The sequence below is a fragment of the Haloplanus ruber genome (genome assembly GCF_024494725.1).
Lineage (GTDB): Archaea > Halobacteriota > Halobacteria > Halobacteriales > Haloferacaceae > Haloplanus > Haloplanus ruber.
In genome coordinates this window covers 834,165-944,431 of record NZ_JANHDK010000001.1, presented here as the reverse complement: position 1 = coordinate 944,431, position 110,267 = coordinate 834,165, and the positions used below count along the sequence as shown (strand labels likewise).

The window sequence follows — 110,267 nt, the reverse complement described above, 5'->3', positions numbered from 1 at the left end:
TCGGCCCAGTCGCAGTCCTGGCACTTGTAGCCCGTTATCAGTTCGGTGACCGAGGGCATATACGAGACGGCCAGGACGTCGCCGCCACAGTCCGGACACACTTGATCGGCGTCCTCGATGCCGTCGGCTTCCATCGGTCGTTCGCCCTCGATCAGTTCGGCCAGGCGCTCGGGGGTCACCATGCGGCCCTGCACGACGCGGTTTGACATACGTTCACGCTATGTGCCGAGACAGGTAAGCCCTGTGTACCGACCGGGAAGCGGGAACGACCACCGACGAGCGGTCGGTGCCGATCTCTCTGTTGCCGACCGGTAGCTTTTGATACTATGGAGTGGTATAGACTAATACGTACACCACCGATATGCACGGGGTAACACTCGGTCAACACGGCGGCGAGGTGGGCTGGCTATGACCGCACCGTACAACTACGACGGGATGCTCGATTTGGGGCCAGCGGCGGGGTCGACGTACGTCTGCTCCAAGTGTGAATCGACGTTCGAGGACGACCTCTGTCTCTGCCCGGTCTGTGGAACCCTCACTATCGAGCGGCGCTCGCGAGCTGCGGACTCCTGAGGTGACGACGCGCAACCACGCTCAGCGGGAGAAATATCTTTTAGTGAGCCGTCGTTAGAGGTGGGTAGCCGGTCGATTCGGCGTCCACATGAGCTCACCACCCTGCGTCCTCGTCGTCGAAGACGAAACCGAACTGGCCGAACTGTTCGCCGAGTGGCTCTCGGAAGACTACGAGGTGCGCGTCGCGACCAGCGGCGAGGAGGCACTCGACCGGGTCGACGAGGACGTGGACGTGGTGTTGCTGGATCGACTGATGCCCGGGCTTTCGGGCGACGAGGTACTCGAACGGATTCGCGACCGGAACCTCTCGGTCAGAGTCGCGATGGTGACCGCCGTCGAACCCGACTTCGACGTCCTTGAGATGGGGTTCGACGACTACGTGGTCAAACCCCTCTTCCGGGAGGATGTCCGCCGACTCGTCCACGGACTCCTCGAACGCAACGAGTACGACCGGACTCTCTCGACGCTCTTTGCCCGCGCGTCGAAACTGGCGGCCCTCGAATCGCACAAGAGCGAGGACGAACTGAGCGAAAGTGAGGAGTACACCCGCCTCAGAGACGACTTCGAGCAAGCGCGGGACCGGATCGCGGAGCTGGAGTCCGAGATGAGCGAGGACGACTTCGAAGCGGTGTTTTACGACTTCAACCGGGTGGATCTGTGAAGTGCAATCCCTACGGCCCCGTGGCCACCCAGTGTGTCGACCCATTTCGATGATCGTACCAATCGGCCTTTGTTTCGTGGCGTTGACAGTCGATTGTATGGTCCGACCTACATCTGGGGTATTCACGTCCCCGTCGGCACTGGTGACCGACCGACGGGCCACCGTCGCGGCGCCACCGTGCGAGAATCGTCCGCCGACCGACGATCACAGTCCGGAGGGTGACAGATGAGCGTGAGCAACACGACGACGAGTGACTCACTCGTGGAGTTACCGGAGAGCCCCCTCGGCTACGTGGCCATCGTGTTGGCGCTGGTGACGGCCGTGATCCACCTGCGTCTCGCACCGCAGGTGATCGGGTTCAGACGCTCGCCATCCTCTTCGCGCTCAACGGCCTCGGGTTCCTCGGGGGCATCGGTCTCTTCCTGACCCGGTTCTGGCGGCGTGAACTCTACCTCGTCGCCGCAGTTTATGCCCTCGTCACGGTACTCGCGCTGTTTGCCTTCCAAGGGTTCGGGGTCGACGCCTTCTACATACAGGGACAGTTGAACCCGATGGCCGTCGTCTCGAAGGCAGTCGAAGTACTTCTGGCCGTCGTCGCTGGCCTCCTGTACGTGAATACGGACGCTTGACCGGCGTTTGGCCGGTTAGCTCTCCGGCCCGCCGAACACCTTACTGGGATTCATGATCCCCGCAGGGTCCAGTGCGCCCTTGATCGACCGCATCGCGTCCACGGCCGCCTCGCCGTGTTCGGCCACAAGGTAGTCCTGTTTACCGAGGCCGATACCGTGCTCACCCGTCGACGTGCCGCCGAGTTCGATGGCACGTTCGACGATGCGCTTCGATACCGTCTCCCCGTGGGCCACGTCTGCGGGGTCGTCGGGGTCGACCATGACCGTGTAGTGGAGGTTGCCGTCGCCCGCGTGGCCGAAACACGAGATGAGGAAGTCTTCCTGGTCGCCGAGGTCTTTCACGTACCGAACGAGGTCGGGATACTCGCTGATGGGGACGGTCACGTCGCCGGGAGTGAGCGGCGAGAGATTGTCGTCGTACGGCTCGAGTGCCTCCGCGAGTTCCCGCCGGGCCGCCCACAGGTCGTCCATTTCGCGCTCGTTTTCGGCTACGTCGAAGCTCGTCACGTCGTGTGCCTCGAAGATGGTCCGACAGAACTCGATTTCCTCCCCGATCCCGTGATCGGCGTGGAACTCCACGAACACCATCGGTACGTCCGGGAGGTCGGTGTCGAGGTGGGCGTTCGACATGGCGGCGCTCAGGCGGTCGATAAGTTCGATCTTCGCGACGTCGACCCCGGAACGGACGGCGTCGAAGACGGCTTCGGCGGCGTCGTCGAGCGTCTCGAAGTGTGCTCGCCCGCCCCTGATCTGCTGGGGTCGTCCGGCCAACTGGATCGTCACCCGCGTGATGACACCCAGTGTCCCCTCGCTGCCCACGATCAGGTCGCCGAGGTCGTAGCCGGCGGATGTCTTGGCCGCCTTGCTCCCTGTCGTGATGACCTCGCCGGTCGGGAGAACCACCTCCATTCCCAGCACCCAGTCGCTCACCTCGCCGTACTTGACGGTCTTCATCCCGCTGGCGTCGTTGGCGAGCATCCCGCCAATCGTCGAGATGGCGCCCGAGGAGGGAAGCGCCGGCAGGAACAGGCCGTGTTTCGTCACCGCCTCGTTCACCTCGTCACCGAGGATGCCCGGCTGGACGTCGATCTGCAGGTCGTCCGGGCGCACGTCGAGGACACTGTCCATCCGGTTCATATCGAGGGTGATGCCACCCTCCACGGGAACGGCGTTGCCCTCCAGACTCGTCCCCGCGGCGTAGGGCGTCACGGGGACGCTGTGTTCGGTCGCCGCGCGCAGAATCGTGGCGACGTCCGCCGTCGACTCGGGCCAGACGACGACGTCGGGCCGGACGCCGTCCTCGCGTGCGGTGCCCCAGTCGTGGGAGCGCTCCTCCCGGTCCGCGTCGCCGACGGAGTACTGATCGGCCGCTAGGCCCAGGTCGTCGAGGAAGGTGGTATCGTGTCGCATGCGTCGACCTACTCGGCCGAACCCAAATGCCTTGTTGTCCGTGTGGACACACCGCGCTATCGACGCTCCAACTATCGGCAGTGAGAATTCGCGCGAGGATTTATCAGCTTGTCCCCGATAAGAGCGGATATGAGAAACGGGGAGGACCGGTGGAACACGGGGGCGTCGACGAACCCGGACGCTCCGGCCACGGGCCGTGCGTGTGAACAGGCATGCCTCCGGGGCTGACCCGACTCGACGACCGCGGCGTCTCCGAGGTCGTCGGCTACGTACTGCTCATCGGCGTCGTTACAGCCGGCATCGTCTCTATCCTGTTGCTCGGCGGGTCGCTCGTCGACGATATCAAAGGCGACATCGGTGACGAGAGCACCGCCGTCTCGCTCGGAAGCGCCAACGAGCGACTCTCGGCGCTCTCGGGCACGCGGGTGAACTCGACGCGGTTCCAATTTCGAGGCGAGAACCCCAGCGACGTGCGCGTCCGGTCGAACGCGTCGGCGGGGCACATCCGATTGGCGATAAACGACGGTAAGTGTGCCGCGACACTTCCGCTCTCCTCTATCGAGTACGAACGTGGGGGAGGAAAGGGAGTCATCGCACTGCAGGCTGGGGGTCGGTTCACCAAGACGGCCAGCGGCGAGTCGAGTGCCGTGGTCGAACCGCCGTCGCTCACCGCCACTAACGGGACCATCGACATCACGACCTACGATCTCGAAGGGAGTGTGGATGACTCGACGGTGCGGATCCGAAAGAACACTTCGCTGTCCGCATCCCAGGGTCTCGATGCCGAGAACCAACTCAGATCCGGCCACCCGTCCTGTAGTCGTCCGGACAACGCGACGATCACGGTCCAATCGACGTACTACCGCGCGTGGGCCAGCTATCTGGAGGGGGAGACGGGCGTCGCCGTGACCACCGACGCCGGCAACGAGACGGCACGGGTTCATCTGGATCAGAACTGGCTCCCGAGGGCGGCCAACGACTCGGCGAATCAGGTCGTCAACCTGAGTGACGACAGCATGGCGTCGGTCATCTCGGACGGCGCGCCGGTGAGCGCTCCCGCGTACAGTTACAGCAGCACCACGGACAACCTGCAAGTCGACAAGGGCGTCGGCAACAACTACACCGCCATCGCCGTCCCACTGGGCAACGGGACCCAGTCGAGTTACATCCGCGACGTCGACGGCGACACGGTGTATCGACAGCCACTCGATGTCGTCTTTGTCATCGACGAGTCGGGGTCGATGGCCAACTCGGCCGCGGGTGGAGGCAGCAAGTCGGCGGCTGCGAAGCGGGCGGCCAAGAACTTCACCGCGGAGATCAACACCACCACCGACCGCGCCGCGTTCGTCGGGTTCAACTACACTGGCACGTACCACCGGGTCGATGGCTCGGAGCGCTACTTCACGAACGACACCGCCCGTGCCAACGCCACCATCGACACGTACGACGACGACGGCGGGACGGCCATCAACCTCGGACTCGACAAGGCGAACACCGTCCACGACTTCGGCGAGCGGCCGGGCACCCGGAAGGTAGTCATCCTGCTTTCCGACGGCAAAAACAGCGACGCGAGCGACGACGGTCCGACCGTCGCGCAAGCCGAACGAGCCGGCGAGAACAACGTGACGGTGTTCACTATCGGATTCGGGGAAGAGAGCGACATCGACAAGCAACTTCTCAAAGACGTGGCGTCGGAGACGGGCGGCGAGTATCGGTTCGCTGACAACGCCACCGAACTCAACGGCATCTTCCGGAACATCCTCTCGAACATCACGAGTGTGAGTGCCATCGTTCATCGGCCGACGACCGGACAGCTCTCTATCGGCGGACAACGAATCCGCCCGAAGCTCGGCTACTCGAACCCGAACATCAACCGAATCAACGGCTCCTACGACATCAACGACCCGCGGTATCGCGGCGGCTTTGAGTTCTCGGCTTCCGCGGCCGACGGGAACCTCATCAACGTCTCTGCCGTCTCCTACGAGTGCAAGCCGGGAGCCTACCAGCTGACCGACGTATTCGTCACCAACTCGACGACCAACCGGACGTACCGGCGAGTCCGGTGTACGGATGTGGACAACTCGACCAAACAGGTGGTGAGTCCCGACGAGGCGGAGGTGTTCCTCGACGGCGCGAGCGTCAGTGAGCTACCGGACGACGACGAAACGTGGTACCAGTCGGACCTGCAAAACGACACGCTCGCCCCGTACATCTCCGGCGGCGAACTCGACTTGCGGAGCAACGAAGCGATCATCCTCTTCAAGTACACGACCGGTGGAGAGACGAGCCGGATCGTCTTGCGCTATCAGATCGGTCTCAGCAAGTCACAGTCGGCCGTCGACGTGTTCGACGTAAAGACCGTCGCCGCGACGGTCGGTGACTGAGAGCGGCGTCAGGTTATCAGTTCGATGCGCACGCGCACCACCTTCACCGTGACCTGACTCACGGTACAGGAGACGGTGTCGGTGCCGGTGGGCGAGAATCCACGGTCGATCAGCGCCTCGCGCCAGGCGGCTTTCCACGGTCCCGATACCGTGAGCGTAACGTTCGTCGCCGTCGGTGCGGGCCGAGTCGTCGGATATCTGAGGCGGTCGACGGGTGCCGGTGGCGACGACTGCACTTGCCGGGCCTCGACGGTCACCGGCCCTCCACCCACGCCGGTTCCACCTGACGGGACGAGTTCGACGAGTGTGATGACAGCGACGTCACCCTTTGGCGAACACTGGATGGTCTCGGGACCCGAGACGAGCGTCGCCTGCTGACCGTCGCCACCGCGAGCCAGTACGCCAGAGCCGTACGTCGTGTTTCGCCCCTCGAAGGTGTATCTGAGCGTCCGCGGGTGATACGTCTCGTCAAAGCTCGTGCCCGCACCGGTGGAGACGGTCACTCCGACCTGCGTCTCGTTGACGACGGCAAGTTCACCCCCACCGAGGCCAACCGAGTCGCGGTACGCGGGTCGTTCACCGGCGGCAATTTCGCCGATCCCCCCACCGACGGCCCGGATCGCGCCGGTCGAGAGTTCGGCCTGCTGGAACTGCTGGACGTCCTGCAGAGAGTTGAGGCCAATCGTCGTCACCAAGCCGGCGGAGGTGACGATGAGCGCGAAGACGAGGACGAACGCGACCGTGTTACTGACCGCGCGGTTCGTCGACCCGGATGGGGGATGAGGTGGTGACATCACGAGAATGGATTGACCGTCTCGGTCGTCGTGTCCTCGTCACCCGTGTCGTCGACGACGGTCACCCGAATCGCGTCCACCTCGGACTCGTACTCACCGAGTGGGAGGTACCCGGTCGCCTCGTCACCGTACGGTGAGAGGTCGGCCGAACGGGTCCGCAACACGTCCCCGTCGGCGTCGAGGACCTCGACGGTCACCGAGTCGAGATCACTGTCCGGGTCCTCGAGTTCCAGATACACGCGAAGGTCGTTGCCAACGGTGTACGGGTCCGCCTGGCTGATAATCGGTGGATCGCCCGTGCCACCACCGCCGCCACCGCCGAGGCCGGTTTCGATATCGAACTGTGAGACGTAGTTTCGCTTCGTCCCCTCGATCTCGTAGCGGAACGCCACCGTGACGTTCTGGCCGGACATCCCGAACTGCCCGCTCGGCCCGTAGAACTCGCTCATTTCGACCGACACCTGTTCGTTGCTCGACAGCGTGATCGGCGCTTCGAAGTCGGCGATACTCCCCGACTCCTCGATGCGGAGGGTGTCGTCAGTCACCGCGGAGGAGTCGATAACGATCTCGTAGCCGCTCTCGAGGCGGTCGATATCGGGGTTCTCCGGGTCGATGAACACCTCCGTGATTGTGATGGACTCCGTGTCGAAGGTGTTCTGGATGTCGAATCGGACGCCGGCGCTCTCGCCGTTACTGTCCGGGTCGGTCACCATCTTGTTCCCCGCGAAGACCAGGCCCGACACCCGAAGCAACCGGGTGACCGAATCGTTCTCACCGGCGGCGTCCTCGACGAAGAGGCGGACGTCGTACCGGCCGGGATCGGCGTAGGTGTGGCTGACCGTCTTCGCCTCGGTCGCGTTGCCGCTCTCCTCGTAGGTGCCGTCACCGTCGAAGTCCCAGCGATAGGTGAGGTTCCCGGCACCCGAGCCGCCGACGTCGGCGGTGAAGGTGATGGGTTCGGTCGCCGAGGGCGGAGAGGGACTGTAATCGAAGCCGGAGACAACGATTGAGCGGTCGACCCCCAGGATCGCGCTACTCGACGAGAACGCGGGATCGACGCCGCTTGCAACCCCGATGTTCGGGTCGACGGACACGTCCGCGTCGGCCGACGCGGCGGGATCACTTCCTGCGGCGACGACAACCGTGATCGATCCGGGGCGGGACCGGTCGACCGACACGGCGCTTCGGTTGTCGAGCGGCACGGTGACCGGCGACGAGAGCGACGAATCGGGGGCCGTCAGTTCGAGACAGGCGTCACCAGGGGGACAGTCCACGACCGTGACGTAATACCTCGTATCCACGACGGTCGCCGGAATCTCCATCCGGCGAGATACCGCCGCGCCGTCGTCGCTTGCCGCGTCCGCCGCCGCGATACTCGCCCCGATCCGTTCGCCGACGATTTCTAGCTCTTCCCTGACAGTCTCCCGTCGCTGGTCGTCGACGAAGCCCGACGCCGAGATGAGGAGCCCGCTCACGAGTATCGTCGAGATACCGATTGCGAAGACGTAGGTGAGCGCCGGTGCAGTCCCACGGTCGTCCACGTGTCAGGCCCCCCTGTAGACCGTGACGTTCTGGGTGTTCTCGTAGGACAGCGCTCCGGACTCGTAACCGGTCGTGATTGTCACGTTCCACGCCGCGTACGTGTTACACGGCTCGGTGCCGCCCGTACAGTCGGGCCGTGCGTTGAGAGCACCCCAGTTCGTCGGGCGAGTGTCGGTGACAATGCCGAACTTGCCGACGGCGTTGTCACCCTGTTCGAACGTGACGGTGTACGGTCCGGTCAGTCGGTCGATGCCGGGCCCGAACGCACAACTGGAGGTGAACGACTCCCCAGTGGTGAGGTCGATGACGGATCGGTTCCCGACTGGATTACAGGTGCCTCTCCCGAGTATCGTGGCCCCCGTCTCCGAGTCTACCTCGACACTGAGAACCGAGGACCCCGTCGTGTTGCGCGTAAAGGTGTACGTCGTATCCGGCGGGTCCGCCCCGGTTCCGTTCTCGACACGGACGACGAACGACTCCCCCTTGTCCATCGCGGAGAGGTTGAAGTTGAACACGAACCAGCCGAGGTCACTCGGCTGATCGACCGGGTGCCACGGGCTCGCTCCGCCCATGGGACCGTCCGAGTGCCGGACCGTGCGGGTCCCCATCCGCGCCGCGCCGTCGTATCTGACCGTCGCCGCCGCGCCGCGACTGCCGGCGTACGTCTCCGCCATCAGCCCACTGTAGTTTGCCACCGCGTCGTCGACGCTCGCGTTCAGCGCCGCCCGACTGGCGTAGTAGGGCTGGTCGTGGTTCACTCGGATCGTAATCGCCCGGGCGTTACGCCGGGCTTCCCGGTTCAGTTCCGTCGCTTCGGCCGTGCTGTCGCCGACCGAACCGGTCGTCGCCGGCCGAGCGGTCAGTTGCGCCGAGTAGACGGCCACCAAACCCAGGACGATGAAGGCGATGGCGATGGCTCCGATCAGCATGATCTGGCCACGATCACGACTGTCGTTCACCATACGGTCACACGCACCTCCACGACGTTGTAGACCGCCCCCGTGCCGGCGTCCGGAATCGGATAGAAGCCGTCGTCGTCGTCGGTCGCGTTCGTGTCGTACTCCGACAGCGGCCGCGGCCCGGCACGTTCGCCGGTGAGTTGCATATTGTCGTAGAGCGTGACCGTGTGTCGAGCCGTCACCGCGTCGGTACCGGGCGTTCCCTGATAGAGGAGGGGTTCTGTCCGCCGTGGCGCCGTCCCCGGCTGGTGATAGACGAGGACGATGTTGTACGTCAGCCCACGCGCGCTAAACGTTCGCTCGAACGCGTCGTCGAACAGTGCCGAGGGTAACGACTGGCTCCCGTACCCGATAGTGCGGTCCTGTGCGCCGATGAAGGTCCGGTTGAGTGGGTCCCAGTACCGGACGGCGTGGGAGAGACCACCTTCGTCGGCGCTCGCTTGCGTTCGAAGGATGTCCTCCGCCTGGGTCCGGATCGAGTCGTCGCGGCTGGCTGTGCCGCTGTCCGGGGGGGCGACGACCGTCTGGAGCGCCAGCAACACTGCCGTCAACACGACCGCCGCCGCGACGAACCCCTCGAGTGTGAACGCCTGGCTTCGCGATTCCGTCATCTTACCACACCCTCACGACCAGTCGGTAGCGGGTCCCTGCCAGTCGAACGATACGGGTAGACGTCGCGCCGACCTGGTCGGCGTACTCCTTACCGGCGGTGGCCCCGACTCCGCCGCCGAGATCGTCGACAGTGATCCCTTCCAGTGTCTCGAGCGTGACGTTTACGCTCGTCGTTCCGGCGACGCTGTAGTTCGCTTCGATGTCGGCCCCGTTCTCGTGGCCCGCGAAGAACGTTCGCGTCCGCGTCGCGTTCAACTCGCCGGCACTCCCCTCGTCGGAGAGGTCCGTGAGGAGCGACGAACCCAACCGGTCGGCGGTGTAAGAGCGCTGTTCGACCACCGCGTCGCCCATGGCGAGCGTCGACGGGAGGTAGGCGAAGACGAACAGCACGGCGAGGAGGAAGACGCTCACACCGATGGCGAAGTCCTGCTGGGTCTGGGCGCGGTCACGGCTCATCCAACCACCAACCAGACCGCCAGCGCGATGGTTTGCAGAATCACTACGAACTTGATCCCCGCCATTAGCTTCGCCGTCCGGATGTACCCGCTGATGATCCCCGAAAGGATCGCCTGCAAGGTTACGGCGTGGAAAAACAGCAACGACAGGAGCTGCGTGTCGATTCCGCCGCCGAACTGCTGGGCGCCGCTCCCGCCGCCGCTTCCCGAAGCCTGCTCGGTCAGCCCCGCCATCACGTCAAGGAACTGCGTTTTCAGGATCGCCATCACGCCCAGAAGCGTCAGGTAGGTCATCAGGATGATCGCCACCTGCATGCGGGTGCGCGACCGCCGCTCGCGCTCGATGTCGTCTTGATTCTCGCTTGCCTGTGCCGCCGTCGTCAGGACTTGCGTGATCTGACTGGAGGCCTCCTGAGCCTTGCTGATGAGCTTCACCGTCCGCGCCAGCCGCGGGACGTGATACTTGTTGTTGAACTCGACGAGCGCGTTGCGGAGGCTCATCCCGTAGTTCACCTTGGCGTAGATGACGTCGAACTCGTCGGCGAGTTTGCCCGAGGAGGTCTCCGCGACGGTGTCGATCGACTCTAGGAGCGTCTGCCCGGTGTCGTTCGCGCTCGATAGCTTCCGCAGGTTGTCGGAGAGTTTGCCAGTGATCGCCGCCCGCGTGCGGACGTTCCACTCGTGAAAGACGCCCAGCGGGATCAAGACCACGTAAAGCGGCACGTAGATCCAGACGAAAGTGCCCCAGACCGGCGCCTGCACCATGCCACTCCACGTCGTCGGTGCCGCCCCGCTCACCCCGGCGAAGGCGAGCAACACCAGTGCCGCGGGCGCGGTCAGGGCGAGGGTAAAGGCCGGGTGGTCGCGAAAGAAGTGGTGTGGCTGCCGCAGGAGCTGTTTCGTCCGGAAGGTTCCCTCGCGGGACTTGATATGATCGAAGATTCCGAACTCGCCTGCGTACCGTTCGATCAAGCCGAGATGAAAGAGTCCGTCGTCACCGGCCCCCGGCACGCGGTCGCTCACGTCCGAGGGATTGAGGTAGCCGTCCCCCGGTTCGTCCTGTTTCACCGTCGAGACCAACACCAGGAACATGACGCCCGTGATGGGAATGAGGCCGTACACCGTCGCGTACAGCATGAACGACTGGGCTTCCCCGAGCATGCTCATGATGACGAGGATGATGATGAGCAAGAGCGGAAACAGCGAGAGGGTCATATACATCTCACCGAACAGTTCGAGGGTGTCGAGCGTGACCTCCTGTTGCTGTTTGGCCGTCCGCATGTGTTTGTCTTTCTTATCGGAGAGAAACGCCTGCATGTTCCCGCCGGAGTTGACGATAGAGAGCATGTCCGTCAGGAACTGCGAGAGGTCGTCGCTCGGCGTCTCGGCGGCCTGATCCTGAATGGCGTTCCGGTAGTCGGTGCCGAAATACTCCGTCTCCTGGACGATGCTCTGGAACTCCCGGGCCACCTCGCCGTAGGTGTCCTCGGCGCGGGCCATCGCCTGCAGAATCTCCAACTGATTGAGTCCCCCGACCGACAGCGCGTACATGAACGAGATGGAATCGGAGAGGAGCATGTTGATCTCTCGTTCCCGGCCGGAGGCTCGCGAGTAGGGGATGCCGACGAGGGTTCCGAACCCGGCGACGAATCCGAGCGACCCCATCACGACCCCGACGATTCCGATGACGAGCGGAACTTTCAACTGCTCGATGAGTCTGACGACCGTCTCGTTGGGGATTCGCGCGCCGGTCGAGAACAGCTCCGGCGAGAGGATGCCGAACGCAAAGAGACTGTAGCCGACGGACGTGCCTACGAGCCACAACACGAGGCCGAGGAGCACGCCGACCGCGAGGGCCCGTGAGAGATAGAGTTCGACCGTCGTCGCCATCCGAGCTTGGACGAGCTTTGTCTCCACGTCGCTCACGAAGTCACCCTCCTCGTCGAACAGCCGTCGGAAGAGGGGGTAGAACAGGTCACCGAGGCTATCGACGCTCCGATCTAGGCCAGTGCCGGTGTCGAGGCTCACGTCAGTCCTCCCGGTCGGCGTCGGTCACGTCGCCGAACCCCCAGTCGTCGATGTCGGCCTCGCTATCCTCGTCCGCGTCGATGTCGAGACCGGACTCTGACTCCTCGTCCACGTCGATATCGAGGTCGGACCCCGAGTCCCAGTCCTGGCCACGGTCGAGGTCGGGGTCCGGATCGACCGACACCTCGTCGTCGGTGTCGTCCGCCGCCCCCGCCTCCTCCCCGGCCTCCCACGGCTCCTCGGTTCCCGACGAGTCGAACGAGATGCCGAACTCCTCGTCGGGGTCGTCCGCGAACGGTCCCGATTCTGTGGGGTCGGCCCCGTCCGATTCCGGAGCCGTCGTGTCCTGTGACCCGCTCGGGACGTCGATGTCCTGGCCGGTATCGGCGGTGACGTCCGCGGCTCGATCCATCCCCGCGAGCGCCGTGTCGATCCCTGCTACGTCCTCGTTTCGGTACTCGTCGAGCAGTTCCGTCTCGGCACGGTCGAGGATGTCGGCACACAGTTCCAGCCTCGCCTCGGTCGGGTCCGGGCGAGGGACCATCGCCTCCTTCTCCGGATCGATGTCGATCAGCACGGACTCCATCTCGCGGAGATCCTCTAGACTGCGTTCGAGCCGATCCTCGGCCATGAGCGCGAGGATCGTCTCCTCGTCGTTGATGAACGCCTGGACCGTGGCGGCTACCTGCGTGTACGTGTTCAGGCCGTTCTCGATGAGGTACGCGAGGACGACCTGTCGTTTGAAGAGTTCCTCGTCGAGGGTTTCGCGGGTCCACCCACGGTCGAAACGAATCTCCTCTAAGGTGTTGGAGTCGCTCATGCGGAGGAACTCGTCGGTTTCGGCCTGCCACTGGTAGACGTCTTGGACGTTGATTTCGTCGTTCTCGGCGTCGTAGAAGTTGATCTCGGTGAGGTTCTTGTTCCGGCGGACCTTCCGCCCCTCGACTCTGGTCTGGGTCTGGATCGACACCAGATCCAGCGCCGTGAACATGGTCTTCGAGACGTTGATCGGTTCGGTCGTGAACCGCTTGAGCACCTCGCCCACACTGTCGGCGTGGAACGTCGTCAGCGTCGTGTGCCCGGTCGACATGACCTGAAAGAGGGTTCGCCCCTCCTCGCCCCGGATCTCGCCCATGACGATGTACTCGGGACGCTGGCGGAGCGCAGCCTCCAGCAGGTCGAACTCGTCGACTTCGCCTTGCTCGTCGTCGGAAAAGGAGGGCCGGGTGACGGAGGCCACCCAGTTGCGCTGTGGGAGTTCCACCTCGCGGGTGTCCTCGATGGAGACGATCTTCGAGTTCGAGGGGATAAACAGGGAGACGGCGTTCAGGCTGGTCGTCTTCCCCGACGCTGTCCCGCCGGCGAAGATCAGCGACTTGTTGTTCTCGATGGCGAGCCACAGGTACGCCATCTCCTCTAAGGAGAACGTCTTCCAGTTGATGAGATCCACGGGCGTAAACGGGACGTCCTTGAACTGGCGGATGGTGTAGTTGGTGCCGTGGTCCGACACCTCCTTGCCGAGAGTCAACTGGGCACGGGAGCCGTCGGGCAAGGTCGCGTCCACCTGCGGGCGACGCTTGCTGATCCCCTTGCCGGACCGCTGAGCGAGTTTGACGACGAAGTCGTCGAGTTCGGTCTCGCCGTGATAGACGTTGGAGATGATCTGCTCGTAGTCGCTGTGGTAGACGAACACTGGCGAGTTGTAGCCGTCACACGAGATGTCCTCGACGTTGATATCGTGTTTGATAGCGTCGATCCGCTCGTAGCCGATGAAGTCCCGCTTGAGGTAATACAGGAGTTTCTCGACCTGGTACTCCGTGAGGTCGCTCGCGTCCTCCGCCATGACCGCGGGTTCGGGACGGGCCGCGATGCCCTGAATCTCCTCGTCAACCTCACTCTCGGGCTGCCAACCCAGGCGGGAGAGGAGGCGTCCGGCGGTCCCGTCGCCGTCGTCGACGCCCAGTTGGCTGGCGATGGTGTCGAGTAGCCCCGCTCCCGACGTACGGGCGTAGAGGTCGTACCGTTCGAGCAGGGAGAACGTCTCGTCGCGGATGACCCGTTCGCGCTCTTCGAGGCCACCGGCGACACCCACGTCCGTGTACTTGATCGCGTTCTGGAGTTTGGCGGTCAGGAACTCGACCAGTTCCTCCTCGATGGGCGTGGTGTGTGGTTGGACCACGTAGTATTTCTGCTCGTTTTCCTTCAGCGAGCGGAAGATGACGACGTAGGCGTACGGCTTGTTGACCCAGTATCGGTCTACCTCCACGAAGTGCGTCTTCTTCTCGATGGGGACCGTCTTCTCCATGTCGTACCGGTTGGTGACTGTCGTCGCCCCGAACTCGTCGCTGAAGAAGGCGTCTTCGTCGATATCCTCGTCGACCGACACCGTCCGCTCGTCGACGAGGGCCATCAGATCCTCGGCGACGTCCCCAGCCCCCGACAGCACCCTCTCGGTCTCCGCGGGATCGAACCCGAGCGTCTCCGTCGGATCGAACGGAATCGGCGTTCCTTCCCCGTCGGTCGGCGGGGTACCGTCGGCGTCGTAGTAGAACTCCTGCTTGTAGTCCTCCCACGACCAGAGATCCTTGACGACCGGCGTGCCGTCCGCTTGAACCTGTGAGACGGCGGCATCGAGCTGCGTCGCCGCTTCCTGACCCGCGGCGAGCAGTCCCGACAGCCGTTCGACGTCGACCGTCTCGTGGCCCGGGCCGACGGTCGTCGCGCCGTCGAGCTCCCCCGACTCGGAGCTCTCGGCGTCGTCGATTGCCATTAGCCGTCTCAGGGTGTTCGCGAATATAAACTCTGGTGGCCGATCTAGTCGGCTGATAATTGGAACCCACCGTGGTGTCGGTGTCGAATAACCTCGAATGTTTTTTGAAGGGGCCTCACTAAGCGGACGCTACGACATCATGACATTCAGTCGCAGGAAGATCGTCGCGGCCGCCGCCGGACTCGTCGGGTCGCTCGCCGGCTGTTCGGGCGGCTCTGGCGACGGCGGCGACGGGTCGACGGAGACGGAGACGGCGACGGCGACGGCCACCGAGACGCCGACGGCCACGGCGACGCCGACGCCCTCGGGGCCGCCCGAGGACGCCCCGGAGTTTACCATCACCAACGAGAACAAGACGTTCATCCCGATGGTTGCGGAGGTAGAGCCGGGAACCGTCGTCACGTGGACCACCGAGAGTCTTAGTTCTCACAGCGTCACCTCCATGTCGCCGTCGAGTTCGACGAGTGGGCGACGGGCTTGGAACCCCGAGGTGGCCTCCGAGTGGGAGCTAGACGAGGACCTCGGTGCCGAGCAAGTCAGCCACTACTTCCCCGAACCGGGCGTCTACGAGTACAAGTGCAATTACGACTTCGGCCACATCGGGGGCTGTGCGGCCGTCGTCGTCGGCGACCAGGACTACGACCAAGAGATGCTGCCCTGCGAACCGCAGTAGACACGGTTAGCGTTCCGGCCGCCGCGGTCAGAGTGTCGTGATCCCGAACGCCAGTCCGATCCCGAGCAACGCGCCCAGGAAGTTCACTGCGGCGTACCACGCCGCCAGGAGTCGGTCTCCGTTCTCCCAGATCCGAACGGTGTCGACCGAAAACGACGAGAACGTCGTATACGATCCACAGGCGCCGGTCCCGACCAGGTGGACGACGTCCGTTCCCGCCCCGGAGACGGTAACGACCGCGAGCACGAACGAGCCGACGACGTTCACGGTGAAGGTGCCGTACGGGAATCGTCGGTCACCCGTGATCCCGTCCAGATAGCCGTTGGTGGCGTACCGCAGGATCGCTCCGACGGCCGCCCCGGCACCGACGAGGTGAGCGGGATCGACCGTAGTCATCGGACGGTCCCCTCCAGCGCTCGGGCGACGCGTCGCCCGGCCAGAACGGCGGCGAACCCACAGGCGTAACTCGCGACGACGTAGCCGGCGCCGACGAGCGTCGGCGACTGCACCGCCTCGATTGCGAACGTACTGTAGGTGGTAAGCGACGAGAGAAAGCCGGTTGCGGCGACGAGTCCTGTCTCCTCCGCGAGGAGACCGACCAGTTCGGCCTCGTAGACTAGGAATCCGAGGGCGAGACAGCCGAGAACGTTCGCCGCGAAGGTGCCACCGAGACCGGGGATCGCGACCGAGAGCGCGTATCGGAGGTTCGCGCCCGCGAAGCCGCCGACCGCGACGAGAAAGACCGTTTCGAGCCTCAGGAGACGCGACGCCGTCGTTCGAGCCATAGCACGTACCGCAAGCGTCGGCGGCGTTCCGTTTCAATCCTCGTGTCGACGCTCGGTCGACCGTCGAGGCGAGAATACGAAGGTGATGATCGGGTGGAGGGGTGCACGCGCTCGGCTGGGCTGCGAGCCGACGGGGTGAGCGTCCGCGGTGCCCGGCATTGGGTCCGGGCCTCGGGTCGAGTTAGCTACTCTGTTCGGGTTCGGTGCTGGCTTCTGCCGTCTCCTCGGTCGCACTCGTCGGTGCCTCCTCGCCCGAGGGGTCGGCCCCCTCCTGGAGTTCCTCCTCGATCTCCTCGCGCCCGCGCTTGAACTCGCCCATCGCCTGGCCGGTCGAGCGGGCTAGTTTGGGGATCTTGTTCGCCCCGAACAGCAAGACGAGGACGAAGAGGACGATGAGCAACTCCGGCCCGCCGGGCAACCCGGGGAACAGTGGGACGATTGGGTCGTGCATCACTACCTCGGGGTAGCCGATTGGCGATTATAGGCTTTTTGGACCGTTCAGCCTGACACCGGCCCCCCGGTGGACCCGCCCGGCGAGCGGCCGCGCTGTCACAGCCGACAGTATAATACCGCCCACCAACAAACGGGATTTATGCTCGACATCGGCGACGAGGCACCCGATTTCACTGCGCCGCTCGCGAACGGTGACATCGAGAGTTTCACCCTCTCCGAGCACCTCAGCGAGGCACCCATCGTCCTCGCTTTTTTCCCCGCGGCGTTCACCCCGACCTGTACCAGCGAGATGTGTTCGTTCCGCGACCACATGGCCGAGTTCGAGGCTATCGACGCGACGGTGTACGGGGTTAGCGTCGACCTCCCTTACACGCTCAACGAGTTCCGAGCACAGAACGATCTGGGCTTCGGACTCATCAGCGACGAGCGGCGGGAACTGATCGACGCCTACGACGTGGTGTCGTCGTTCTCGCCCCTCGACCTGCGTGCCGCCCAGCGGGCGGTGTTCGTCGTGGACGGCGACGGGATCGTCACCTATCGTTGGGTCGGGGACAACCCCAAACAGGAGCCGGACTACGAAACGGTTCGTGAGGCCGTGGCCGAGGCCGCCTGACCGCCGCCCCGGGGTGCTTTTGTGACTCGGCCGAGCAGTGACGGTATGGTCACCGACGATGCCGGCCCCGAGTCGACTTCCGGGAGCGGCGACGGTCACACGTACGATCCGGACGCCGACCACGCCTTCCCGGACGAAAAACTGAACCGTGTCCTTCTTGCCCTCGTCGAAGACCCCGAGGTGCGGACGTATCTCGACGCCCAGAACGTCAACGCCGTCACGCGCAAGGGGTACAACGACCACGGCTCGAAACACATCGGAATCGTCCGCGACCACGCGCTCCGCCTGTACGAACTTCTGAAACGTGCCGGTGTGGCGTTCAACGGCGCGACCGACCAGGGGCTGTCCGAGGCCGACGAACCGGTGATCGTCGCGCTCGCGGCCACGCTCCACGACGTGGGACATGTCGTCCACCGCGACAGGCACGCCTACTACTCCATCCCGCTCGCCGCGGACATTCTCGACCGATTTCTGCCCGAGTTCTACGACACCGAGGCCGCGGTCCGGATGAAAGGCGAGACGCTGCATGCGATCCTCTGTCACCACACTGCGGAAGACCCGCTCACCCGCGAGGCGGGGGTCATCCGCGTCGCGGACGCCCTCGACATGGAGCGGGGTCGCTCGCGCATCCCCTACGAGAAGGGTGGCCGCGGGATCAACACCCTCTCGAGTCAGGCGATCCGCGATGTCACGTTACAGGAGGGCGACGACACGGCGGTCTTGGTCGAAATCGAGATGGTGAACGCCGCTGGCGTCTACCAGGTCGACAACCTGCTGAAGGCGAAACTTCGTGACTCCACCCTCGAAGACCACGTTCGGATCGTCGCCATCAACACAAAAGAGGAGAGCGGGCTTGTCGAACGAATCGAACTCTAGTCCGAGACGACGGTTTCGTCGACGCCGCCGAGGTCGAGCGATCCGCCGAGGGTGCGGTTCGGATAGGGGATGTTGATGTCCGCCTCGTCGAAGCGCTTCTTGACGCTGGTGACGTACTCCCCGCGGGTCTTGACGAAATCGGAGCGGCTGGGGTCGTCGATCCAGACCCGCGATTTGAGCACGACCGAGGAGTCGCCGAGTTCGGTCAGGCGTACCGACGGCGCCGGCTCTTCGAGGATGTCGGGGTGGGCGTTGGCCTCCTCGAGGATGATCTCGTTTGCGCGCTCGATGTCGTCGTCGTAGCCGATGCCGAACGGGACCTGCAGGCGCAACTGGCCCTTGGCGACGGGATTTTTGATCACGCCGTCGGTGAGGTGGGAGTTGGGAACCGTCAGGAGTTCGTTGTCGAAGGTCCGCACCCGTGAGACACGGAAGCTAATGTCCTCGACGATGCCCGAGTTGCCGTCCCACTCGATCCAGTCACCGATCCTGAACGGCTTGTCCGTGAAGATGAAGACGCCGGCGACGAAGTTGGCGATGACATCCTGCATGGCAAAGCCGATGGCGAGCGTCGCCGCGGCGGCAACGGTCGCCAACGACTGCAGGAAGTCGCCGTAGCCGGCCATGCCGAACGCGACGGCGACCCCCGCAAACACCACCAGCAGGAGTGTGAGTTTCTTGAGCGGCCGGCGGGTGTGCCGATCCAACCCCCGCCGATCCATGATCCGGTCCACCAGCGGCAGAAGTACCGTCCGTCCGATCACGTAGACGGCGGCGAGGACGACGACGAAGACGATGGCCGAGCCGATGGCGTCGGCGTATGGCACGCCACCCCGGGAGAGAAGCTCCGCGAGCGCCCCGTTCTGCAGCGGAACCGCGGCCACGGTCATCGGTACAGCACGGCCGTGTTGCCCCGCGTCTCGACGACGGCCGCGTTCGTCCGCTCCGCGAGGTCGGCCGCCAGCGATTCGACGTCGGTCCCGCCCTGCGCCGAGCGCAGGAACTTCACCTTCACCAGATCCTCGCCTTTCAGTTGATCGTCACACTCGTCGACGACGGGGTCGACGCCCCCCTTGCCGACCCACAGGGTCACGTCTAGGTCGTGGGCCCGCTTGCGCAACGCTTGCGTATCCATACCCTCCACTGACTCCGGATCGGTTTGAAAGTTTATATTAACGGGGCGGCCGAGAGACACGCTGACCTGCCATCATTCGTAGGGGTAGCGAGCCGTCGCCCCGCAGTCACACCGGACGACGACGTGCCCGTCCGCTAGCCGGACGCGCGCGTTTCGCCCCGGCCGGAGGTAGGCGTCACAGGCGTCGCAGGTGAACCGCCGGAACGACCGCGGGAGCGTGAGGCGGTTACGCTCGGCGATTCGGCGGGCCAGGCGGACGTACCGCCGGGCGCGGTCGGTCTCACCCGCTGTGACGGCCTCTCGGGCGAGCGTGGCCAGTCGGTCGATCCGCTCCGCGGCGATGCCCATACGCGAACCCGGTCGGGCGGTGGCAAAGGACTTCCGACAGACCGGTAGCGTGAAACCGGTCACCGCGCAATCGGCTCTCGTGCGGGTGTTGAACTACCTCGAACTGGCGGATCGCCTCGACCGGAGCGGGATCGGGACCGCCGCCGACCAGCAGCGCGCCGCCTTGGCGACGACGGACGTCTCGGTGCTCACGTCGCCGTGGACCGGCGGCTCCCCGCCCCAAGCCCTCGGCGCCGCGCTCCGCGGCGGTGACGCCTTCCGGTCGTACGATGTCGCACACTGCAACATGATCGGACCGGGATCGATCACGGTGGCCCGCCACGCGAAACGGACGGGAACGCCGCTGGTGCTTCACGCCCACGTCACACGCGAGGACTTTGCTGAGAGCTTCCGCGGGTCGACCTACCTCGCCCGTCCGCTCGGACGCTATCTCCGGTGGTTCTACTCACAGGCCGACCTCGTGCTCTGTCCCAGCGCGTACACGAAGCGCATCCTCGAGTCCTACCCGGTGCGGGCGCCGATCCGCTCGATCACCAACGGCGTCGACATCGACTCCCTGTCCGGCTTCGAGTCCCTTCGCGGCGAGTATCGCGACCGCTTCGACCTAGAGGGCTTGGTCGTTTTCGCCGTCGGCAACGTCTTCGAGCGTAAGGGACTCACCACCTTCTGTCGCCTCGCCGAGACGACCGACTACGAGTTCGCGTGGTTCGGCCCCTACGACACCGGGCCACAGGCGTCCGAGACGGTGCGTCGCTGGGTCCGAAACCCACCAGAAAACGTCACGTTCACGGGCTGGGTCGACGACAAGCGCGGCGCCTTCGCCGCCGGCGACGTCTACTGTTTCCCGACGAAAGCCGAGAACCAGGGCATCGCCGTCTTGGAGGCGATGGCCTGCGGGAAGCCCGTCGTTCTGCGCGATATCCCCGTCTTCGAGGAGTTCTACACGCACGAACACGACTGCCTGAAATGTTCGACTCGCGCGGAGTTTCGCGCGGCACTGGACCGCCTGGCCGACGACCCCGACCTGCGGGACCGCCTCGGCGAGAACGCAGCGGAGACGGCGGCCGAGCACTCGCTGTCGCGGGTGGGTGAGCGACTCCGCGACGCCTATCGGGACGTCCAGACCGAAGTCACAAGCGATTAACCGCTCCTCGTTGAACCGCTGGCAATGCGTTCGGTCGCCGCCTTCACCGACACCTACCTGCCCACGGTCAACGGCGTCACCTACACGGTCCAGACCTGGCGCGACCGCTGGGCCGACCGCGGCGGCCGCATGGACGTGGTGTATCCGCGAACCGACGGATACGCCGCTCGTGCCGGCGAGTATCCCGTGCGGAGCCTTCCCTTTCCGTTCTACCCGGGCTTTCGCCTCGGCGTCCCCTGGATTCCACGCCGGGTTCGCGACGTCGACGTCGTCCACGCTCACACTCCCTTCGCGGTGGGCCTCGCGGGACTCCGTCTCGCGAACAGACGTGACCGGCCCCTCGTCGCCTCGTATCACACGCCGAGCGCGGAGTACGCCGACTACGTGGCGCCGGGTGAGACGGTCGAGACCCTCGTCGAACGGGTGAGCGAGCGGTACGAGCGGTGGTTCCTCAACCGGGCCGACGCCGTCGTCGCGCCGAGCGACGCGACGGCCGCCCACCTCGTCGACGAGGTGGGGGTCTCCACGCCGGTGACAATCGTCCCGAACGGCATCGACACGGAGCGGTTTCGGCGGGTCGATCCCACCCCCTTCCTCGCCCGCCACGGTCTCGACGACGCCGACACGCTGATCGGCTACACCGGTCGCCACGGCTACGAGAAGCGCCTCGCCGACGTTGTCGACGCCGCGACGGAGCTAGACGCGACGGTCGTCTTCGGCGGCGACGGCCCGGCCCGCGCCGATCTCGAAGCCCGAACAACCGAGCGAGGGGTCGACGCCCGATTCCTTGGCTTTCTGGACCGGGAAGAACTCCCCGCGTTCTACAGCGCCCTCGATGCCTTTGTCTTCCCGAGTCCGGTCGAGACACAGGGGCTCGTCGCCTTGGAGGCTAACGCCTGTGGGACGCCGGTCGTCGGCGCCGACGACGGCGCCCTCGCGGACACCGTCGTAGACGGCGAAACCGGGTATCACTTCGCGACGGGTGACGTGGCGGCGCTCCGCGGTGCGGTTCGACGGACTCTCGCCGAGCGCGACCGGTTGGGAGAGACGTGTCTCGCGGTGCGGGAGCGACACGGGGTCGACCGAGCGGTCGACCGCCTCGAAGACGTCTACGACCGCGTCAGCTGAGAACGGGCCGCCGTCAGTCGTCTTCGAGCGCCTGTGCGATCCGCTGAAGCTGTCGGGTGGCGTCGCGCACCTCGTCTCTAAGCTGTCGGACCTCGCGCACGAGTTCCTCGTTCCCGACCGATTCCTCCTCGCGGCCGCCGCCACCGCCCATGCCGGGCGGGCCGCCGCCGCCCATCCCCGGCGGGCCACCGCCCATCCCCGGCGGGCCGCCGCCGCCCATCATGCCGCTCATCATCTGTGCGAAGGGGTTGCCGCCCTCGCCCCCGCCGCCCATCATCTCCTCGGGGTCGGGCCGCTCGCCTTCCTCGCGTTCCTCGGCGCGGCGCTCGCGAATCTCCTCGACGCGCTCGCGGAAGGATTTCTCCTCGCCGTCCGCGTCGGCCTCGCCATCCGCTGTCTCGGACTCGTCGGTGTCGTCTGCCATGCGAGCGGATTCACGAGCCATGCCGAAAAGGGTTGCCGTCTTCACGGCGGTGCCGTCGCGACCAGTCGTCGACTTGCCCGGCCGCGCCGTCGCAGCGACAGCTTACGACTGGCCTGCGGCGTCGTCGGCACGCTCCCTGACGGTCACGACCGGGGCGTCGACGCGCCGGAGGACACGCTCGGTAACGCTTCCGAGGAGGCCGCGTCGCAGCCCCGTCCGACCGTGGGTCCCCATCACGACGAGGTCGATGTCGTGATCGTCGACGTAGGCGCCGATGGCCTCGTGTGGGACGCCGACCCGCACTGCTTCGACGACCGGCACGTTCGCGGCCGCCGCCCGGGTACAGATCGCTTCGAGCGGTCGTTCGTCAGATCGCTCCAGCAGATCACACACCGCTTCGCGGCCCATCCCGGTGCTGATCGGGCTCATCCGCACGTCGGCGACGTAGAGCGCGTGTATCGTCGCGCCCTCGGCCTGTGCGATCCCGACCGCGTGGTCGGCCGCCGCCGCCGCGGTGTCGCTTCCATCCGTGGGGACGAGTACCCGTTCGTACACGGCCTGCCTTCCGGCCGCGGTGGGCTTGAGTGTATCCCTCGTCTCCGGCGGACCGTCCTGCCGTCGTAACGTATAGGAGGGCGTCGACCGGTAGTCGAGGCGATGCCCTCCACTCACTCCCCCGGCGCTCAGCCGGCCGTCGAGGCGACCGACCTGCGGAAGCGATACGGCGACGAACTCGCCCTCGACGGCGTGTCACTGTCTCTCCCCTCGGGCACCGTCTACGGCTTTCTCGGCCCCAACGGAGCCGGGAAGACGACGACCATGCGGCTGTTGACTGGGCTCACGAAACCTACCGACGGCGAGGCCCGCGTCTGTGGAACGCCCGTCGCTGACCGCCGCGAACTGGTCTCACAGGTTGGCTATCTTCCCGAGACGCCACCGCTCTACGAGGAGTTCAGCGCACGCGAGCAACTCGACTACGTCGCCGACCTCCGGGACATCCCGCCGGAGACGGCCGACGAGCGGATCGACGCCTACCTCGACCGCTTCGAGTTACGCGAGGACGCCGCGAAACGCATCGGCTCGTACTCCAAGGGGATGAAACGCAAGACGGCGTTCGTCCAAAGTGTCCTCCACGACCCCGACGTCCTCTTTCTCGACGAGCCGACGAGCGGCCTCGACCCCCGGGCCGCGCGGCGCATCCGCGAGTCGATCACCGACTTTGCCGACGACGGCACGACCGTCTTCCTCTCGACGCACATCCTTCCGGTGGTTGAGGCGGTGGCCGACACGGTTGGGGTCCTCTTCGAGGGCCGCCTCGTCGCCGAAGGGCCGCCGGCGGACCTGACGGACCGCGCGGCCGCCGGCGCCGAGTCGGAGACGCTCGAAGATGCCTTCCTCGCCGTCACCGGCGGTGACGACCCGGTCGAGGGCGGCGAATGAGCCACCGCCGTGACCTCCGCCACGGGTGTCGCATCGGGCGGGCGGAGTTCGTCCGTAGCGTGCGTGGCTACACCCGTGACGCCCGCCGACTCCTCGGTCTCGCCGTCGCGGTGCTGTTTTTCGGTGGCCAACTCGTCGTCACCCTTCCGGCCGCCTACGCGGCGGGGCAGAGCGTGCGGACCGCCACTGCAGTGCCGTATCTCGACCCCGTGGCGGTGACTCTCCCCGTCGGACTGCTAGCGCTGGCGACGCTTCGCACGATGGAGCGCCTCGGTGGCGTCGATGCCGAGGAACTCCTGTTGACGACCGTCCACCCACGGGCAGTGGTGATCGGCCTTGTCCTCGCCGAACTCGGTCGCCTGGCCCTCTGGTTTGGCCTCCCCATCGCGGCGCTGGTCGTGGCGTTCGCCGCCGGCCTAGGGGCGCCGACGCTCCCGCTGACCGCCGGTGTCCTCGTGCTCCCCTTGCTCGCCTGTACCGCCGTCTGCGGGTACGCGCTGGGGATCACGGGGCTGTGTGTCCTTCGCCGTCTGCCGACCCTCCGCCGCCTGCTGAAAGGCGGCGCCGTCGTCGGGTTCCTCGGGCTGTTCGTCCTCTCGCAGGTCGCCGCCCACGCGTTCGTCGAGCGCGACGTCTCGGTCGCTGGCCTCCTCGAAGTCGTCTCTGTCCCCGCTCTGACGGACTACCTCTCGCTCGCGTTCGTCGGCACACCCCTATACGGCGGGGTGTCGCCGGCGGCTGTCGCCGTCCTCGCAGGATTGCTCGCGGTGACGCCGATTGGTCTGGCGGCGGCCGAGCGAAGCGCCGATGCGCTCTGGTTCGGGGACGATGGCCGTTCCCAGCCCTCGGGATCGACGACGGCCGCCGGAAGCGGCGCAGGGTTCGCCCCGCCCCGCCCGTTCGCGTGGCGACAAAGTGGACGGATCGCCTGGGGCCACCTCCTGCGGGCGATTCGGCACCCACAGGAACTCTCGCATCTGCTTATGCTCGTCTTCCTCGCCGGGCCGGTGCTGGGATCGCTGGCCAGCGGCAACGACGGCGGCGCTCTCGCGTCGATTCTCGCGGGGACGGGCACGGCCGTCGGCGTCTACCTCGCGGGCGCGACGTTCGGGCTGAACCCCCTCGGCGACGACCGCCCGCATCTCCCGCTACTGTTACTCGTCGAGACGCCGACCCGGACCCTCCTCCGAGGGCGGGTCGCGGCCGGGCTCGCGCTCGGCTTGCCCGTCGCCGTCCTCGTTCCCGTCGCCACCGTCGCCGCCGGGACGCCGCTGCCCGTCGCCCTCGGATACGCGGCCCTCGGCCTGGGTCTCGCGCCCGCCGCCGCGGGCCTCGCGCTCGGCCTCGGCTGTGCGTATCCGATCTACGAACCCCGGGAACTGTGGGGCGCCGAGACAGTTGCTCCGTCGACGCTCGTGTTACTCGGCTACTCCTTCGTCGTCCTCGGTGGAATGTCGATCTGGCTGGTGCTGGTCCTGGTCGGCCTCGAGGGATCACTCTCGCCGCTTCTCTTGGCTGGGGCCGGCACGTTCGCGCTCCTGACGGCGCTCCCGTCGGCCATTTTATACCGATACGCACTGAACCGGTACCGCGGATACACGCGTTGACGGCGTAAGACCGGGATCCGTGGGATTCCGGCCCAAAGTGTCAATAGTATCGGCCACCGACGTTTGCACGGGTCAATGGAGGAGACGATACGGGTTCTGCTGGTCGACGACTCGGCGGACCTCGCGTCGGTCGCCGCGCGATTGCTGGCGCGCGAAAGCGACCGGTTCGACGTGTCGACCGAGACGGAGCCGTCGGCGGTCGTCGACCGGGTCACGTCGAAGTCTGTCGACTGTCTCGTCTGTGATTACGGGATGCCGGGGATGGACGGACTCGACGTTCTTCGGGCGGTCCGAGAGCGGTGGCCGGATCTCCCGTTCATCCTCTTCACCGGGAAAGGAAGCGAGGAGATTGCGAGCGCCGCTATCTCCGCCGGGGCGACCGACTACGTGCAGAAGGGGACGGCCACGGACAGCTACGCCCTGCTCGCCAACCGGATCGAACAGGCGGTGATGAAACGCCGCAGCAGTCGACGCGCCGCCCGGCTCGAAGCGCTTCGCGATGTCGCACGCGACGTCAACGGGAAGTTGATCCGAGCCGACGACGAGGCGGCCGCCGAGCGGGCGGCCTGTGAGCATCTCGTCGCCACCGATCCCTACACCGTCGCGTGGATCGGTGCTGCCGACGACGACGGATCGACGGCAATCCGGACGGCGGTCGGTGAGCCGGTCGACGCCGTCGATCACGGCCGTGAGCCGGTTCGCCGGGCGATAGCGACCCGGGAGCCGGCGGTGGGAACCGATCCCGGCCACGCCGGTCCGGAGACGGTCGCCGCCGTCCCCCTCGACGCCGACGAGGATCGGTACGGTCTCCTCGTGGCCGGCGCGGCGGAACCGGACGCTATCGACGGGGTCGAACTCGACTTCCTCGCGGAACTCGGTGAAGACGTGGCGAGCGCGCTCAAACGCCTGCGTATCCGCGCGGAGCTGTCGGAGTCGGAGGCCAAATACCGGCGGCTGATCGAACAGAATCTCGTCGGCGTCTATCTCATCCAGGACGGCGAGTTCGAGTACGTCAACCCACGCCTCGCCGAGACGTTCGGCTACTCTCAGGAGACGCTCCTGACGGAGTTGACACCGTACGACGTGGTGATCGAGGCAGATCACGACACACTCCGGCGAAATCTCGAACACCGGGAGACCGGCGACGTCGACGACCTGCGGTACACGCTTCGGGGGACACGAAAGGACGGCACCGAGATCGAGTTCGAGGTTCACGGCGGACGCATCGACTACCGAGGAGAGCCGGCGGTCATGGGAACGCTCCTCGACGTGACCGAACGGCGCCGCCAGCAACGCGAACTCGAACAGTCGCGGGCCGAGTATCGCGCCCTGTTCGAGGAGTTCCCCGACGCCGTCTTCGTCCGCACGCCCGGAGAGTTCTTCCAGAATGTGAGCGACACCGCCGTCGACCGACTGGGCTACGACCGCGAGGAACTCCTGTCGATGAAGCCACCGGACATCGACCCGAACGTGGACCCGGCGGACGAGACCGACCGCCTCGACGCCCTCTCGACGGACGGGACGATCCGCTTTGACACCGTCCACGAGGCGCGGTCGGGCGAGCAAATCCCCGTCGAGGTGAACTCCACACTGATTCCCTACCGGGGCGAGGAGGCGATCCTGTCGACCGCCCGGGACATCAGCGACCGGGTGGATCGCGAGGCGGAACTGCGCCGGCAACACGACCGTATGGAGGAAATTGCGAGCGTCGTCTCCCACGACCTCCGGAATCCACTCAACGTCGCCGCCGGCCGGATCGAGACCGCACGCATGGCGTGTGACTGCGCTCACGACGACCTCGAGGGCGCGTCGAACGCACTCGACCGCATGAACCAACTGATCGACGACCTGTTGACGCTCACCGACCGGCGTGAGGTCGAGCTATCGCCCGTGTCGCTCCGGACGGTCATCGACCGGTCTTGGGGGAACGTGGCGACCGATGACGCCACCCTGCACCACGAGGTCGGCGGAACGATCCGCGCCGACGGGAGCCGTCTGGAACAGGTGTTCGAGAATCTGTTTCGAAATAGCGTCGAGCACGGCCCCACGGGCAGCCGAGCAGAGTCCGGTGGGACCCCGGAATCCTCGATTCCGCGGGACGACGGCGAAGCCGGCGGTAGCGCGGAACACGGCCTGACGAGCGGCCGGTCGGCCTCCGGCGACGCGAGCGACTCTTCGGACCTGACGATTACGGTCGGCAGGCTCCCCGACGGGTTCTACGTCGCCGACGACGGGCGTGGCATCCCCGCGGACGAGCGCGAACAGGTCTTCGAGTCCGGCTACAGTACGGCACAGGACGGGACAGGACTCGGACTCGCAATCGTCAGAGACGTGATCGAAGCCCACGGCTGGGAGATCAGCGTCACGTCTGGCCCGGAAGGTGGGGCACGCTTCGAGATTACCGGCGTCGAACGCCTCGCATAGAGGAGAGTGCCGTGGTCGTCAGGCCGCCTCGAACTCCTCGCCGTAGTCACCGCCGTACCGGATGAAGAAGTACGCGAGAGCGAGCACGGAGACCAGCCCACTCGTCAGCGCCACGACCAGTGCCTTCGCGCTGTCGGGGACGGCGGGGCCGGTGGCACCGCCACCGCCACCGCCTTCGCCGCCACCGCCGCCGCCGGAGTCGGGCATCGAGCCGACGACGACGACGCCTTTCATACCGAGCGCCCGGTGGGGCTGACAGAAGTACTTGACGACGCCCTCGGAGTCGAGGGTCTGCTCGAAGGTGGTCCCGGCCTCGGCGGTGAGGTCGCTCTCGAAGTCGCCGCCCTCCTCGGCGACGACGTTGTGCTGGCCGCCCTCGCCGTTCCACTCCCAGACGACGGTCGTCCCGGGGTCGATTTGAACGGCGGGCGGCCCGAAGGCGAAAGCGCCTCCGTTGCCCTCGGCGCCGACCGTGATCGTCACCTCGTCTTGGCCGGTCGCATCCGTGACCTCGCTGTAGTTGCCCACGTCGCTCATCCACCCGTCGAACGACGCCTGTGCCGTCGCGGTGCCGGCGGCGGCCGCCGTCGCCGCGGCGCCTGCGACGACGGTCAGAAATCCGCGTCGCGAGGCGGAACGTTGGCTACCCATACCTGAGGCTAGCGAGCCATCCTACGAAAACCTGACTATCCCGTTCGGCGGGTCGTCCCGGACGTTCCCGACCGCCGGGAGCGGACCCCCACGCTTACGGTGTCGTCGCACCGACTCCCGTCCATGACGAAGCGACTGCTCGTCCCCGTCGACGGGTCCGACCCTGCGGACGCCGCCCTAGAGTTCACACTGAAAGAGTATCCCGACGCCGATATCACCGCTCTCTCGGTCGTCGACCCCACGGACGTGGGGTACGGATCGATGGAGGCAGCCCCGAGCACGTTCGATCACCTGCAACAGAATGCCGAGGAGCGAACGGAGGCGGTTCTCGAGACGGCACGCGAGACGGCGGCCGAGCAGGGCATCGAACTGACGACAGAAACGGTCATCGGCGTGCCCTCGCGGGCCATCGTCGAGTGGGCGGAGAACAACGACCCCGACGGCATCGTCATCGGCAGTCACGGTCGTGAGGGCGTCACGCGGGTGCTGCTCGGAAGCGTCGCGGAGTCGGTGGTCCGTCGGTCACCAGTGCCGGTGACGGTCGTTCGCTAACCTTCGCTCGAATCCATCGGGCCGCCGTTCGGAAGTTCCCTGAACGCGACGGTGAAGTCGGTGTCGTCGAACTCCTCGACGGCGGAGTCGAGTTCGCGTTCGATGGCGTCGAGTTGCTGGACCAGCTTTTGGTACTCCTCACTCTCGTCGAGTTCGTGCGGCGTCTTCGCCGCTTCGAGTGTCACCTTCTTCTCGACGAGCTGGAACTTGCGCTGGAGTTGGTCGTCGTAGGAGTTTCGGACGACCATCCGCTCGACTGTCTCCATGAGTTCCGGCTGGTCGACCGGTTTCACGAGGTAGTCGTCAATCGCCATGTCGACGATTTCGAATCCCGGGTCGACCGCGGTCACCATGACGATCCGAACGTCGTATTCCCGTTCGGTTACCGCATCGACGACCGCATCGCCCGAGCGGCCGGGCATCCGCCGGTCGAGCAACATCACGTCGACGCCGTCATCGAGTTTCTCTAGGGCCTCGTCGCCGTCGTACGCCGTCTGTGCCTCGGCGAACTCGTCGATCCAGTAGGCGTACAGGTCTGCCAGAGACTGCTCGTCGTCTACGATGAGTACCGTCGCGTCCGAAAGTTCGGCTGTCATGTTCGTACACCTTGATGTCGGGGGGCACACGGCCGACCGGAGGTGGCGCCACGAGGCCCACTCCATCTCTGCGACGTCGGCCGTCCATCACTGCCACAGGTCGTGTACACGACGTCAACGACCGAACGTAGGACATCCCACGCCGGCCCGCGCCTGTGGTTCCTCGTCATATCGGTCCGACTCGGCATACAAGTAGCTACTGGCCGAATTATCTCGGTTGATACCAGACCCGTGGCTCTCGAACGCCTCGAGGCGATGTCACGCATCGACGACGGTCGGGCGAACCCAGATGACGAAGTCACCGTCGCGCTTGATGACACCCTTGACCGCCTCGTCTTCGTCGGCAGGCGAGGACTCGATGTCGTCCCGGTCGACCTCGACGACTTGGTCCACCTCGTCGACAATCCAGCCGACCGACTTCCCGTCGGCCGTCCGCTCGGGATCGAAGACGATGATCCGCTTGCGTGCTCCGTCGTCGTCGATGCCGAACACGACTTTCGGATCGACGATGGTCGTCGTGTTCCCCCGGAGGTCCATCACTCCCTCGACGTGGCTCGCCGAGTTCGGGAGGACTGTCAGGTCGTTTACGTCCACGATTTCGGCGACGTGGGCGATATCGACGCAGTAGGTCTCGGTTCCTAGTTCGAACTCCAGGAGCTGTACCGTTCGCGAACGCGCAGCCGTTTCACTCATGGGTTCGCCTCCGGCCGTTCACGGCCGACGGTCCCGGTTCCGTCACGTCTCTCCATGTACGCTAGATTGGCAATTCTCGGGTTAAACGTACTGGTCGGATTATCCTACGTGATAACCGTGCCGGTGTATTTATTCCGCCGCTGTAGAAACGTTGGGCAACGAATGACCGGACAACTCCCCCCGAGACACGCCGAATCGTGGTCGCCGGTCTCGGCGAACGGACGGTTCGACGGAGGGGCCGGACGACGATGAGCGGGGCCTCCCCGCGGGCGGTCGTCGTCGACGACTCCCACTTCATGCGCACCCTGCTGTCCGACATGCTCGAGGACGGCGGGGTGACCGTCGTCGGTACCGCCGCCAACGGTGCCGAGGCCGTGACAGCGGTGCGTGACCACGAACCCGACGTGGTGACGATGGATCTCCAGATGCCCGAGGTCGACGGACTGGAGGCCGTCGAGCGCATCATGGCCGAGCGACCGACGCCGATCCTCATGCTGAGCGCGCACACGGCCGACGGCGCCGACGTGACGTTCGAGGCGTTGGAGAAGGGTGCGGTCGACTTCTTCACCAAGCCGGGTGGCGAGGTGAGCACCCAGATGTCGGGCAAAGAAGAGCAGTTGGTCCGCAAGGTGAAAGCCGTCGCCGAGGCCGACGTCGGCGGACACTCCGGGTCGGCGACCGCAACGGGAGCGACTGGCGGATCGAGCAACCGTGGCGGCCTCGCGACCGGCGAGCGTGACTTCGGGGAGGGTGGAACCGTGGTCATCGCGTCCTCGACCGGCGGACCGACCGTCGTCGAGGGCGTGATCGGATCGCTGCCCCGGGAGGCCAACCTGCGGGTATTGGTCGTCCAACACATGCCCGACGCGTTCACCTCGCGGTTTGCCGACCGACTCGACGCCGCGAGCGAGTACGACGTCTCCGAGGCGAGCGGTGGGGACCGCATCGGGGGCGGCGAGGTACTCGTCGCGCCCGGTGGCAAACACCTCGTCGTCGCGGGGGCCGGCGGCGGCCGACTCCGGACCCGGCTGACCGAGGAGCCGCCGGAACACGGTGTCCGGCCGGCCGCCGACGTGACGATGCGATCCGCGGCCGAGGCCGTCGACGGATCGCTGGTCGGCGTCGTCCTCACGGGCATGGGCGCCGACGGCGCCGACGGCGTGCAGGCCATGCACGACGCCGGCGGCCGCATCATCGCCCAGGACGAGGCGTCCTCGGCGGTGTTCGGGATGCCAAAGCGAGCCATCGAGCAGGGCTGTGTCGACAACGTGCTGGCCGCCGAGGAGATTCCTGGCGGCATTCTAGACGCCGTCAAACTGGAGGTTAATCCATGACAGAAGAGTACGTCCAAGCGTTCGTCCACGAGAGCGAAGAGCAGTTGACCGACCTGAACAACTCGCTGCTGGCACTGGAGTCCGATCCGGACGACCGCGACGCGATGGACGACATCTTCCGGACGGCTCACACTCTGAAAGGGAACTTCGGGGCGATGGGCTACGACGACGCCAGCGACCTAGCGCACGCCATCGAGGACCTCCTCGACGAACTCCGCGGGGGCGAGATGCCGGTGACTCCCGAGGTGATGGACCTCGTGTTCGCCGGTGTCGACCGCCTCGAACTCGCCGTCGAGTCTATCGACGAGGACGGCACCGTCGACGTCGAGACGGCCGATCTGGAGGGCGACATTCGGACTGTCATCGAGGAAGGCGCGGCCGGGAGCGACGACGGCGACGCCGACGCCGCCGACGACGCGGCGGACGCGGACGACGCGGACGACACCGGACAGGTCGACACCTTCGACGTGCACGTCGACATCGGGGAGTCGGAGATGCGAGGCGTCGACGGTATGCTCGTCCTCGAGGACATCCGCGAGGAGTTCGATCTGGTCTCGACGACACCCGACGCCGACGCCATCGAGGACGGCGAGTACGAGGACGGATTCGACGTCGTCGTCGCCTCAACGACGGCCGACGAACTGCGCGAGGCGCTCGATAGCGTCTCGCCCATCGAGGACGCGGAGATCACGCAGGCCGGCACGGACGAGGACGACGCGGACGATGACGCGGATATGGACGCGGGGACGGACGACGAGCCGTCGGGTGACGACGACGGACCCACCGCAACAGGCGGGGACGACACCGGTGGGGGGACAACGGCGAGTTCCAACGGCTCGTCCCGTGAGATCAGCTCCGTCCGTGTCGACGTGGACCAACTCGACGACCTCCACGGACTGGTCGAACAGCTCGTCACCAGCCGGATCAAGCTTCGCCGTGCCGTCGATGACGGCGACGTGGGGAGTGCGACGGACACGCTCGGCGAACTCGACAAGATCACCGGCAACCTCCAGAACACGGTGATGGACATGCGGCTGATCCCGATGCGGAAGGTGATCAGCAAGTTCCCGCGCCTGGTCCGGGACCTGGCCCGCGAACAGGAGAAGGAGATCGACTTCCAGATGGAGGGTCAGGATATCGAACTCGACCGGACGATTCTCACGGAGATCAGCGATCCGCTGATGCATATCCTCCGGAACGCCGTCGACCACGGCATCGAACCGCCCACGGAGCGCGAGCAGGCGGGCAAGGAGCGTGAAGGCTCCATCGAACTCCGGGCGAGCCGCGAGCGCGACCACGTCACCATCACCGTCGAGGACGACGGCCGTGGACTGGACGTGGACGAACTCCGGCGCAAGGCCCTCGAGAAGGACGTCCGTTCGGAGGCGGAACTCGACTCGATGGAGGACTCGGAGGTGTACGACCTGGTTTTCCACCCCGGGTTCTCTACCGCCGACGAGGTGACCGACGTGAGCGGCCGGGGTGTCGGCATGGACGTCGTCCACAGTACGGTCAAACAACTCGACGGCTCGGTCAACGTCGAAAGCGAGCACGGCGAGGGGACGACCGTCACCCTCCGGCTTCCGGTGACCGTCGCAATCGTCAAGGTGCTGTTCGTGGAGGTGGGTGACGAGGAGTACGGCATCCCGATCAAGAACATCGACGAGGTGAGCCGGGTGCCGACGGTCAAGACGATCAACGAGGAACCGATGATCGAACACGACAGCGATATCTACCCGGTCGTCGACCTTGCAAACGAACTCGACGTGCCCGGCCAGACGAAAAACGGCGACGGGATGTTGCTCCGCATCCGGAAGTCGGAGCGGCGGGCTGCGCTCCGCTGTGACGCCGTGAACAAACAGGAGGAGGTGGTCGTCAAACCGCTCGAAGGGGTCCTCAGCGGGATTCCGGGACTCAGTGGGACGGCGGTCCTCGGCGACGGCAACATCGTCCCAATCCTCGACGTGGTGACGCTGTAAGCCGATGAGTTCGAACTCAGCCGACGGCGACGATGCCTTCGAGCGCCTCCTCGCTCACCTAGAGCGACAGCTGGATTTCGAGTCCTCCTACTACAACGAGTCGTATCTGGACCGACGGATCTCGGCGCGCATGCGCCGCCGGGACGCCGACTCCTACGACGCTTACCTCGACCTCGTGCGGTCCGACCCCGAGGAGCCGACGGCGCTCCTCGACTCGCTGAGCATCAACGTGACCAGCTTCTACCGCAATCCGGAGGCCTGGGAGCCGATTCGGGAGGTACTCCGCGAGGTGACGAGCGGTCGGGGTCGGACGACCGTCTGGAGCGCACCCTGTTCGGACGGCCGCGAACCCTACTCGGTCGCGATGCTCGCTCTCGACGACGACGAGGTGTCGACCCGCAGCCTGAACATCCTGGGGACCGATATCAACGCCGACGTACTGGAACGGGCCCGGGAAGGGGTCTACCACACCACCAAGACCCGCGACGTGGCCGAGGAACTCGAACCGCTCGACGACGCGGCGGCCTACGTCGAGCGTGACGGCGACCAGTTCGCCGTCCGTGACGAGGTGAAAGACCTCGTCACCTTCGAACAACACGACCTGATCGCCGACGAACCGAAGCGAAACGTCGACCTCGTGCTCTGTCGGAACCTCCTCATTTATATCAACGCGGAATCCAAACGTGCGGTCGTGGACACCGTGCTCTCGTCACTTCGCGACGGCGGCTATCTCGTCATCGGGATGACCGAGACGTTGCCGCGCGAGAGCCGACCGCAGGTCGAAACGGTGGACAAACGACGACGGGTGTACCAGCGGGCCTGACCATGTCTCTCTATCAGCTCGAAAAGGAGCAGGACGTCGATTCCCTCCTCGATCACCTCAAGCTCAGCGACTCCCCCTCAATCCGAACACGGGCCGCAGAGATACTGGGCGACGTCGTCGACGACGAACCACAGGCTGTCGACGCGCTGGTGGCGGCCGCCAAGACGGACGACGACGAGGACGTCCGGGGCGCGGCCATCGACGCACTCGGCTCCATCGGACCCGACGCCATCGAGCGACTGATCGCGGAGATGGCAGGCGTCGACACGGACGACGGCGCCGACTGGGTGCGCGCCGAGGCGTTCGTCGAGACGCTGACCGCCGACCGCCCGGAGCTACGGATGGCGGCGGCGAACGCGCTCCGCCGACTCGCCGACCCGGGAACGCTCCCGGCACTGATCGACACGCTCGACGACTCCGAGCCGCGAGTGCGGGCCCGCGCGGCCCGCGCCTGCGGCAGCGTCGGCGACGAACGGGCGGCCGACGCCTTGGCTGCGCGGCTCGAAGACCCTGCGAGCCGTGTGCGCCGCGAGGCGGCCGACGCCTTGGCCGCCATCGGCACCGACCAGGCGCTCACACCCTTGCTCGATGCCGTCGACGACGGGAACGACGAGGTGCGATACGCGGCCGTCATGGCTCTCGGTGGCTACCAAGGGCCGGAGGCCATCGACCCGTTGGTCACGGCGCTCGACGACGACATCGACGTGGTGCGTCGCGCGGCGGTGTTCTCCATCATCGAGTTGCTCGCGACGGCGCCGACCGAACAGAGCCACCGTATCCGCGAGACGGTCGTCGACCGCCTCGAATCGGCCGGTCGGAGCGTCGTCGACCCGCTCGTCGAGCTTCTCACGGAGAGCAGTCAGCCACGCGAGCGGCGGAACGCGGCGTGGCTCCTCGGCCGCGTGGCCGACGAGACGGGGCGTGCCGAGGCCGTCGACGCACTGGTCGACGCCCTCGGCGCCGACGACGGAACGACCGCCCAGTTCGCCGCCACGAGCCTCGTCGAACTCGGTGGCCGGTCGGTCGAGGACGCGCTCCTCGACCTGCTCGAGGACGGCGACGTCTCCGATGCGGCCCAGTCGAAGGCGGTGTTCGTCCTCGGGAAGGTCGGCGGCGAGCGCGCCCGCACGGAACTGGAGGCGTTGCTCGACCGGAGCGACGACGAGGAGGTCCGCAAACAGGTCTTCTCGGCGCTGTCCAAACTCGGAGGGCGACGCTGAATGAGCGAGGGGGAGCGCAAGATCGTCGACACGCGCGGGAAGTTCGCGATGGTCGTCAAGGACGGTCGGGAACTGAACGACGCGGAGTGGACCGGCGGTCGTATCCTCCTCTCGAACAAGCGACTGATTCTGGCACGATCCGACGGCAAGCGGACGGTCCCGCTGAAACAGATCCAGAGCCTCGAAGGCCGCAACGACGTGAACCAACTCGTCGCCAAGGTCTCCGGCTACGTCAGCCTCCAACTTTCGACCGACGACGTGTTGCTCGTCTCCGCCGAGGACCCCGAGTCCTTCGAGCGGATGCTCTACCGGGCCCTGCTCGACCGCAAGGTCGTCCTCGTGCGCCACCCGGCCGTCGAGGGGGGCGTCGTCACAGACGCCGAGTGGGAGAAAGCGCGTCTGAAGATCGGCGAGGGGTCGGTCGACGTTGCCATCGCCGACGGCTCGTTCGTCGAAATCGACCTCGACGACATCGGCTCGATGGAGGCCAACGAGCGGTCGGTCAAAGACGAGAAACGCCGGGTGCTAGAGGTTGAACACAGCCAAGACGGGACGAGTGTCCAGACGTACGTCTCGGGGACGACCCGCCGGTGTTCGATCCTCAAGAGCCTCTTGCGGAAAGGAGAGAGCCGGAGCGAGATCGGTGTCGACCTCACCGAGCGACAGGACGAGGTGTTAATGGCGCTATACTCGGGTGTGTCGCCGTTCGAGATCCCGGACTTCCTCGGGATGGACGTCGACGAAGTCGAGGAAGTGTTCGACCGCCTGATCGAACTCGACGTGATCGAGGAGATTCGCACCCGGCGGGAAGTCGCCCTCAACGCCCGCGGTCGCAACATCGCCAGCGAGGCGATGAACGACCAGTAACTAGTTGTTGACTTCTTCGAGTCGGCTGTTCACGACGACCCGCCCTTTCGGCGTCAGTTCGGTTCCATCGTCGCCGTCGACGACGAGTTGCTTCTCTCGGAGGCCGTTGAGGACCATCGCCGTCTGACTCGCGTCCGCGGCGACCACCTCCAGTGGGTCGACGCCCTCGCCCGCGGAGTAGATGGCGAGCAACACCTGCACCTCCTCGTCGGAGAGCGACAGGTCCGAGAGCGACTCGACGATGTCGCTGTACTCTAGGCGGAGATACCGCCCCAGGAGGTTCATGACCCGATCCGAGGAGAGCGCGATGACGGAGACGAGAGAGGTGGTGCTGGGGACGTGACTGACCGACAGCGCCGGCTGTGACGCGCCGTCGAGAGTCCGGCGCTCCTTCTCGAAGTCCGTCACCGTCGCCAGGTCGATGGTAAAGGAGCCGTCGCCGCTGTCGAACGTGAGGACGCCGTCGGAGACGGTGAGCCGTGCCCGCTTGGCGGCGGAGTCGACGACCCGTCCACCACGCTGGGCAGGGTGTTCGACCGTCACCTCACGCCCGTTCAGATGGGCCTTGAACAGGACGGTGGCGAACTTTTCGATGGTGTCGCCGTCGCCCTCGACGACGACCATCCGGCGCCCCTCGTCCGTGTTGTAGGCGATTGTGACGGTGTCGCTGAAGAACTCCCGCATCTCGGGCGGCACGTGCCCGACGGAGACGTCGAACATCGACCCCATCGGCACCGTCACCTTGTCGTCTTCGCCGGCCAGCACGAGTCGTTTGGGACTCAACACGACCCGGCCGCGGACGGGTTCGTTCCGCTCCATGTCGGTCAGATAGAACCGGCCGACGAAGTCGGCGATGACGCGTTCGTTCACGTCTCCACCTCCCGATTACACATCGAGCAACCCTCCCACCACGGACATAGTTAGGACGGCGACGAGACAGCCGATCCAGACGAGCATCACGAAGTGTAAGAGCGCGTTTGCCTTGTGCCCTCCGTCCACGGTGCGGATGATAAGCGCGGAGAGGAGGGCGTTGATCATCACGACGCCGAGCAGCATGAACTGGATGAGCGGGAGGTCGTACACCTCGGTGTGGATGAGCTGTGCGGCGCTGAACGACGACGTGGTGGTGAGATCGAGTGACATGCCGGCGAGGATGTCGACGATCTTGAACCCGATGAAGAAGGCAAAGGAGGAGGCGGCGGTGATCCCGTACAGCAGGCCGATCATCGTAACCGTCGCCTGCTGGCGCTGCTGTCGGAGCTGATTGACTTGGTTCATATTGTCGCTGATGAGTTCTCCCAGTTGCTTGGGCTCGCCCCCCATCTGTCTGCCGACGAGATACATCTCGCTGAACTTCTGGATGAGATACGAGCGCGTGTTGGCGGTGAAATACTCCCAGGCACGGTCGGGTTCTAGCCGCATATTCAGCCGCTTGAACAGGTCGTCGACGTCGCCGGTGAGCGGCCCGAAGTCCTTCTTCCGGAGGGTCTTGAGCACGGCCGTGGTCGTGGACTGCTTTGCCGTCTCGGACGCCCCCAGCGCCCGAATGAAGCTCGGGAACTCGTCGTCACGGGCCTTGATTCGCTCTTCCTGTGCGCGGAACACCAGCCCCGGAATCGCCAGCGGGGTGACCGGGACGGCCATGTAGATGGGCCGCGGGAGCGACGACACAGGGAGCACGTCCGTCAGGCCCGGGCCGATCCGGAACAGGTCGCCAGCGACGAGACCGACTAGCACCATAGAGAGCACCCCGCCGACGGCGAGGCTGGCGATCATCGACCATTCGCCGTCCGGACGAAGCTCGTCGGGGTAGTACCAGGTCGGGTCGTACGGCGCCATCGTTCGGATGATGAGGAAAAAGCCGATCTGGATGAAGGCATAGAGGACGATGACGGCACCGACGGTCATCGTCGGGTCCGTCCCCGTGAGGATGGGCAGCACGATGGCGAACACCAGGGCGAAGGTCATCGAGAGCACCATCGACAGGTAGAGGTCTTTCATGACCTCCAGATTGTCGAGGGTGCTCTCGTACATCGTCACGTAGTTCTGGATCATCACCTGCTGTTCGCTGAGGAGGAACTCACTGAGTCCTTGGCCGGCGTTGACGGTGTAGGCGAGTCGCTCGAAGAAGTCCGCGAGCGGATCGCTGGGGATCTGTCGGGCCCGCCGCCGGCAGGCGTCGTCGAGGCTCTGATTCCACGTGTCGACGAGTTCGACCACCCGGTTGATCTCCGTCGCCAGCGCGCCGTACTCCTCTTCCTCGGCCAGCTTGCGGAACACCTCCATGCGGTCGATGTTCGTCGTCGACAGCACCGTCATGTGGGTCATCATGAGGTGGTACTGGTTCTCCATCTCGACCCGTTCTTGGCTCACGAGCAGTTTCGGGTAGGCGACGGCCGACAGGAGGACGAGGCCGCCGAGGAGGGGCACGGGGAGCCGCACCGACAGCGGCAAGTCGACGAGGATGGCGACGGCGACGGTCCCGAGGAAAAAGACCGCCGACGGAAGGACGATCAGGAGGAGGTACCGCGGCAGCTCCATGTCCATCCGCCCGTACGCGTCGACGATGGACGCGAGCGTCTCCGAGGCGGTGATATTCGTGTCGTTCGTTGCGGCTGGTTCAGAGGACATTATTTGTGGATATCGAAGGGGAGTCCCTCGACGCCGTCACGCTGGAACGACTCGATGGCGTCGTTGACCTCGTGGTAGCCGAGGATGTTCTCTTCGATCATGCGTTCGACGAGTCGCGCCCGGAAATCTAGGTCGTCGTAGATCTCTCGGGTGTCGGCGTAGCCGAGGAGGGTCGCGATCTGCTCTTCGAGTACGTAGGAGTTGTTCATCCCCTGGAAGTTGATCTCGTCCTCGACGGGGTCCCAGCTGAACACCTGTCGGGTGACGACGCCGTCCATCTCCTTGGAGTAGCCTTCGACCTCCTGGACGCTCGTCACCCGGCGCAGCACGTCGTCACCCTGTTTGACTCGGTTCTGGAACAGCGCCACGTCGGCCACGTCCATGAACGTCTCTGGGACGTTGATCGGTTCGCCGGTGAATCGCTGGATCATGGAGACGATGTCGCTCGCGTGGAACGTCAGCATGACCGGGTGGCCGGTCTGGGCCGCCTGGAACGCCATTCGGCCCTCCTCGCCACGCACCTCGCCGACGATGATGTAGTCCGGCCGGGACCGGAGTGCGGCGGAGACGAGGTCGAACATGTCCACGTCGGAGTCCTCTTCGCCGCCGCCCTCGCGGGTGAGCAACTGCTGCCACGTGTCGTGTGGTGGGAGCACCTCGGCGGTGTCCTCGGCGGTGTAAATCTTCGAGTCCCGCGGAATGAACGACATGATGCTGTTGAGCGTCGTGGTCTTCCCCGAGGCCGTCTCGCCGACGACGAACACCGTCTGCTCGTTTTCCAGACAGAGCCACAGGTAGGCCGTCAGCTCCGGCGAGAGCGTCCCCCACTTGGTAATCTGGTTGATCGAGAGCGGCGTATCGTCGCCCTGACGGATCGTGAGGCTCGGCCCCTGGACGCTCACGTCGTCGGAGTAGATGACGTTCAGACGGGAGCCGTCGGGCAACGTCGAGTCGACGATGGGGTTGGAGTCCGAAACGGGGTCACCGATCCGCTCGCCCATGCTTCGAATCCAGGAGTCGAACTGCTCGGGCGTCCCGAAGTCGACAGTCGTCTCGATCATCCCGTAGGTCCCGTGATCGACGAAACACTGGTGCGGACCGATGACGTGAACGTCCTCGTTCTGTGGGTCGCGCATGACCGGCTCCAGCGGTCCGAGGCCGACGATGTCGCGGTTGAGCCGGTAGCGGATGTTCTCGTAGGTCTGCTCGCTGACGCGGTAGTCGCTGAGCCCCAGAAAGTCGAGCAGCCGGTCGATCCAGTAGCGAAGCCCGCTCCGGTCGCGCTCGATGGTCGTCGTCTCTCGGAGCAGTTCCTCGATCCGGTCGTCGTACTCCGACTCCTCTTCGGGAACGTCCTTGCTGACGCTGCGATTGAGCAACTCGTCGCGAATCTTCGAGAACAGCGTCTGTTCCTCGCCCGAGAGGGAGGGCTCAATGGCGTAATACTTCATGTCCTGCCCCAGGTCACCGTAGATGTGGCAGTAGATCGGCCCCCCAATCGGATAGAGGACGTTCGGTCGGCCGGTCTCGTACTCGTCCGTCGGCTCGTCGATGAGCAGCGGAAATTCGCCCGTGATCTGCTTGAACTTCTTCAGATGGTCCTGCAGGTGAGGTCGCTGGGCCGCAATCTGCTTCAGTTCATCCGACGGGGTGGCGGTTCCGAGTTCGGTCATGGTTCAGGCGACACTCCGACTTTCGATGACGATTCCTGTCCCGGAGCGGACGGAGTATCCGATAGTGTCTCCGACCTGCTGTCCCATGCCGGCGAATCGTTTGACGGAGATCTGTCGGCGGACGTCGTTGCCCACTTCCACCATCTCCAGCTCGAGGAACACGTCGGCGATGGAGCGAAACGGCCCGATGGCCTCCCCGTCGACCGTCGACGGGTCGACGGTTAGGACGATAACTTTCCCCTGTGAGATTATGTCTCTGAAGAAGCCGATGATCTCCAGGGCCGCCTGCCGCTCCTCGTTCTGTCTGACCAGCGCCTCGAACTTCGGGTCGTTGCGGAGGATGGCGTCGAACGTGTCGATCACGATCACGTCCGAGTCCCACATCGTCTCCGCGTTCATCAGCCGCTTGAGCAGTTCCTTGCGCTCGCCTTCCCCCTCGTCCGAGAGGCGGCCGCCGGTGTCGAAGTCGGCGTGGAGAAAGAGGACGTTCTCGTCCAGCAGGTGATCGACCATGTCGTAGGACAGCGAGTGCATCTGGTCGATGAAGCCCCGCACCGTCAGCTCCGTCGAGAGGAAGGTCACCGAGTGTCCTTCCTCACAGAAGCCGTACGTGAACCGCTGGGAGAGAGCGCTCTTGCCTGCCCCGTAGTCGCCCTCGGCGAGGACGATACTCCCTCGTGGGACGCCCCCGCCGAGTTCCTTGTTGAGGCGGTCGTGATCCTTCAGTCCGAGCGATAGTAGGTTCGATCCTGTCTGACTCATACGCGGAAGGCAAACACCTCCTCGTCGCCGTTGACGATGATCTTCGCGCGGTGGTCACCGCTCGACAGGTCCGCCCCGCCGATGTCGAGGCGGACGACGTTGTTCGGTCGCCACTCGGTCCCGTCGATGACCGTCACCGTGATGTTCGTCCGGTATCGGCCGTCGACCAGTATCTCGATGAACTGGCTGTCCGGCGGGATGTCCGTCGTCCCGGTGTTTTTCACCAGCAGACTCACCGTGTTCGTGGAGTTGTTGTAGACCGGACTCCCGGCGTCGCTGATGACTTCGATGTTCGTCCGCACCTCCTCGGAGACTTCGAGGCTCTGATCGTCGATTCCCTGGCTCAATCGAGAGATACCCTGCGTGAACGTTCCGGCCACACCGGCCGCGATGACCATACTCGCGATGAACAGGATCAGATGCGAGGCCGAAACGCTCGCCATCAGAGCACCTCCACGTCGGCCACTCCCGGGCCAGAGACGACCTTCACCCGGGTCGGTCGGGTGGGAAGCGACACCTCGAGGTGGAGCCGTTCGCCCGGCAGCCACAGGTCGGTCGCCGCGTCGCCGTCGACGCGCCGAGCCGTGAAGTTGTCCCGGTAGGTGTTGTCCACCAAGAGGTCGACCGCCCCGACGGAGAGTTCGGCCGCGCCCTCGTTGTCGACATCGAGCAGCAGCGTTCCGTTGCCGCTATCGTACGTGGCGTTCGTGATGTTGAGCGCCGTGTTCTGCCGTTCGAGCGCCTCGTCGTCGACGGCGGACTGGGCGTCGTTGACGCGTTCGAACCCGTTGGTCGACGCCGTGTACGCTGTCGAGAAGGCGAGGAAGATGCCGACGAACACGATAGCCGCCGACCCGCTGACACTAAAGCCCAAACGGAACACCCCCGCCGCCGCTCCAGCACTCAAAGACGATGGAATCAGCCGTCGAACCAGTGAGTCGGCTGATATATCGGAGACTGGCCACGTGGTGGTCGATGGTCAGTTCCGACGGCGCTCCGGTCACGTCGTCGTCGACCTGTCCGAAGCCGTCGAGAAAGTCGTGCAGGTCGTCGGCGGCGTCCTCACCGACCCACTGAATCCGGCGGTAGTACTCCACGGCCCGTGCGGCGTCCGCCACGCTGCCCTCCTCGACGAGATACTCGAGCCACTCCATCACGAGTAGATCGCTCACGTAGCCCGACGGCAACCCGTCGAGGTAGGGTTTCGTGACCGCGGTTTCGGCGTCGTTCATCAGCGTGTTAGCGGCGAACTGAAGGTCGCCGTCACCCCCAGCATTTGCCGCCTCCGCCTCTGTCGTCCGGGCGGCAGCTTGGATGTCGGCTTCGCCGACCGCTGGTCCGTTGTCAGCCGCCGGCGGCTCTGGTTCGGGGTCGGGTTCCGGCTCCAGTTCCGGCTCTGGTTCTGGTTCCGGCTCTGGCTCCGGGTCCGAGTCCGCCTCGTTTCCGAATCCGTCGTCTATGTCGTCGATGCCCCCCGCCTCGCCGAAGTCGTCGAGGCCGTCACTGTCGCCGTTCGTGGGTTCTTCGGCGAGGTCACCGAAGGCGTCGTCGCCGTCGTCGTCCCAATCGGCGTCGCCGTTTGTGGGCTCTTCGGCGAAGTCCTCGTCGAAGGCGTCGTCGTCGGCCGTTTCGTCCGACGCCCCGTCGGCCCAGTCCGCGTCGCCGTTCTCGTACTCGTCTTTCAGTTCATCGAACGATTTGCCGGAGTCGTCGGAGTCATCGGAGTCGTCGGCCATGGTAGTCTCGGTAGTCGGTGCGTCGTCGGTCGCTTGTTCGAAGTCGTCGTCGAAGCCGTCGTCCTCTTCGTCGAGGAAGTCGTCGTCGAAGAAGTCCTCGGCGTCGGCGCCGGCGATATCGTCGTCTAGGTCCTCTTCGTCTTGATCCTCGTCGTCGTCGAACAGGCCGAGGGAGTCGCCGCCCCCGTCGAATCCGCCACCCGCTTGGGCGTCGTCGACGAAGGGGTTGACGCCGCGGGTGACCATCTCGTAGATGTCGAGCAGTTTGCGGACGTTCTCCTCGACATCCCCGACGGTGTTGCTGATCTCCTCGTTCTCGCTGCGGATGGTGCTCACCGTCGAGGAGAGGCTGGCGACTTCGTTTTCCATCTCGTCGATCCGCCCTTCGAGTTCGGCGGTGGCGGCACCTCCTTCGTCGCCCTCGTCGAATCCGAGTTCGTCGTCGAAGCTGTCGTCTCCGAACTCGTCGTCGCCGAACCCTCCGAGATCGTCGTCGTCCTCCTCGAAGAGCATGTCGTCGTCGTCGCCATCGCTCTCCGACGCCTCGTCGTCGCCGCCCAAGAAGCGCTCTAGGAGCTCCATCCGACACCTCCCGCGACTCGGGCCGTCGAACCCATCTCTATCGCGTGTGAATTTGGTCTCGGATAGTTTAACCGTTCCCCTTCAGTTATCAATATTGATACGTGTGTGACGCGCGTCTGTCAGAGTCGACGCTCGTCACCGGCGCTTTTGACCACGAGAATGCCGGTATCGCCCTGGAAACGCAGCGAGCGCCCTGAATCGCCGCCGACGTCTGCGGCGACGATGGGGATTCCGAGTCGTTCGAGTGTCGTCCGCCCCACCGCGACGTTGCGCTTGCCGATGGACTCCTCCTGACTGTCGAACTCGAACATGGCACTTCCCCCGGCCAGCTTCGCCCTGATATTGTCGACGGCCGCTCCCTCCTGGCGCATCGCGGACACCACCGCGTCGATGCCTGTATCGGAGAACTTCGCGACGTTGTCCGCGTCGTCGGGAGCGGTCGGTAACATCGTATGCGCCAGGCCGGCGACGCCCGCCGACTCGTCGAAGAGGCCAACCCCGAGGCAGGAGCCGAGCCCGCTCGTCGTCAACACGGCACCGTCGTCGGTGACCGCGAAGTCGGCGATGCCAACGCGTCGACGGGTCCTCGTCGAGTTCGTTCCCCGACCGTACGTCTCCATCTCAGGGCCCTCGTCGCTGTCCTCTCATGTCAGAACAACGATTCTTGGTCGGCTTCGAGTTGGTCGCTTCGCTCGACCAGCAGCGAGTCGAGTGCCTCCTTGAGCTTCCGCTCGTCGGGGATGGCGTAGAGTTCGCAGTTGAACTCGCCTTCGGGGGTGACCACCGTCGAGTCCATCAGGAAGGCGTACTCCTGGGACTGCCCGAGACGGCCGGCGATGGGGCTGAGAATGGCCGTGCCCATGTCGTGGACCAGTTCGGGGGGCGTGTGGTCGATGCTCGTCTGCAAGACGTTCGCCCACCCGTCGATGAACCCACTGGTCATGATGTTGCCGAGCTCTTCGATGGCGCTTTCGCCCATCTCACCGAGCGGTTCGTCGAGTTCCATCGGTACCGTCGCGTCGACGATGGTACGGGCCGATGGCTCGTCGAAGAGGATTGCGAGATAGCCTCCGGGCGTCCCCTTGAACTCCATGACCGTCCCGATGTACACCTCGTCTCTGGCCGTGTTGGGGACGTCCTCGATTGGGACGAAGCTGAGTCGACTCACGTCCACGTCCGTCTCGATGCCCGTCATCGAGGAGACGTTCCCCGCCGCCTGCTGGGCACCCTGTCGGGTCATCTCGTCGAAGACGGTCAGCTTGTCCATCGGGATGGCGTCGTCGTGATCGTCACTCGCGGCGAGCATGTCCGCGAAGGCGCCGTACTCCGGGAGCATGTAGATGTAGGCGTCAATCTCCTGATCGACGGCCGTCATCTGACTCTCGAAGACGAAGACGTGTTCCTCCTCGGCCCGATCCAAAGCGCCATCCGGGAGTACGTCGGTCCCGGCGCGCTCAACGTAGTTCGGCGGGGTCATATCCACACTGGCCCCGAGGTAGTCGGCCCACCCGTCGACGAACCCGCCCATCATGATGTTGCCGATCTCGTTGATTCCGCTTTGGGCCATCTCGTCGAACTCGCCGTCATCGTCGGCGGACGCGCCCGGGACCAGGACGTCGACGATACTCGCGGCGCTCTCTTGGTCGAAGGCGAGCGCCGTCTCTCCCGACAGACCGCCGCCGAGGCCGATCTGCACGCCGACGAACTCTGTCCCGCCGAAGACGTCCTCTACGTCCTGTTTCGACATCAGCGTGACGTTGGTCACGTCGACGTACGTCTCGATTCCCGTCATCTGGGTCAGCGACGCTGCGGCGTGTTCCGCCCCTTCCTGTGCGAGGCGGTTGTACGTGCCGAGCGACTGGATATCGACACGCATTATCAGGCCACGACGTCGTCGATGGCTTCGAGCACGTTCGGTTTCTGGAACGGTTTCGTGATGTAGCCGTCCGCGCCAGCCTTGACGGCGTTTTTCATCTTCTCTTCCTGGCCAACGCTCGTACACATGATCACGTTCGCGTCCGGGTCGCTGCCGGTAATCTCGCTCGTCGCTTCGATCCCGTCACGGATCGGCATCACGATGTCCATCATCACCAGATCCGGATCGTGTTCTCGGTAGAGTTCGACCGCCTCGACCCCGTTTTCGGCCTCGTCGACGATCTCGAAGTTCTCCTCGAGGATTTCGCGCAGAAGGTTGCGCATGAAATCCGAGTCGTCGACGATGAGTACTTTAGGTGGCATCTGTCCCGTGAATTCGGGAGTCGCTAAATAAAGACTCGGACGCGATTCTCAGTGCTGATACGGGTCGGGCTCAATCCTCGGATAGCTCGACTGCTTCCTCGTTGGAGACGGCCTCGATCAGGTCGCCGATAGAGTCCTCGCGACCAAGATCGTAGCGCTTGAGCAGTCCGGTGAGGGTGCCGACCGGATAGCGGACCGAGACGTTCGACTCGGCCAGCAGGATGCCGAGCACCTCCTCGACCGGCGTGCCGCCACCGACGTGCTGAGCGTACCAGATCAGCAGCGACTCGAAGCTGGTGACGACGTCGTTCGAGACGACCTGATGGCGGCTGACACCGTCGTCGAACTTCGCCGTCGCGTGGAAACCGTACTGGGCGTCGATACCTCGGAAGTGATCCTCGAGCCACCGGTTGACGTCTAGCTCGGTGAGTTCTGGGTCGTTGCTTCCCTCGTCGTCCTCACTCTCGTCTCTCGCCTGTTGGGCGTCGATGGCGTCGGCGCGGCGCTGTGCGGCTTCGTCACTCATCGACTCGCCCGTCGAGACGAGGAACCGTCCGTCGTCGAGCTCGGAGACGTTGTCGTGTCGCGTGAGGTCGAGTTCCTCCTCGGTGATCACCTTTCCGCGTTCCGAGGTGGACTCGTCTGAATCCGATGGCATGCCCTCGATAGTGTTTCCACTTGTGAGGCGTGAAAATATAAAGATTCGGTGCGGTTGGCTCGCGGCGATCCGTTACAGTTCGACGGACTGCTCGCCGGAGAGTGACTGTGGCACCTGGACGCGGATGATGCTAGTGGCGCCACTTTCGGTGTTGACGCGGATGGTGGCAGTCTCGCCCGCGGAGAGGGGGCCATTGACGAAGGGTTCGGTGTTGGCCGTCGCGTTGAGATCGAGCGTAACGACCAGTCGATCCGTCCGACTGTTCAGGATGAGCCCGTTGCCGCGGCTCTCGTTGAGCGAGTTATCGTCGTCTTGGAGTGCGCGAGTGCGGTCGTCGGGACCAGTCGCGCCGCTCCGGTTGACGGCCGTCTCGTTCGTGAACGCGAAGCGGTCGGTACCCTCGGGGCCGACGACTTCGAACGTCGTCGCGCTCATGTTGATGTCGCTAGCCCCCGGAGCCTTCTGGACCACTAGGGAGATTTCGTTGATCACCAACGATTGGTTCTCCTTCGACAGGTTCGCCTCTGAGTCGGGGACGATTGTGGTGTTAACCTCGGAACCGTTCACAATCTCCGTGCTGTTGTAGACGGAGACGTTCCCGGTTTTCGACACCGGTTCGAGGCGGTCGGTGACCTGTGCGCTGCTCTGTTGCCCGGTCTGTTCTGATTGAGTCTGCAGGAAGCCAGCCGTGTTGATGAGGACGCCAGCCGCAATCGCTGCGACTAGGACCATCGCGATGAACACGATGAGCGTCCCGATACCGACCTGCCCCCTATCCATTCGTTCTTCGAACATGTGTTTCTGTCCCCCCGGCGCTGTGGGTCCGGGGCTCTGCACGATAGTTGCACAAGGCGACTATTAAAGGTACACTCCAAAATATCACTATTGAAATTCGGGGGCTACGGCCCTGTCACCCGCTAATCGGCGAAAAAGAAAATACGGTGGCGATCCGCTACAGGTCGACGGACTGCTCGCCGGAGAGTGACTGTGGCACTTGGACGCGGATGATGCTAGTGGCGCCACTTTCGGTGTTGACGCGGATGGTGGCAGTCTCGCCCGCGGAGAGGGGGCCATTGACGAAGGGTTCGGTGTTGGCCGTCGCGTTGAGGTCGAGCGTGACGACCAGCCGGTCCGTCCGACTGTTCAGGATGAGCCCGTTGCCGCGGCTCTCGTTGAGCGAGTTGTCGTCGTCTTGGAGCGCGCGAGTGCGGTCGTCGGGACCAGTCGCGCCGCTCCGGTTGACGGCCGTCTCGTTCGTGAACGCGAAGCGGTCGGTGCCTGCAGGCCCGACGAATTCGAACGTCGTCGCGCTCATGTTGATGTCGCTAGCCCCCGGAGCCTTCTGGACCACCAGGGAGATTTCGTTGATCACCAACGACTGGTTCTCCTTCGAGAGGTTTGCCTCCGAGTCGGGGACGATTGTGGTGTTAACCTCGGAACCGTTCACAATCTCCGTGCTGTTGTAGACGGAGACGTTCCCAGTCTTCGACACCGGTTCGAGGCGGTCGGTGACCTGTGCGCTGCTCTGTTGCCCGGTCTGTTCTGATTGAGTCTGCAGGAAGCCAGCCGTGTTGATGAGGACGCCGGCCGCAATCGCCGCGACCAGGACCATCGCGATGAACACGATGAGCGTCCCGATACCGACCTGCCCCCTGTCCGTCCGTTCTTCGAACATTGTGAAGTGTACTCGGGATCGTATCGCCCCGAGCTCTGTTGGTACGTGCTCGGAGCTGATGATAAAGGTACGGCCCCGGATATCACGTGTGAAAAATAACGTCTGATGCGGTTGAAGCCCGAGAAACGTGGATCGCCGGGGGCTACTCAGTCGTAGATAATGAGACTGTACACAACGAAAATAAACCCAAGAGAGGCGATTCCGTTGTTGACGAGAAGCAAGGATCGGACCCCGCTGAAATCGTTGATGAAGGCACTGATCGCGGTCGCGATGGCGGCGGCGGCGATCAGACTAAACCCGAGCGAAACGTGGATCATGGCCTGACGGGTCGTCTGGAGATAGGCTTTGATTGCCATCCCGACCATCGTCAGCCCGGAGACCACCAGCACCGCCGTGGCGGCGAAGTAGAGGGATTCGACGACTAGCATTGTCTTAACCGTGAGTTATCGTATCCAGATATAAATCTGATCGTGATATTCTCAGGTCTGATAGATTGTCGCCGGGGTGAGTGTCAGCCGCGCGTATGACAGTACGATTTATTGTTCAGGGTCGTATCTATATTGATAACGAATGGATGGAACCGAGATGTTGCGGGTTCTGGGCAACGAGTACAACCCCCAAATACTGAGTTTCGCACACGAGCCACGCTCGGCCCAGGAGCTCAGCGACGAACTCGACGTACCGATCGCCACCTGCTACCGTCGGATCGAAGAGCTCACCGACGCGGACCTCCTCGAACACCACGACCGAGTGCTGTCCGACGAACGGCGGCGCGTCAACGTCTATCGTCGGAACATCGAGGAGGTTGTCGTGAGCTTCTCCGAGGGGGACATCTCCGTCGATGTCGAGGAACGACGGCAGGTCACGAACCGACTCGACGAGGCTTGGCGAACCCTCTCGGAGTGATCACTCGCCCGGGAACGAGTCGTTGCTCCCACCCATCATCGAGAAGCCCGCCGCACGCTCGTGGACGGTGATGCCACCCTCGTTGATGTCCATCGGGAAGATGTCCGTCTCGATGTCCTGCTTTCGCATCTTGGCGACCCAGATATACCGGTTGACGCCGGACTCCGTCGGGGTCTGGATCAGGTAGATGTTCCCGTCGGTCAGGAAATTCTCGAGGCCGATGTCCTGTTCCGGGAATACGGCGGACTGTTCGGCGATGAGCAGCGACGTCAACCCGTTGGCCTTCAGGATATCCGAGAACTTCAGCAGATACGTCCGCTTTTCCTGTTCGTCCTCGAAGAACAGTTCGAACATCGTCAGCGAGTCGAGAACGAGCCGTTCGTACTCGGTTTCCTCGAATGCCGCCAGCAACCTGTCTAGCGTCGAGTTGAAGTCGTTGTGTCGCAACAGCTCCTGTTTGTCGTAGATGAGGATCTGATCGTCCTCGACGAGTTCTCGCCAGTCCTCGAAGCCGATTGATTCGGCCGCTTGGGCGATATCCTCAGCGTTTTCCTCGAACGAGAGATAGATCCCTTTCTCGTCGAACTCGGTCACGCCGTTGTAGATGTACTGCAACCCGAGAATACTCTTTCCGGTGCCCGGGTTCCCACTGATCAGTACCGTCGCGTTGTCGACGATGCCGCCGCTCAGTATCGAATCCAGCCCCTCGATTCCTGTTCGCGTCAGGTCCGTCATTACAGGACAGTTACGCGGACTGACTGAAATAAATTCGCAACGCGCCTGCCGGCCGATTCGCCCGCCCAATCTCCCCGCCCGTCGTGCCCAATTTTCACACCTGAGAACCCGGACACAACCTATTTGACGCGGCCGAAATGTTATCTGGCGATGAGGGTTTCCACCGGGGTGGACGGTTTCGACGAACTCGTCGACGGGGGACTCCTCCGGAATCGGCTGTACATTCTCAGCGGCCCGCCGGGAAGCGGGAAGACGACGTTCTCCTCACAGTTCGTCACCGAAGGGGCACGTGCCGGCGAGAAATGTCTCTACCTGAGCATGCACGAGACCGAAGAGGAGTTGGTTCACGACATGAGCGCCTACGAATTCGGCTTCGAGAAGGCGGCTCACTCGGGCAAACTCCAGTTCCGGAACGTCTTCGACTCCAACGCCAAGCGACTGCTGAAGGGACCGGGCGGCAACGGCTTCTCCTCGGGCGTGAAGAACATGACGAACCGCCTCGTCAGCTTCATCAGCTCCCGGGAGATCGACCGACTGGTCATCGACTCGACGATGATCCTGCAGTACTTTTACCCCGACAACCACGAGGCGTTCGTCCAGTTTCTCACGTCGCTGAAACGCGTCGGCGCGACGACCGTGCTCATCTCGGAGATGACCGATCCCACCTCCTACGCGGACGAGCATTACCTCGCTCACGGCGTGATCTTCATGCACAACTACCTAGAGAGTGGGGGGATGCACCGCGGGGTCCAGATCGTCAAGATGCGAGGGACCAGCATCGACAGCAACATTCACGCCATCGAGTTCGAGGACGACGGACTTCACGTCCGCCCGGAACAGCAGATCCAGGCCTGACATGTACGAGTCCGAATTCGGCACCGAGTGGGACGACCTCGACAAGGCGGACGCGCTCGAACGGGCGTTCGCTCTGGGCGTCGCTCGGAGTCTCGGCGAGCCGAACCGCGAGGAGTACGAGCGGGTGTGTGAGGCCACCGATACGACCTACGAACGAAGCCTGATCGAACTGGCCTACGAGGAGGGGCGCCGCAAGGCGTCCGGTCGGACCGCGGCGGAGTCGACGAGCGTCTGGGAGGAACTCGTCGTCGACACCGACGATGTCGACGTCGACGCCGCCTCTGGCGGCGAGGACGTCCGCGAGTCACCCGACGGGCCACCGGAGATGTTCTCGCGGCCGGATCGGACCACCGTTCCGGAGGACGGACTCGACCGGGTTCGGCTCCCGGAGTTCATCCGCCGGCGCTGATCTGCCGTCAGTCTCGGGCGTCGGAGCGCATGAGTTCGCCCGGCTCCGTCCAGATAACGAATTCGCCGTCCTCGTCGCGTTTCACCACGCCGTTGATCCACGGTTCGTCGACCGGAGACTCCTTGACTTCCGCCAGGGAGACGGTCGAGACGCGGCGGACGCCATCGACCGCCCACCCGACGTTCCACTCGTCGTCCATCTGCCCTGGGTCGAAGACGACGATCAGGTCGCCGTTGCCTTCTTCCTCGGCAGCCAGCGTCTCCTTGGGGTCGATGACCGTCGTGATGTCTCCACGCAGGTCGATCACGCCCTCGACGAAAGGCGGCGCGTTCGGAATCCGAGTGACCGTCCCCCGTTCGACGATCTGTTCGATGAAGGAGATATCGAGGCAGTACCGCTCGTCGCCGAGGACGAACTCCAACACTGAGACGGTCTCCTCGTCGCTCGTCCCGTCGTTGTCGTCGTCTTGTGTCTCCGTCTCGTCCGGTCCGTCGCCGAACGAGGGGACAGACGCCGCGTCGGCGGCGTCGTCTCCTGTCGCCCCGGAGACGTCGAGTTCGCTCAGGGTGCTTTCGATCCGGTCGTCGAGTTCCGCTTCGTCGGCGTCCACCATCTCGGCGAGTTCGGCCGCCGAGGGACCGTTGTTCTCGCTCATGCTCGTCCTCCGTGTGCGTTCGCCGGATGCATCGTTGTGATCGGGTCCCGAGTCATGTGATCGTTGCCCCGACGTTCACGCCACCCCGTAATAAGTTCGCCCGTCGGGTTCTCAGGTCTGATACTTCTCGTCCGCGGCCGGTTGGGTCAGTCCGCGGCCGGATCGGCGTCACCGAGCGTCAGGTCGCGCCCTGGTCCCGTCGCGACGTACCGGTCCCAGAGGACGAGCGTCGTCGGGAGCACGAGGATCGACGATAGATACGAGTAGAGGACGCTCAACGCGATCAGCAGGCCGAACTGTCCGAGAATCGGCGAGATGGCGAGCCACAGTACGCCGAGTCCGGAGACGGTCGTCAGCATACTCCCGGTGAGGGCACCCCCGGTCCCGCGCACGGTTTCGACGAGGGCATCGTCGACGTCCGTCGACCCGTCGTACTCCTCGACGAACCGGTGGAGGAGGTGTGCCGAGTAGTCGATGCCGAGGCCGATGGCGATAGAGAGACTCGTCCCGGTGAGGACGTTGAACGGGATGTCGAGATAGCGCATCGTCGAGGCGAGGGCCGCGACGGTGACGGCGATGGGGAGGACGTTCACCAGCCCCAGTGAGGGGCGTCCCTCCAGAACTGCGTAGACCAAGATTAGGAAGGCCGCCGCCGCGACGAGGGCGATGACGAGGCTACGGAACGCCGACTCGCCGATCACGTCCGACACGGCCTTCAGGACGATGACGCCACCGGTAGCCGTCGCCTCGAAGCGAACGCGGTCGGCCACTTGGCGCGTGTCGTCGGTAACCTCCTCCTGTGACGCGTCGGCCTCGACGGCGTATTCGATCCGGGCGCTGGTGTAGTCGTCGGTGATGTAGTTCAGCGCCCGCTCCCGCGCCGGTGAGTCGAGGAGGGCGGCGTAGACCGTTCGGAGGTTGTCGTCGGGAATCCCGTTGTCGTTCCGGTCGTTTCGCGCCACTAGCGCCGCGAACTCGGGGTCGCGCTCGGCCCGACGCCGGATGACGGTCACGATGCTCGTCTCGCGTGCGTGACCCCCGTCCGCGACGAAACTCGACGGCGGATCGTCGCCCGCCTTCCAGAGTGCTTCGAGGGCGTAATCCTGATGTAAGGGTCCCTCGACGTAGACTGTCGTGGTGTCCTCCTCGCCGGTCTGGAAGTTCCGCTCCAAGAAGTGTGTCGTCTCGGTGACGGTGTAGTCGCCGGGGCGGAAGGGTTCGGGGACGTGGTCGAGATACGCCGGCGCGTTCTCCGGCGGGAGGAAGTCGTCTTGCGTGAAGCGACTGTCGACGCCGGCGCCGTACTGGCCCATCACCGCCGTCGACACGAGGACGACGACGAGGAACAGCCGCGGCGCTCCCCGGGCGATGTAGACCCCGACCGGCAGGATCCGGCCGAGCAGCGACCGCTCGGAGCCAAGCGCCGACGACCCGAACTCGGGGATACCGAGGCGCTCGCGCCAGCTATCGGCGTACACCTTCGCCGCGGGGAGAAAGACGCCAAAGACGCAAAACGTGAAGACGATACCGACGGCGGCGACGATGCCGAGTTCTCGGATCGAACTCAGGCTACTGCTCAGGTTGGCCGCGAACCCGAGGACAGTCGTCCCGGTGACGATGAAGAAGGCGACGACGAGTTGATCGGTGGCGGTCCGCATCGCCGCGCGGACACTCACGTCACCGACGTGTTCCTCGCGGTAGCGATTGATGGCGTGAATGCCGAAGTCGATGCCCACCGCCAGCAGCAGGGGCGGGATGGCGACGAGCAACTGCGAGAAGGCGATGCCCGCGAGGCCCATGAAGCCAAACGTCCAGAGCATCGCCATTCCGAGCGAAACGAGGCCAAGCAGGAGGTCGACCGGGTCCCGATAAGCGACGATCAGAAAGAGGAGGATGAGCACGAGCGCCGCTGGAACCACCAGCGCGAGCGAGTCGTTGATCACATTGCCCAGTTCGTCGCTTGTGATGCCGCTCCCGAAGACGGTGATATCGCCGCCGACCGACGAGACGATGTACTCGGCTCGGAGCTGTATCGACGTGAGGGGACTCGAGCCGCTCGTCCCCGACCCATCGCTCGCGCCGCCGGGGAGGCGGTGGGAGACGGTGCCGATGGCCGCCGACGCCGACGCCGACCGGGCGTTGTAATCCTCGCTGAGGAGGGCCCGTAAGCCGGGGTCCGCTGCGACGGTCGTCCGCACGGCTCGGTCAATTTCGCCGGGCGTCGACCGTTCGACGGCCCTGATCTCCTCGTCGAGGCTGTCCGCCGAGGGGTCGAGCGTTCGTGCGACGGCGCGGGCGACGCTCGTCGTCCCCGTTACGTCCAAGTCGTCGTTGTCAGCGAGGCGGCGCTGAGCCTCCAACATCCGCAACAACTCCGGCTTCGAGAGGACGTTCGTCCCCGACTGTATCAGCTGTGTCGTCCCCGAGTCGTCGCCGAAGGTGACACGCTCGAAGTTGTCGTTAACCTCTTGGAGCGCTTGCTCGGCGGGGACGTCCTCGGTGAACTGATCGGTGCCGGAGTCGGTCCCGCCACCACCCAAGCCGAGGACGAACAGCCCGGAGACGAGCAAGAACAGAAGGATGACCCGCCCGGGACGGTCGACGATCCACGAGTCGAGGGTGTCGATGAATCGCTGGGAGTCGACCCGAATATCGTCGATGCTCGGTGGCACGTGTCAGTCAGGGGCTCCCGTCCTCGCTTTCCCCACCGCGTCGGTAGACGAACAGCGCCAGGCCGACCACCGCGAGGGCGCCGACGGTGATCGGCAGGAACGGCAGACCACCGCTCTGTTGTCGCTCGACTGTCACCGGCACCTGGTAGGTCCGCGACACCTCCGTGTCGCCATCTGGGAGTTCGTACTGGAAGTCGACGGAGACGGGGTACTGCTTCTCGAGGGCGTTCCCGCTCGTGCTCAGGCCGACGGTGATCGTCGCCGTCTCGCCGGGATCGAGCGCGGAGACGATGGCCTCGTCGTCGTCGCTCGACAGCGGGGACTGGACGAACGCCTTCGCCTCGACGTCGCGTAACGGCTCGTCACCCTGGTTGGTCACACGGATGTCCAGGGTCGTGGTGCCACCCGCGACGACGGTTCGGTTGATCGCCTCGATGCGGAACCGGTCGCGCTGCGGTTCGATCTGCACCCGATTTTCGAGTGCGTCGCTCCGGCGGACGTCACCGCGCTGGTTGCGGTACCGGACAGTCACGTTGAACTGCTGGGTGCTCGCGCTCGCCCCGTCGCTGACCGATACGTCGAAGTCGAACGCCCCGGTTTCGTCCGGGGCGAGGGTTTCGAGCGCGTACTCGTTGGACTCGATGTTGACGTTCGGGTTCGACGACGTGAGGACGGCGACGGGTTGGCGAGCGGTGTCCGGCCCGCGGTTGACAACGGTGCCGGCGAAGCGTCCGTCCTCGCCGACCCGCAGGACGGCGTTCGTATCCCGGAGCGCGAAGGACTGCTCGCGGGAGGGGCGCATCCCCACCGAAAGCGGATTCGAGGTCCGGGCGATGCCGTCCGTGTCCTCGTACTCGACGGTTGCGCCCAGACTGTAGTTCCTGAGCGCCGCGTCGTCGTCGACGGCGACGGTGTACTCGACCGTCTCGGTCGTGCCGGGTTCCCAGGCGCCGACATAGCCTGTGGACGACGTCGACCCGCTCCCGAAGGTGAGTTCGTCCGTCGACGCCGAAAGGACGACGCTCGCGTCGCTGGCCGTCTGGGTCCCGTGGTTACGGAGTTCGACGGCGAGGGTCCCCGTGTCGCCGACCTGTGTCGTCGTCTCCATGTCGACTACTTCGAACTGCGCCCGGTCGCGGACGCGGAGCGTGATGTACTGGGTCTCCTCCCGCGAGAGGTCGTTGTACTCGGGGGAGCCGACGGAACTGTACTCGACGCTCACCGTGTAGGCGTAGGAGACGGTGACAGGAATCCGGTAGCGGCCGGGGTCGACGTTCTCGGGGACGGTAATCGAGATGGAGTCGGTCGTGGTGGTGCCGCGGGGGACTTCCCCGACGGCGACCCGCCCGGTGTTGATCTCGAACGGTGTCCTGCCGCTCTCGACGTCGACGGCGACGCCGCGGGCGGTGGTGACTCGCTCTTCGTGTTGCGCCGGGCCGCCGCGACTCAGGCGGCCGTCGTTCGAGAGGACCAGATCGATATCGGTCTGTGTGCCCGGTTCGACTTCCGTCGTCGACGTGTAGACGTCGATGTTCGGCCGACCGATCACGGTCCCGGAGGACTGACCGGCCGCGACGCCCGTCGCGGCGACGGCAGCGACGACGACGAGGACTGTGAGAAGGACGTTGCGGTGTGAGGCGCGCATGTGTGAGGTGTGGTCGTCGGGAGGGCTCTCTCCCGGAGGGTGTTTTGGGGGGTATCGACGGCACGGGGTGACCGTCGACGGCTGATAGCGCATTGGAGGCGTAGAGGGAACGAGTTATATAACTTGTGAATGAACGTTCAGTCACCGTGGCGTTCGATCCTCCCTTCGACTCCCCCGCGGACACGCGAACGTCGATCATGCGCGCCACCTACGATGCGCTGATCGAGCACGGATACGAGAACCTGACTATCCAGCGGATCGGCGACGAGTTCCCGAAGAGTAAGTCGCTCATCTATCGCCACTACGACGGCAAGGACGACGTCTTGGTCGCGTTGCTGGAGTTCCTGCTCGATCACCTCAAATCACAGATGCCCCAGCCAACGACGACGGACGCACACGACTGCCTCCGCAACCTGCTCGACTTTGTGCTCGCCCCCGACGCCGACGCCGAGCGCGCCGAACTCACGAACGTGATGGTGGAACTGCGCGGGCAGTCGCCACACAACCGGGTGTTCCGGGAGTATTTCTCGACCAACGACCGCATATTCCAGCGCGGCCTCGTTGACATCGTAGAGCGCGGAATCGAGCAGGGCGCCTACCGGTCGGTCGATCCGGAACCAGTCGCCGAGTTCGTCCTGACGACGATGAGCGGCGCGACCATTCGCCAGGCGACGACAGAAGGTGTCACCGACATCGCGGCCGTCCGTCGGGAACTGGACGCGTACTTAGAAGCCCGGTTGCTGCGGGCGGAGTGAAAAACTCAGTCGACGAGTACGCGCCCGGCGCCGTCGACGTGGACTGTGTACTCGCCGTACTCGAAGGTGAGGCCTCGTCCAGCCAGTTCTGCCGGATCACCCGTGAAAAACGCCTCCAGGGCGTCCGGATCGACGTAGTCGGCGAGGGGGTCGAGTTCCATCGCCGAACAGTCTTCGACGTCGCTGAGAGCGGCTTGCACGGCGTGGCTCACCGGCTCGCGTCGGTCCCAGTCGATGTCCGATCGGTGCAGGGACCCGTCCATCCGCACGTTCCTCTCGCTCGTTGCTGCCATACCTGTACCTCCGAGTGACGACATATAATTCTACTGGCGGAATTATCAACAATGAATTTCGAAGCGGCGCAGGCGTCACCAACACTCATCGGGCGGGACGGCGAACGTCGGATCGATCCACGATGCAACCGGAGAACTGTACCACCCCGACCACCCCGGAACGCACCCCACACGTCCCGTGAGGATTCTGATCGTCGGAGCCGGCAGTCTCGGGAGCCTTCTCGGCGGTCTGCTGGCCCGCACCCACAACGTGACACTCGTCGGTCGGAATCCACACATGTCGGCGGTGCAGGCCGACGGCCTCCGGGTCACGGGCGTCGAGACCTTCAGGACGAGGCCGGGCGCGACGACCGACATCGGGGCGGCGAGCGCGGACCTCGCGCTTGTGACCGTCAAGGCGTACGATACGGCCGGCGTGGTCGACGACCTCGCGACCTGTGACGTGGGGGCAGTCTGCTCGCTTCAGAACGGGATGGGCAACGAGGAGACACTCGCGGCCGGCCTCGACACTCCCGTGCTCGCGGGCACGACGACCCACGGGGCACGGCTCGCCGGCCCCGGCCACGTGGAGTGGCTCGGCCGCGGGCGGGTGACGATCGGTCCTTGGCGACCGGCCGACGCCGTCGACCGGAGCGAGCGCGTGGCCGCGGCGTTCCGCGCGGCCGGCCTCGACGCGACGGCGACGACCGACGTGCGCCATCGACTCTGGCAGAAATTGGCGATCAACGCGGCGATCAATCCCGTCACAGCGCTGGCCCGCGTCGAGAACGGGGCGCTGACGCCACCAGGGGGCCTCGCCGACGTGGCAACAGCCGCCGGCACGGAGACGGCGCGGGTCGCGCGCGCTGACGGGGTCGATCTGTCGGCAGCGACGGTACGCGAGGCCATCGCCGACGTCGTCCGCGAGACGGCGCGGAACCGCTCGTCGATGCATCAAGACGTGGCCGCCGGTCGCCGGACGGAAATCGAGGCGGTCAACGGCTACGTGGTCGAGCGCGCCGCGACGGTCGGCGAGTCGGTTCCGGTCAACCGGACGCTCGCGGCGCTGATCCGCGGGTGGGAGGCTGGCGCGGGACACCGCTGAGGGGTATCGTTAATTCCCCGGCGGCCGAGTCGGACGACGATGCCAACGGTACAGGATATCAGGCAGGCGTCGGCGGATACGACCCCGCTAACGATGCTCACGGCGTACGACGCACCGACGGCCGCAATCGTCGACGCCGCCGGGGTCGACATGATCCTCGTCGGCGACAGTATGGGCAACGCCGTGCTCGGCTACGACTCGACACTTCCCGTGACGATGGCGGACGTGGCGAGCCACACGGGCGCCGTGGTCCGGGCGACGGAGGACGCTCTCGTCGTCGCGGACATGCCGTTTCTGAGCTACGGCGCCGACGACGACACGGGGATCGAGAACGCCGGACAACTCGTCAAGGAAGCGGGCGCGAGCGCGGTCAAGATCGAGTCGGGTCCACACACCGTCGCGCTGACCGAGCGCCTCGTCCAGTTGGGGATTCCGGTCATGGCCCACCTGGGGTTGACGCCCCAGCGGGTCAACCAAGTTGGCGGCTACACCCGACAGGGGACGACCGAGGCCGACGCCCAGGAGATAAAGGACCTCGCGCGGCGCCACGAGGAGGCGGGCGCGTTCTCGCTGGTGCTCGAACACGTCCCCTCGGAACTGGCCGCCGAGGTGACCGCGGACCTCGACATCCCGGTGATCGGTATCGGTGCCGGGGCGGAGACCGACGGGCAGGTGCTCGTGTTGACGGACGTGGTCGGCCTGTCGGCGTCACCCCCGCCATTCGCCGAGTCGTTCGGCGACGTGCGTGGCGAAATGGAGGACGCGGTGGCGGCGTACCGCGAGGCCGTCGAGGACGGTGAGTTTCCCTAGTCGCCCCGGATGGCCGAGGCTAGGAGCGGGCGCATCATCCCGACCACGGGCGCCTCGGCGCTGTCGGTCCAGACCGCCCGGTGTTTGCGGACACCCGGTAGGTCGGTCGCGGCGTCGGCGCTGACGAGGAGGGCGTTGCCGTCGACCATACAGACGCTCGTGACGGCGCCTGCCTCGATGGGAACGCCCTCCCACCAGGTCTGGGTTTCGACGATCTCTGCGCCGTCGATGGTATCGACGAAGTGCTGCCGAATCCCTTCGTCGGGTGAGCCGATCACCACCTCGACGCCGCGGTCGACGGCGTCGCCGAGGGCGGCGAGCAAATCCTCACCGAGGAGTGCGTCGACCGCAACCGCCAGCAACACCTCGTCGTCCGCGTTGCCGACGAGCGTCGCGAGGCGTTCCGAGACGGCTGTCTCGCCTTCCATCGTCCAGACCTCGCCGGCGCTCGACGAGCGGTCCGGCGACCCGAGACGGGGCAACACGGCGCCGAGGTGGTCGAGGCGAGTCCGACACTCCTGTTCCAGGAGTTCGACCGACTCGCGCGGTGAAACCGCTCGGAAGCGCCGCGGCTTCGACTCCTGGACGCTGACGAGGCCCCGGTCCTGGAGTGCGTCCATGCTGTCGTAGATTCGGGCGCGTGGCACGTCCGCAACCTCACTCACCTCCTTCGCCGTGCCCTCGCGCAGGCGCATGAGCGCCACGAAACATTTCGCCTCGTACTCGGTGAGTTCGAACGTCCGGAGCGTCTCTACCGCCTCCTCGACGAGCGAGTCGATACCGGCGTCCGATGATGTTGTTGGGGTCACGACGAGCGTCTCCTGTGTCGCTCCGGCGTTAGGATGACACCACCAAAAAGAGTCGGGTCCGCACGCTGCGGTTGACTGTCTCTACCACACCTTGTTTCGATTGGAATCAAAACATAGGAGAAACTATTAAGATCCTACCAAGCGTACGGGTGAATGAGACGAGACGACTGCGGCGACACGCCGCCACCGACAATCATGAGCCACCAGCCCCACTCCCTGCGAGAGGCCGACGGGGAACAGCACGAGACGACCGATGTCGAGAACGAGGAACGCACCGAGGAATCCGTCTGTCCGGAGTGTGATGCGGCGCTCGTCGCCGACGAAGCACACGGCGAGACGGTGTGTGAGTCCTGTGGCCTCGTCGTCGAAGCGGACGAGATCGACCACGGGCCGGAGTGGCGCGCCTTCGACTCCAACGAGCGGGCGGAGAAAAGCCGCGTCGGCGCGCCGACGACGAAGCTCCTCCACGACGACGGCCTCTCCTCGGTCATCGACTGGCAGGACCGGGACGCGAAGGGACGAACCATCGACGGGAGCAAGCGGCGCAAACTGCAACGCCTCCGAACCTGGGACGAGCGCTTCCGCTCGAAGAGCGCCCAAGAGCGCAACCTGAAGCAGGCCCTCGGCGAGATTGACCGGATGTCGTCAGCACTCGGCCTTCCCGAGAACGTCCGCGAAACCGCGAGTGTCGTCTACCGGCGGGCGCTCGAGGACGACCTGCTTCGTGGCCGCTCCATCGAGGCGATGGCGACGGCGTCACTCTACGCCGCCGCCCGTCAGGCCTCGGTCCCGCGGAGTCTCGACGAGTTCGCCCCCGTCAGCCGGGTCGAGCGCAAGGAGTTCTCGCGGGCCTACCGCTACATCGTCCGCGAACTCGGCCTCGCTATCGAACCCGCCAACCCCCTCGAATACCTCCCGCGCTTTGCCTCCGACCTCGACCTCGACGGCGCGACGAAGACGCGTGCGCGCTCGCTCCTCGAAGAAGGGATGGAGAGCGGCGTCCACAGCGGCAAGAGCCCGGTCGGCCTCGCGGCGGCCGCGCTCTACGCCGCCTCGATCCTCGAAGGTGAGAAGGTGACCCAGAAGGAGGTGTGTTCGGTGAGCGACGTCTCGGAGGTGACGGTCCGCAACCGGTACACGGAACTGTTGGAGGCTGGCACCGATCCCGACGCGGCCCGCGCCGCCTAAGGACGGATCGCCGTCTTCTCGCCCGCGACCGCCAGCGACGACTTCAGGCGCTCGGCGGCCCCGTCGGTTTCCGCGACGTTTTCCATCAGCACCGTCTCGCTCGGGAACAGATTCTCGCCGACGACGAGGCCGTGGTCCCGGGCGGTCGATCCCGTCATCGTGAGATAGACACCGAGTCCCACGTCCGCGACAGCCGCCTCCTCCTCGGCGGTGGCGTCGGGGTACCGGAACGTCACGTCCGTCAGCGCTCGCGTCCCGAGGACGGCCCTGACGAGGCGCTCGTACCGCGGCGAGATACAGAGTGGGCCGGCGTAGTCGGCGACGAAGTCGCGGTCGAGATCGACCCCGGGTGGCAGGGTCTCCGGCGTCGCGAGCAGGGTGTGATACACCGTATCACCTAGGCCACTCACGATCCGTACGTCTGTATCGCGGGGATCGATCCGTGCGTTCACGTCGGCGATGGACGCCACGCCCGTTTCGTCGAGCGTCACGACCTCCTCCAACACGAGGTCGGCGCTGTCGAAGCCCAGGCCGAACTCGTGGGTACGGAGCGCGCGAAACGGTTCCTCGCGGCCGATCAACTCCACACGCACGTCCCCGACCGGCACCATTGCGCTGTCGAAGACGATCCGCCGCGGTTTCCCTTCGCGGTCGTCCCGAAGCAGGGTGTACTCCGGACGAGTCGGGTCCGAGAGATCCGAGTAGGCCGCCAACCGCTCGTACGCGCCGCGGTCGGCCGTCGCCTCACCCTTGGTGATCGCCTTCTCGTAGCGAAGCGTCGACGACACGTCGTCGGCCAGAGCGTCGGCATCGGCGACGGCGGCGAACCGTTCGAGAACCGCCTCCAGCGGGCGCCCCTTGCGCGGAACGGCAACCTGAACCGTCTCGGTCATTACCGAGAGGACGCGACCGCGGGATTTACCCATTGCGCTTTTGCTGTCACCCGTCGCCGGGGCCGAACGCGCTGTTGAGTCGGTCTCGGAACGACTGCAGGTCGTCGAGTTCCGACTGGATCTCCTCGATGTCCGCCTCCACGTCCTCGACTGCCGCGAGTTGCTCGTCGAGACGCGCCAGGCGCGACTCGATCCGATCTAGGTCGTCGTCGACGGCGTCGAGTCGCTCGCTCGCCCCCTCGACAGCGTCGAGTCGTTCGCTCGCGTCCGCGACGGCGTCGGCCGTCTCCGTCACCTCCTCGCGGAGGGCCGCGCGGTCGTCGGCGGCCGCCGACAGCGACCTGTCGAGGTCGTCGACCCGGTCGTGCAGGTCGGCCAAGTCCTCGCTCACGTCCCCGAGCACCGCCTCGGCGGTGCCGTTCTCGTCGAGGAAGTCGGCGAGGGCGTCGCGGTAGGCGAGTACGTCCTCCACCTGGGACTGGAGCCGACTCACCCGGACGTCGACGCTCGTCGGCACCTCGTCCTCGAAGGCCTCGCGGAGGACCGCCAGGTCGTCGTCGTCGACCGATCCCGCACGGATCTCTGCGGCGAGGGCCGAGGCGACCGACCCGGGCGTGGCCGTGGGACCGCCGTCGGTGTCGTCGTCCGTTGTCACGGCCGCCGTGTCGTCGTCCGCCGTCGGTGTCGCCGTGTCGTCGTCCGCCGTCGGTGCCGACGCGTCGGCCTCGGTCGTGTCGCCCGTGCCGTCTTCTGTCATCTCGTCGCTCGCCGCATCGTCGTCTGCTGTCCCGTCGCCTGCCTGCGGATCGAGTGCCGCCGCGGCGTCCGCGTGCCCGACCGCCTCGGGTTCCTCCGTTACTTGATCGTCCTCATCCATCGCCTCGTCGTCCTCGTCGACCATCTCGTCGTCTTCGCCAATCATTTGATCGTCATCGTCAATCGTCTCACCGCCTTCGCCGATCATCTCGTCGCCTTCGCCGATCATTTCGTCGCTCTCGTTTATCGCCTCACCGTCCTCGTCCGCCGTGTCGACGGCGTGTACCGACTCGTCCCGGTCCCCCATGGCCGACGCGAGGTCGTCGTCGGTCGGCTGGGGCGTGACGCCCTCGTCGCCGAGGAGCGGTGCCGATTCGGCGTCGGCATCGCTCGCCGCTTCGGACCCCGCCGCGGAGAGGTCGGCCGCGCCGTTCCCGGAGAGGGCGTCGCGGACGACCTGTGTCGTCTCGCGGCCGAGGACGTCCTCGCTCCCCGTGGTGTCCGCGTCGATGTCGTCGTCACCGGTGTCGATATCGAGCAGTTCGACCGTTGGCTCGTCGAGAAAGGCAGTCGCCTCCTCGGGGTCGTCGATGCGGATGCCGTACACTGTGAGCACGGACTCACCCGGGTCGAGCGTCCGCTCGTAGGCGACGCGGTGGTCGCGATAGGCCGTCCAGTTGTCGCTGTCGTAGTCCGGGTGGAAGCCGACGCCCTCCATCGCGAACGACTCGGGGATGCGGTCGACGAGTCGGATGCGGATCGGTTCGTCGGCGAGCGATTCGATCTCGAAGGCGATGGCCGGGACGGGAAACCGCTCTGCCTCGAAGCCCTTCCCCACGCGGACATCCCCTGTGGACACGGACACCGGGGTCTCGGGGTCTGAGTCGTTCGCCATGCGCCATATCTTTCGCAGTAGTAGCATAAAACAACCGGCGGCGAACGTCACCGACGCGACACACCCTCAGATAGATTGCCGGCCGCTCCCCGGGCGTTCCCAGTCCACGGGGGTATCCACCGTCGTTTATGCGCGTGGCGAATCCAGACGAACACATGAACGGACGAATCAGTGACAACACGACGATCCGACGAGACAGGGGCGGTGACTAACCCATGTACGATACCGTTCTCGTTCCGACCGACGGGAGTGCGGGCGCCGAGACGGCGGCCGGACACGCGTTCGACCTCGCGGCCGCGTTCGAGGCCGAGGTGATCGTACTGAGCGTCGTCGACGAGGGACCAGTCGGGACCGCGATAGCCGAGCGACGGGAGACGCTGGAGCGGGCGGCACGCGAAGCCGTCGAAGCGGTCGAACGCGCCGCCGATCCGGCGCTATCGGTTCGAACCACGGTCGAACGGGGGCGCCCCCACGAGACGATCTGTGAGTACGCCGAACGGGAGGGTGTCGACCTCGTGGCGATGGGTACCCACGGCCGGACTGGACTCGACCGACTCCTGATCGGGAGCGTCGCCGAGCGCGTCGTCCGAACAAGCCCGGTTCCGGTGCTGACGGCGCGGGGCGACAGCGACGGTACGAGCGGCGCTGACGACCCGGCGTACGGGTCGGTACTGCTCCCGGTCGACGGGAGCGAGGCCTCGGAGGCGGCGGTCGAACACGCTCTCGCCGTTGCCGAGCGGTACGACGCCACCGTCCACGTCCTCTCGGTGATCGACGCCGAGGCGCTGGCCGGCGCGTCGAGCATCGGGATGAGCGTCCCCGACGTCGTCGAGGACCTCGAGACGGAGCGCGAGGCGGTCGTCGACCCGGTCGTGGACCGGTGTGAACGCCGCGGCATCGACGCGGTGACCCGGGTCGAACAGGGGACCCCGCACCGGACCATCGACGCGTACGTCGACGAGGCCGATATCGACCTCGTGACGATGGGCACCCACGGCCGGACGGGACTCGACCGGTACCTCCTCGGGAGCGTGACCGACCGCGTGATCCGGACGAGCGCGGCACCGGTACTCACCGTTCGGTAACGTCGACCCCTTACAGGTCGATCCGGTCGCCAATCTCGACGACGTCCAGTCGGTCCGGGTAGGTGAACCCCCGCGCGTGGTGATGGAGGACCGTCGGGTCGGCGGTGAGGCCTTTCCACATGTCCCAGTGGCTCGGTACCAGGCGGTCGAGTTCGAGGGCGTTCGCCGCGCGGATCACGTCGTTCTCGTCGGCGTACCAGCGTGTCCGTTTCGGCTCTCGAGTCTGTTTGTCGGGGAGCATCCCCACCGATCCGAACGCGAGGACCCCGAGGTCGATGTCGAAGCGGTCGGCGAGGTTGGGAAAGGAGTCGGCCGGGCGAGTGTCGCCGCCGTGGAAGACGGTCCCCGCGTCGCTCTCGATGACGTAACCGACGGGGTGGTCGGCGTCGGGGTCGTTCACCCGGACGACGTGGACCGTGAACTCTCCCACCGCGAACTGGTCGCCCTCGGCGACGGTGACGAACTGGTCGGCGGCGACACCCCACTCCTCGGTCCAGGCCTCGCGCTCGACGACGGCCATGCTCGCGTCGGGCGCGTAGTAGTCGGCGCCGGTCGCCGCGAGGATGGGTGCCTGCGTCGGGCCGTGGACGTGATCGGAGTGTTCATGTGTGGCGAGGACCGCGTCGGCCTCGGCGACGTCCGCCGGGTCAAAGGGGACAGGGAGCATCCGCACCGTCCGCGGCGGATCGCCCAGGCCGAGATAGGGGTCGATCAGAAGCGTCGTCCCCTCGGAGCCTTTCAGGACGAACCCGTTACAGCCCAGATACCAGACTGCGACCGTGTCCGGGTCCGCCTCGGCCACGGCGGTCGGCAACCAGTCTCCCCAGTCGCTCTCGCCGAGTTCGTGTGCCATACCGGGCCTCGGACCGGTCGGGGGCTAAGCGTTGCGATGGTCGCCGAGAAGGCTTTTGTCCGTGGCCGCGTGACCCCCGGCATGACTCGCGACGAACTCCCGCGGCTCCGGACGGTCGCCGACTACCAGTTCGGCGCCGGCGCCGGCCGGGCGCTCTTCCCGCCCGACGAGGACCCGACCGTGACACGCTCGACGAGCGGCCGCCCCCGCCAGGTCCGCGCAGACACCGGCCGTCTCGTCTCTTACGGCACCGACGGCCGATTCACGCTCGGCCTCGAAGGCGGTCGACGGCTGGTCGACGCCCTCCCCGATCCTGCGGCCCGCGTCGTCGTCGGCTCCGAGAGCGAACCGTTCGTCCGCGACGGCAAGAACGTCTTCGCGAAGTTCGTCCAAGCCGTCGACGACGACGTGCGCCCCCGCGACGAGGTGGCGGTGGTCCACGCCGACGGCGACCTGTTGGCCGTGGGGCGGGCGGAACTCGCCGCCGACGCCATGCGTGACTTCGAGACGGGGATGGCGGTGAAGGTGCGCGCCGGCGCGGACTAGAGGTACGGCGCCAGCCCGAGCGCCTGGATCACCGACACGCCCGCGAGCACCGACCCGAGGAGATACCCGCCGATGGCGCCGCCGTTCAGGAGCGGCAGGCCGGCGTGGGCGCGGCCCTTCATCACCGCCCACAACAGGATTCCGAGGCCGAGGAAGGTTCCGACCATCGCCAGAAGCGCGGGGAGGTTGAGCGCCGGAAGCCCCGCCACACCGAGCGACGGCGCCGGCGAGAAGAAGGCACCGCTCGCGACCATCACCGTTGGCATCACGGCGTCGCCGAGGCCGATGAAGAAGGCGTCGCGGTCGGGGGAATCGTCGCCGTCATCCTCCTCGTCGCTCGCCGTCGATGGATCGTCCCCGTTCGCCACCGCTTCGTCCTCCTCGTGAACCTCGTTCGCGCCGCCGAAGTCGTCGTCGCGCAGCGAGTACGAGAGCGTGAGCGGGACGACGAGGATGACGGGGACGCGAAGGTCCATCACCCCCTCGGCGAGGCTGAGCATGTGCCGAGTCCCGTAGACGCTAACCGCGTCGTACACCGCGAGCACGGTCAGGAGGACGATGGCGGGCAGAAGGCCGAAACTGATGCCGAACAGCGCGCCGGCGCCAATACCCATGACCACGCCGGCGCCGTCGATGACGTACCACTCGGGGTAGACCAGCAACGCGACGGCGACGCCGACCGACAGCGCGACTGCGAGGACGTTGATCGATCCGACGACGAGCAGGGGTGGCGCGACGACGGCGAAGACGTACCACGAGACGAGGGCGCTGGAGAGGACGACGACGGCCCGGATCGCCTGCTCGAAGGCGTATTTGAAGGCCGCGAGCATCACCCCCGTCGCGACGAGGATGGCGGCAAAGTAGACGAGGCTGTTGGTCGGATCGGAGGGGTCCTCGACGGCCTGGTAGCCGGCAGTCTCGAACGGCCCGACCATCGCGAGCGCGCCAACCTGGACGAGCAAGAACAGCGCCGCGGCGACGGCGACGCCGCGGGCCTCGCGTGCGTTCATGGCCGCCCTTTGGTCGGGGGGTGGTTTGGGGGTTGCGACTCTCCCCCCGGCGTCGACGCGCGGCCCGGCGATCCGATACTGTGAACCGTCTGCATCCGCTAGTGTTGCTGATGTCCTCTATCGAAGAAGCCCTCCGATTTGTCGCCCGCCGGATCGCACGGTTGCGTGGCCGGTCCCCAGGCTCAATCGGTGGGGGTGCCCTCATCGTCCTGGCTGTTCTGGCCGCGGCCGGCTGGTACTTTCGTCCGTGGTTGCACGGAATCGTCTACGCGGTGTACACGACGCCGATCCTTCCGCTCGCGTTGCTCGTCGCCGGAGGCGTGGTGTACGCACTCCGTCGTCGCACGACGCTCGTCGGCCCACAAGCCGTGCTCGCGGTGTTTCTGCTCGTCCTCGTCGTCGGAAGCGGGATCACCGGGCTGTTGGCCGGCGAACGGCTCGGCAAGTCGACCCTCGATGCGGCCACCACGGCCGACTCGCTCGACGAAACTAACTCGCAGATGCCGCGGGTCGTGCCTAAGAGCGTCGCCGCGCGCTACGCCTCGAACACGCTCAACTTCCCGCAGTACCGCATCTCCGGTAGCGACGTGACCGTCAACAACGGGACACCCTACTGGTCGTACGCGCTCGCACCGGACGGCGCGTACAACCACTTCACCAAGCGACAACACGGGACCGTCCTCATCGACATGACACAGCAAAACGCCGAGGTCCGGACGGTCACCGACGACCTAGAACGTGGTATCGGACCAGCCTTCTACAACAACTATCGGTTCGAACTGCTCAAGCGCGGCCAGTATCTCGTCGACTACGGCGACCCCTTCATGGTCGTCAACGAGGGCGAGCAGTATATCGCGGTGCCGTACACGACGCCGACGTTCCACTGGGTGCCGCTCCCGTACACGACTCCGGAGTGGGGCGGTGTCGCGCTGATCGACAGCGACGGAAACGTCGAGGACCTCTCGCCTGCGGAGGCACGGAGCCATTCGGCCCTCGAAGAGCAGCGGCTCTATCCGTCCGCTCTCGCCAGAAAGAAGGTCGCGACGACGAAATATCGGCGCGGGATCGTCAACACGTTCACCAGCCACGAGGACGAAATCGAGGTCGCTCCCGTTCCCGGTGCCAACAACGACCAACCCTTCCTAGTGTTCACCGAGGACGGCCCGGAGTACATCGTCGCGGTCGAGCCGTACGGCGAGGCTCAGGGACTCAAGGAGGTCTGGACGGTCGACAGTCGGACCGGCGACTACGAGATGTACACCCCCGACCGGTCGCTGTTCGGGGCTAGGAAGGCGACCGACTACGTTCGGCAGGCCGCACGGACGACCGACTGGAACCGGTTTTCCCCCTCGGAACCGATCCCCGTGGTCGTCGACGGGCAACTCTACTGGCAGGTTCGGGTCGTCCCCAGCGACAGTAGCGGGATCGCGTACATCGCGTTCGTCAACGCCAGATCGAGCGACGTCCGGGAAGTCTCGACCACCCGCGAGGTGGTCGCGTTCCTTGAGGGCGACACCGGCACCGTCGATAGCGGCGGAGCGGCCGACAGCCGCGATCCCTCGCTGATCGTTCAGCGTGTCGCGCCGAACGGCACCGTCGTCGGGACGCTAGAGGTCTACGGAAACGAGTCCGTCCGAGTGGTGCAAGGGAACGCGACGGCGACGAACGCGACGGCGACTGGCTAACCCGGTCGCGTGCTGGGGGCATCCTACCGCCGTCAGCGCGTGTACAGCTTCGTGCCGAGAAGTTCGGGCAACTGGACGTGATCGTCCGGCGAGACGGCGAGGTACGGACGGCCGACGGGGCCGAACACGTCGACCACGCGGCCAACGCCCGAGAGCGACTCGTCGACGGCCATCGTGCCGATGTCGGGCGCGTCGTCGCCGTCGTCGGGACGGACGATGGCCAGCCCCTGTGCAGTCCGGGTGACGGTGCCGAGACGGCGCACGATCAGTCCCGGAGGATCGCCACGTAGGCCGCGGCGGCCTGGACGAGGTCGGTCTTCGAGGCGTCGTCCGCCCCTTTGACGAGCACCCGCCCGCGGGGTTCGTACTCCCGGGGGTAGGTCTTGTCGCGTTCGATGACCGCGTCGTAGCCGACCTGCTGGACGGACTCGGCGATTTCGTCGACTGTCGGGTCGTCGACCGCCTCGTCCACGGGGACGCGCCGCCCTTCGGCGCGAGTCTTCGTCGCGTCCAGGTAGGCCGGCCAGATGACGTTCTCCACCATACGGACACGCCACGGGCCGACCCTAATACGGTTTTGGATGGGACGGGGCCGTCCGCCCGCGACGCGAGCCGCGAGCGCCGACGCCCCGGCGCACAACAAGCCTTTAGCTACTGTAAGTGGGGTTTCGTGTATGCGCGTGAGCGTCCGGACGAGCGCGTGGGTCGGCGGACTCTGTGCCGCACTTGCGGCCGTGGCACTCGTCAGCACCGCCGTCGGCCCGGTCACGATCGGCGTCGGGAGCGTCGCCGACATCGCGCTTGCGGCTCTGCTTGGGGGGACGAGTGACGCCCCAGCGAGCCACCGGATCATCGTCCTCTCGATTCGGTTGCCCCGGATCGCCCTGGGTGCCGTCGTCGGCTTCGCGCTCGCGGCCGCGGGGACGGTCATGCAGGGGTTCTTCCGAAATCCCATGGCCGACCCCTCTATCGTCGGCGTCTCGGCGGGCGCGGCAACCGGCGCTGTCGCCGCCATCGTCGCGCCCGTCTCGGTCCCCTTCGGCCTCCCTGCCGCCGCCTTCGCTGGCGCCCTCATCGCCGCCTTCGGCGTCTACCTACTCGCGAGCGAGGGCGGCCGGACGCCTGTCGGGACGCTCCTGCTCGCCGGCATCGCGGTCCAGACGTTCCTCGGCGCCGTCGTCTCCTTTCTCCTCATCAACGCCGGCCGTGACCTTCGGGAGGCCATCTACTGGCTGATGGGCCACCTCCACGACAGCACCTGGGCCGAGGCCACCGTCGCCGCCGCCGTCGTTCTCCCGAGCTTTTGCTGCCTCCTCGTGTACGCGCGCGACCTGAACGTTCTCCTCCTCGGTGAGGAGGACGCTCACTCGCTGGGCATCGAGGTCGAGCGCACAAAACGGCTCCTCTTGGCCGTTTCGAGTCTCTTGACAGCCGCCGCCGTCGCCGTCGCGGGCGTCATCGGCTTCGTCGGTCTCGTCGTCCCGCACGTCATGCGCCTACTGGTCGGCCCCGATCACCGGATCCTCCTCCCGACGAGCGCGCTCGCCGGTGCCGCCTTCCTCGTCGCCACCGACACGCTCGCCCGCTCCGGCACCGCCGAGATTCCGGTCGGCATCGTCACCGCCGCCGTCGGCGCTCCATTCTTTCTCTATCTGTTGCGGACCCGAGAGGTGAACGCGCCGTGACCGACCCCGACAACACAACCCCTGCCATCGCCGTCGACGACGTCACCGTCGCGTTCGGTGGTGTGTCCGTCCTCGACGGGGTGTCGACGACCGTCCAGTCGGGAACCTTCGTCGGCCTCGTCGGCCCAAACGGTGCCGGGAAGACGACCCTGATCCGGTCGATCACCGGCGCGCTCACGCCCGACGCGGGGGCCGTCGAGGTGGCCGGTGAGTGCCTCGCCGACCTTCCCTCCCGGGCGGCGAGTCGGCGCGTGGCGACCGTCCCCCAATCGACCGCCTCGACGTTCGCGTTCGACGTGCGTCGGATCGTGGCGATGGGCCGGACCCCCCACGTGGATCGGCTGGGATCGCCTACCCCGGCCGATCACCGCACGGTCGAGGCGGCGATGGACCGCGCCGCCGTTGCGGACCTCGCTGACCGGCCCGTGACCGAGGTCAGTGGCGGGGAGCGCCAGCGAGTCTTTCTCGCCCGCGCGCTCGCGCAAGACGCGCCCGTCCTCCTCCTCGACGAGCCCACCTCGGATCTCGACGTGAACCACCAGGTACAGACGTTAGAGATCCTCTCGTCGCTCGTCGACGAGGGCCGAACCGTCGTCGCCGCCATCCACGACCTCGACCTGGCGGCGCGATACTGCGACGAACTCCGCCTGCTCGCGGACGGCCGCATTCGGGCTTCCGGGCCGCCGGCGTCGGTGCTCACCGACGACACTGTCGCGGCCGCGTTCGACACCCGAGCGACCGTCGTCGACCACCCCGTCACGGGGACCGCGTCGGTGACGGCCGTCGCCGCCGACGCGGGCGACGCCACCGGGCACGTCCACGTCGTCGCCGGCGGCGGCGTGGCCACCCCCTTGCTTCACCGACTCGACACCGCTGGCTTCGACCTCTCGGTCGGTCCCGTCGGGGCGGTCGACCGCGACGCGGAGACGGCACGGGCGCTCGGCGCCGACCTCGTGACCGTCCCGCCGTACGCACCCGTCGACGACGCGGCCCAGACCGCCACTACCGAACGGGTTCGCCGTGCCGACGCCACCCTCGTCGCCCCCGTCGCCCTCGCCGACGGCAACCTCTCGGCCCTCCGAATCGCCGCCGCGTCCCCGTCGCTCGTCGTCGTCGACGGCGGTCCCGTCGAGGCGCGCAACCACGCCGGCGCGGCGGGTCGGCGGGTCGACGCGGCGCTTCGGGACCGTGGCGACGTGGTCGACGCCGACAGCGTCGTCGACACCGTTCGAGCCGTCGTCGCGGACACCGACGCCGCGGCCGACGCCCTTACCCGCGATACGCTCTCCGAGGCCGACCCCCGTCGGTGACCGGATCGAAACGTCACCCTTACTCCCGCGGGGAGCGACCGCTTGGGCATGGAACGGCCGTGCGTTCGCGTCCCGCGGGAGGCCGGAGAGCGAACCCGTCAGGCGCTCGCCGACGCGAATCTCGTCGACGAGGACCACGAAATCGTCGTCGAGGACGGAGCGCTCTACCTCCCGGTGACAGACCCCGCGGCTGTCGCGGACGACTACGAGGTGGTCTCTCGCGACGTGCCGACCCACGACAGCCAGCGAACGCCCGCCGATCTGCTCGGGTTCGATCCCTCTTACGAGCGCCTCGGCGACGTGGCCATCCTCGACTCGGACGACCCCGAACGCGCCGACCGGGTGGCCGACGCCATCCTCGAATCGGACCTCCCGGTTCGGGCCGTGATCGACCGTGCCTCGAAGGTCAAAGGCGACCTCCGGGTGCGTGACTGGACCGTCCTCGCGACCGATCCCGAGGCCGCGGTCGACCACCCCGCGACCGAGACGGTCCACCGCGAGTACGGCTTCGAGTACCGCCTCGACCTCGCGGACGTCTACTTCTCGCCCCGCCTAGCTACCGAGCGCCACCGGGTCACCGAGGCCGTCGCCGACGGCGAACACGCCGTCGATATGTTCGCCGGCGTCGGCCCCTTCGCCGTCCCCATGGCCGCCCGCGGCGCGACCGTCGTCGGCGTCGACCTCAACCCCGCGGCCGTCGAGTACCTCCGTGAGAACGCCCGTCGAAACGATGTCGCGGACCGCGTGACCGCCATTGAGGGTGACGTGCGCGATGTCGCCGCCGACTACGCTGACTGGGCCGACCGGATCGTGATGAACCTCCCGCACAGTGCCGACGACTTTCTCGATGCCGCCGTCACGCTCGCCGGCGAGACGTGTGCCCTCCACTACTACGACATCCAACACGAGGACGACCCCTTCGGCCCCGGCGAGGCGGCTATCCGCGAGGCGGCCGCCCCCGCCGGCTACGACGTCGAGGTGCTGACCCGGCACGTGGTCCGGTCGTACGCGCCACACGAACTCAACGTCTGTCTCGACGTGCGCCTGTCTCGGTGAGGGCGGGCCGTTTCGGAACCCTTATTTGAGTCATGGCAGTACGGTAGAGTGCGTGCCGGAGTAGCTCAGCTTGGCAGAGCGATTCCTTCGTAAGGAATAGGCCGAGGGTTCAAATCCCTCCTCCGGCTTCGGGCCTCAGGTTCAAATCCTCGTTTTTAAATGTCCTTCTCAACCCCCACAAGCAGCGGCGCTGGGAGGTGCGTCGGCGTGATGGGGGGCCGTTCATACGACGGCGACCCCCTCGGCGGCACCGTCCAGACCCTCGGCGAGGCACCCCACTGGTAGGGCGACGGCGAGGACCTCGAAGGCGTGCGGGAACTCGCGGTCGGTGACGGCCGGTAGCCTGAGGTCGCTTTTTTTATTAGCCACGTCAGTAGTGACAGGCGGGGTCATCGCGAGTGTCCTGGTCCGCAACACCGGTGACCTCGCCGCACAGATCGGGTGGACCCAGTGGGAGATGGAGGCTTCAACGGGATCACCCATTCGCCGAACCGGCGGGCGATGAACAACGTCTCCGATGCGATGCCAGAGCGCCGGACCGTCTCCGAGGGCGAGACGCTGTCGGTGCAAATCGTCTTCGCGACCGACTACCCCTCGAATCCGAATTTTATCATCGAACCATACGGGAGTAACGACGGTCCGACAATTATCGTCGAGACATAATTCCTGGCATCCCCTTCGGACCGGAGTTAGTTCTACTTTTCATCTTCTTTACACCTGTGGCTATCATTGGAGTGGTTATCTACCTGCTGTACCGATTTCTAAATCTGACTGACGCCCTCATAGGGTATCGTTTTTTATTTTGCCGTGACACCGTGTTGATATGCGTGCCCTCACAGCGATTGCCCTCGCCGCCTGCCTCATCCTCGCGGGGTGTGGCGGCACGACCGCCGATCCGACCGCAACCCCGACGGATACGCCGACCGCGACGGCGACCAGTCCTCCAACTGCGACACCGACACCGGTATCCACTAACGATGGGAACCTCCCCTATGGCAACGGGTCGGTCAACACGACGCCGACGCCAAGCCCCACGCCGACGCCGACTCCGACCGCGACTCCAACGCCAACGGCGACACCGACCGCGACGCCCGAACCCGATCCGGAGACGGTTGTCGTCGAGGGGATGAACCAGTGGGCCGAGGTGGAGACACAGGGGACCGACATCCGCACGCAGGTTGAACTCTACCAGACCCAAGACGAACTCTCCCGCGTCGACGCGCCCGAGAGCCATACGTGGTTCCTCGTCGATGTTTGGATCACCAATACCGGCGGGGAGACGGCGACGATTGGCTATACACAGTGGTCATTCGAGGACTTCAGCGGCGTCCAGCACGCCCCAGATAGTGAAGCCATGCGCGAGAAAGAGGTTGATGAACGCGACCGGCGTGTTATGCCCGAGCGGACGACAATTGAGCCAAACGAAGGTGAACACTACCGCATCTACTTTGCCGTCGAATATGATACCGACGTGACGTTCGTGGTCGAGCCATTCGGCGACAACGACGGGGCGACGGTGCGCTTCGAGATGGAGTAGCCCCCGGAAATCGGCTCGGTTTTTATATATTTACTCCCCATCAGATTCGAGCGGCATGATTACCGACCCCCGCGTCTTCGACGACGATCACCTTCCCCAGCAGTTGATGCACCGCGAGGGCGTAGCAGATGTCAGTCGGTATCGCTGGGGGAGAGTTCGGCCGCGTCGAGGGCCTCGTTGAGGAAGGCGTGCCCGTCGTCCGTGAGGCGGTAGAGACCGGTTCCTATCCGCTCGACGAGGCCGTGTTTGCGAGTTTCGAGAGGCGGTTACTCGCATGGTTGGCGGCCGTGACGCCGAACGTTTCATCGAGAGCCTGGGGAGTGAGGTTCCCCTCATCCCGCATAGTCTCCACGATGCGCTTGTCGACGGGGCGCATCCAGTCGGCGCGCGATCAGCGAAACTGAATTCCTATCGGCGGGAAGGCGCTCGAACCAGTTCGACGTAATACCGCGCCCTCACTCCGGCCCGTTTACTCGTCGTCCAGTCGCTCCATAACCTCTCGTCGCTCTTCCTCGGTCATGCTTGCCCAGTTGATGATCTCGCTACGGGTGCGACCACACGCAGGACACCTCCCGCCGGCTAGCGTACACTCTCGAATGCATGGAGACTTCATACTCTATCGCGGAGTTGCACTCGGATAATCTACCCTATACGGCCGGTATCTGAATCGGCCCGCTTCGTTCGGGCTTTTCGATCCACTCGTCGGGATTCGTAATCTCAGAGCCAGCGCGTCTGCGCGCACTCAGCCCTCGTTCTGCGGCCCGATCCGCTCGACCAGTCGAGCGACCCGCGCGAGTTCGGCGGCGACGACCTGGCGTTCGAGGAGGCAGACGCCGGCGACGACGACACAGAAGCCGACGGCCGTCGCGAGCGTCACCGGTTCGTCGAGGAGGAGCCACCCGGTGAGCGCGGCGACGATGGGGACGACGTACGCCACCAGATTCGTGCGGACGGGACCGATGCGTCTGATGAGCGTGAAGTAGATGGGGTAGGCTGCCGCCGTCGACGGAATAGCAACGACCAGCACCGCGAGCGCGAGGGTCGTCGTCGGCGTCGTCCGGACCGCGGCTGCCGTTTCGCCGGCGGCGACGCTCCACAGGTGGAGGAGGGCGGCGCCGAGACCCATCGCCCAGGCGGTCAGCGGGATACTGGCCATCGTGGCGTCGATGCGGCGCATGAGGACGCTTCCGAGTGCGATGACCGCGGCGGCGGCGAGGACGTACAGTTGCCCGAGTGTCGACCCTGAGCTGAGCGTCTCGGGTGACGGCTGGACGATGACGACGACGCCGAGCAGTCCGAGGAGGATGCCGACGACCCCCCGGAGGTCGAGGCGCTGGCCGAGCACCAGGAACGCGACCGCCGGCGAGAGAATGGGGTTGAGGCCGTACATCACCGACGCGGCGGCGGGTGTGATGGTCCGCTGGCCGAGAAAGAGCAGGCCGTTGTTCGCGGCGACGATGGTCGCCGCGCCGACGGCGATGGCCACGATGTCGGCGCGGCTCTGCGGATACCACGCCGCGAAGCGCCACGCGGCGTAAGCGATCAGGATCGGTGCGGCGACGTCGAACCGGAGGGCGGCGAAAAAGAGGGGTGGAACCGCCGCCAGTCCGGCCTTAATCGCGACGAACGAACAGCCGAACAGCCCTCCGAGGAGGACGAACAGCCCGGCGTTTCGGTAGCGACCGACTGACACGTGTACGTTCCCCTTCGTTTGTCGGCGGCTATGGGTGTGTCGATCCCTCGACGACGCGGCGACGGGAACTTACCCCTGCGACGGCTTCGTTCGGTTGTGACCGACGACCGCGAGCGCTGGAACGAGAAGTACAGCACGGACGCGGAGTTCGACCTGCCCGATCATCCGATCCCCGCGCTCGAACGCCTGATCGACGCGTTCCCGACGGGTCGTGCGCTCGACGTGGCGACGGGGACGGGCCGGAACGGCCGATTTCTCGCCCGACAAGGGTACGAGGTCGACGCCGTCGATGTCTCCGACGAGGCGCTCGACCAGGCGCGCCGCGCCGCCGACGCCGAGGGGGTCGACGTGAACTGGATTCGGAGCGACATCGCCGACTACGCCTTCGAGCCCGCGGCCTACGACGTGATCACGGTGAGTTTCTTCGCCGCCCTAGAGCATCTCCCCGAGATCAAGGAGGCGCTCGCGCCGGGCGGGGTGCTGGTCTACGAACACCACCTGCGGTCGAGCGACGACATCGACATCGGCCCGTCGAGCGACCGCTACCGATACCGGTCGAACGACCTGCTCCGTGCGTGTCTCGATCTGACGATTCTGGAGTACCGGGAGCGGCGACGGCTCGACGAGGCGGGGCGGACACAGGCGGTGGCGACGCTCGTGGGCCGGAAGTCGACGGGTGGCGCGCAGTCGTATCCGCGCGTGGAGTGAACGGTCGGACTACGCCGTCGCCTGATCGAGCAACTCCTTGTCCAGTTTGACGCCGAACGTGAAGTAGCCGGGCTGGACGAACTGGTAGGTACGCACGGTGACGTTCGGATTGACGCTCATCTGGACGTACGCCTCCCGGGCACCGAAGCCGTGTTCTTCGATCAGTTCGGTGATCATCGCTTCGAAGCAGTTGTCGAGCGCGGCGTAGGGATGGCCGGCGTTTTTTGCGGAGTCGACGTGGATGATCGAGTCGTCGTCCTCGATACGGAAGACGCCGGGGACCTCGTGATCGACGACTTCGACGCTGAGCGTGACTTCAGCCAGTGCCTCGACGGCGAACCCGGTGTACTCCGAGTCGCTCTGTGAGGCGTGGACGTCGCCGACGAAGAGGAGTCCACCGTCGTTGTACGTGCTGAGACAGACCGTACTCCCCTGCCCGAGGTCACGAACGTCCATATTCCCGCCCCACGGTCCCTGCGTCGTGAGGGGGTCCTGAACGGTCCGACCGGGCGCCGAGGCGATGGTCCCGATGTGGGGGTTGAGGTCCCACTCCCACTCGTGCCCACCGAGTTCCAAGCGGCCCGTCCCGTCGGCCGTCGTGCCGCTGGGTCCGGGTTCGAGGTCGACCTCGTGGGCCTCGTTGTGCTTGCACCCCTCCCACCCTTCCTTGCCGGCGAGGTTGCCGAAGCCCTCCAGCGTGGTGGTGTACCCACGCTCGGGTTCGATGCGTTCGACGTGGACGGCAATCGTGTCGCCGGCTTCGACACCCTCGACGTGGATCGGGCCGCTGACCGGATTGGCGTCGAACGCCGGCGGCGGCGTGTTCATTGTCGGTACGTCGGACGCGTCGAACTCGCCCATTCCGTGGTCGAAGAGTTCGCCTTTGAACGAGTCCCAGATCTCGACGTTGAAACTCTCCCCCTGTTCGACGGTAACGACAGGGTCCATATCGCGCCCGAATTCGAAGACACCGGACTCTTCCTTGGTGACGGTTTTCATCGCAGTCCCTCCGTTTCGCTCGATCAGTAATTAATACACTAAGTTCCGATAATGATGGACGAACAACAATCTTTATACACCAACAGTAGTTGATTGTGGCTGTAAATGACCGATACAGGAAACGTTCACGAATCTGGGAGGCGTCGGGTGTTGAAGATGCTGTCGGTAGCGGCGGGGACGACGACACTCGCTGGCTGTACGGGTGGCGACGACGAGAGCGGCGATGGCGGAGCGGAGTCCAGCAGTAGCGACGGGTCGAGCGGCGGTTCGAGCAGCGGCAAACACGGCGGGAGCATGACGTTCGCGCTCGGTGGGTCGCCGACCAACCTCTCGTATTGGCAGTCCTACGACACCGTCACGAACAACCTCACGACGCAAATCTGGGACAGCCTGTTGGAGTACAGCGAACCGGACATGGAGCTTCAGCCGGCGCTCGCCGAGAGCTGGGAAGCCCCCGACGACACGACGTACGTCTACGAACTTCGCGAGGGCGTGACCTTCCACGACGGGAGCGAGATGACCGCCGACGACGTCATCGCGAGCGCGAACCTCACGCTCCGGGACGAAGCGAAGTCACCGCTCGCGTGGATGTTCGGCGCCGTCGACAACTTCGAGAAGGTCGACGACTACACCGTACAGGTGAACATGAGCGAGGTCGACGCCTCGTTCAAGTACGTCCCTGCGACGACCGCGTGGTCCGTCGCGCCGAAGTCGGCTATCGAGGAGATGGGGACCGACCTCGCACAGGACCCGATCGGTGCCGGGCCGTTCCAACTCGAGGAGTGGCAGAGCGGAAACTACGTGCGCATCAGTCGGCACGACGACTACTGGGACGGCGACCTCCCGTACCTCGACGAGGCGATGTTCCAAGTCGTCCCCAACGGCACCTCGCGGATCACCGGGATGCAGAACGGTGAGTTCGGCGGGACCAACGACATCCCAATCGACCAGCTGTCGGTGCTCGACCAGATCGACGACGTCGAACTGCACACGGCGACGTCCTTCCAGACGAGTCACCTGGCGTTCAACTGCATGGAGGGCCCCTTCAGCAACGTCGAGGTGCGGCGCGCGACGAGTTACGCCGTCGACACACAGGCCATCACCGAGAGCACCGTCGGCGAGTACGGCTCCCACGCCACCAGTATGCTGCCGGAAGGCATGATGGGGCACGTCACGCCCGACGACCTGGAGTACGACGGCTTCCCGTACGATCCGGAGGCGGCCAGACAACTACTCGACGACGCCGGGTTCACTGGAAGCCCGCGGTTCGAAGCGACGCTGATGACGCCACAGGACACGGTCCGGCAGAAGCCAGCGGTCGCGATCCAGCAGTACCTCAGCGAAGTGGGGATCGACGTGAGCGTCGACAAGGTGTCGTATTCCACGTACGTCGACACCATCTGGGGCGAGGAGGACTTCTCCGCGCGACCGGACATGCAGATGACGCTCTGGGCCTCCGATTACCCGTCGCCGGACGCCATCATCCGGCCGCTGTTCGACTCGGAGCAACTCCCCCCGAGCAACAACTGGTTCGGCTACCAGAACGAGGAGGTCGACCAGCTTCTGCAGCAGTTCAAGACGACCCTCGACACCGAGCAGCGCGCCCAGTACGCCAAGCAGGCCAACCAGATGGTCGTCGACGAGGCCCCGGGTATCTGGGTCTTCCACCCCGACACGACCAAGGCGTTCAACACGAAATTCGAGGGCTACAACGGACAGGTCCCCGCGTTCGTCACGTACTTCACCACCTTCCTGCGTGACATGTACATCTCCGAGTGACGATGGTATCAGGTCGAACGCTCGGCTATCTACTCAAGCGACTCGGGGCCGGCGTGTTCATCGTCTGGGCAGTGACGTTTCTCGTCTTCGTCCTGCTCCAGATCGCCCCCGGGTCGCCCGCCGACATCCTGCTGTCCGGCGGCGTGGTTACCGAGGAGATGCGTCGGACCGTCGTCGAACAGTACAATCTCAACGAACCGTGGTACGTCCAGTATCTCCTCTGGCTTCGGGACGTCGTCACGGGCGATCTAGGCTACTCGTTCGCCCAGCAGCGCCCGGTCGCGACGCTCATCGCCGACCGGTGGGCCATCACGGCACAGATCGTGACCCTGAGTATGGTGTTGGCGACACTCATGTCGATTCCGACCGGAATCGTCGCCGGGTACAAACACGGCTCTTCGCTGGATCGACTGCTGACCGTCGTCGCCATCGTCGGCGTTAGCGTCCCGGTGTTTGTCAGCGGCGTGCTGGCCATTCTGGCTTTCTCGTTTCACATAAACGTGATACCGTCTAGTGGCGCTGGCTCTGGCGTAATCGGCCGCCTGACGCATCTGTTCGTCCCGTCGCTGCTGTTGGGCGGGATGATCGGCGCCCTGATGTTCCGGATGATGCGGTCCGGGATGCGGGACGTCCTCGAAAAGGACTACATGGAGACCTGTGTCGCGATGGGTCTCCCGACCCGGAAGGTGGTGGTCAAGCATGCGGCGATCAACGCACTCGCGCCGGTTCTGACGGTGTCGGGGCTGTGGATCGGGTTTCTCATCGTCTATGCCATGGTCGTCGAGTACGTGTTCGGCATGGGCGGACTCGGCCGACTCATCATCCACGCCGTGCAAGCACAGGACGCCCCCGTCGTTCTCGCGGGGACGATCATCACCGCGGTGGTGTTCGTGATCTCGAACATCGTCGTGGACTTCCTCTACACGAAGATCGACCCACGAGTCGCCATCGGAGGACAACCCTAACATGAGCCATCGGAGCACCTACTCGCAGCGGAGGTTGGGATGAGTCAAGAGTCGGCGGACGCGACCGTCACCGAACGGCCCCGACAGTCGCGCGCCGTTGCCGGCGCGACCAGAGTGTGGCGAATCGTCAGCGCGAACTCACTCTCGCTGGTGGGCTTTTGCATCGTGCTCAGTCTCGTCTTCGTGGCCGTGTTCGCGCCGGTGCTGGCGCCCTACGAACCGAGCGCACAGCAACTCGACAACACCCTCGCCCCGCCGAGTGCGGACCATCCCTTCGGCACCGACAACACCGGACGGGATATCCTCTCCCGGATCATCTTCGGGACGCGCTACGCCATCGCCATCGCCGTCGTGGTGGTGACGCTCGAAACCGTCGTCGGCGTGAGTCTCGGCCTCGTCGCGGGCTACTACAGGGGCAAAGTCGACGAGACGGTGATGCGCGGGCTCGACGTTCTGGTGTCGCTTCCACCGCTCTTGCTCGCGATGGTCATCGTCACCACGTTCGGCATCAACATCTGGAACGCGATGTTAGCCATCGGCATCGTCTACATCCCGATGATGTCGCGGACGGTGCGGTCGTCGGCGCTGTCGATCCGGGAGGAGACGTACGTCCAAGCCGCCGAAGGGCTGGGATACGACAGCAAGCGCGTCATGCTGAAACACATCCTTCCCAACTCGGTGCCGCCAATCGTCGTCCTCGGGACGACGGACGTGGCGTACGCGCTCATCGACGTGGCGACACTGAGCTTCCTCGGACTCGGCATCCAGCCACCCAAACCCTCGTGGGGTGCGATGGCCAACGCCGCCCGGGAGTACATCCTCGTGACGCCGTGGCCGATTGTCTTCCCGACGCTCGCCATCGCCATCGCCGTGCTGGGGTTCAACTTACTCGGCATGGGCCTGCGCGAAACGCTCCTCTACGGCGAGGACTACGATGAGGTGGTCGAATGAGCGCCCCTCTGCTCAACGTCGAACACCTCAGCACGCATTTCAAAACCGCCGACGGGCCGGTCAAAGCCGTCGACGACAACTCCTTTACCCTCGAGGAGGGCGAAGTGCTTGGGATCGTCGGCGAGTCCGGGTCGGGCAAGTCGACGCTCCTGCGCTCGGTGATGGGGCTGATCGAGGACCCCGGTGAAATCGTCGACGGTCGCATCGAGTACCGTGACCGCGACCTGACGACGATGTCGGACGCGGCGCTCCGCGAACTGCGGGGCAACGAGATCAGCTTCGTCTTCCAGGAGCCGACGGCGCACCTCAACCCGGCCTACACCGTCGGCGACCAGATCACCGACGTGTTGGCCGCCCATACGGATCTCAGTTCGGAGGCACAGTGGGAACGCGTGTACGAACTCCTCGGCCGTCTCGGCATCCCGTCGCCGGAGGAACGAGCCGAGTCGTACCCCCACGAGTTCAGCGGTGGGATGGCCCAGCGCGTCTGCATCGCGATGGCACTGGCCTGCGAGCCCGAACTCCTCCTCGCCGACGAGCCGACCTCGGCGCTCGACGTGACCATCCAAGCCCAGATCATCGACCTGCTGACCGAACTCCAGGAGGATCTCGGTCTGTCGATGGTGTGGGTGACTCACGACATGGGCGTCGTGGCCGAAACCTGCGATTCGATGGCCGTCATGTACGCCGGCAACGTGGTCGAGTACGGTCGCGTCGACGCCGTCTTCGACGACCCGAAACATCCGTACACGGAGGCGCTGCTCCGAACCGTTCCCAGCCACCTCGACACCGCGCCGCGGTTCGACACCATCGAGGGATCACCGCCCGACCTACAGGATCTTCCGGACGGCTGTGTCTTTCAGGAGCGGTGTCCGGAGGCGATGGAGGCCTGTCGAACCGGGCGGCCGCCGTACTACGAGGTCGGCGGGGACTCGGCGTGGCTGTCGAAGTGTGTCCTCCACGAGGGGAAGCCGACTCGCCCGGCCTCGCCGAGCGCGCCCGATGCCGATGCCAACCCGAGCGCGACGCTCGCGGATTCGCAGACCGACGGCGGGAAGCCGACCGGGGAGGGCGACCGATGACCCTCCTCGACGTGGACGGCCTGAAGAAACACTTCACGGTCGATTCGGGGTTTCTGAGCGGGCTGCTCGGCGAAACCCGGACGCTGAAAGCCGTCGACGGAATCGACTTCAGCGTCGACGCGGGCGAGGCGTTCACCCTCGTCGGCGAGTCAGGCTGTGGCAAAAGCACCGCGATCCTCTCAGCGCTCAGACATCAGCAACCGACCGCGGGAAAGGTCCGGTTCAAAGGGCAGGATATCGAGATGTACTCGAAACGGGCGCTTCGCGGCGAAGCACAGCTCATCTACCAGGACCAGCAGGACACGCTCAACCCCAAGATGTCCGTCGGGGAGGCTATCGCGGAGGCGATCCGGTTCCACGACGTGGTCCCCCCGGAGGAGGTCGACGCCCGCGTCGACGACCTACTCGAACGAGTTGGCATCTCGCCCGCCGAGAAGTACCAAGAGCCGTCGGCGTTCAGCGGCGGGCAGAAACAGCGCATCGCCATCGCCCGTGCGCTCGCGGTGGAGCCGTCGCTGTTGGTGGCCGACGAGCCGGTCTCGGGGCTCGACGTCTCGGTGCAGGCACAGATCCTGAACCGGCTGATGGACCTGCAAGAGGAGTTCGGACTGGGTCTCGTCTACGTCACGCACAATCTGGGCATCGCCCGGAAGATCAGCGATACCATTGGCGTGATGTATCTCGGGCGCATCGTTGAGTACGGCGACGTCGACGACATCTTCGAGGACCCGCAGCATCCCTACACGCAGGCGTTGCTGTCGGCGAACCCCGTCCCCGACCCGGCGGTCGACCGTGACCGGATCGTGCTCGAAGGCAACATGCCCGACCCAATAGACGTCGACGACCGGGGCTGTCCGTTCGTGCCACGGTGTCCGGAGGCGACGGCGGAGTGCGAGACGGCCGAAATGGGGCTGAAGCCGTTCGAGGGTGACCGGGGGCATCTGGTGGACTGCATCCACCGATAGGCGGTTACTCCGAGTCCGCCTCGTACTCGTGTTCTAGCAGCGTCGAGAACGGGACCGTCTCCAGCACGGCCTCGCTGGTCGCTTCGAGGACGACCGGCGGGGCGACGCCTTCGTCGGCGGCTTCCACCCAGCGACCCAGACAGACACACCACCGGTCGCCGGGGTCGAGGCCGGGAAAGTCAAGCTGGGGGCGGGGCGTGATCAGGTCGTTGCCGCGCGCCTTCGAGAACTCGAGGAATGCCTCGGTCATCACGGCACAGATTTCGTGGCGCCCGCGGTCCTCGTCGAGATGGTGACAACAGCCGTCCCGGAGGTAGCCGGTCTCGGGGTCGGTGCTACAGGGTTCGAGGTCGGTCCCGAGGGCGTTCTGTTCGGTGGGCATAGGGACGAAAAGACGGGGAGCGGGGTGAGCGTTGGGATCAGGCTGGCTGTTCGACCGCCAGCGCGTCGGCGGCCTGTTCGGCTTCATGCTGGACGAGATAGGCGCGGTCGTCGACGTACTCGGCGGCGGCGTCGAGGGCGCGTTCGGTGCCGATCTGTCGCAGGGCCCACGCGGCCGCGGCGCGGACCTCGTCGTCCCCGTCATCGGCAAGGACGTCGCCGAGGGGGTCGATGGCCCGCGTATCGCCGATGAGGCCGAGCGCACGGGCGGCGTAGGGTCGGATCTGATCGTTGTCCGCGGCGAGTTTGTTCGCGATGGGTCCGGTGGCTTCCTCGCTGCCGATCTCGCCGAGCGCCTTGAACGTCACCTTCTGGAGACCGGGATCGGAGTCGGCGTCGACGTACTCGAGCAGTGTCTCGACGGCGTCCTCGGCAGCCATCTTGCCCAGGGCCTTGATGCCAGGTTTGTCGCGCTTGCCCGCCCGCTGGTTCATCGCGTCGAAGGCCCCGTCGTCGTTCATTCGCGTGATCGCTTCGAGGCAGTGACGCTCCATGAACTCCGACTGGAAGCTATCGAGCGCGAGCAACACCATCTCGACGTTGCCCTGCTGTTCCCACCCCTTGAGCGCCGCCCACTCGGGCGGGAAATCCTTGTAGTGTCCGAGGACGTCGTAGAATCCCTGTGCGCGGAGCTGTTCGTGGGTTTCGAGGTCGTCCCACTCCTCCGCGTCGTCGAGGCCGGCGGCGAGGTCGTCGGTCGCCTCCAACAGCGCCGCGATGGTCTCCGCGTCGTCGTCGGCGTCGAGGCCGGCGCCGCCGACGGCGTCGGTCACCGCATCGAGGGCGTCGGCGTCGTCGCCGTCGAGGTCGACCGAGAGAATCTCGGCTACCTCGTCGACGAAGTCGGCGACGGCTGTGGCGGCCTCGTCCTCGCCGTCTGCGGTCCACTCGGTGTCAGTGAGCGTCGCCGTCGCGTTCTCGGTCTCGTCGACGACGTCGCTCGCGTAGGGGCCGCGGGCCTCCGCGAGGTCGTCTTGGAGGTCGTCGAGGTGCGTTTCGAGTTCCTCGCGGGGACCGGCCTCGTCCTCTTCTTCCGGTTCCGGGAGGTCGGCAGCGTCGAGATCCTCGGCGATCCCGTCCAGCGCTTCCTCGACCGCGTCGAGGTCGGTCTCGGTCTCGGCGGCGTCGAGGTCCTCGGCGGCCGCATCGAGGCGGGAGTCGAGGGTCTCGGCCGGTAGGTCGGTCTCGTCGTCCCCGTCGGTCATACGCATACACTCCGTGTGACTCTCAAAAGAGCGTTTCCATTCCCGGCAAGGCGGTGGCCGATCCGGACCGGGCCGAGGCGAGGAGTCGAATCGACTCGACAAGATCCATTAGTCCCGGCCCCGTACTGCGACCGTATGCGATCAGAGTTGCCCTCCAGGAGTCGGACGATCATCGCCTGTTCGCTCGTCGCCCTCCTTCTCGTCGGGAGCGTCGGCCTCGTTGCCGGCGTCGAGGAGCCACGCGACGCACCGTCCGATACGTCGGCCCCCGTGACCGTCTACGTTAGCGAGTCGCTCGACATCTCGTCGATCCAACTCACTGGCGGCGGAACGCTCGGCACCGGCGAAAAGACGTTCGTCGCCACCAGCGGAGACGGCGCCTTCTCTGTTTTCGCCGGGGACGCGAACTTCGACGGCATCGACTCCGGATCGTACGACGCGGACGCCGACAGCGACGATCAGGCCGACCTCCGAGTCGTACGCCCCCGCGTCACCGACTTCGAGGTGCGCAACGAGCGCGGCGTCGACATCGCCGGGAAAACGGTCCCCGCCAGCGACTTCGAAGAGGTGCGAATCATGGCCGAGTACAACTTCGCTGAAGCCGACCGACTCGACGTCACAGTGCAGAGCCCGGACGACGTCGACCTCGCGGGTAGCCGTTCGATCACCACCAGTGGCGAGACGATCACCATCGACACGAGCGAGGCGGTGTCGGGGACGTACCGCATCACCGTCGAGGGGAGCGATATCGAGGACGGGTCCCGAACTGTCGAGGTGACCGTCGCCGGCGGCTCCACGGCCACCGCGACGGCCAGCTCTACGCCGACCCCGACAGCCACCGCGACGCCGACGCCGACCGCTACCCCCACCCCGACGCCGACACCGACAGCCACCGCGACGCCGACGCCGACCGTCACCTCCACGCCGACTCCGACGGCGACACCCGAACCTACCGCCACCGCGACACCGACCACGACTGCGACGCCGACAGCTACCGAGTCGGCCGGTGACGGGTTCGGCCTCGCTGTCGCCGTCGCCGCTCTCTTGGCGGCCGCGGCTGTCGTCCGCCGGCGCGACTAACTATATGCGCCTTCGGGCGCAAGTGACGGTATGAGTCGCGACGACGAGACCCCGGACGAGACGGAGGAGCTCGCGGTGCTGCTCGCGGAGTTGGAAGAGACACTTACTGATCTCCGGTCGGCCGTCGAGGACGACGTGCGCGGCGGGGGAGCGGGGGAACGCCGTGGGCGTCGTGAGAGCGTGTTGCCACCCCGCCGGCCGCCGACGCCCGGCGAGATCATTCGGTTCACCGAGCAGTACACCATCCCCACACTCGTCGCTGTGCTCGAAGCCACGGTTCAGTCGCTCGAACTACTTCGAGCGGTGCTTCGACTCGCCGGGCCGGGACCGACCGAGGATCGGATTCGGGACCGTCTGGGGGCGTCGGAGGCACCCGACACGGCGACGCTCCGGGAGACACTCGCTGATCTCCGTGCGGCGCTCACCGGCGCGGACCTCCCCGAGGAGTCGGCGGCAGCGTCGGTCGTCGCGGACGCCCGGTCGCTGACGGCCGACATCGACGAGCGACTGGCGTCCATCGACGAGGAGCGGGGGGCAGAGCGCGACAGGGAGCGGGGGCCAGAGCCAGAGCAGCGGGATCGGTCCGAGTCGGCGGCCGACGAACGGGGCGTCGCTATCGACGTCCGTGAGGAAGACGACGGGGACGTCACAGACGAGTCGGCTGACGTGGATGTCGACGTCGACGCGGAACTGGCCTCGATAAAGGAATCACTGGAGGACGACGGGGCCGACGACGCTGAGGAGTAGGCCTACGACGCCGAACTGACGTACTCGTCATCGACGCGGTCGATCAGGCCCCGATCCGTGAGGGTGTCGAGGACCGGAAAGAGGCTGATCTTCCGCATGTCGAGCGTCGACTGGAGGTCGTCGACGGTGACGCCGTCGGAGACGGTGACAAAGAGGTACACCAACTTGGAGTCGGTCGCGGTGAGGTCGTCGGGAACGTCGAAGCTGTCGAGGGTTGGAACGGCCGTTCGAGCGGTATTCTGCGTCGTGCTCATGATCTACCCGAAATGTTCTCTTTCTAAGTAATAAGTGCTTCCAACATATTCATCATATCGTCAAAACTGATAATATGTGTTAATACATCAATCGCATACAAACAATCGGTACAATCCGACGTGGGGCGAGAAACATCGAGAGAAGATAGGTCGTCGGCAGGCGGGAGACGGCCTACGACGTGTGTTCGCTCGCCGCGTCGATCCACCGTCGGATGCGGCCTTCGTCGATGTCGGTGTCGGCGGAGAGCGTGGCGGGTTCGGCGTCGGCGAGCGTCTCCACGGAGGTGACGCCCGCGGCCGTCAGGCGTTCCGCGTACGCCGGGCCGATACCGCCGAGTTCCTGCAGGTCGGTGCCCGCGACGTCTGCCTCCGTCGTCTCCACGTCCTCGGCGACGGCGGCGTCGGGGGTGTCGGCCGTGGGCGGTTCGTCGGCGACTTCGGGAGCGGACTCCTCCGTCGTGACCGAGCGCTCGGCGAACCACTCGGCTACGTCCGGCCAGAGGTGTTCGTGGGTGGAACTCGACACGGAGAGCCCGATGTGACCGGTCGAGAACTCCATGATCTCGGTGTCGTCGCTGGCGACCGTCTCGTTGAAGGGCTTGCTCGCCTCCGGCGGGATGAGGTGATCGTACTCGCCGATCACCTGCAACACGGGCATGGTGATGTTCCCGAGGTCGACCTGCTCCCCGTTCAGTTCGAGTTCGTTACGGTAGAGCTTGTTGTCTTGGTAGATGTCCTCGAGGAACTCCCGGTAGGCGGCTCCAGCGACGTCGATGGGGTCGTTGAGCCACCGCTCCATCCGGGCGAAGTTCTTCACGAAGTCCTCGTCGTCGATGTTGTCGTAGAGGTTGCCGTACTTCGTGACGTAGTTGTGGACAGGGTCCATCAGCGCGAAGCCGACGTCGAGGAACTCGGCGGGCACATTGCCGAAGGTGTCGACGATAGCGCCCGGGCTGAAAAACTCCTCGTCGCCCCACATCTCGAGGATGCCACCGGTGCCGTCGAAACAGAGACCGGCGGCCATCAGGCCGAGATTGCGGACTTTCTCGGGGTGAAGCGACGCGTACATCACGCTCATCGTCCCGCCCATGCAGTAGCCGAGGACGTTGATCGCGTCCTGGTCGGAGCGCTCTCGCACCTCGTCGACGCAGTTGTCGATGTAGCGGTTCACGTAGTCGTTCAGCGACAGGGCGGTGTCGAGTTCGGAGGGTTCGCCCCAGTCGATCATGTAGACGTCGAAGCCGGCTTCGAGCATCCGCCGGATCACGCTCCGATCCGACTGGAGGTCGAGAATGTACGGGCGGTTGATGAGCGCGTAGACGAACAGGATGGGCACGTCGTGGCGCTCCTCCTCAGGCACCAGCGGCTCGTAGCGGTGGAGTTCGAGCTTGTTCTCGCGGTAGACCACCTCACTCGGCGTCTCGCCGACCTCTACTTCCGCCATCGTCTCCAGTCCGTCGGGGATGGCACCGACCGACGACGCGTCCTCGGCCGCGCGCTCCCAGAGGTCGCGCTGCGCGTCCAACGGGAATGTGAAGGGGTTCATTGTTCGTCGAGCAACCGATCCAGCTTCTGTTCGATGGAGTGTTGTCGGCGCTCCAGTTCGACGAGCCGTTCACCAACCTCACGCACGTCGCCGACCGTCGCAAAGTTGAGGGCGTGAAGCGTCTCCTCGGACGCCTCGTCGATATTCTGTCGCATGTTCATCGCCTCTTCGACGGTCTGGCCCGTCGCCGCGGCGAAGGCCGTCGTCGTCATCATCTCCTTGAACGCCTCGTTGGCCGAGGAGAGCCAGATGTCGCGGAACTCCTCCGCCTCGACGTCCTCGCCGTCGAAGGCCGCGCCCATGCGCTCGAAGGAGGTTTCCGCGGCGTCCATCCACGCCTCGTAGGCGCGCATCGAGCCCTCGTAGCCCTCCTGAATCCGCTCCTCGGAGAGGTTGTCCTCCATCGAATCCATCCAGGATTCGAGAAACGCCGACTGGGCGTCGAGGTTCCGGTCGAGGGCGTTCATATACGTCTCGGTCATGCGTTCGAGGAATGCGTCCATCTGTCCGTCGAACGTCCCGCTGGCATCGTTGGTCATCGTATTGAAATAGGGGGTTCGGGGTGGAATAGGCTGCGGTTACGCGGACTCTGTCAGTTCCTCGGCGGAGGCGACGGCTTCTTCGGTCGTCTCCTCGGCCTCGGCCTGGACCTGCTCGACGGCGTCGAAGCCGTCAGCGAGCAGTTCGAGTTGCATCTCGGTCATCTCGTCGTAGGTCGCTTCGGCCTCGTCGAGGCCCTGAACGAAGGACTGCCAGGCGTCCTCGTGGATCTCGTCGACGGCCTCGAACTGCTCGTCGACGGCCGCTTCGAGTTCCGCAACGGAATCCTCGGGGTAGACGGACTTCAGCCCGTCGAGGTAGGCCTCGACGGCCGTCTTCGAAAGCGTCACGCCGCTTTTCTGGGCCGACTTGGCCGACTCGAAGGAGCCGAACCAGGTCTCCATCGCGGAGCGCTGTGCGTCGACGCCGGTCTCGGCGGCGCGGCGGGTCTGTTCGATCATCGTACGTTGCAGCTGGAACGCTGAACTGAGGGGGTTGGTAGTACTCATTGGATTTCACTCGGAGTTTCGTTTGACGGGGATGACGATCGTCTGGACGATGTCGCCGTCCTCGATGTCGAGCGTCTCGCGCTCGGCATCGGGAATGCTGATGCGACCCCCGCTTTGTACGCGGGTCTTGAACATCGCCGTGCCCATGCTCATCGCGCTCAGTTGCGAGAACCCGTCGAACCCGCTCCCGGCACCGCCCGACATGAACTGTTTGAACAGCTGCATCTGTTGTTCGACTGCCTCTTCGCTGGCGTCCTGAAACCCCTGGGCGAACGGCATCGGGGGCCACGACGGCGACCCATCGTCCTCGTCTCGCGTCATCCTTGTTACACTCCACGCCGGCCACAGGCATAAGCTTTACTTTCGTTACCACTCTATACCACTCAAAGACGTCGCATGGTTTCGACCGGGTGTACCCGGCGAGAAAAGCGACCAGTCTTTAACCGGCCAGCACCAACAACAGAGAGATACACGATGCAGGAACGATCACAGACCCCGATAGGTAGTCTCACGGACGCGTGGGTAGAATCAGGCAAACACTTCTCGAACAGCGTCGAGCACTTCTACAGCAGCATGATGGCGGCCAACCGGGCGATGCTCACGGCCAACGGCGAGGCGGACGAGTCCGACCGTCAGCCGCCGGTGACACCCGGCGTGACGTACTCGAAGTCCGACTGGACGTTCGAACACGCCGACGACGGCGACGGCATCGTCAGCGTCGGCGACCGCATCCGCTTTTCGAAACAGTTGACCGAGCGCGAGATTGGCGAGTTCGCCGACGCGAGCGGCGACACGAACCGCCTCCACCTCGACGACGACTTCGCCGAGCAGACCCGCTTCGGCCGGCGCATCGTCCACGGGACGCTCGTCTCCGGACTCATCAGCGCCGCGCTGGCCCGACTCCCCGGACTGACGATCTACCTCTCGCAGGATCTGCAGTTCCTCGGTCCGGTCGACGTAGACGAGACGGTAACCGCCATCTGTGAGGTCGTCGAGGATCTCGGCGACGGCCGTTATCGGCTCACCACCGTCGTCGAGGACGAGGACGGTGAAACCGTCATCGACGGCGAAGCCATCGTCCTCATCGACGACGCGCCCGACGAGTAAGTTCAGTCCTCGCGGATCGTGAGACCCGCATCGCGGAACATCTCGGTCGCGCGCTGAAACTCCGCCTCGCCGTACGACAGCCACAGCGACGGCATCATCACGTACCGTCGCCGCGTGTTGCCGTCGGTGGCGTACACGATGACGAACCGCGGCCGGGTCAGCCCCTTCGTTCCCCGCACCGGTCGGACGTACTCGATGGCCGCCAGCGGAACCTCGTCGGCCGTCGTGAATCCCCGTAAATAGTTGCTCGCGCGTGCGACCCCGACGACGAGAACGGCAATCGCGCCGACGAGGAGGAGCGTTCGCAGGTCGCCGGCCAACAGTTTGCCGACGACGAAGCCGATACCCGCGAGGACGCCAGCAACGGCGGTATAAAACAGGAGTCGGTTCCCCTCACGATAGCGTCGAAACTGGCCGCGTAGGCTGGATTCCAGGTGCAGGCGACCGTCGTCGAGGTGACACCGTCCGCGTTTCGTCCGGAAGGAGGGCATACTGTGGCGGGAAACGGCCGACGTTAGACTGGTTCGAACCGGTAGCCGTCCCAGTCTTGACTCTCCGGTTCGCGGATGCCGGCACCGGGTTCTCGGAGTTCCTCGACGTACACCGGGCGCACCTCGTCGCCGATGTCGATGTCGTCGGTCGTCACGCCGCCGAGTGCGCGAACTGGTTCACCGTCCACGTCGAACTCGACGATGGCGAGGGTGTTCGGCTCCCGGACGCCCGGTGGGGCGGCCATACTCGTCGTCCACGTGACGACCTCGGCGGTGTACTCGCTGAGATCGACCGTATCGACCGGTTCCTCGCCGCCGGGACCGATGGGGTGGCCCGGGTAGGTGATGCTGCCGTCGGGATACTGATACGCTTCCATCATTAGACTGCCTCCATGAGGGTGGTGATGACGCAGTTGCCAAAGCCGCCGACGTTACACGCCAACCCGGTGTCGGCGTCGTCGACCTGCCGCTTGCCGGCCTCGCCGAGCAGTTGTTCGTAGATTTCGTACACCTGGGCGACGCCGCTCGCGCCGAGCGGGTGGCCCTTCGACTTCAGGCCGCCCGAGGGGTTGATCGGGAGGTCGCCGCCCATCTCGGTGCGGCCCTCCTCGACTGCCTTCCAGCCCTCGCCTTTCTCGAAGAAGCCGAGATCCTCGCTCTGGAGAAATTCGAGGATGGTGAACATGTCGTGGAGTTCAGCGACGTCGACGTCCTCGGGTCCGAGGTCCGCCATGTCGTAGGCGATGTTGCTTGACTCGACGACGCCACGCATCGTCGTCGGGTCCGCACGCTCGTGGACGACGTGGGTGTCCGTCGCGCCGCCGACGCCAGGGACGAGTACGTAGTCGTCGGTGTACTCCTTCGCGACCGACTCGGGACAGAACATGAGCGCCGCGCTCCCGTCGGTGATGGGACAGAAGTCGTAGAGTCGGAGCGGATCAGCGACCATCGGTGACTCCAGGACCGTCTCCAGGTCGACCTCCTTCTGGAACTGGGCGTGTTCGTTGTGGACGCCGTGGCGGTGGTTCTTCACCGCCACTTTGCCGAGGCTCTCGCGTGGGGCATCGTACGTATCGAGGTAGAGCCGCGCGGTGAGGCCGGCGAAACTCGGCAGCGTCACGCCGTGTTTGTACTCCATCGGGTGGGTGATGGAGGCGATAACGTCCGTCGCCTCCGGGGTGGTCCGGTGAGTCATCTTCTCTGCGCCGACGAGCAGGGTCATGTCGCTGGCGCCGCTGGCGACCGACTGCCAGGCGTGTTTGACTCCGGCCCCGCCGCTCGAACTCGTCTGATCGATACGGGCGGTGTAGGCGGGCATCGCCGCCAGGTCGTGAGCGACGGCGTTCATGATGCCCGTCTGTCCCTCAAACTCACCGCTTGCCATGTTCGAGACATAGAGGTGATCGATCACATCCGGTGAGACACCAGCGTCGTCGAGACACGCTGTTCCGGCCTCCGAAAGCAAGTCGAGGACCCAGCCGTCCCGCTGGCCGAACTGCGTCATCGACGCGCCGATGATCGCTACGTTCTCCATACACCCGTTGGCAACGGCCACCGGCTTACCCTTTACCCTTGGTGAGTCAGAGCGCCAGCGTGTCGACGACGACTGCGAGTAACAGCGCGCCGAGGTAGGCGTTCGAGGCGTGGAACGCCCGGAACGCCGCGGACTCGGTGCGGTCGACGTGTAGCCGTACGACCGCCCAGAGGAACGCCGCCCCCAGTACGACGGTGGTGAGGACATAGATCCAGCCCAGCGGCTCCCACGTTGCCAGCACGCCCGCGCCGACCAGTGTCGCCGCCAGCCACCAGAGGATGTGCTTTCGGGTCTCGGTCTCCCCTCGGACGACGGGCATCATCGGGAACCCGCCGCGAGCGTAGTCGTCCTTGTACGCCAGCGCGAGGTTGTAGAAGTGCGCGGGCGTCCACAGGAAGATGACCGTCGCGAGCACGAGGCCGCCCAGCCCGACCGATCCCGTGACCGCCGCCCAGCCGATCAGCGCCGGGAGCGCGCCGGCCGCGCCGCCGATGACCGTGTTCTGGACGGTGTTGGGCTTCAGAATCAGCGTGTAGATCACGCTGTAGAAGACGATAGCGAGGAGGCCGAGGACGGCCACGAGCGGGTTGACTGCGGCAAACGAGACGAGCGAGCCGACGGTCAGCAGACCGGCGAAGATCAGTGCGTTGCGCACCGACACGACGTCGGTCGCGATGGGTCGGTCGCTGGTGCGGTTCATGCGTCGGTCGACGTCCCGCTCGAGGACGTGGTTGAACGTCCCGCTGGCGCCGATAGAGAGGACGCCGCCGAGCAGGGTCAGAACCACCGTCCGCGGTTCGAGCGTCGGGCCGGCAGCGAGTGCCATCCCCGCCGAGGCGACGAGACAGAGCAGCCACATCAGCCGTGGCTTCGTGAGCCGGAAATACGCGCCGGCGACCGCCCGAACGCGAGCCACCGGCTCCTCCGGCAGTGTCGGCGACTCGGGGTCGGCCGGCGCTTCGGGCATAGAGAGATCCTCCGGGTCGGTTACGGGGTCGTCCGACGGGTCGCCGGTGTCCGCCTCGAGCGTCCAGGCGAGGGCGGCGACCAGCCCCCCGAAGATGACGACGCCCACGAGCAGGTGGGCGGCCGAGAGGACGGCGGTTGGCCCGTTCGTGGCGACGACAGCTCCGAGGGCGGCCTGAACGGGGTAACAACACATCGAAACGCCGAGAGCGGCTCGGACACGACGGCTCCGGTTCCCGCGCCACGCGGCGACGCCGGCCAGGAGGACGAGCAAGCCGACGCCGACGGCGGCGAGACGGTGGCCGATCACTAGCGCTCCGGCGGCAGTCGTCGGGAGCGCTGTTCCGTCACCACACGCCGGCCATGCGCCACAGGTTGCCGCGGCGTCCGTGACGGCGACTGTCGTCCCGACGAGCACGAGCAGATACACGCCCATCGCGCTCGCCGCGAGCAGCCCCGGGACGCGGTCGGTCACGTCTCGTACCACGTGTCCATCACTGCCGAAACTTGGTAATCCGCCTATTTAGGCGCCCCGCTTTTTCTCACCCGCCGGTTGGTACTTCGATGCCGTCCGATCCGCCCTATCAGTAGGTATTTACGGGGGTGATTCTAACGACCGATAGAGCATGAAACGGTCGCGCCTCCTGCTGGCGTCGCTGCTGTCGGCGGTCGCTCTCTCCCTCGCCGCCGATCCAGTCGCGGCCCAGAGTTCGGTGTCCGCAGAACTCATCAACAACCTGAACCAGAAGCTCCTGCTGATCGGCGTCCCGATCACGCTTCTGGTGGAGGGCATTCTCATCTACACGGTGTATCGGTTCAAGAACGCCGACGAGGCGTCCCCGACCGAGGAGAACCGTCGGCTGGAGATCACGTGGACCGTCGCCACTGCCATCATCCTACTGTTCGTCGGCGTCGCCTCCTACGGCGTCCTCGCCAACGAGAACGTCACCTTCGAAGGTGGCCAAGAAGAGATTGCCTCGGACCAGGGTGACGTCCTCGTCCATATGGAGGCCTTCCAGTGGGGCTGGCGCGCAAGCTACCCCCAGGAAGACGTCTCGCTTTCCAGTACGTCGCCCACCATCGTGGTTCCAGCCGGGCAAGACGTCTACTTCAATATCACATCTAGTGACGTATTACACGCCTTCCACGTCCCGCAGATGGGACTGAAACAGGACGCCATGCCCGGTCAATCGAACGTCATCAAGACCGTGCCGCTGGAGGAAGGCACCTACCAGGGCTACTGCGCCGAGTTCTGCGGCGTCGCCCACTCCCAGATGTACTTCGAGATTCAGGTCGTCTCTCAGGACGAGTACCAGCAGTTCGTCGAAGAACAACAGAGCGATTCCTCCGGGGACCTCGAACCCGAGGAGACCGACGAAGTCGTCAGCGCACACGACGAATCGGTCGCTCAGGCGCCGGTCCTCGCGTAGGTACGCGTCCCGAACAGCCGTCCCGACGGCGCTTTCTAACTCCGACGCTCGACGATCCGATCGACGATGTGCCCGGTCGAGGATAGTTCCTCCGCGGGCGCGTCGCGTGCCGACGCCCGGTCCACCCGACAGTCGATACCTCGTGACCGAAGAGCCGACTGGAGGTGTTCCTCGTCGTGATGTTGATCGTAACCGAGGACGATGACGTCGGGGTCGATACGTTCGATCGGGACGAAGATGTCCTCTGGATGACCGAGATGGGCCTCGTCGACGACGTCGAGCGCCGCGACCATCCGGCGACGCTGGCCGTCCGACAGGATCGGCTTCGGCTTGTGGGTGACGTTCTCTCCGCGCGCGACGATGACGTGCAGTCGATCACCCATCGCGGCGGCGTCGGAGAGATAGTGGACGTGACCGGGATGGAGGATATCGAAGGTGCCCTGGGCGACGACGGCGGTCATGGGTCGCAGTCGACGCCTCCCCACCGTGGGCGTTCGGGCGTGTCCGCCATGGAGGGTTCGGCGGTTCGGTCGACGGATTCCATCCCGAGACACCGCATAGCTACGGCTCGGTGGCGTCGCCTTCTAAGCGTTCCGGATGCCCGACGACGACGCGAGCGCGGCGGTCCCAGCACGGACGTATTCTGCAAGGCTTAACTTCGGGCACCGATCACACAGTGATATGACAGCTGGGAATGCCGGGGATTCCGGCACCGACACCCGGGGCGAGTCCCGCCCCGTCGTCTACGATCTCGCACCCGACTGCACGGCCGAGGACGTAGACGTCGGCGAGTACTATCACGCCGTCGTCAACGGCGTCGTCGCCTACGGAATCTTCGTCGACGTCTCGGACGAGGTTTCGGGTCTCGTCCACGAGTCGAACCTCGATGGCGACTACGACGTCGGCGACCGACTACTCGTCGAACTCGACGAGATCCGTGACGACGGCGACGTCGCCTTCGCGGAGGCCGACCTCGACGACTACCGCACCGTCGCCGTCGACCACCAGCCGACGATCACGCGAGCCGCGGAGCTTTCGGTCGGTGAGACGGTCACCATCGAGGGGCGGATCATCCAGGTCAAACAGACCGCTGGCCCGACCGTCTTCCGTTGCTGTGACGCGACCGGCATCGTCGCCTGCACGGCCTTCGAGGAGGCGGGCGTCCGCGCCCACCCCGACGTGGAACTCGACGACGCCGTCCGTATCTCGGGCACGGTCGAGGAACACGAGGGGAGCCCACAGATCGAGGTCGAGTCGCTCGCCCGACTGAACGGGTCGGCCGCCGAACAGGTCCACGAAGCCGTCGACGCCGGCTTGGCCGAGCGCGCGGACCCCCACGACGTCGAGCCGCTCGTCGAGTGGGCCGAGTTCGAGAAGCTCCGTCCCGGCCTCGAATCCCTCGCCCGACGGCTCCGACGGACCGTCCTCGAAGGACGGCCGATCAGGGTTCGCCACCACGCCGACGGCGACGGCATGTGTGCCTCGCTCCCGGTCCAGGTGGCGCTCGAACGCTTCATCGCCGCCGTCCACGACGACGAGGACGCCTCCCGACACCTCATCAAGCGCCTCCCGAGCAAGGCGCCGTTCTACGAGATGGAAGACGTCACCCGCGACCTCAACTTCGCGCTCGAAGGCCGCGAGCGCCACGGGCAGAAGCTTCCGCTCTTGCTCATGCTCGACAACGGCAGCACCGAGGAGGACGTCCCCGCCTACGAGAACCTCGCCCACTACGATGTCCCCATCGCCGTCGTCGACCACCACCACCCCGATCCCGAGGCCGTCGAGGACCTTCTCGACGCCCACGTCAACCCCTACCTCCACGGCGAGGATTACCGCATCACCACGGGGATGATGTGTGTCGAACTCGCGCGGATGATCGACCCGGAGATGACCGACGAACTCCGGCACGTCCCCGCGGTTGCGGGACTCTCTGACCGGTCGAAGGCCGAAGCGATGGACGCCTTCGTCGACCTAGCCGGCGAGGCGGGCTACGACCGCACGGATCTCGTCCGTATCGGCGAGGCGCTCGATTACGCCGCCCACTGGCTCCGATACAGCGAGGGCGAGACACTCGTCAGCGACGTTCTGAACGTCGATTGTGACGACGAGCGCCGGCACGCGGAACTCGTCGACTTTCTCGCCGACCGGGCCGAGCGCGACATCGACCGCCAACTCGCCGCGCTCGACCCGCACGTCGAGCACGAACGACTGGACAACGACGCCCACCTGTACCGGGTCGACCTCGACGACTTCGCCTACCGGTTCACCTACCCCGCGCCAGGCAAGACCACCGGCAACCTTCACGACCGGAAGGTCGAGGAGACGGGCGATCCCGTCATCACTATCGGCTACGGTCCCGACTTCGCCGTGCTTCGCTCGGACGGTGTCCGCCTCGACATCCCCGAGATGGTGGCCGAACTCGACGAGGAGGTCGTCGGCGGCGGCGTCTCCGGCGGCGGTCACCTCGTCGTCGGGTCGATCAAGTTCGTGAAGGGCATGCGAAGCGAGGTAATCGACGCGCTCGTCGAGAAGATGGCCGACGCGGAACTCGACGAGGCGCTGTCGAGCGCGACGACACTCGATCCCTGAGCGGCCCGGGCGTCACTCACCGCCGGTCCCCGAACCGAACCGTCTTTCTCGCGATCACGATGGCGACGAGCAGCGCCGCGAGCGCGCCGGCCGCGAGCACCCACGTTGTCCGCCCTGTGTCCCCCGCCCAGTCGGCCGCGAAGGCCTCGCGGAAGTGCGTCGCCAGGTCGTCGCTCCGGACGGCCACCGCCACCTCGCGGTTGTCCGCGACGGCGTTTGCGTTCCAGTTCAGGCTTCCGACGATCACCGTGTCGTCCGCGACGACGCCCTTGGCGTGGACCTTCTCGTACCGTCCGCGAGGCTCGGCGAGTCGTGCCGTGAGCGGCAGGTCGCGCCGCTCGGCGATGCCGTTCAGCCAGTCGACCAAGGCGTCGTTCTCCTCGGCGACGTACCACGCCCCGGAGAGCAGGACCCGCACCCGGACGCCACGCTCGGCGGCCCGCACCGTCGCTCGCAGCAGCGGCCCGTCGCGGCGGCCGATGCTCGGCTGGATCACGTCCACCCGGTCGTCGGCGTCGTCAATCATCCTCACGACCGCCGACTCGGCGTTTCCCGGTGCGGTGAGAACGCGGACGCGGCCGGTCGCCGTCAGCGGGTCGATCCGTGACGGATAGGTTCCGTTGGCTGCCGCCCCCGCGTCGAACCGTTTCCCCCGCCGGTGGCGCCGCCAGGGAATCGCGTCCCGCCCACTCGCGTCGTTCCGGAAGAGACCGGCCAGATCGTCCGCGACCGACCGGGAGTCGACGACGACACCCCATCCCCGGCTGCTCCGGCCGCCGACCCCGGCCGGCTTCCAGTTTTCCGACAGTACGAGCGCACGGTCGTCGACGACGGCGTACTTCGGGTGGTGGTATTCGAAGCGGGCGTGAGGCCCGCCGAGAACCGACACCTCGATTCCCGCGTTGGCGAGTCGGTCGAGGGCCGCGGCCCCACGCGCGGAGCGGCCGCCGACCGGATCGGCGTCGACGAGGACGCGGACCCTGACCCCGCGCTCGGCGGCGGCAACGAGCGCGTCGGCAACTCGCTCGCTGGTGAACGTATAGCCCGCGAGCAGGAGTCGACGCTCGGCCCCACGGAGCGTATCGAGGGGGACCTCGGGGCTGTCCGGGAGGAGGAACCCACGAACTCTCGCGGTGCCGTGAGTTCGGACCGCGCGTGGCTCGAACCCGACGGGACGCCACCGGCGGCCGTCACCCTCGACGACGAGTCGCTCCCCTTCGGGGGCGTCCCGGTAGTCGAGGCGTGCGACGACGGCCCCGTCGCGACGGAGCGTGAGCCGTTCGCCGGCGTTAGAGAGCGACAGCCGGGAGACGCCGAGGACCGGCACCTCGGCCAGCCGTCGCGTCGCGTTCGGATCGTCTCCGACGGCGAACCGTGTCCCCGGGCGCTCGGCCGGATCGGTCGGGAGCGACACGGTCGTCTCGCCGTCGCTCAGCGTCCAGTTCGCGGCCGCTTTCGGGACGGCCACGACGACGAACTCGCCGGTATCGCCGTCCACGGCCGGGTTGGGGACGGCGCCGACGATGGCCGGCGGCGTGGGAGTGGTGGCGGCGGTCACTGGCGCCGCAACCGTCGCCGCCACACCGAGGGCGAACACGGCGGCGAGCACGGGCCACGGATCGAAACGTGAATGGGGCACGGCCGGCCCTGGTCCCGTGTTCACGTATGAAGCTTCGGAGGATTTTTGTCCCCGTCAGTCGCCCGTCCGGGCATGGTAGCCGTCGCGAACGCACTCAGACTGCTCGGATCGGCCCTCGGCGCACTCGGCGGCGCGCTGGTGTTCGTGGAGTTCTTCCAGATGCCGAGCTACGTCGAGTACAACGAGGAGTTCCAGGACTACCGGATCGAGGGAAATCGCACGGAGGTCCGAGAACACACCTGGATCGGTCGGGTCGGCGGGTTCTGTCTCTCCCTCGGGTTCGCCCTGCTCTTTCTGGCGACGTTTCTCGGATAGCCGGATCCGCTGCCCGAGCGTATTAGTGGGTTGCCGACAAACGGGGTGCAAGGGTACACAGTGCCACGTTCCCTCCAGCGGTTCATCGACGAACTGGAGTGCCATCGACGACGCATCGCCGTCGTGAATGGTGCTGGGGTCGACTCGAAGGTCGACGATATTGTCGAGTACTTCGACCGGTTCGACCTCGAAACGGAGCACGTCTCCGTCTCCGCGCTTCCCGACGCGTTTCTGGTGCTCACCGACGGCGACGACTACCTCGGCTCTATCGGCGTCGCCGAACTCCACGAGTACCTCTATGACTCTCTCGACGGCGACATCGGTCCCGATTCGGACATCGTGGGCGACCAGAACGCCGCCGTCGAGGGCTTTCTCGCTCGACTCGACGGCAACGTCTACTCACTGTCCGCCGAGGGGAAACTCGCGCTGGCCTGTGTCTCGCACCTGCTCGAGACCCGCGCGTGGCGTCGTGGAGTCGGGGAACTCCACGCGGGGATTCAGCGCTTCTCTCTCCTGCGTGACGATCCGGCGCTGTGGTCGCGATACCGGAAGCTCTCCGGATGCGGGGTGGAAACGACGGTCTACGGGCGACGCGACTGGACGCCATCGGACTGGAGCGGTGTGGCCGCCTACGCCGACGAAGCCGATGCGAGCGTCGGCGACTACTGGTTCGTCGCGTACCGTGGTCCCGAAGACGACGACGACGGCGCCTTGCTCGCACGCGAGGACGACAACGGACGGTACACCGGCTTCTGGACCTTCGAATCCGACACCGTCGACGCCATCGTCGAGACGCTCGTCACCGACTACCAACCGGCCCTGACACGCCTCCCGGAGCAGCCGTCCTGAGCGTCCGCTCGCCGGGGGGTTATTTAGCGGATGGCTCGGTCACGCGTTCACCGAGACCGACCACGAGGGGTCGCAAAACGCCGCCGTCGTGGTCGACACCCACAGCCGCGACGGCAGCCAGCCCGAAGGCACCGGGCGAGTCGGCGGCCAGTAGCCGACGCCGGCAACCGCCTGTGACTCTCGGCCCCACCTAGGCGGACAGGCGCCGCATCTCGTCGTCTGCGAGGTCGAGTGTGGCCGCGGCGACGTTCTCCTCTAGGTGTGTGACACTCGACGTTCCGGGGATGGGGAGGACCACCGGCGAGCGGTCGAGCAGCCACGCCAGTGCGACCTGTCGCGGCGTCGCGTCGTGGGCCTCGGCCACGGCGTCGAGAGCGTCGGCTTTCGCCCCGAGGTCGCCGCCCCCGAGCGGGAAGTAGGGTAGGAACCCGATGTCGTTCGCCTCGCAGACGTCGAGGACGTCGTCGTGGGTGCGGTCGGCGACGCTGTACTCGTTTTGCACGGTCGCTACCTCGACGACGTCGCGAGCGCGTTCCAGTTGGTCGACGGAGACGTTGCTGACGCCGACGTGACGGATCAGGCCACGGTCCTTGAGGTCGGCGAGTGCCTGCATCGACGCCTCGATGGACACGTCGGGGTCGGGTGCGTGGTACTGGTACAGGTCGATCGTCTCGACGCCGAGGCGGTCGCGGCTACACAGCGCGGCGTTCCGGAGGTACTCGGGGTCGCCGTGACGGAGCCAGTCGCCGTCGGGCGAGCGAAGCAAGCCACCCTTGGTGGCGACGAAGGCGTCGTCTGGCGTCCCGGCCTCACGGAGCAGACGCTCGCTGGTCCCTGGGCCGTACGCGTCCGCGGTGTCGACGAGGTCGACGCCGAGTTCGGCCGCCCGGTCGAGAACGCGCCGGGCCGCGGCGGTGTCCTCCGGGGGTCCGAGGACGCCCTCGCCGGTGATGCGCATCGCACCCAGGCCGAGGCGGTTGACCGCGTCTTCGCCGCCGATGGCGAACGTTCCGCCGGTGTCGTCGAGTGATCGCATACGCTCCGTTGACCCGCTGGCGGGATATAATCAGCGCGCCGGCGGTCGCCGGAGTTCGACGACGACTTCGGTTCCGCGAGGGTCGTTGTCACGCACCTCGATGTCACCGTCGTAGTGGTTCAACAGCGTCTTGACGAGCGCGATGCCCCGCCCCTCGCCGGATTCGATGGCCGACTCGAACAGGTGGGCTTTCACGTCGTCGCGGATTCCCGGGCCGTCGTCGGTGACGAACACGCGGACGGTCCGCTCTCGGCGCTCGGCGGTAACCCACACCGTCGGCTCCGAGCCGTCGTGGTGCTGGACCGCGTTGCGGAGGAGGTTCGTGAACACCGCCGAGACGGCGTCGGTCGCCAGTACGTACAGCTCCGGGTCTACGTCCACCTCGACGGTCGCCGCCGGATACGCCGCCCTGATATCCTCGGCGACCCGCAGGATGCTCGTCGAGATATCCATCGGCGCCGGCTCCTGCTCCCCGGCGAAGACGTCTGACAGCCGCTTCACGTCCTCGATCAGCGCCGCGATGGCGTCGCTCCGCCGCTCGATGGGGTCGAGGTACTCCTCGGTCCCCTCGGTTTGCTCGGCGAGCAGTCCGGTGTATCCCTGGATCACCTGCGTCGCGTTCAGCGCGTTGTGTCGGAGGTGGCTGTTCAGGAAGACGAGGGCGTCCCGGCGGTGGTCGGCCTCCTGAGCCGAGCGCTTCGCCCGGGCGTAGTAGATGCCGACTACGCCACCGCCGATGCCGCCGCCCGCGCCGACGACGATGACGCCGAACATCGCCTCACCGACGGCCCGTCCCTCTAGGAGTCGGATCCCGACCGTCAGCGAGGACAGGGCGACGAAGACAGCCATCCCCACGAGACACCACCGGACGACCGACCACGTGTCCGCCACGGGGAGGTCACTCCCAGAGAGCCAGCGACCCAACCAGAACAGGCCGGCCGACAGCGAGAGACAGAGGGCAAGCGAGAGAACGGGGCCGAGACTGACTCCCAACTGTCCGACATCGGAGAGGAAGTTGGCTACCGAGACGACGGCGACAGCGAGTGCGAGAATGACGATGAGTGACGGCGCGTGGACGGCGATCCGTCGTTCCCACGCCGCGACATCCATACCACCGCATCGGAGACCACCTACAAAATGGTTACCTGTGTTCGATAGCCAGCGGCGACCCGACCGGCGCGGTCGGTTCTGTTGGGTTTACCCGTCTGGGCATCCAACGACCGCGCATGACGATGCCGACGCGTCGGAACCGCCTCGACGAGGAGGCCAGCCCGTATCTCGAACAACACGCCGACAACCCGGTACACTGGCAGCCGTGGGACGAGACGGCGCTCTCGGCCGCTCGAGAGCACGACGTGCCCATCTTCCTCTCGGTCGGCTACTCCGCCTGTCACTGGTGTCACGTCATGGAGGCAGAGAGCTTTCAGGACGAGGCGGTCGCGTCGGCGCTCAACGAGCACTTCGTCCCGATCAAGGTCGACCGCGAGGAACGCCCGGACCTCGATAGCGTCTACCAGACCATCTGTCAACTGGTTTCGGGTGGCGGCGGGTGGCCGCTCTCGGTCTTTCTCACCCCCGAGGGCAAGCCCTTCTACGTCGGGACGTACTTTCCGCGGGAGCCACAGCGTGGCCGTCCCGGATTCAACCAGTTGCTCGAAGACATCTCCCGGTCCTGGCGGGAGGACCGCGAGGAAATCGAGAACCGCGCCGATCAGTGGACGGCGGCTATCACCGACGAACTGGAGTCGACACCGGAGTCGCCGGGCGACCCCCCGGAGTCTGATCTTCTGGCCTCGGCGACGGCGGCGGCGATCCGAAGCGCGGACCGCGAACACGGCGGCTTTGGCTCCGGTGGGCCGAAGTTCCCCCAGCCCCGCAGACTCGACCTCCTGCTCAGGGCGGCGACCCTCGACGGCGACGAGGCGGCCCGCGAGGTGGCCATCGAGGCGCTGGACGCCATGGCAACCGGCGGCCTCTACGACCACGTCGGCGGCGGATTCCACCGCTACGCCACCGACCGCGAGTGGACCGTCCCTCACTTCGAGAAGATGCTCTACGACAACGCGGAACTCCCGCGGGTATCCCTGCTGGCCGCCCAGGTGACGGGGTCGGATCGCTACGCCCGTGTCGCCGCCGAGACGGTCGCCTTCCTCGAACGAGAACTCCGACATCCGGACGGCGGATTCTACAGCACGCTCGACGCCCAGAGTCGCCCGCCTGCGTCGCGGGTCGACGACGAGGACGCCGAGGACGCCGAAGGAGCGTTCTACGTCTGGACTCCCGAGGAAGTCCACGACGCGCTCGCCGAACTGGACGTCGACGGGGTCGACGCCGAGACGGCTGCGGACCTGTTCTGTGACCGCTACGGCGTCGCGTCCGGTGGCAACTTCGAGGGTGGCACGACGGTGCTCACGGCGGCGACGAGCTACGCCAGCCTCGCGGAGTCGTACGACCTGTCCACCGAAACAGTCGAGCGCGCCCTGATGGCCGCGCGGAGTCGGGTCTTCGAGGCCCGTGCGGAGCGCCCCCGGCCCGCCCGCGACGAGAAGGTGTTGGCGGGGTGGAACGGCCTCGCCATCTCCGCCGTCGCGGCTGGGGCGCGCGTTCTCGATCCGGCGCTTGCGGGTACCGCCACCGACGCGCTCGCCTTCGTTCGCGAGCACCTCTGGGACGCCGACGCCAAGCGCCTCTCCCGGCGCTACAAGGACGGCGACGTCGCTGTCGAGGGCTACCTCGACGACTACGCCTTCCTCGCGAAGGGCGCCTTCGACTGCTATCAGGTGACCGGTGAGGTCGACCACCTTGCCTTCGCGCTCGAACTCGCCCGCGTCGTCCGCACGGCGTTCTGGGACGCGGACGCGGGGACGCTCTACTACACGCCCGCCGACGGCGAAGGGCTGGTGACCCGCCCCCAGGAACTGAACGATCAGTCGACACCGTCGAGTCTCGGCGTCGCGGCCGCCCTCTTCGAGCAACTCGACCCCTTCGCCCCCGAGGAAGACTTCGCGGCGATTACCGAGCGCCTCCTGTCGACCCACGCCGACCGGATCCGGGGCAGCCCACTCGAACACGCCTCGCTCGTCCTCGCGGCCGACGCTCATGCCCGCGGCCCGGTCGAGTTGACGCTCGCGGCCGACGACCTGCCGACGGCGTGGCGGGAGACGCTCGCCGAGACGCCGCTGCCGACGGGCGTGATCGCCCCCCGGCCGGCCGACGACGGCGCTCTCGACGACTGGCTGGCGACGCTCGGCCTCGACGAGGCACCGCCGATCTGGGCGAACCGTGACGCCGTCGACGGCGAGCCAACGGCGTACGCCTGCCGCGATTTCACCTGCTCGCCGCCAAAAACGGACCTCGACGCGGCGCTCTCCTGGCTCGATTAGGCCTGCGCCCGCTCGTCGCGCTCGGCGATCCGCCCCGCGAGGTACTCCGCGATGGGTTCCGGTTCCTCCTCGACGAACCGGGTGACCTCCTCGCCCGCCCGCTCGACGACGACCGTCGGGATGTACTCGATTCCGTAGGCGTCGACGCCCTCGCCGTCCTTGTCGTCGTCGACGGGATACCGGTCGATCCGCTCGTCGGGGACGCCCGCGGCGTCGAGGGCGGCCGCGAAGGTCGGCAACTGCCCCTGACAGTCGCCACACCAGTCTGCGCCCCACACCTTGTAGGAGAGTCCCTTGCGGCCGAGCGCCGCCAGTACCTCGTTGTCACCCTCCCAGGTTCCGGTCGGCTCCATCGTCTCCAGTGTCGCCGTCATGTGCGGCGTTACCGCGTCCACGGGCTTAACGCCGACGCTCCGGGCATCCACCCGTCGCCGGCCGCCGCGAGTCGCCGGCTATTCGTATCCGGCAGCCCCGTGTGTGGACAGCGAGATGGTCGAGGAACCAGCGGACAACCCGTACGTACGCGACCCGGACACGTCGTTCGCGCCGGTCGACGACCTCGACGCGGCGACGGCCCGCGAACAGGCCCGGCGGCTCAGGGCAGCGATCGAATACCACAACTACCGCTACTACGTGGCGAACGACCCCGTAATCGCCGACCGAACCTACGACGCACTGTTCGACCGCCTGGACGACTTGGAGGCGGCGTTCGACCTCGACGACGAACACTCGCCGACCCGTCGGGTGGGGGGCGCCCCGCTCGACGAACTGGAGACGGTCGAACACGTCGCCCCGCTCCTGAGTCTGCAGTCCTCCGGTGACGCCGCCGAGATTCGCGAGTTCGACCGTCGTATCCGGGAGGCCGTCGGCGACGTGACCTACTCGGCGGAGCCGAAGTTCGACGGCTTCTCCGTCGAGGTGGTGTACGAGGACGGCGTCTTCGACCGTGCAGTCACCCGTGGCGACGGCGAGGAGGGCGAGGACGTCTCCGCGAACCTCCGGACGGTCGGAAGCGTCCCCCTGCGCCTGCGGGACGCGCCCGACTTCCTGGCCGTTCGGGGCGAGGTCTACATGCCCCGCTCGGGCTTTCAAACGCTGAATCAGCGGCGGATCGAGCGCGGCGACGACCCCTTCGCCAACCCACGGAACGCGGCGGCCGGGACGGTTCGACTGCTCGACCCCTCGACGGTCGCGGACCGCCCGCTCGATGTCTTCTTCTACGACGTGATCGAGACGTCGGCGACGATCACCAGCCAGCGCGAGGCGTTCGACCTCCTCCGCGAACTGGGCTTTCGGGTGAACGACGAGACGACGCTCGTCGAGGACGTCGAAGCGGTGCTCGACTACCGCGACCGCCTCATGGCGGCCCGCGAGGACCTCGAATACGAGATCGACGGCGTCGTTGCCAAGGTCGACGACGTCGGGAAGCGCGAGCAACTGGGGTCGACCGCCCGCCACCCGCGGTGGGCCTTCGCCTACAAGTTCCCCGCGCGAACCGGCGAGACGACCGTGGAGAGAATCGTCGTCCAGGTGGGGCGGACGGGGAAGCTAACGCCCGTCGCCCTGCTCGATCCCGTCGACCTCCAAGGGGTCACGATCAGCCGCGCGACGCTTCACAACGCCGCACAGATCCGCGACCTCGGGGTCCACGCGGGCGCAACCGTTCGCGTCGAGCGTGCCGGCGACGTCATCCCCGAGGTGTCAGAGGTGGTCGCGGACGACGAGAACGACAGCGAGAGCTTCGCCATGCCCGAGACCTGCCCCGTCTGTGACGGCCCGGTCGCCCGCGAGGGCGAGCACCACTACTGTACGAACGCCTCGTGTCCGGCACAGCTTCGGCGGCGCCTCCAACACTTCTGCTCGCGGGACGCGATGGATATCGAGGGGGTAGGAGAGGCGGCCGCCGACCGACTGGTCGAGGCGGGACTGGTCGAGTCGCTCGCGGATCTCTACACCCTCGATGTCGACGACCTTGCGGCCCTCGACGGGTGGGGCGAGCGGTCGGCGGCGAACCTCCGCGACGAACTGGCGGCGAGCGAGGGGGCCGACCTCGGCTCTTTCCTCTACGCTCTCGGGATTCGACACGTCGGGACCGAGCGGGCGCGGGCGCTCGCGGCGGCGTTCGACCTGTCGGACCTGAAAAACGCGAACGCCGAGGACCTCCAGGCCGTCGAGGACGTGGGGCCGGAGGTGGCTGAGGCCGTGACCGCCTTCTTCGAGTCGCCGGCGAACGTGGAGACGGTCGACCGACTGGCCGAGGCGGTGGGACCGGAATCCCCCGCTGACGAGGGGGGTGACGAACTCGACGGCCTGACCCTCGTGTTCACGGGGAGTCTCCCGGGCTACACCCGGTCGGAGCTGTCGAACCTGCTCGAAACCCACGGCGCGAACGTCACGTCGTCGGTCAGCGGCGCGACGGACTACCTCGTGGTCGGGGAGAACCCCGGCCAACGAAAGCGCGAGCAGGCCGATGCGGAGGATGTCGAGACGCTCGATCCCGCGGCCTTCGAGGAGCGAATTCTGTCCCGACTGTAAGACCCGGTTCCATCATCGATTTAGGCGGCGGCCTCGAACCGAGTGCGTATGTACGATAGCGTCCTCGACGCCATCGGCTCGCCTCTGGTGCGGATCGACTCCCCACCGGGGACGACCGTGGCGGCGAAAATCGAGTCGAAGAACCCGGGCGGGTCGGCGAAAGACCGCCCGGCGATGGCGATGGTCGAGGCCGCGGAGGAGCGGGGCGAACTCGAACCCGGCGACACCATCGTCGAACCCACGAGCGGCAACACGGGCATCGGTCTCGCCGTCGTCGGCGCCGCCAAGGGATACGATGTCCACATCGTGATGCCGTCCTCGAAGTCGCCGGAGCGCCGTGCGATCATGAAGGCGTACGGCGCCGAGGTTCACCTCGTCGACGGCGAGATGGACGCCGCAAGGACGCTGGCCGACGAACTGGCGGCCGAGGGGATGGTCCAGATGCAGCAGTTCGAGAACCCCGCGAACCCCGAGTCTCACTACCGAACGACGGGCAAAGAGATCTTAGAGCAGACGGACCGTCGGATCGACGCGCTGGTCTGTGGGGTCGGCACCGGCGGCACCATCTCCGGAACTGGCCGGCGTCTGAAAGAGGCGTTTCCCGAGATGACGGTCGTGGGCGTCCAGCCGGACACCAACCGATTCCTGAGTGGCGACCCCGGTGCCGACGAGTTCCAGGGGATGGGGCCGGGGTTCGTCGCCGAGAACGTCGACGTGGACCTCCTCGACGACGTGGAGGACGTATCGCTGGCGGCCGCCGAAGACGAGTGTCGACGCCTCGCGCGCGAGGAGGGGGTTCTGGTCGGCCAGTCGAGTGGTGCGTCCAGTCTCGGCGCGAAACGGGTTGCCGAACGCCTCGACGTCGCGGACCCGTTCGTGGTCACGGTGTTCTGGGACAGCGGCGAGCGCTACATGTCGACCGGAATGTTCGACTAACCGCCGAACTCGGCCTCGGTCACGCGGACGACGACGGTGTCGTCGAGCGGCCGGAGGTCGTACTCCGGGACGCGCCCGTCGGTGCGGGTGGCGTACATTGGCTCGACGAGCGTGTCGCCGTCGAGGCCGTAGACGCGGAGGAACGTGTCGGTGTCGGCGGGGTCGACGTTCTCGTCGCGGACGGCCGTCGCGAGGTCACGGGAGAGCCACTCGTCGGTCGAGACGCTTGGCTCCCGGACCAGCGCGCAGTCGGCAAAGCGGACGAGATACCAGTTCAGATCGTTCAGAAGCGAGACGGCGGCCCCGAGGCTGACGGTGTCGACGGCGACCGAGTTGGCGAACGGTTCGTGGAGGTCGTAGGTGGCGAGTGCCGCCCGCGACGTCTCCCGCGAGAGCAGTTCGTATCGGAGGTCGACGTCCGCGTCCCCGACGAGGCAGACCTGCGTCACGGTCGTGTGGTCGGCGGGCGGGACTAAATTGGTTGCGACGGGCTCACCCGTCGACGATCCACAGGTCGTCGACGGCCGCCGCGGCGTCGGCGAGCAGGTCGTCCGGTTCGGCCGCCTCGACGGTATCGAGAGTCGCCCCCGTCGCGGGGGTGTCGGGAGCGAGCCGTTCACAGCCCACCGGTATCGACGAGTGCTCGTCGGTGCCGATGGCGCGTGCCTGCTCGATGATCGCCTCCTTATCGCGGGTGAGCAACGGCCGGTGGACCGGGACGTCGACCGCCGCGTCGGTGACCGCGAGATTCGCCGCGGTCTGACTCGACTTCTGCCCGATGGCCTCGCCGGTGACGACCCCGGCCGCGTCGGTACGCTCCACGACGACCGCTGCCATCCGCAGGATCGCGCGCCGCCAGGAGAGCATCCGGGTGTCCGCCACCTCGGCGGCCAGCCGTTCGACGACCGACCCCCCGGGGACGATCCGGAGCCGACAGTCGACGTTGGGGGCGTACGACGCGAGGCGGTCGGCGGTCGCCGTGGCGCGGGCCTCGTGATCGGGGCCGCCGTAGTCCCCGAGACGGACGTAGAGGGGGTAGACCGGGGAGCCGCGGCGCATCGCCTCGTAGGCCGCGACGGGGGAGTCGTGGCCGCCGCTGACGAGCGCAACGAGCGGCGCCTGCGTCCCGACGGGCAACCCGCCGGGGCCTGCGACACTTCGAGCGGCGACGTGGGCACGACCGTTCCGCACCTCGACGTGGTACGTCCGGTCGGGGTCGTCGAGGTCGACCGTCGCGTCGGTGACGGCGCCAACGATCCGTCCGCCGTCGCGCTCGATGTCGCGACTGGAGCAGTCGCCGTCGCCGACACACCGGGCGCGGACGGCGTA

116 protein-coding genes, 1 tRNA gene and 2 pseudogenes (2 of these 119 cut by a window edge) are annotated in these 110,267 nt (G+C 66.0%); 50 read left to right on the top strand and 69 right to left on the bottom strand.

What is annotated here, in order from left to right; translation table 11 throughout:
- Positions 1–209: the 5' portion of a DUF5795 family protein gene (locus NO878_RS04980; protein WP_256404855.1), read on the bottom strand. The gene continues 13 nt to the left of window position 1, outside the view; 209 of the gene's 222 nt are visible here — the first part of the coding sequence; it begins with the start codon at positions 207–209; its stop codon lies off the left edge, out of view.
- A 199-nt stretch (positions 210–408) separates the two neighbouring features.
- Between NO878_RS04980 and NO878_RS04975 the strand changes: the two genes are divergently transcribed.
- The 3 genes and pseudogenes from NO878_RS04975 (at position 409) to NO878_RS17245 (ending at position 1,863) form a co-directional block, all read left to right on the top strand.
- Positions 409–573 carry an FmdB family zinc ribbon protein gene (locus NO878_RS04975; RefSeq protein WP_256404854.1) on the top strand — a complete coding sequence of 55 codons (165 nt, stop codon included), beginning with the start codon at positions 409–411 and terminating at the stop codon, positions 571–573.
- Between the two features lie 88 nt (positions 574–661).
- The gene (locus tag NO878_RS04970) at positions 662–1,234 is read left to right on the top strand and encodes a response regulator (RefSeq protein ID WP_256404853.1); all 573 of its coding nucleotides are present in this window, start codon (positions 662–664) and stop codon (positions 1,232–1,234) included.
- 225 nt (positions 1,235–1,459) lie between these two features.
- Positions 1,460–1,863, top strand: a pseudogene (locus tag NO878_RS17245) (DUF7475 family protein).
- Between the two features lie 15 nt (positions 1,864–1,878).
- On the opposite strand, the gene NO878_RS04960 reads toward NO878_RS17245, so the two are convergent.
- On the bottom strand, positions 1,879–3,273 hold the full coding sequence (locus tag NO878_RS04960) for an FAD-binding oxidoreductase (RefSeq protein WP_256404851.1): 1,395 nt from the start codon (positions 3,271–3,273) through the stop codon (positions 1,879–1,881).
- A gap of 212 nt (positions 3,274–3,485) precedes the next feature.
- Here NO878_RS04960 and NO878_RS04955 point away from each other — a divergent pair, with 212 nt between their 5' ends.
- A complete protein-coding gene (locus NO878_RS04955; RefSeq protein WP_256404850.1) occupies positions 3,486–5,657 on the top strand; it encodes a vWA domain-containing protein in 2,172 nt (723 codons plus the stop codon).
- 8 nt (positions 5,658–5,665) lie between these two features.
- Here NO878_RS04955 and NO878_RS04950 read toward each other — a convergent pair whose 3' ends face one another.
- Genes NO878_RS04950 through NO878_RS04920 form a run of 7 tightly spaced genes read right to left on the bottom strand, consistent with a single transcriptional unit; the run spans position 5,666 to position 14,817 of the window.
- On the bottom strand, positions 5,666–6,451 hold the full coding sequence (locus NO878_RS04950) for a DUF7289 family protein (RefSeq protein WP_256404849.1): 786 nt from the start codon (positions 6,449–6,451) through the stop codon (positions 5,666–5,668).
- Entirely contained in the window at positions 6,451–7,992 is a 1,542-nt protein-coding gene (locus NO878_RS04945; protein WP_256404848.1) for a DUF7266 family protein, read from the bottom strand. The genes NO878_RS04950 and NO878_RS04945 overlap by 1 nt, the downstream gene beginning before the upstream one ends.
- A gap of 3 nt (positions 7,993–7,995) precedes the next feature.
- Positions 7,996–8,955, bottom strand: a complete 960-nt coding sequence (locus NO878_RS04940; RefSeq protein WP_256404847.1) for a hypothetical protein — start codon at positions 8,953–8,955, stop codon at positions 7,996–7,998.
- Positions 8,949–9,563 (bottom strand): DUF7288 family protein, encoded by a 615-nt coding sequence (locus tag NO878_RS04935; RefSeq protein ID WP_256404846.1) that lies wholly within the window; start codon positions 9,561–9,563, stop codon positions 8,949–8,951. The genes NO878_RS04940 and NO878_RS04935 overlap by 7 nt, the downstream gene beginning before the upstream one ends.
- A gap of 1 nt (position 9,564) precedes the next feature.
- Positions 9,565–10,020, bottom strand: a complete 456-nt coding sequence (locus NO878_RS04930; protein ID WP_256404845.1) for a DUF7287 family protein — start codon at positions 10,018–10,020, stop codon at positions 9,565–9,567.
- Positions 10,017–12,047, bottom strand: a complete 2,031-nt coding sequence (locus NO878_RS04925; RefSeq protein ID WP_379823967.1) for a type II secretion system F family protein — start codon at positions 12,045–12,047, stop codon at positions 10,017–10,019. Before NO878_RS04925 ends, NO878_RS04930 begins: the two co-directional genes overlap by 4 nt.
- Before the next feature lies 1 nt (position 12,048).
- Positions 12,049–14,817 (bottom strand): type II/IV secretion system ATPase subunit, encoded by a 2,769-nt coding sequence (locus tag NO878_RS04920; protein ID WP_379823965.1) that lies wholly within the window; start codon positions 14,815–14,817, stop codon positions 12,049–12,051.
- 139 nt (positions 14,818–14,956) lie between these two features.
- Here NO878_RS04920 and NO878_RS04915 point away from each other — a divergent pair, with 139 nt between their 5' ends.
- Positions 14,957–15,490: a cupredoxin domain-containing protein gene (locus NO878_RS04915; RefSeq protein WP_256404844.1), complete on the top strand. Its 534-nt coding sequence runs from the start codon at positions 14,957–14,959 to the stop codon at positions 15,488–15,490.
- A gap of 27 nt (positions 15,491–15,517) precedes the next feature.
- Here NO878_RS04915 and NO878_RS04910 read toward each other — a convergent pair whose 3' ends face one another.
- From NO878_RS04910 to NO878_RS04900, 3 genes are all read right to left on the bottom strand, one after another.
- A complete protein-coding gene (locus NO878_RS04910; protein ID WP_256404843.1) occupies positions 15,518–15,886 on the bottom strand; it encodes a fluoride efflux transporter FluC in 369 nt (122 codons plus the stop codon).
- On the bottom strand, positions 15,883–16,275 hold the full coding sequence (locus tag NO878_RS04905) for a fluoride efflux transporter FluC (RefSeq protein WP_256404842.1): 393 nt from the start codon (positions 16,273–16,275) through the stop codon (positions 15,883–15,885). Before NO878_RS04905 ends, NO878_RS04910 begins: the two co-directional genes overlap by 4 nt.
- A gap of 181 nt (positions 16,276–16,456) precedes the next feature.
- Positions 16,457–16,726 (bottom strand): Sec-independent protein translocase subunit TatA/TatB, encoded by a 270-nt coding sequence (locus tag NO878_RS04900; RefSeq protein WP_256404841.1) that lies wholly within the window; start codon positions 16,724–16,726, stop codon positions 16,457–16,459.
- Positions 16,727–16,867: 141 nt separating this feature from the next.
- On the opposite strand from NO878_RS04900, the gene NO878_RS04895 reads away from it, so the two are divergent.
- Together NO878_RS04895 and NO878_RS04890 are read left to right on the top strand one after the other, a co-directional pair.
- Positions 16,868–17,341, top strand: coding sequence for a redoxin domain-containing protein (locus tag NO878_RS04895; protein ID WP_256404840.1), 474 nt, complete (start codon positions 16,868–16,870; stop codon positions 17,339–17,341).
- A 45-nt stretch (positions 17,342–17,386) separates the two neighbouring features.
- Entirely contained in the window at positions 17,387–18,217 is an 831-nt protein-coding gene (locus NO878_RS04890) for an HD domain-containing protein (RefSeq protein WP_256404839.1), read from the top strand.
- Here NO878_RS04890 and NO878_RS04885 read toward each other — a convergent pair.
- From NO878_RS04885 to NO878_RS04875, 3 genes are all read right to left on the bottom strand, one after another.
- Complete coding sequence (locus tag NO878_RS04885) at positions 18,214–19,107, bottom strand: mechanosensitive ion channel family protein (protein ID WP_256404838.1); 894 nt, start codon at positions 19,105–19,107, stop codon at positions 18,214–18,216. The two genes, NO878_RS04890 and NO878_RS04885, sit on opposite strands and share 4 nt — an antisense overlap.
- Positions 19,104–19,352, bottom strand: coding sequence for a YhbY family RNA-binding protein (locus NO878_RS04880; protein WP_256404837.1), 249 nt, complete (start codon positions 19,350–19,352; stop codon positions 19,104–19,106). Before NO878_RS04880 ends, NO878_RS04885 begins: the two co-directional genes overlap by 4 nt.
- A gap of 72 nt (positions 19,353–19,424) precedes the next feature.
- Entirely contained in the window at positions 19,425–19,700 is a 276-nt protein-coding gene (locus NO878_RS04875) for a ribonuclease P protein component 4 (protein ID WP_256404836.1), read from the bottom strand.
- Positions 19,701–19,779: 79 nt separating this feature from the next.
- On the opposite strand from NO878_RS04875, the gene NO878_RS04870 reads away from it, so the two are divergent.
- Positions 19,780–20,844, top strand: a complete 1,065-nt coding sequence (locus NO878_RS04870; RefSeq protein ID WP_256405461.1) for a glycosyltransferase family 4 protein — start codon at positions 19,780–19,782, stop codon at positions 20,842–20,844.
- A gap of 24 nt (positions 20,845–20,868) precedes the next feature.
- Entirely contained in the window at positions 20,869–21,972 is a 1,104-nt protein-coding gene (locus NO878_RS04865) for a glycosyltransferase family 4 protein (protein WP_256404835.1), read from the top strand.
- 13 nt (positions 21,973–21,985) lie between these two features.
- Here NO878_RS04865 and NO878_RS04860 read toward each other — a convergent pair whose 3' ends face one another.
- Complete coding sequence (locus NO878_RS04860) at positions 21,986–22,396, bottom strand: hypothetical protein (protein WP_256404834.1); 411 nt, start codon at positions 22,394–22,396, stop codon at positions 21,986–21,988.
- Between the two features lie 102 nt (positions 22,397–22,498).
- Entirely contained in the window at positions 22,499–22,951 is a 453-nt protein-coding gene (locus tag NO878_RS04855) for a universal stress protein (protein WP_256404833.1), read from the bottom strand.
- Positions 22,952–23,053: 102 nt separating this feature from the next.
- Between NO878_RS04855 and NO878_RS04850 the strand changes: the two genes are divergently transcribed.
- The 3 genes from NO878_RS04850 to NO878_RS04840 all read left to right on the top strand — a co-directional run bounded on the left by NO878_RS04850 (position 23,054) and on the right by NO878_RS04840 (position 27,867).
- Positions 23,054–23,836: an ABC transporter ATP-binding protein gene (locus tag NO878_RS04850; protein ID WP_256404832.1), complete on the top strand. Its 783-nt coding sequence runs from the start codon at positions 23,054–23,056 to the stop codon at positions 23,834–23,836.
- On the top strand, positions 23,833–25,443 hold the full coding sequence (locus tag NO878_RS04845; RefSeq protein ID WP_256404831.1) for a hypothetical protein: 1,611 nt from the start codon (positions 23,833–23,835) through the stop codon (positions 25,441–25,443). The genes NO878_RS04850 and NO878_RS04845 overlap by 4 nt, the downstream gene beginning before the upstream one ends.
- A gap of 75 nt (positions 25,444–25,518) precedes the next feature.
- Positions 25,519–27,867 carry a PAS domain S-box protein gene (locus tag NO878_RS04840; protein WP_256404830.1) on the top strand — a complete coding sequence of 783 codons (2,349 nt, stop codon included), beginning with the start codon at positions 25,519–25,521 and terminating at the stop codon, positions 27,865–27,867.
- 18 nt (positions 27,868–27,885) lie between these two features.
- Here the strand turns inward: NO878_RS04840 and NO878_RS04835 are convergent, their stop codons facing one another.
- A complete protein-coding gene (locus tag NO878_RS04835) occupies positions 27,886–28,518 on the bottom strand; it encodes a halocyanin domain-containing protein (protein WP_256404829.1) in 633 nt (210 codons plus the stop codon).
- A 123-nt stretch (positions 28,519–28,641) separates the two neighbouring features.
- On the opposite strand from NO878_RS04835, the gene NO878_RS04830 reads away from it, so the two are divergent.
- Positions 28,642–29,070 (top strand): universal stress protein, encoded by a 429-nt coding sequence (locus NO878_RS04830; protein WP_256404828.1) that lies wholly within the window; start codon positions 28,642–28,644, stop codon positions 29,068–29,070.
- Here NO878_RS04830 and NO878_RS04825 read toward each other — a convergent pair.
- Both NO878_RS04825 and NO878_RS04820 read right to left on the bottom strand, forming a co-directional pair.
- Positions 29,067–29,666: a response regulator transcription factor gene (locus tag NO878_RS04825; protein WP_256404827.1), complete on the bottom strand. Its 600-nt coding sequence runs from the start codon at positions 29,664–29,666 to the stop codon at positions 29,067–29,069. The two genes, NO878_RS04830 and NO878_RS04825, sit on opposite strands and share 4 nt — an antisense overlap.
- Positions 29,667–29,924: 258 nt before the next feature.
- Positions 29,925–30,359, bottom strand: coding sequence for a chemotaxis protein CheW (locus tag NO878_RS04820; RefSeq protein ID WP_256404826.1), 435 nt, complete (start codon positions 30,357–30,359; stop codon positions 29,925–29,927).
- Positions 30,360–30,607: 248 nt separating this feature from the next.
- On the opposite strand from NO878_RS04820, the gene cheB reads away from it, so the two are divergent.
- From cheB to NO878_RS04795, 5 genes are read left to right on the top strand one after another with little or no spacing between them, the layout of a single operon-like run.
- A complete protein-coding gene (cheB, locus tag NO878_RS04815) occupies positions 30,608–31,693 on the top strand; it encodes a chemotaxis-specific protein-glutamate methyltransferase CheB (protein ID WP_256404825.1) in 1,086 nt (361 codons plus the stop codon).
- Complete coding sequence (cheA, locus tag NO878_RS04810) at positions 31,690–33,672, top strand: chemotaxis protein CheA (RefSeq protein ID WP_256404824.1); 1,983 nt, start codon at positions 31,690–31,692, stop codon at positions 33,670–33,672. Before cheB ends, cheA begins: the two co-directional genes overlap by 4 nt.
- Before the next feature lie 4 nt (positions 33,673–33,676).
- A complete protein-coding gene (locus NO878_RS04805; RefSeq protein WP_256404823.1) occupies positions 33,677–34,495 on the top strand; it encodes a CheR family methyltransferase in 819 nt (272 codons plus the stop codon).
- Positions 34,496–34,497: 2 nt separating this feature from the next.
- Complete coding sequence (locus NO878_RS04800; protein WP_256404822.1) at positions 34,498–35,715, top strand: HEAT repeat domain-containing protein; 1,218 nt, start codon at positions 34,498–34,500, stop codon at positions 35,713–35,715.
- Positions 35,716–36,582, top strand: a complete 867-nt coding sequence (locus tag NO878_RS04795; RefSeq protein WP_256404821.1) for a CheF family chemotaxis protein — start codon at positions 35,716–35,718, stop codon at positions 36,580–36,582.
- Here the strand turns inward: NO878_RS04795 and NO878_RS04790 are convergent, their stop codons facing one another.
- The 14 genes from NO878_RS04790 to NO878_RS04725 form a co-directional block, all read right to left on the bottom strand.
- Complete coding sequence (locus NO878_RS04790; RefSeq protein WP_256404820.1) at positions 36,583–37,452, bottom strand: CheF family chemotaxis protein; 870 nt, start codon at positions 37,450–37,452, stop codon at positions 36,583–36,585. It abuts the gene before it with no gap.
- 15 nt (positions 37,453–37,467) lie between these two features.
- A complete protein-coding gene (gene flaJ / locus NO878_RS04785) occupies positions 37,468–39,213 on the bottom strand; it encodes an archaellar assembly protein FlaJ (protein ID WP_256404819.1) in 1,746 nt (581 codons plus the stop codon).
- The gene (locus tag NO878_RS04780; protein WP_256404818.1) at positions 39,213–40,886 is read right to left on the bottom strand and encodes a type II/IV secretion system ATPase subunit; all 1,674 of its coding nucleotides are present in this window, start codon (positions 40,884–40,886) and stop codon (positions 39,213–39,215) included. The genes flaJ and NO878_RS04780 overlap by 1 nt, the downstream gene beginning before the upstream one ends.
- Before the next feature lie 3 nt (positions 40,887–40,889).
- A complete protein-coding gene (gene arlH / locus NO878_RS04775; protein ID WP_256404817.1) occupies positions 40,890–41,648 on the bottom strand; it encodes an archaellum protein ArlH in 759 nt (252 codons plus the stop codon).
- Positions 41,645–42,091 (bottom strand): archaellum stator protein ArlG, encoded by a 447-nt coding sequence (arlG, locus tag NO878_RS04770; protein ID WP_256404816.1) that lies wholly within the window; start codon positions 42,089–42,091, stop codon positions 41,645–41,647. The genes arlH and arlG overlap by 4 nt, the downstream gene beginning before the upstream one ends.
- Entirely contained in the window at positions 42,091–42,531 is a 441-nt protein-coding gene (gene arlF, locus NO878_RS04765; protein ID WP_256404815.1) for an archaellum stator protein ArlF, read from the bottom strand. Before arlF ends, arlG begins: the two co-directional genes overlap by 1 nt.
- A complete protein-coding gene (locus tag NO878_RS04760; protein ID WP_256404814.1) occupies positions 42,512–43,966 on the bottom strand; it encodes a FlaD/FlaE family flagellar protein in 1,455 nt (484 codons plus the stop codon). The genes arlF and NO878_RS04760 overlap by 20 nt, the downstream gene beginning before the upstream one ends.
- Before the next feature lie 119 nt (positions 43,967–44,085).
- Positions 44,086–44,586 carry a chemotaxis protein CheD gene (locus NO878_RS04755; RefSeq protein ID WP_256404813.1) on the bottom strand — a complete coding sequence of 167 codons (501 nt, stop codon included), beginning with the start codon at positions 44,584–44,586 and terminating at the stop codon, positions 44,086–44,088.
- A 29-nt stretch (positions 44,587–44,615) separates the two neighbouring features.
- Positions 44,616–45,842 carry a chemotaxis protein CheC gene (locus NO878_RS04750; RefSeq protein ID WP_256404812.1) on the bottom strand — a complete coding sequence of 409 codons (1,227 nt, stop codon included), beginning with the start codon at positions 45,840–45,842 and terminating at the stop codon, positions 44,616–44,618.
- A gap of 2 nt (positions 45,843–45,844) precedes the next feature.
- Positions 45,845–46,204: a chemotaxis protein CheY gene (gene cheY / locus NO878_RS04745; protein ID WP_157688752.1), complete on the bottom strand. Its 360-nt coding sequence runs from the start codon at positions 46,202–46,204 to the stop codon at positions 45,845–45,847.
- A gap of 70 nt (positions 46,205–46,274) precedes the next feature.
- Positions 46,275–46,862, bottom strand: a complete 588-nt coding sequence (locus tag NO878_RS04740; protein WP_256404811.1) for a DUF7500 family protein — start codon at positions 46,860–46,862, stop codon at positions 46,275–46,277.
- Positions 46,863–46,934: 72 nt separating this feature from the next.
- Entirely contained in the window at positions 46,935–47,657 is a 723-nt protein-coding gene (locus NO878_RS04735) for an archaellin/type IV pilin N-terminal domain-containing protein (protein WP_305882560.1), read from the bottom strand.
- Between the two features lie 157 nt (positions 47,658–47,814).
- Complete coding sequence (locus NO878_RS04730; protein ID WP_256404810.1) at positions 47,815–48,537, bottom strand: archaellin/type IV pilin N-terminal domain-containing protein; 723 nt, start codon at positions 48,535–48,537, stop codon at positions 47,815–47,817.
- Between the two features lie 146 nt (positions 48,538–48,683).
- Positions 48,684–48,965 carry a DUF7521 family protein gene (locus NO878_RS04725; RefSeq protein WP_256404809.1) on the bottom strand — a complete coding sequence of 94 codons (282 nt, stop codon included), beginning with the start codon at positions 48,963–48,965 and terminating at the stop codon, positions 48,684–48,686.
- Between the two features lie 142 nt (positions 48,966–49,107).
- Between NO878_RS04725 and NO878_RS04720 the strand changes: the two genes are divergently transcribed.
- On the top strand, positions 49,108–49,443 hold the full coding sequence (locus NO878_RS04720) for a winged helix-turn-helix domain-containing protein (RefSeq protein ID WP_256404808.1): 336 nt from the start codon (positions 49,108–49,110) through the stop codon (positions 49,441–49,443).
- Here the strand turns inward: NO878_RS04720 and NO878_RS04715 are convergent, their stop codons facing one another.
- Positions 49,444–50,178, bottom strand: coding sequence for an RAD55 family ATPase (locus tag NO878_RS04715; RefSeq protein ID WP_256404807.1), 735 nt, complete (start codon positions 50,176–50,178; stop codon positions 49,444–49,446).
- A 150-nt stretch (positions 50,179–50,328) separates the two neighbouring features.
- Between NO878_RS04715 and NO878_RS04710 the strand changes: the two genes are divergently transcribed.
- Both NO878_RS04710 and NO878_RS04705 read left to right on the top strand, forming a co-directional pair.
- Positions 50,329–51,033, top strand: coding sequence for an RAD55 family ATPase (locus NO878_RS04710; protein WP_256404806.1), 705 nt, complete (start codon positions 50,329–50,331; stop codon positions 51,031–51,033).
- 1 nt (position 51,034) lies between these two features.
- Entirely contained in the window at positions 51,035–51,442 is a 408-nt protein-coding gene (locus NO878_RS04705) for a DUF8057 family protein (protein WP_256404805.1), read from the top strand.
- A gap of 7 nt (positions 51,443–51,449) precedes the next feature.
- On the opposite strand, the gene NO878_RS04700 is transcribed toward NO878_RS04705, so the two are convergent.
- The 3 genes from NO878_RS04700 to NO878_RS04690 form a co-directional block, all read right to left on the bottom strand.
- Positions 51,450–52,097, bottom strand: a complete 648-nt coding sequence (locus NO878_RS04700; protein ID WP_256404804.1) for a chemotaxis protein CheW — start codon at positions 52,095–52,097, stop codon at positions 51,450–51,452.
- Between the two features lie 146 nt (positions 52,098–52,243).
- On the bottom strand, positions 52,244–54,769 hold the full coding sequence (locus NO878_RS04695) for an efflux RND transporter permease subunit (RefSeq protein ID WP_256404803.1): 2,526 nt from the start codon (positions 54,767–54,769) through the stop codon (positions 52,244–52,246).
- 7 nt (positions 54,770–54,776) lie between these two features.
- Entirely contained in the window at positions 54,777–56,414 is a 1,638-nt protein-coding gene (locus NO878_RS04690; RefSeq protein WP_256404802.1) for a COG1361 S-layer family protein, read from the bottom strand.
- A 146-nt stretch (positions 56,415–56,560) separates the two neighbouring features.
- Here NO878_RS04690 and NO878_RS04685 point away from each other — a divergent pair, with 146 nt between their 5' ends.
- Positions 56,561–57,169, top strand: a complete 609-nt coding sequence (locus NO878_RS04685) for a TetR/AcrR family transcriptional regulator (protein WP_256404801.1) — start codon at positions 56,561–56,563, stop codon at positions 57,167–57,169.
- Positions 57,170–57,174: 5 nt separating this feature from the next.
- Here the strand turns inward: NO878_RS04685 and NO878_RS04680 are convergent, their stop codons facing one another.
- On the bottom strand, positions 57,175–57,462 hold the full coding sequence (locus NO878_RS04680; protein ID WP_256404800.1) for a HalOD1 output domain-containing protein: 288 nt from the start codon (positions 57,460–57,462) through the stop codon (positions 57,175–57,177).
- 178 nt (positions 57,463–57,640) lie between these two features.
- Here NO878_RS04680 and NO878_RS04675 point away from each other — a divergent pair, with 178 nt between their 5' ends.
- On the top strand, positions 57,641–58,546 hold the full coding sequence (locus NO878_RS04675; protein ID WP_256404799.1) for a ketopantoate reductase family protein: 906 nt from the start codon (positions 57,641–57,643) through the stop codon (positions 58,544–58,546).
- A 39-nt stretch (positions 58,547–58,585) separates the two neighbouring features.
- Entirely contained in the window at positions 58,586–59,356 is a 771-nt protein-coding gene (gene panB / locus NO878_RS04670; RefSeq protein ID WP_256404798.1) for a 3-methyl-2-oxobutanoate hydroxymethyltransferase, read from the top strand.
- Here panB and NO878_RS04665 read toward each other — a convergent pair.
- Positions 59,353–60,165 (bottom strand): TrmB family transcriptional regulator, encoded by an 813-nt coding sequence (locus NO878_RS04665; RefSeq protein ID WP_256404797.1) that lies wholly within the window; start codon positions 60,163–60,165, stop codon positions 59,353–59,355. The two genes, panB and NO878_RS04665, sit on opposite strands and share 4 nt — an antisense overlap.
- Positions 60,166–60,360: 195 nt before the next feature.
- Here NO878_RS04665 and NO878_RS04660 point away from each other — a divergent pair, with 195 nt between their 5' ends.
- Positions 60,361–61,353 carry a transcription initiation factor IIB gene (locus NO878_RS04660; protein ID WP_379824191.1) on the top strand — a complete coding sequence of 331 codons (993 nt, stop codon included), beginning with the start codon at positions 60,361–60,363 and terminating at the stop codon, positions 61,351–61,353.
- Here the strand turns inward: NO878_RS04660 and NO878_RS04655 are convergent.
- Entirely contained in the window at positions 61,350–62,246 is an 897-nt protein-coding gene (locus NO878_RS04655; RefSeq protein WP_256404795.1) for a phosphoribosyltransferase HisG-related protein, read from the bottom strand. The genes NO878_RS04660 and NO878_RS04655 overlap by 4 nt on opposite strands.
- 46 nt (positions 62,247–62,292) lie before the next feature.
- A complete protein-coding gene (locus NO878_RS04650) occupies positions 62,293–63,897 on the bottom strand; it encodes a hypothetical protein (protein ID WP_256404794.1) in 1,605 nt (534 codons plus the stop codon).
- Between the two features lie 215 nt (positions 63,898–64,112).
- Between NO878_RS04650 and NO878_RS04645 the strand changes: the two genes are divergently transcribed.
- Positions 64,113–64,982 carry a universal stress protein gene (locus NO878_RS04645; RefSeq protein ID WP_256404793.1) on the top strand — a complete coding sequence of 290 codons (870 nt, stop codon included), beginning with the start codon at positions 64,113–64,115 and terminating at the stop codon, positions 64,980–64,982.
- A gap of 10 nt (positions 64,983–64,992) precedes the next feature.
- Here NO878_RS04645 and NO878_RS04640 read toward each other — a convergent pair whose 3' ends face one another.
- The gene (locus tag NO878_RS04640; RefSeq protein ID WP_256404792.1) at positions 64,993–65,835 is read right to left on the bottom strand and encodes an MBL fold metallo-hydrolase; all 843 of its coding nucleotides are present in this window, start codon (positions 65,833–65,835) and stop codon (positions 64,993–64,995) included.
- An 81-nt stretch (positions 65,836–65,916) separates the two neighbouring features.
- Here NO878_RS04640 and NO878_RS04635 point away from each other — a divergent pair, with 81 nt between their 5' ends.
- Positions 65,917–66,381: a PUA domain-containing protein gene (locus NO878_RS04635; protein ID WP_256404791.1), complete on the top strand. Its 465-nt coding sequence runs from the start codon at positions 65,917–65,919 to the stop codon at positions 66,379–66,381.
- Here NO878_RS04635 and NO878_RS04630 read toward each other — a convergent pair.
- Positions 66,378–67,391, bottom strand: coding sequence for a presenilin family intramembrane aspartyl protease PSH (locus tag NO878_RS04630; protein WP_256404790.1), 1,014 nt, complete (start codon positions 67,389–67,391; stop codon positions 66,378–66,380). The genes NO878_RS04635 and NO878_RS04630 overlap by 4 nt on opposite strands.
- 110 nt (positions 67,392–67,501) lie before the next feature.
- Between NO878_RS04630 and NO878_RS04625 the strand changes: the two genes are divergently transcribed.
- Positions 67,502–69,076, top strand: a complete 1,575-nt coding sequence (locus tag NO878_RS04625; protein WP_256404789.1) for a hypothetical protein — start codon at positions 67,502–67,504, stop codon at positions 69,074–69,076.
- 32 nt (positions 69,077–69,108) lie between these two features.
- Here NO878_RS04625 and NO878_RS04620 read toward each other — a convergent pair whose 3' ends face one another.
- Positions 69,109–69,339 (bottom strand): H/ACA ribonucleoprotein complex subunit GAR1, encoded by a 231-nt coding sequence (locus NO878_RS04620; RefSeq protein ID WP_256404788.1) that lies wholly within the window; start codon positions 69,337–69,339, stop codon positions 69,109–69,111.
- A 2-nt stretch (positions 69,340–69,341) separates the two neighbouring features.
- On the bottom strand, positions 69,342–69,620 hold the full coding sequence (gene srp19, locus NO878_RS04615; protein ID WP_256404787.1) for a signal recognition particle subunit SRP19: 279 nt from the start codon (positions 69,618–69,620) through the stop codon (positions 69,342–69,344).
- Between the two features lie 130 nt (positions 69,621–69,750).
- On the opposite strand from srp19, the gene btuC reads away from it, so the two are divergent.
- From btuC to NO878_RS04595, 4 genes are all read left to right on the top strand, one after another.
- Positions 69,751–70,761 (top strand): vitamin B12 ABC transporter permease BtuC, encoded by a 1,011-nt coding sequence (gene btuC, locus NO878_RS04610; RefSeq protein ID WP_256404786.1) that lies wholly within the window; start codon positions 69,751–69,753, stop codon positions 70,759–70,761.
- Positions 70,758–72,071: an ATP-binding cassette domain-containing protein gene (locus NO878_RS04605; protein ID WP_256404785.1), complete on the top strand. Its 1,314-nt coding sequence runs from the start codon at positions 70,758–70,760 to the stop codon at positions 72,069–72,071. Before btuC ends, NO878_RS04605 begins: the two co-directional genes overlap by 4 nt.
- Positions 72,072–72,119: 48 nt before the next feature.
- The gene (locus tag NO878_RS04600; RefSeq protein WP_256404784.1) at positions 72,120–73,127 is read left to right on the top strand and encodes a class I SAM-dependent methyltransferase; all 1,008 of its coding nucleotides are present in this window, start codon (positions 72,120–72,122) and stop codon (positions 73,125–73,127) included.
- Between the two features lie 54 nt (positions 73,128–73,181).
- Positions 73,182–73,255, top strand: a tRNA-Thr gene (locus tag NO878_RS04595).
- A gap of 94 nt (positions 73,256–73,349) precedes the next feature.
- Here NO878_RS04595 and NO878_RS04590 read toward each other — a convergent pair.
- Complete coding sequence (locus NO878_RS04590; RefSeq protein WP_256404783.1) at positions 73,350–73,496, bottom strand: hypothetical protein; 147 nt, start codon at positions 73,494–73,496, stop codon at positions 73,350–73,352.
- Positions 73,497–73,577: 81 nt separating this feature from the next.
- On the opposite strand from NO878_RS04590, the gene NO878_RS04585 reads away from it, so the two are divergent.
- A complete protein-coding gene (locus NO878_RS04585) occupies positions 73,578–73,790 on the top strand; it encodes a hypothetical protein (protein WP_256404782.1) in 213 nt (70 codons plus the stop codon).
- Between the two features lie 160 nt (positions 73,791–73,950).
- On the top strand, positions 73,951–74,664 hold the full coding sequence (locus NO878_RS04580; protein WP_256404781.1) for a hypothetical protein: 714 nt from the start codon (positions 73,951–73,953) through the stop codon (positions 74,662–74,664).
- A gap of 131 nt (positions 74,665–74,795) precedes the next feature.
- Here NO878_RS04580 and NO878_RS17240 read toward each other — a convergent pair.
- The 3 genes and pseudogenes from NO878_RS17240 to NO878_RS04570 all read right to left on the bottom strand — a co-directional run bounded on the left by NO878_RS17240 (position 74,796) and on the right by NO878_RS04570 (position 76,357).
- Positions 74,796–75,040 (bottom strand): annotated as a pseudogene (locus NO878_RS17240) (ArsR family transcriptional regulator).
- 93 nt (positions 75,041–75,133) lie between these two features.
- Positions 75,134–75,277 (bottom strand): DUF1289 domain-containing protein, encoded by a 144-nt coding sequence (locus NO878_RS17235; protein ID WP_379823940.1) that lies wholly within the window; start codon positions 75,275–75,277, stop codon positions 75,134–75,136.
- 129 nt (positions 75,278–75,406) lie between these two features.
- Positions 75,407–76,357, bottom strand: a complete 951-nt coding sequence (locus NO878_RS04570) for a DMT family transporter (protein ID WP_256404779.1) — start codon at positions 76,355–76,357, stop codon at positions 75,407–75,409.
- Positions 76,358–76,453: 96 nt separating this feature from the next.
- Between NO878_RS04570 and NO878_RS04565 the strand changes: the two genes are divergently transcribed.
- A complete protein-coding gene (locus NO878_RS04565; protein WP_256404778.1) occupies positions 76,454–77,065 on the top strand; it encodes a class I SAM-dependent methyltransferase in 612 nt (203 codons plus the stop codon).
- Positions 77,066–77,074: 9 nt separating this feature from the next.
- On the opposite strand, the gene NO878_RS04560 is transcribed toward NO878_RS04565, so the two are convergent.
- Positions 77,075–78,064, bottom strand: a complete 990-nt coding sequence (locus NO878_RS04560) for an acetamidase/formamidase family protein (RefSeq protein WP_256404777.1) — start codon at positions 78,062–78,064, stop codon at positions 77,075–77,077.
- A gap of 105 nt (positions 78,065–78,169) precedes the next feature.
- Here NO878_RS04560 and NO878_RS04555 point away from each other — a divergent pair, with 105 nt between their 5' ends.
- Genes NO878_RS04555 through NO878_RS04535 form a run of 5 tightly spaced genes read left to right on the top strand, consistent with a single transcriptional unit; the run spans position 78,170 to position 83,806 of the window.
- Positions 78,170–79,843 carry an ABC transporter substrate-binding protein gene (locus NO878_RS04555; RefSeq protein ID WP_256404776.1) on the top strand — a complete coding sequence of 558 codons (1,674 nt, stop codon included), beginning with the start codon at positions 78,170–78,172 and terminating at the stop codon, positions 79,841–79,843.
- 2 nt (positions 79,844–79,845) lie between these two features.
- Positions 79,846–80,808, top strand: coding sequence for an ABC transporter permease (locus tag NO878_RS04550; RefSeq protein ID WP_256404775.1), 963 nt, complete (start codon positions 79,846–79,848; stop codon positions 80,806–80,808).
- A 39-nt stretch (positions 80,809–80,847) separates the two neighbouring features.
- Positions 80,848–81,759 (top strand): ABC transporter permease, encoded by a 912-nt coding sequence (locus NO878_RS04545; protein ID WP_256404774.1) that lies wholly within the window; start codon positions 80,848–80,850, stop codon positions 81,757–81,759.
- Positions 81,756–82,841: an ABC transporter ATP-binding protein gene (locus NO878_RS04540; RefSeq protein WP_256404773.1), complete on the top strand. Its 1,086-nt coding sequence runs from the start codon at positions 81,756–81,758 to the stop codon at positions 82,839–82,841. Before NO878_RS04545 ends, NO878_RS04540 begins: the two co-directional genes overlap by 4 nt.
- On the top strand, positions 82,838–83,806 hold the full coding sequence (locus tag NO878_RS04535; RefSeq protein ID WP_256404772.1) for an ABC transporter ATP-binding protein: 969 nt from the start codon (positions 82,838–82,840) through the stop codon (positions 83,804–83,806). The genes NO878_RS04540 and NO878_RS04535 overlap by 4 nt, the downstream gene beginning before the upstream one ends.
- Positions 83,807–83,810: 4 nt before the next feature.
- Here NO878_RS04535 and NO878_RS04530 read toward each other — a convergent pair whose 3' ends face one another.
- Both NO878_RS04530 and NO878_RS04525 read right to left on the bottom strand, forming a co-directional pair.
- Entirely contained in the window at positions 83,811–84,188 is a 378-nt protein-coding gene (locus NO878_RS04530) for a DUF2237 family protein (RefSeq protein ID WP_256404771.1), read from the bottom strand.
- Between the two features lie 37 nt (positions 84,189–84,225).
- A complete protein-coding gene (locus NO878_RS04525; protein ID WP_256404770.1) occupies positions 84,226–85,452 on the bottom strand; it encodes a HEAT repeat domain-containing protein in 1,227 nt (408 codons plus the stop codon).
- 135 nt (positions 85,453–85,587) lie between these two features.
- On the opposite strand from NO878_RS04525, the gene NO878_RS04520 reads away from it, so the two are divergent.
- Together NO878_RS04520 and NO878_RS04515 are read left to right on the top strand one after the other, a co-directional pair.
- Positions 85,588–86,532, top strand: a complete 945-nt coding sequence (locus tag NO878_RS04520; protein WP_256404769.1) for a PGF-CTERM sorting domain-containing protein — start codon at positions 85,588–85,590, stop codon at positions 86,530–86,532.
- Between the two features lie 30 nt (positions 86,533–86,562).
- Entirely contained in the window at positions 86,563–87,279 is a 717-nt protein-coding gene (locus tag NO878_RS04515; protein WP_256404768.1) for a DUF7547 family protein, read from the top strand.
- A 2-nt stretch (positions 87,280–87,281) separates the two neighbouring features.
- Here the strand turns inward: NO878_RS04515 and NO878_RS04510 are convergent, their stop codons facing one another.
- The 5 genes from NO878_RS04510 to NO878_RS04490 form a co-directional block, all read right to left on the bottom strand.
- Entirely contained in the window at positions 87,282–87,533 is a 252-nt protein-coding gene (locus NO878_RS04510) for a helix-turn-helix domain-containing protein (RefSeq protein WP_256404767.1), read from the bottom strand.
- Between the two features lie 172 nt (positions 87,534–87,705).
- The gene (gene phaC, locus NO878_RS04505) at positions 87,706–89,079 is read right to left on the bottom strand and encodes a class III poly(R)-hydroxyalkanoic acid synthase subunit PhaC (RefSeq protein ID WP_256404766.1); all 1,374 of its coding nucleotides are present in this window, start codon (positions 89,077–89,079) and stop codon (positions 87,706–87,708) included.
- Positions 89,076–89,618, bottom strand: coding sequence for a poly(R)-hydroxyalkanoic acid synthase subunit PhaE (locus NO878_RS04500; protein ID WP_256404765.1), 543 nt, complete (start codon positions 89,616–89,618; stop codon positions 89,076–89,078). Before NO878_RS04500 ends, phaC begins: the two co-directional genes overlap by 4 nt.
- A 39-nt stretch (positions 89,619–89,657) precedes the next feature.
- Complete coding sequence (locus NO878_RS04495) at positions 89,658–90,080, bottom strand: hypothetical protein (RefSeq protein ID WP_256404764.1); 423 nt, start codon at positions 90,078–90,080, stop codon at positions 89,658–89,660.
- Positions 90,081–90,134: 54 nt separating this feature from the next.
- Positions 90,135–90,449, bottom strand: coding sequence for an AbrB/MazE/SpoVT family DNA-binding domain-containing protein (locus NO878_RS04490; RefSeq protein ID WP_256404763.1), 315 nt, complete (start codon positions 90,447–90,449; stop codon positions 90,135–90,137).
- 153 nt (positions 90,450–90,602) lie between these two features.
- Here NO878_RS04490 and NO878_RS04485 point away from each other — a divergent pair, with 153 nt between their 5' ends.
- Positions 90,603–91,235 (top strand): MaoC family dehydratase, encoded by a 633-nt coding sequence (locus tag NO878_RS04485; protein WP_256404762.1) that lies wholly within the window; start codon positions 90,603–90,605, stop codon positions 91,233–91,235.
- A gap of 2 nt (positions 91,236–91,237) precedes the next feature.
- Here the strand turns inward: NO878_RS04485 and NO878_RS04480 are convergent, their stop codons facing one another.
- The 4 genes from NO878_RS04480 to cyoE are packed head-to-tail and all read right to left on the bottom strand — an operon-like array spanning position 91,238 to position 94,662.
- Entirely contained in the window at positions 91,238–91,726 is a 489-nt protein-coding gene (locus NO878_RS04480; RefSeq protein WP_256404761.1) for a hypothetical protein, read from the bottom strand.
- Between the two features lie 23 nt (positions 91,727–91,749).
- Positions 91,750–92,103, bottom strand: coding sequence for an OB-fold domain-containing protein (locus NO878_RS04475; protein ID WP_256404760.1), 354 nt, complete (start codon positions 92,101–92,103; stop codon positions 91,750–91,752).
- Positions 92,104–92,105: 2 nt separating this feature from the next.
- Positions 92,106–93,260 carry a thiolase domain-containing protein gene (locus NO878_RS04470; protein ID WP_256404759.1) on the bottom strand — a complete coding sequence of 385 codons (1,155 nt, stop codon included), beginning with the start codon at positions 93,258–93,260 and terminating at the stop codon, positions 92,106–92,108.
- A gap of 46 nt (positions 93,261–93,306) precedes the next feature.
- Positions 93,307–94,662 (bottom strand): heme o synthase, encoded by a 1,356-nt coding sequence (cyoE, locus tag NO878_RS04465; RefSeq protein ID WP_256405459.1) that lies wholly within the window; start codon positions 94,660–94,662, stop codon positions 93,307–93,309.
- Between the two features lie 190 nt (positions 94,663–94,852).
- On the opposite strand from cyoE, the gene coxB reads away from it, so the two are divergent.
- Positions 94,853–95,656, top strand: a complete 804-nt coding sequence (coxB, locus tag NO878_RS04460; protein ID WP_256404758.1) for a cytochrome c oxidase subunit II — start codon at positions 94,853–94,855, stop codon at positions 95,654–95,656.
- Between the two features lie 35 nt (positions 95,657–95,691).
- Here the strand turns inward: coxB and NO878_RS04455 are convergent, their stop codons facing one another.
- Positions 95,692–96,117, bottom strand: coding sequence for an FAD synthase family protein (locus NO878_RS04455; RefSeq protein WP_256404757.1), 426 nt, complete (start codon positions 96,115–96,117; stop codon positions 95,692–95,694).
- A 220-nt stretch (positions 96,118–96,337) separates the two neighbouring features.
- Here NO878_RS04455 and han point away from each other — a divergent pair, with 220 nt between their 5' ends.
- Complete coding sequence (gene han / locus NO878_RS04450; protein ID WP_256404756.1) at positions 96,338–98,245, top strand: Hef-associated nuclease; 1,908 nt, start codon at positions 96,338–96,340, stop codon at positions 98,243–98,245.
- 16 nt (positions 98,246–98,261) lie between these two features.
- On the opposite strand, the gene NO878_RS04445 is transcribed toward han, so the two are convergent.
- Positions 98,262–99,884: a phospholipase D-like domain-containing protein gene (locus NO878_RS04445; protein WP_256404755.1), complete on the bottom strand. Its 1,623-nt coding sequence runs from the start codon at positions 99,882–99,884 to the stop codon at positions 98,262–98,264.
- Between the two features lie 72 nt (positions 99,885–99,956).
- On the opposite strand from NO878_RS04445, the gene NO878_RS04440 reads away from it, so the two are divergent.
- Together NO878_RS04440 and NO878_RS04435 are read left to right on the top strand one after the other, a co-directional pair.
- A complete protein-coding gene (locus NO878_RS04440) occupies positions 99,957–100,199 on the top strand; it encodes a hypothetical protein (protein WP_256404754.1) in 243 nt (80 codons plus the stop codon).
- A gap of 60 nt (positions 100,200–100,259) precedes the next feature.
- Positions 100,260–101,048, top strand: coding sequence for a hypothetical protein (locus NO878_RS04435; RefSeq protein WP_256404753.1), 789 nt, complete (start codon positions 100,260–100,262; stop codon positions 101,046–101,048).
- Positions 101,049–101,238: 190 nt separating this feature from the next.
- Here the strand turns inward: NO878_RS04435 and NO878_RS04430 are convergent, their stop codons facing one another.
- Positions 101,239–102,084, bottom strand: a complete 846-nt coding sequence (locus NO878_RS04430; RefSeq protein ID WP_256404752.1) for an aldo/keto reductase — start codon at positions 102,082–102,084, stop codon at positions 101,239–101,241.
- A gap of 30 nt (positions 102,085–102,114) precedes the next feature.
- The gene (locus tag NO878_RS04425) at positions 102,115–103,194 is read right to left on the bottom strand and encodes an ATP-binding protein (RefSeq protein ID WP_256404751.1); all 1,080 of its coding nucleotides are present in this window, start codon (positions 103,192–103,194) and stop codon (positions 102,115–102,117) included.
- Between the two features lie 116 nt (positions 103,195–103,310).
- On the opposite strand from NO878_RS04425, the gene NO878_RS04420 reads away from it, so the two are divergent.
- A complete protein-coding gene (locus NO878_RS04420; RefSeq protein ID WP_256404750.1) occupies positions 103,311–105,467 on the top strand; it encodes a thioredoxin domain-containing protein in 2,157 nt (718 codons plus the stop codon).
- On the opposite strand, the gene NO878_RS04415 is transcribed toward NO878_RS04420, so the two are convergent.
- A complete protein-coding gene (locus tag NO878_RS04415) occupies positions 105,464–105,841 on the bottom strand; it encodes a thioredoxin family protein (RefSeq protein ID WP_256404749.1) in 378 nt (125 codons plus the stop codon). The genes NO878_RS04420 and NO878_RS04415 overlap by 4 nt on opposite strands.
- 115 nt (positions 105,842–105,956) lie before the next feature.
- Here NO878_RS04415 and ligA point away from each other — a divergent pair, with 115 nt between their 5' ends.
- Both ligA and NO878_RS04405 read left to right on the top strand, forming a co-directional pair.
- The gene (gene ligA / locus NO878_RS04410; RefSeq protein ID WP_256404748.1) at positions 105,957–108,002 is read left to right on the top strand and encodes an NAD-dependent DNA ligase LigA; all 2,046 of its coding nucleotides are present in this window, start codon (positions 105,957–105,959) and stop codon (positions 108,000–108,002) included.
- Between the two features lie 48 nt (positions 108,003–108,050).
- Entirely contained in the window at positions 108,051–108,938 is an 888-nt protein-coding gene (locus tag NO878_RS04405; RefSeq protein WP_256404747.1) for a PLP-dependent cysteine synthase family protein, read from the top strand.
- On the opposite strand, the gene NO878_RS04400 is transcribed toward NO878_RS04405, so the two are convergent.
- Together NO878_RS04400 and NO878_RS04395 are read right to left on the bottom strand one after the other, a co-directional pair.
- Positions 108,935–109,387: a DUF5804 family protein gene (locus NO878_RS04400; RefSeq protein WP_256404746.1), complete on the bottom strand. Its 453-nt coding sequence runs from the start codon at positions 109,385–109,387 to the stop codon at positions 108,935–108,937. The genes NO878_RS04405 and NO878_RS04400 overlap by 4 nt on opposite strands.
- A 43-nt stretch (positions 109,388–109,430) precedes the next feature.
- Positions 109,431–110,267, bottom strand: partial view of a tRNA sulfurtransferase gene (locus NO878_RS04395; RefSeq protein WP_379824189.1) — the 3' portion only. 345 nt of this gene lie beyond the right edge of the window; the window shows 837 of its 1,182 coding nt (coding positions 346–1,182); its start codon lies beyond the right edge, outside the window; the stop codon is at positions 109,431–109,433.

What these genes read in the sequence shown, in the direction of transcription:
- NO878_RS04430 (WP_256404752.1), bottom strand. Translation starts at nt 102,084, where the DNA reads ATGCGATCACTCGACGACACCGGCGGAACGTTCGCCATCGGCGGCGAA.
- NO878_RS04900 (WP_256404841.1), bottom strand. Translation starts at nt 16,726, where the DNA reads ATGCACGACCCAATCGTCCCACTGTTCCCCGGGTTGCCCGGCGGGCCG.
- NO878_RS04650 (WP_256404794.1), bottom strand. Translation starts at nt 63,897, where the DNA reads ATGGCGAACGACTCAGACCCCGAGACCCCGGTGTCCGTGTCCACAGGG.
- NO878_RS04735 (WP_305882560.1), bottom strand. Translation starts at nt 47,657, where the DNA reads ATGTTCGAAGAACGAATGGATAGGGGGCAGGTCGGTATCGGGACGCTC.
- NO878_RS17235 (WP_379823940.1), bottom strand. Translation starts at nt 75,277, where the DNA reads ATGAAGTCTCCATGCATTCGAGAGTGTACGCTAGCCGGCGGGAGGTGT.
- NO878_RS04420 (WP_256404750.1), top strand. Translation starts at nt 103,311, where the DNA reads ATGACGATGCCGACGCGTCGGAACCGCCTCGACGAGGAGGCCAGCCCG.
- NO878_RS04780 (WP_256404818.1), bottom strand. Translation starts at nt 40,886, where the DNA reads ATGACCGAACTCGGAACCGCCACCCCGTCGGATGAACTGAAGCAGATT.
- NO878_RS04930 (WP_256404845.1), bottom strand. Translation starts at nt 10,020, where the DNA reads ATGAGCCGTGACCGCGCCCAGACCCAGCAGGACTTCGCCATCGGTGTG.
- NO878_RS04935 (WP_256404846.1), bottom strand. Translation starts at nt 9,563, where the DNA reads ATGACGGAATCGCGAAGCCAGGCGTTCACACTCGAGGGGTTCGTCGCG.
- flaJ (WP_256404819.1), bottom strand. Translation starts at nt 39,213, where the DNA reads ATGTCCTCTGAACCAGCCGCAACGAACGACACGAATATCACCGCCTCG.
- NO878_RS04545 (WP_256404774.1), top strand. Translation starts at nt 80,848, where the DNA reads ATGAGTCAAGAGTCGGCGGACGCGACCGTCACCGAACGGCCCCGACAG.
- NO878_RS04795 (WP_256404821.1), top strand. Translation starts at nt 35,716, where the DNA reads ATGAGCGAGGGGGAGCGCAAGATCGTCGACACGCGCGGGAAGTTCGCG.
- NO878_RS04910 (WP_256404843.1), bottom strand. Translation starts at nt 15,886, where the DNA reads ATGACTACGGTCGATCCCGCTCACCTCGTCGGTGCCGGGGCGGCCGTC.
- NO878_RS04860 (WP_256404834.1), bottom strand. Translation starts at nt 22,396, where the DNA reads ATGGCAGACGACACCGACGAGTCCGAGACAGCGGATGGCGAGGCCGAC.
- NO878_RS04760 (WP_256404814.1), bottom strand. Translation starts at nt 43,966, where the DNA reads ATGGAGCTCCTAGAGCGCTTCTTGGGCGGCGACGACGAGGCGTCGGAG.
- NO878_RS04555 (WP_256404776.1), top strand. Translation starts at nt 78,170, where the DNA reads ATGACCGATACAGGAAACGTTCACGAATCTGGGAGGCGTCGGGTGTTG.
- arlH (WP_256404817.1), bottom strand. Translation starts at nt 41,648, where the DNA reads ATGAGTCAGACAGGATCGAACCTACTATCGCTCGGACTGAAGGATCAC.
- NO878_RS04755 (WP_256404813.1), bottom strand. Translation starts at nt 44,586, where the DNA reads ATGGAGACGTACGGTCGGGGAACGAACTCGACGAGGACCCGTCGACGC.
- NO878_RS04725 (WP_256404809.1), bottom strand. Translation starts at nt 48,965, where the DNA reads ATGCTAGTCGTCGAATCCCTCTACTTCGCCGCCACGGCGGTGCTGGTG.
- NO878_RS04915 (WP_256404844.1), top strand. Translation starts at nt 14,957, where the DNA reads ATGACATTCAGTCGCAGGAAGATCGTCGCGGCCGCCGCCGGACTCGTC.
- NO878_RS04655 (WP_256404795.1), bottom strand. Translation starts at nt 62,246, where the DNA reads ATGACCGAGACGGTTCAGGTTGCCGTTCCGCGCAAGGGGCGCCCGCTG.
- NO878_RS04490 (WP_256404763.1), bottom strand. Translation starts at nt 90,449, where the DNA reads ATGACGCGAGACGAGGACGATGGGTCGCCGTCGTGGCCCCCGATGCCG.
- NO878_RS04525 (WP_256404770.1), bottom strand. Translation starts at nt 85,452, where the DNA reads ATGACCGACGGGGACGACGAGACCGACCTACCGGCCGAGACCCTCGAC.
- NO878_RS04520 (WP_256404769.1), top strand. Translation starts at nt 85,588, where the DNA reads ATGCGATCAGAGTTGCCCTCCAGGAGTCGGACGATCATCGCCTGTTCG.
- NO878_RS04865 (WP_256404835.1), top strand. Translation starts at nt 20,869, where the DNA reads ATGCGTTCGGTCGCCGCCTTCACCGACACCTACCTGCCCACGGTCAAC.
- han (WP_256404756.1), top strand. Translation starts at nt 96,338, where the DNA reads ATGACAGCTGGGAATGCCGGGGATTCCGGCACCGACACCCGGGGCGAG.
- arlG (WP_256404816.1), bottom strand. Translation starts at nt 42,091, where the DNA reads ATGGCGAGCGTTTCGGCCTCGCATCTGATCCTGTTCATCGCGAGTATG.
- NO878_RS04805 (WP_256404823.1), top strand. Translation starts at nt 33,677, where the DNA reads ATGAGTTCGAACTCAGCCGACGGCGACGATGCCTTCGAGCGCCTCCTC.
- NO878_RS04905 (WP_256404842.1), bottom strand. Translation starts at nt 16,275, where the DNA reads ATGGCTCGAACGACGGCGTCGCGTCTCCTGAGGCTCGAAACGGTCTTT.
- NO878_RS04470 (WP_256404759.1), bottom strand. Translation starts at nt 93,260, where the DNA reads ATGGAGAACGTAGCGATCATCGGCGCGTCGATGACGCAGTTCGGCCAG.
- NO878_RS04920 (WP_379823965.1), bottom strand. Translation starts at nt 14,817, where the DNA reads ATGGCAATCGACGACGCCGAGAGCTCCGAGTCGGGGGAGCTCGACGGC.
- NO878_RS04850 (WP_256404832.1), top strand. Translation starts at nt 23,054, where the DNA reads ATGCCCTCCACTCACTCCCCCGGCGCTCAGCCGGCCGTCGAGGCGACC.
- NO878_RS04530 (WP_256404771.1), bottom strand. Translation starts at nt 84,188, where the DNA reads ATGCCCACCGAACAGAACGCCCTCGGGACCGACCTCGAACCCTGTAGC.
- NO878_RS04515 (WP_256404768.1), top strand. Translation starts at nt 86,563, where the DNA reads ATGAGTCGCGACGACGAGACCCCGGACGAGACGGAGGAGCTCGCGGTG.
- NO878_RS04540 (WP_256404773.1), top strand. Translation starts at nt 81,756, where the DNA reads ATGAGCGCCCCTCTGCTCAACGTCGAACACCTCAGCACGCATTTCAAA.
- NO878_RS04405 (WP_256404747.1), top strand. Translation starts at nt 108,051, where the DNA reads ATGTACGATAGCGTCCTCGACGCCATCGGCTCGCCTCTGGTGCGGATC.
- NO878_RS04970 (WP_256404853.1), top strand. Translation starts at nt 662, where the DNA reads ATGAGCTCACCACCCTGCGTCCTCGTCGTCGAAGACGAAACCGAACTG.
- NO878_RS04480 (WP_256404761.1), bottom strand. Translation starts at nt 91,726, where the DNA reads ATGCCCTCCTTCCGGACGAAACGCGGACGGTGTCACCTCGACGACGGT.
- NO878_RS04500 (WP_256404765.1), bottom strand. Translation starts at nt 89,618, where the DNA reads ATGACCAACGATGCCAGCGGGACGTTCGACGGACAGATGGACGCATTC.
- cheB (WP_256404825.1), top strand. Translation starts at nt 30,608, where the DNA reads ATGAGCGGGGCCTCCCCGCGGGCGGTCGTCGTCGACGACTCCCACTTC.
- cyoE (WP_256405459.1), bottom strand. Translation starts at nt 94,662, where the DNA reads ATGGGCGTGTATCTGCTCGTGCTCGTCGGGACGACAGTCGCCGTCACG.
- NO878_RS04535 (WP_256404772.1), top strand. Translation starts at nt 82,838, where the DNA reads ATGACCCTCCTCGACGTGGACGGCCTGAAGAAACACTTCACGGTCGAT.
- NO878_RS04635 (WP_256404791.1), top strand. Translation starts at nt 65,917, where the DNA reads ATGACTCGCGACGAACTCCCGCGGCTCCGGACGGTCGCCGACTACCAG.
- NO878_RS04640 (WP_256404792.1), bottom strand. Translation starts at nt 65,835, where the DNA reads ATGGCACACGAACTCGGCGAGAGCGACTGGGGAGACTGGTTGCCGACC.
- NO878_RS04455 (WP_256404757.1), bottom strand. Translation starts at nt 96,117, where the DNA reads ATGACCGCCGTCGTCGCCCAGGGCACCTTCGATATCCTCCATCCCGGT.
- NO878_RS04485 (WP_256404762.1), top strand. Translation starts at nt 90,603, where the DNA reads ATGCAGGAACGATCACAGACCCCGATAGGTAGTCTCACGGACGCGTGG.
- cheY (WP_157688752.1), bottom strand. Translation starts at nt 46,204, where the DNA reads ATGCCACCTAAAGTACTCATCGTCGACGACTCGGATTTCATGCGCAAC.
- NO878_RS04960 (WP_256404851.1), bottom strand. Translation starts at nt 3,273, where the DNA reads ATGCGACACGATACCACCTTCCTCGACGACCTGGGCCTAGCGGCCGAT.
- NO878_RS04630 (WP_256404790.1), bottom strand. Translation starts at nt 67,391, where the DNA reads ATGAACGCACGCGAGGCCCGCGGCGTCGCCGTCGCCGCGGCGCTGTTC.
- NO878_RS04425 (WP_256404751.1), bottom strand. Translation starts at nt 103,194, where the DNA reads ATGGATGTCGCGGCGTGGGAACGACGGATCGCCGTCCACGCGCCGTCA.
- NO878_RS04550 (WP_256404775.1), top strand. Translation starts at nt 79,846, where the DNA reads ATGGTATCAGGTCGAACGCTCGGCTATCTACTCAAGCGACTCGGGGCC.
- NO878_RS04740 (WP_256404811.1), bottom strand. Translation starts at nt 46,862, where the DNA reads ATGCCATCGGATTCAGACGAGTCCACCTCGGAACGCGGAAAGGTGATC.
- NO878_RS04510 (WP_256404767.1), bottom strand. Translation starts at nt 87,533, where the DNA reads ATGAGCACGACGCAGAATACCGCTCGAACGGCCGTTCCAACCCTCGAC.
- NO878_RS04830 (WP_256404828.1), top strand. Translation starts at nt 28,642, where the DNA reads ATGACGAAGCGACTGCTCGTCCCCGTCGACGGGTCCGACCCTGCGGAC.
- NO878_RS04885 (WP_256404838.1), bottom strand. Translation starts at nt 19,107, where the DNA reads ATGACCGTGGCCGCGGTTCCGCTGCAGAACGGGGCGCTCGCGGAGCTT.
- NO878_RS04835 (WP_256404829.1), bottom strand. Translation starts at nt 28,518, where the DNA reads ATGGGTAGCCAACGTTCCGCCTCGCGACGCGGATTTCTGACCGTCGTC.
- NO878_RS04890 (WP_256404839.1), top strand. Translation starts at nt 17,387, where the DNA reads ATGGTCACCGACGATGCCGGCCCCGAGTCGACTTCCGGGAGCGGCGAC.
- NO878_RS04645 (WP_256404793.1), top strand. Translation starts at nt 64,113, where the DNA reads ATGTACGATACCGTTCTCGTTCCGACCGACGGGAGTGCGGGCGCCGAG.
- NO878_RS04440 (WP_256404754.1), top strand. Translation starts at nt 99,957, where the DNA reads ATGGTAGCCGTCGCGAACGCACTCAGACTGCTCGGATCGGCCCTCGGC.
- NO878_RS04750 (WP_256404812.1), bottom strand. Translation starts at nt 45,842, where the DNA reads ATGCGTGTCGATATCCAGTCGCTCGGCACGTACAACCGCCTCGCACAG.
- NO878_RS04975 (WP_256404854.1), top strand. Translation starts at nt 409, where the DNA reads ATGACCGCACCGTACAACTACGACGGGATGCTCGATTTGGGGCCAGCG.
- NO878_RS04845 (WP_256404831.1), top strand. Translation starts at nt 23,833, where the DNA reads ATGAGCCACCGCCGTGACCTCCGCCACGGGTGTCGCATCGGGCGGGCG.
- phaC (WP_256404766.1), bottom strand. Translation starts at nt 89,079, where the DNA reads ATGAACCCCTTCACATTCCCGTTGGACGCGCAGCGCGACCTCTGGGAG.
- NO878_RS04600 (WP_256404784.1), top strand. Translation starts at nt 72,120, where the DNA reads ATGGAACGGCCGTGCGTTCGCGTCCCGCGGGAGGCCGGAGAGCGAACC.
- cheA (WP_256404824.1), top strand. Translation starts at nt 31,690, where the DNA reads ATGACAGAAGAGTACGTCCAAGCGTTCGTCCACGAGAGCGAAGAGCAG.
- NO878_RS04475 (WP_256404760.1), bottom strand. Translation starts at nt 92,103, where the DNA reads ATGGAAGCGTATCAGTATCCCGACGGCAGCATCACCTACCCGGGCCAC.
- NO878_RS04415 (WP_256404749.1), bottom strand. Translation starts at nt 105,841, where the DNA reads ATGACGGCGACACTGGAGACGATGGAGCCGACCGGAACCTGGGAGGGT.
- ligA (WP_256404748.1), top strand. Translation starts at nt 105,957, where the DNA reads ATGGTCGAGGAACCAGCGGACAACCCGTACGTACGCGACCCGGACACG.
- srp19 (WP_256404787.1), bottom strand. Translation starts at nt 69,620, where the DNA reads ATGGTGGAGAACGTCATCTGGCCGGCCTACCTGGACGCGACGAAGACT.
- NO878_RS04495 (WP_256404764.1), bottom strand. Translation starts at nt 90,080, where the DNA reads ATGATCGAACAGACCCGCCGCGCCGCCGAGACCGGCGTCGACGCACAG.
- NO878_RS04700 (WP_256404804.1), bottom strand. Translation starts at nt 52,097, where the DNA reads ATGAGCGAGAACAACGGTCCCTCGGCGGCCGAACTCGCCGAGATGGTG.
- NO878_RS04950 (WP_256404849.1), bottom strand. Translation starts at nt 6,451, where the DNA reads ATGTCACCACCTCATCCCCCATCCGGGTCGACGAACCGCGCGGTCAGT.
- NO878_RS04580 (WP_256404781.1), top strand. Translation starts at nt 73,951, where the DNA reads ATGCGTGCCCTCACAGCGATTGCCCTCGCCGCCTGCCTCATCCTCGCG.
- NO878_RS04625 (WP_256404789.1), top strand. Translation starts at nt 67,502, where the DNA reads ATGTCCTCTATCGAAGAAGCCCTCCGATTTGTCGCCCGCCGGATCGCA.
- NO878_RS04840 (WP_256404830.1), top strand. Translation starts at nt 25,519, where the DNA reads ATGGAGGAGACGATACGGGTTCTGCTGGTCGACGACTCGGCGGACCTC.
- NO878_RS04690 (WP_256404802.1), bottom strand. Translation starts at nt 56,414, where the DNA reads ATGCGCGCCTCACACCGCAACGTCCTTCTCACAGTCCTCGTCGTCGTC.
- NO878_RS04955 (WP_256404850.1), top strand. Translation starts at nt 3,486, where the DNA reads ATGCCTCCGGGGCTGACCCGACTCGACGACCGCGGCGTCTCCGAGGTC.
- NO878_RS04825 (WP_256404827.1), bottom strand. Translation starts at nt 29,666, where the DNA reads ATGACAGCCGAACTTTCGGACGCGACGGTACTCATCGTAGACGACGAG.
- panB (WP_256404798.1), top strand. Translation starts at nt 58,586, where the DNA reads ATGCCAACGGTACAGGATATCAGGCAGGCGTCGGCGGATACGACCCCG.
- NO878_RS04560 (WP_256404777.1), bottom strand. Translation starts at nt 78,064, where the DNA reads ATGAAAACCGTCACCAAGGAAGAGTCCGGTGTCTTCGAATTCGGGCGC.
- NO878_RS04820 (WP_256404826.1), bottom strand. Translation starts at nt 30,359, where the DNA reads ATGAGTGAAACGGCTGCGCGTTCGCGAACGGTACAGCTCCTGGAGTTC.
- NO878_RS04880 (WP_256404837.1), bottom strand. Translation starts at nt 19,352, where the DNA reads ATGGATACGCAAGCGTTGCGCAAGCGGGCCCACGACCTAGACGTGACC.
- coxB (WP_256404758.1), top strand. Translation starts at nt 94,853, where the DNA reads ATGAAACGGTCGCGCCTCCTGCTGGCGTCGCTGCTGTCGGCGGTCGCT.
- btuC (WP_256404786.1), top strand. Translation starts at nt 69,751, where the DNA reads ATGCGCGTGAGCGTCCGGACGAGCGCGTGGGTCGGCGGACTCTGTGCC.
- NO878_RS04875 (WP_256404836.1), bottom strand. Translation starts at nt 19,700, where the DNA reads ATGGGCATCGCCGCGGAGCGGATCGACCGACTGGCCACGCTCGCCCGA.
- NO878_RS04680 (WP_256404800.1), bottom strand. Translation starts at nt 57,462, where the DNA reads ATGGCAGCAACGAGCGAGAGGAACGTGCGGATGGACGGGTCCCTGCAC.
- NO878_RS04730 (WP_256404810.1), bottom strand. Translation starts at nt 48,537, where the DNA reads ATGTTCGAAGAACGGACGGACAGGGGGCAGGTCGGTATCGGGACGCTC.
- NO878_RS04940 (WP_256404847.1), bottom strand. Translation starts at nt 8,955, where the DNA reads ATGGTGAACGACAGTCGTGATCGTGGCCAGATCATGCTGATCGGAGCC.
- NO878_RS04660 (WP_379824191.1), top strand. Translation starts at nt 60,361, where the DNA reads ATGAGCCACCAGCCCCACTCCCTGCGAGAGGCCGACGGGGAACAGCAC.
- NO878_RS04705 (WP_256404805.1), top strand. Translation starts at nt 51,035, where the DNA reads ATGTACGAGTCCGAATTCGGCACCGAGTGGGACGACCTCGACAAGGCG.
- NO878_RS04720 (WP_256404808.1), top strand. Translation starts at nt 49,108, where the DNA reads ATGGATGGAACCGAGATGTTGCGGGTTCTGGGCAACGAGTACAACCCC.
- NO878_RS04710 (WP_256404806.1), top strand. Translation starts at nt 50,329, where the DNA reads ATGAGGGTTTCCACCGGGGTGGACGGTTTCGACGAACTCGTCGACGGG.
- NO878_RS04800 (WP_256404822.1), top strand. Translation starts at nt 34,498, where the DNA reads ATGTCTCTCTATCAGCTCGAAAAGGAGCAGGACGTCGATTCCCTCCTC.
- NO878_RS04715 (WP_256404807.1), bottom strand. Translation starts at nt 50,178, where the DNA reads ATGACGGACCTGACGCGAACAGGAATCGAGGGGCTGGATTCGATACTG.
- NO878_RS04895 (WP_256404840.1), top strand. Translation starts at nt 16,868, where the DNA reads ATGCTCGACATCGGCGACGAGGCACCCGATTTCACTGCGCCGCTCGCG.